We start from the raw sequence: 115,343 nt of genomic DNA, 5'->3' as shown, positions 1-115,343 counted from the left end.
AATATTTCAAGGACGATACCAACTAAAACAATAAGAGCTAATTTCATGGAAAGTAATCTAATCTCAACAGAATGAATAAATTGCGGTAATCATATGCTTAATCTGTATCAAGCTTTTTTCATACACTTATGTAACAATATGGGCATTATATTATTTTTAAAGTCTTTTAATGTCACTAATTATTGGAATTGATCCAGGTTCACGCTTAACTGGCTACGGAATCATTCAAAAAGAAGGTCAAAAGCTAATATTTGTCGATGCTGGAACAATTCGAACTGAAACACCTGAAATGCCAGAACGATTGAAAAGAATTTTTGCGGGTATAGAACGTATTGTGAAATTTCATGGTCCGACTGAGGCTGCTGTCGAACAAGTGTTCATGTCTGTCAATCCTGATTCTGCCCTAAAACTCGGACAAGCTCGCGGTGCTGCCATTGCTGCTTTGGTCAATTTAGACTTACAAGTTGCAGAATATACTGCACGTCAAATCAAACAATCTGTAGTCGGTTACGGCGCAGCAGATAAAGAACAAGTCCAAATGATGGTAATGCGTATTCTAAATCTCAGCATCAAACCACAACAGGATGCAGCAGATGCGCTCGCAACAGCAATTTGTCATGCGCATGCATCAGGTAGTATGACAAAATTAGCGGTATTGAATGCCTTAGGTGGTATGGCTCGTGGTCGTACCCGAGGTAGCTCACGTAGACGTTAAACTTTAGCTTTTAATAAGCTAAAACTTAATGTTAAAAAAGATGTTAATCCAAATAAGGAATAACATCTTTTTTTATTTCTTTCATTGAAGGCTTTTGAGAATAGGTAATCGTCGCTCTACGACCAAAATTACGAATATTCTTCTTCTGATTAGGATCAATCCGAATGATAACCAATTCATCAGGTTCATTTCGATGATTGATTTCGCAAATCATAATTGTGCCTTGCTTTTCAATCACTTTATATTTTGGAAAAGCTTTCTGAACAGCTTGTTTCAGTGATTGACTCTCAAGCTTTGTGCCACTCGTCATTTGCGTATACGCCACTATTCCAATACAGATCACTAGAACAATGGTAACGATCAAATACTTTTCCATTTCCCCCCCTATTTTTTAATGATTATTAAAAGTAATATTGTTGAAGTAATCAGGTTTTATTCGTAAATGCTTTATTTCATTTCTAATGAATGATTCACAACATGATAAATGGCTTGATTCATATGATGTGCCTGCAATCCACGCATACCCTGTTGAGCCAAATAATCTCCTGCCAAAGCATGTAAAGTCACAATTTGATGTAATTCAATTTCATCAAATTGAGCTTTCAAACTTGCGATCATTCCTGCAAGTACGTCACCCATACCTCCTGTTCCCATTCCTGCATTGCCTGCAGTACAAATCCAAGGGACTGATTCTGGGTTATTCGACTTAAATTCATTTTTTAAAGTCTGTAGAGTTAAACTTCCTGCACCCTTCAGTACCCATTGTCCCTCATATTTTTCTTGTAATACTTGAATTGCCAAAAGTCGATCAGATTCAACCTCTTTCACAGTCGTATTTAACAACTTTGCAGCTTCCCCTGGATGCGGTGTGAGAAAGCACTGTCCATGCACTTTTTGAGGATGCAATGCCAAAAACCATAAAGCATCAGCATCAAGCACCAGTTTAATTTTAGAATCAACCAAAGCGCCTATCCAATCCTGATAAATACCTTCTGCCCATTCATCTCTACCTAAGCCCATGCCAAAACTGACCGTATCGACTTGCGCGATTAAAGCTTTAATATCATCTCGAGCAAAGCCATTAATATCTCTGACCATAATGTTTGGTGAACGCGCCAAAATCGAAGCATGATGTTTTGCATCACAAACAATACTGACTTTACCCGCACCTGCATAAAAAGCGGCCTCAGCAGCCATGATCACAGCTCCCCCCATATCGGCATGACCACCAACTATCAAGACGTGCCCATAACTCCCTTTATGCCCAAAAGCTTGACGTTGAGGGAGTTTGATTTGACTTGATGAAAGTTGAGCAATAGGTTTTAGTTCGTGATCTATTGGAATGAGTGAAACCGTTTCAATCTTTCCTGCGTATTCTTTGCCTTGCCCTGTAAATAACCCTGCTTTCAAAGCCAATATACTGTAAGTGGCATCTGCTTTAATGGCACAAGGCAGTGGTTGACCTGTATTTGCATGTAGCCCACTCGGAATATCAATAGAGATCTTGAAACCTGATTGTGCATTGATAGATTGAATAATTTCTTGCCAATATTTATTTAAATCACGATTAAGTCCAATGCCAAATAAAGCGTCAATATACACATCATAGTTTTGTTGAAAATCAAAACCTGAATAGATTTTCAGTTGAGAATCTAATTTTTGTTCGATCTCACGTGCTTCTTGATAAGCCAAAGTTAAAGATTCAGATGTTCCTCGATCAGCAGCATAAATATCTATCTTAAAGCCTTCTTCAGCCAAATACTTCGCTACCAAATAACCATCCCCTGCGTTGTTACCCGTTCCACAACAGACCGCAATACTTTTGACTGGATTCTTTATCACAGTAAAAGAATTTATTAATCGTCGAGTGATTGTCCAAGCAGCTTGCTGCATCAGCCCATACGCGCTGTTTTGTTGACTAAACCAACGCTGTTCCCATGCTTGTATATCTTGGCTGTGATAAACTGACTGACGCATTATTGTTCCCTATTATTTGGTTATGGCTCAATCCACTTCTTTAGAAAAAATCCCTGTAGATCAGCAAGATCCTATTGCATTGAAAGCATGGATTAAAGCACAAGCATTGGACTTGGGTTTTTCTGATTGTGTCATCGCCAAACCAGATGCTCAAGCAGAATTAGCACGTTTTCAAGAATATTTAGATCGTGGTTATCATGGCGATATGAAGTTCTTAGAGGAAAATTTAGAAAAACGTGCCGATCCAACTTTATTGGTTCCAGGAACAAAAAGCGTGATCTGTGTGCGCATGGATTATTTGGTTGAAACACCAAAGCCACGATATGTTCCAAATGAGCCCAACTCTGCCATTATTGCAAGATATGCACGTGGTCGTGATTACCATAAAACCATGCGTGGTCGTCTCAAAATATTAGCGACGAAAATCCGCGAAAAAGTGGGGGATTTTGAATCTCGACCTTTTGCGGATTCAGCTCCAATCTTTGAAAAATCTCTCGCTGAAAATGCAGGCATGGGCTGGACAGGCAAACATACCCTACTCATCCATAAAAAAGCAGGCTCTTTTTTTGTATTGGGTGAACTGTTTAGCTCACTTGAACTCCCTTTTGACTTACCCGCAACGAAACATTGCGGATCATGCACCGCCTGCATTGATATTTGCCCCACACAAGCTATTGTCGAACCCTACATGCTTGATGCTCGAAAGTGTATTGCTTATTTAACTATTGAATATCAAGGCATTATTCCTGAAGAATTGCGACAAGGTATAGGTAATCGTGTCTTTGGTTGTGATGACTGCCAGCTGATTTGCCCGTGGAATAGCTTTGCCAAAACCACAACCATTGAGGATTTCCACCCTAGACACAATCTTGATCAAGTTGATCTGCTGGAACTCTGGGATTGGGATGAAACCACCTTCCTCGCCAAAACAGAAGGTAGTCCATTGCGTCGCACAGGCTATCAAAGCTTTATGCGTAATATCGCGATTGGACTCGGTAATGCACCATATTCTGAAAAAATTATCGAAACTTTAACCCGCACGCGAATTGATTATGATGAGATTGTGCAAGTCCATATTGACTGGGCAATCGCACAACAGCAACGTAAACGGTAAATATTTTATTGGTGTTTTAAAATATTTTCATCAGCCAAACTTGAAAACTGAACATGTTTTACAATTTTAAATGCACGTTAGCGACCAGTTCATGACAAATTAATTTCAAAAAAAACTTTGCGAACATTTAATAAGAAATATAAGTAAGTTTGTAACTAAATCAACAATTTTAATTTTCAATCAACATGGCAAAAATGATGATTTTTTCTCAACAATATTGTCATTTTTTACACTTTGTCTTCTCAAAAAAAGCAGTATGATCAAATCAGTGAATTTAATGAAATGGACAAAATATGAATGTACGCAATGATTGGACGCGTGATGAAATTCAAAAAATGTATGAACAACCTTTTTTAGATTTGGTTTTTGAGGCTCAACGTATTCATCGTCAACATTTTGATGCAAACAGCATTCAGGTGAGTACTTTGCTTTCGATTAAAACAGGAAAATGTCCTGAGGACTGTAAATACTGCTCTCAATCGGCACGTTATGACTCTAAATTGGAAGCTGAAAAACGCATCGAAGTTGAGAAAGTGATTAGTGAAGCCAAAGAAGCCTTGGCATCTGGTTCATCTCGATTTTGTATGGGCGCTGCATGGCGCAATCCACATGAACGCGATATGCCCTATGTCCTAGAAATGGTGAAAGAAGTAAAAGCCTTAGGTCTAGAAACCTGTATGACTTTAGGCATGCTCAATCAATCTCAAGCAGAGCGTTTAAAAGATGCGGGATTAGATTATTACAATCACAACTTAGACACCTCTCGTGAATATTATCCAAATGTGATTACCACTCGCTCTTATGATGATCGCTTAAACACTTTAGATCACGTACGCCAAGCAGGAATGAAAGTATGTAGTGGTGGAATCGTCGGCTTAGGTGAAAACAGTAAAGATCGTATCGGTTTACTGCATGAACTCGCAACCTTAGCAATTCACCCTGAATCTGTACCAATTAACATGCTTGTTCCGATTGAAGGAACACCTTTAGCTGAAGTTGAAAAGTTAGATGTTACCGAATGGATTCGTACCATTGCTGTTGCTCGAATCATTATGCCTAAAAGTTATATTCGTTTATCTGCAGGGCGTGAGTCACTTTCTGATTCAGATCAAGCATTGGCATTTATGGCAGGTGCAAACTCACTCTTTTCTGGTGAAAAATTATTAACTACGCCGAATGCGGGTGAAGGTCGTGATAGACAGCTGTTTAACAAATTGGGCTTAAAAGCTGAAAAAGCAAAACCGAGTGTTGCTGAACTGACCATTGATGCAATGGCAAGTTAGTTTGGTTTGAGTTCATTTTTATCTCTGAAATAAAACTGAACTATGTCTTACCTATAATAATAAAACCCAATCTAATATTGGATTTTATTATTGATGGAAATGACATTTAGATTTCAGTTAATATAAATAGCACGTACTTACTTTAGCTCATCTTAAAGCGAAGTAATCAAAATTCCATAAGATGCGTTCAGGTAATCCCCTTTTTTAATACGATCTATTCCATTGGCATTATGTACAAACAGCTCTTTGGTTAACGCATCATATTCAAATCGATCATAACAATCTTGATGCAGTAACAACCACTGTAAAGTATCCGCCATTATTTCATCGACAACATAGGTATCTGAATTAAAGTTCTTCATCGTTTACATCATCGCTATCAGTGATTTATTACATGACCCATTTTATTTTAAATAGGATGAACTGTGTTTATATTTTCAAGCCCCTTCATAAAATTTTAAAAATCTAAGTTTTACAGAAATACCTCAACGTAACTTAATTTAAGCGTTTGTATCAGAAATGCTCGATTTGCAACATTTGCCAAGGATGTGCGTTAGGGTAGCTATTCAATATTAACGCAGTAAGTGAGAGATTAAATGTCTACGATTAATGTGAATGATATTAAACAGCATGCAACTGTTATTGCAGCTTGCGGTACAAAAGTCGGTGAAGTAGATCATCTAGAAGGTAGTAATCAAATTAAACTGACCAAACACGGCGATGGTCATCATCATTTAATTCCAACGTCTTGGGTAAGTCAAATCAATGATAATCAGGTTGTTCTGAATAAAGACTCCGAAGAAGTTAAAAGTGAATGGACTGCTGTGTAATTTAACGGTTTACAACTTCAAGTATCATTCCAAATTATTCAATATAAATTCAACTATACGATTTGAATTAAGTATCGAATGAATTAAATAGCTTTTATTCAAATCATTTTATTATTGGTATTTATTGTAAAACTAAATAAATGTAAATAATAAAAGCCCTAACATCTAGGGCTTTTATTTTATATAACTCAGATTAAAAGCATAAACCAATGTATATATCAAACGTGGATTGAATCCTTCTTTTGATAATATGGACGTGAACCATTGATTGTTGCACGGTGCATTACTCGATGTGCATCTCCATAATCAAAAAGTGCTTTATGCTGAGTACAACGATTATCCCAAATCGCAACATCCCCTTCTTGCCACTGCCATCTGATGTGAAACTCAGGTTTGACTGCATACTCAAATAAATATTCTAAAATCTCACTACTCTCATTTTCATTTAACTCATTAATATGTGTTGTAAAACCTTCATTCACAAATAGAATCTCTTCTCCTGTTTCAGGATGAGTTCTTACAACAGGATGAATGACTGGTGGATTTTTGATAAAAGATTGTTCCAATCGCTGACGATCTTCTAGCGTCGTCGCATATCGTTCAAGCGGGAACGATTTACGAATATCATGCGTAGCAGTTAATCCGCGTAGTTGCTCTTGGATATCAGCAGATAACGCTTTAAAAGCCGCAATGCCACTTGCCCAAAAAGTATCTCCTCCAAACTCAGGAATTTTAATCGCTTGTAAAACACAACCTAAAGGTGGTGTTTGACTAAAAGTCACATCGGTATGCCAAAGATCATTATCACGCAAATCTTGTCGTAGGCTATCCAAGACAATCACTTCAGGGGCATCTGGCAAAGCGGGATAAATAGGATGAATGTGCAGATCACCAAAGGATTTCGCCAAACTTACTTGTGATTGAGCATTCAATTGTTGTTGTCTAAAGAAAATTACCTGATAATCAATTAAAGCTTGATGAATTAAAGATATTTTATTTTCATCCAAATGATTCAAATCTAAAGCGTGAATAATGGCACCAATATTTGGATTAATTTTTTCAATGTGTAATGACATGTCTCATCTTCTATCTATTAAGCTCAAAGCGGCGACTTAAATCTGTTGCCCATACCAAGGCGCAAGTTGCTTTTGCAACCATCTTAAAAAGAGTTCAAAACTCACCGCAACAATTGCGATCACGATAATTCCCAATACAACTGTATCCGTAATTAAGAATTGAGCCGCCGATTGCACCATAAACCCAATCCCACGATCTGCTGCGACCAACTCTGCTGCAACAAGTGTCGACCAACCCACACCAAGTCCAATTCTTATGCCCGTTAAAATATGAGGTAATGCGGTGGGTAAAATTACATGCTGAATGACTTGTAAGCGTGATGCTCCTAAAGAAAGTGCGGCACGCTCACGGTTCAGTTGATGGCTCAATACGCCATGCGTGGTACTGATGATGATAGGTGTAATAATCGAGAGAAATATCAATAAAATTTTTGTCGTTTCACCAATACCAAACCAAATAACCAACAAAGGCAAATAAGCCAAAGGTGGAATCGGACGCAGTAACTCCACCAACGGATCAAGTACAGCTCTCGTCCATCGATTTAAACCCATCCATAAACCCAATGGCACACCAATGATAATGGCAAAAATCAGTGCACTAAATACACGTCCAATACTTTGGGCAAGATGTTGCCACAAGGTCGCCTTCATGAAACCTTGTTGGCTGACTTGAAGAAATTTATGCCATACTGCAGCTGGACTGGGTAAAAATAATTCTGGAATCAGATGCAATGCTGAAACTAAAAACCAAATCAACAACAGTGTGACTACACTAAAAATACTAATCAGAAGACTTAAATTTGATTTTAAAAAATTGGAAAATGAAGACGACTTTTTATTCTCAATTATTTTTTTTGTTGAAATCTCTTTTGAAGCCACATCCTTTTTATCAGTTACATGAATATTGTTTAATGGTTTATAAATCGCTTTGTCTGCTTGAAAACTCATTTTAAACCTCCAAGGCTTGTGCTTTTTGATCACGTAATCGTTCGAATAATTGCTCACGCAATTGAATGAAATTCGGATCTGACTTAATAGATCGGATTGACTCACCATCACGATATCGTTGCGCAAAATCTAACTGTAGAATTTCTTCGATTTTCCCAGGACGAGCTGTCATCAAAACCAATTGATGGCTCAATAAAAGTGCCTCTTCAATATCATGGGTAATTAAGAAAAAACCTTTGTTTTCATTGATCCAAAGATTAAGTACGAACTCTTGCATGGTTTCACGAGTAAAAGCATCTAATGCAGCAAAAGGTTCATCTAGTAAAATAAAGGGTGCATGACTAATCAAAGCACGTGCTATGCCTACTCTTTGTTTCATGCCACCTGATAATTCCCAGATATTTGACTGCGCAACGTGTAATAGTCCAACCGTTTCCAAAATACGATGGACTTCTGACTCAATCTGTTTTTTTTCTAACCCTTTCAGCTTTAAAGAAAATCCAATATTTTCTGATACCGTTAACCACGGTAATAAAGCGTGATCTTGAAAGACGACAGCACGTCGTGCATCAGGTTTGTTCAAAACCTCATGATCAATTTTAATCAGCCCTGAACTGGCATGTTGAAATCCAGCTAGAATATTTAAAAGCGTGGTCTTGCCACAACCAGACTCGCCCAAAACTACAGTCAACTTGGACTGTTCAATATTGAGATTAATATTCTCAAGTATCGCTGTGCTTTGATTTGGATAACTTAGGCTAATATTTTCAGCTTTTAGAATACTCATTTTGCTACGCCTCGCATTTCAAGTTCTCGGGTTTTATTTTAAGAATGCTGAAGTCGCATTTTCTTTATAATCTGCTTTGACTTGATCGACTTTGCCTTGAGATTTTAAAAATGTTGCCGTATTCAAAATAACGTTCGGAAATTCTTGATTAAGACTTTCAATTTGCTGCTGTTGATTCAGATAAACATTCCCTGAAAGCAATAATGGAATATCTTGAGATGACGAACCCGTTAAGGTTGCAATCTTATTCAAATACTCTGCGTTGGTTTCAAATGCTTTAGAATCTTGATTATATTGATCAATTTTAGCCAATGAGGTTTGAGTAAATGATTTAAGAAATTCTGGATTTTTCGCTGCAAAGTCTTTGCGAACCACCCACACATCAAAGGTTGGAGCCCCCCATTCACTGACCTGTTTTGAATCAGTGAGAATTTTCCCTGTTGTTGAAGCTTTACTCAATGCAGGTTCCCATACATAAGTGGCATCGATGTCACCACGCTCCCAAGCTGCAGAAATTTCTGGTGGTCTCAAGTTAATCACTTTGACTTCATTTTCACTAATGTTCCAATGTTTCAATGCTGACAACAAACTGTAATGTGCTGTAGATACAAATGGTACGGCTATCGTTTTACCTTTTAGATCTTGAGGTACAGCAATCCCTGATTTTTGACTGACCACCAATGCTTCCGAACTGCCTAATTTTGCAGTTATAAAAAACACTTCAATGGGCAAATTACGACTTGCTGCGGCAGCCAATGGACTTGTACCGATATTTCCAATATCGACATCGCCTGAAGCCAACGCATTTACTACATCCGCACCTGTATCAAACTTTTTCCATTCGATCCTTTGCCCACTATTTTTCTCATATTCACCATCTGCTTGAGCGACTTTGGTTGGATCAACCCCAGTCTGATAAGCGATAACGACGGCTTCAGAAGACTGTGCATTTGAAGTAATATTTTCATTTGATTTTGATGCTGTTTTATTTTGATAAAATATAAACACCACAATTGCAATGATCACAATTGCTGTAATAGCTAAAGTTCTGGAAGTATTACTCATTTTAGGATTTGTCTAATTTTGTATTTATACAAATCTTAGAGACATCTTTTTATGATTAAAAATAACTTAATGATGATTGTTTAGCATAATTTTAGAATTCTTAAGATCGAATAAACTTATCTATAAATTTGATTATTGTTTTTTAATTCAGAATATTTGCGAACACTCCACAGAACCATTTAAGTGATTCTGAGCTAAAACATAGTCTCAACGGATTTGAATCAAATAGAGTTAGATCGTGCTGTATAGAAGATTGAAGAATATCTATTCAATCTCAAACAAATCATAAACCCTCAAATTATGCTTTTATTAAAAATATAAGGAAAATAATAAAAAGATCGATCATTTAAATACTTTTTACAAAATGAATCACTCCAGTAAATAAAACTATGCCAACAAGCTCACAAATAGTTAAAATAGATGCATTCATTTTTGTAGTCAGCCCGAATGATCAATCAATTTTTCTCTCGATATAAAATCAATACCAGATCCGTGAGCTTGGCAGTCATGTTGCTCAGTTTAAGCGGCTGTCAATTGGTTCAAATTCAAGAACATAAAATTGATGACACGATAAAAGTACGCTCTCAACATATAGTCAACAGTCACAAATTTAGTATTGATACCACAAGTTTACTTAAAATTTTATCTTATACGACCAATACCTGTTTAGCGCAATTTGATACTTGTACTAAACACATCTCAGCACAAAACGTCATTAGTCCTAGCGAACGCTATAGTGCATTGAGTGAACTATATCTAGCACAAGCATTAAATTTAGATAACAAAGCTTCACAGCAACAAATTGAAAAAGCCGCAAGCGCTTATGATCTCAGCCTAAAATATAGCTATGCTTATTTGTTTAAGTCTGGCTCAAACCCAAATCAGCAAACTTTTGATTTACGTCAAATGCAGGTCAGAACTTTTTATAATTATGCATTATCACGTTTAATGCGCTTACAGTTCCAAAATAATCCGACACAACATGCACTTCATGATTTTTCTGTAGGCAAACAAAAATATCGTATTGATTCAACTCATTATCCGGAATTACAAAAACTCAATATTCAAAGTCTTCAGTCAAGCTATGTTCTGAACTTTTCTGGTTTTGATAAGGTGAATCGCCAAGATGGTTTAGGCGCTGAATTTATTGTTGCTAGACAAAATGAAGCTAAAATTCCAAATGAGTTTATTTTAGATCCTATTACGCACTATGCTGATCAGCCTAATCCGCGAATTCATCACCCTCATTATTTATCTGTGACAGCTACAGTTCAGCCAGAACAACAAGCGGCTACAGCCGATGAGATCATTTCAGGTCAAATCCCATTTAATATTCATTTATATAACCCTTATCAACACTCAACTGCGACTCTAGATGGTCAAGAATATAACCTGACTGCTAACTACACTGCCCCTTTTGCCTATTGGTTAGCGCAAAATCAATTGGGGAAATCGGCATTTTTAAGTTTACTTGATCGTGTCGAATCTTTACGAATGCCTCATTTATATATGCTTGAGCCATATCAACCGAATAAAAAAATCGTTGTATTGGTGCATGGTTTAGCGAGTAGCCCTGAAACATGGATGAATCTGACCAATAATATTTTGGGTGATGTGACTTTGAGGGACAACTATCAAGTATGGATGGTATCGTATTCAACCAATATGCCCATTGTTGAAAGTCGCTTTCAGATACATGCCTTACTAAAACAAGCTTTTGCACAAACTCAGCCTTTATCTGCTTCAAGTCAAGATGCAGTACTGATTGGACATAGCATGGGTGGTATTATTAGCCGTTTATTGGTGAGTGATCAGGATATTTCGAAACAAGCAATTCCTTTGATGAATTACGAGCAATTTAGTCGTTTACAACAGAATCCTATTATTGGTGGGCGTTTTCAATTTAAATCTGATTTACCTTTTAGCCGCGCTGTTTTTGTCGCAGCACCACACCGTGGTAGTGATTTAACTGATCGTTGGTATGTCGAATGGGCAAAAAAACTCGTCAAACTACCAACTTCTTTTTTTGATCAGGTCAATATTCAACTTACTGGAAGCAAAAGTACGGAAGGTTTAGTCCAAAATGGCCCTGATGATTTAAGTCCAAGCTCACGTTTCATGCAATTGACCAACCAAGTCTTGCCTAAAGCTGATTTTCCTTATCATTCGATTGTGGGAAATGCCAAGAATACTCAAGTTCGTTCAGAAATGTCTGATGGTATTGTGCCATATACTAGCTCGCATTTAGATCAAGCACAGTCAGAAAAAGTTTTTAAAGGTGGCCATTCTATTCATGCTAAACCTGAAACTATTTTAGAGTTAAGACGAATTTTGCATGAGCATTTAAATGCTAAACCTTAGTCTTTGCTTTTTGGCTTAACTCATCTTCTCAAAGTTTTTTTTCATGGTTTATATGAATAATTTTTTATTCTCATAATTTACATAGTGCTTACATTATTTTAGGCATTAAAAAACCGCTTAGGATTAATGCACCTAAGCGGTTGTTTTATTTGGTGGGCCCAGACGGACGAAAACCATCACCTACCCTATTGTTTTTATTGCACTAATTACCTTTAAAAAAATACAGGATACAAACTAGGATACATGATTTAAGTGTTGTTTTTTTGATCAACTGAACTTTTTTCACCACCAAACTCCCCTCCCACATCACCAAGTTCATTGGATTTTTAAAATACAAAGCTTCTTGGTGAAAGAAGAGCCGACATCAATATAATGACAATTATCGATTTTAGTATGCTCTTTTACAATGGTGTGTCCTAGATAAATTTCATCAATACCATCAACAATATCGTAATGAGCTGATTGCTGGCGAATGCGCCCTCTTCCCCACAGCGCATTCACATAAGCCGATATTAGACCTGAAATTTTATAGTCACCTTTACCAATATCTTGCTTGAAGAGATTCCAATCATGGATGTCTATATCTGCATGCATAATACCGATTTTTTTACTTTCAAGTTGGACTTCAATAACCAAAGGGAGCTGTTTAAAGAGTTCGATAATTTCAAACTGTTTTCTCGCACTCAATTTATAAAACCACTCCCCTCCATTACGTGCATGCATATCTTTTATTTTAGGATCGTCAGGCGACCTTATGCACATTTCTTCATGATTTCCTCTTACACTGCGAAACCATGACTGATCTAATAAGGAAATACATTCTAAATTTTCCTCACCTCGATCTACAAGATCACCTGTACAGATCAGCAAATCATTGTGAAAGTCAAAATTGATAGTTTTCAGTTCTTGCATGAGCAAGCTATAAGAGCCGTGTAAGTCACCTATAACATATATAGATGAAAAGCTTTTACCTGTGATGCATTGAATCATGGTCAGCATTACGGAGCCCACTAATTAAAATTAAACCGGCTTTTGCTTTGCTTATTTTACTCTCTATTTCTTCCATAATCGCTCTATGTTAAATCAGGAGCAAAATTATGCCGTACTTATATCAGTGTGCAAATTGTTACACCACACTTTATGGAGACCCTCTACGAGAGGGTGAAAGCTATAGCTATGTAGTCAATGGAGAGCTGTGTTCTTCATGCCAAGATAACGAAGATGAAGACTACTATGACGATGATTAAAATGAAATTATCTAACAACAAAGACATACAAAATTATTTACGGCGACTATTACGTGATAAATCATTTAAAATCAGGAGAGGTAAAAAACATAATTTTTTAGAAAAAAATAATAAAAAATTATGTATTCCAAGTACTCCAAGTGATTTCCGAAGTTTCCAACAATTCACACACGATGTTAATAAATATTTAGGTCATTAAATGCAAAATACTATGAACACTTATCCCACTGCTCTCGTTTTCCTTAGAGAAATCAGTAATCATTTGGGGCTTAAAGCATATACAAAACTATCCGATGAAATTGATGAGCATATCTCAAACCCACACTACCCTCATTACTTTGAAGATAAGTTTTTAAAAGCACTTTTTACAAAACCATTTTTTTCAGCACAACTGGCTCAATTTTTAGTTCATGATACTAAAACGAGTATTAAAGAATACTATGGTTTTCAGCGCACATTTTCTTTTTGTGGTCAAAACAATTCAATCGATGAAACAGATTTCATTGATGCAATGATCTCTGTAAAAATATTGCCGTTTATCAAGAACAGGCTTACAAATTTAGGTTTAATTCCAAAGAACACTAAATCAAGATATCTTGAAGCTGTGTTTACTGCATACAAGCCTACCCAAAAAATTAATAAGGAAATGCAAGATCGTATACGTGTATGGAGTAATAACCAAGAATTGCCTGATATACATAAACTTATTGAATATGTAAAAATCTGTGACTTTAAAAAATACGATACTATTCTTTCGAGTCTCATACTTGCCAGAATGATAGATAGTTGCAATAAAGCAGGAATTATTGAGCAAAAATTCACACCTGCCGTATTTGATAAGTATATTCGACATGAACTAAATGAAAACAATGCACAATCGTATATGTGTATGTCAGTTCATGATCTATGTTATTCCTCTATTTTATGTATACCAAAAGAAGATATTGTCTTACCAGAATATAAATCAGCTAATAATGAAGCTTTGAGACGTATGTATTCAAAGCTAACGACTCTAGAATCGGCTCTTCAATACGCTTCTACGATGATTAATCTATTCCTAGAAACAATTGAACTTCATAAAGAATTCTCTCACTTACTATGGGCTGGCTTATGGGCACAGTCTCGCTATCATCTTTATACAGGTAACATTGAACAATCATTAGATAGCTATTTTGCATGCGTTGAAGACTGCATCAAATATGATGCTAGTTATTTGAAAGACATTGTTTATGAAATATTAGTCGTATGCTCTCTGCAAAAGAAAGTGAATAATGACTTCTTAAGAAAAATAGTAAATATAGCTATTCGTTATGGTTTACTCATGCCTAAAATTGATATCAATTTTGATGACCTACCAAAAAGATTCAAATTAGAGAATGTTTTCGAAGACTGGGAGCTAGTTGCCCTCAAATCTAAAGTGTACGATGTATTTAAAGAAGATTTGTTTGTAAAAGAAACTTGCAGCTACCTTAATAATATTCCCCAAAGTAGCCTTATTATCTTGGAAAATAATGTTCAGATTGACCTTAAATATCCGAACAAAAAAATAAATGTCAGTGTTGAGAAAATTTTTAAAATGCCTTCATTGCATTATTGTATTTTAAAACGTGATGTTGATGCTGTTAAAGCACTTCTAGAAGCATCTGCAAATGTGAATATATTAACCGACAAAGGTGATTCTGTTCTTACGTTATGTCTAAATGACAATATCATGGAATTAGATGAAACACAAAATCAAATTCTAGATTTATTACTTCAGCATAATTTCACCAAAGAAGTATTAAATACAGTAACCAAGAAAAAATGTTTAAGCACTTTGCACCTTGCTATAGCACTTGGTAACAGTAAACTTGTTGAAGAGCTAATTAGTCGTGGTTGTAATGTAAATATTATTGCTGATATTGATCAACATGCACCTTTACACCTAGCATTAAAACTATTACATCAAGTACAAAGACCAATTAGCTTTGAACAATATGTATTCCAATTTATGAATGCAACACCTATGCAAAGACAACAGACTGAATACAGTTTATATCGTCATTCAGGTGGCCAATTTAACTTGGATGAAGCATGGCAAAATATTCATACACCGCATGGACGCCAACTTTTTAAAGAAGTTTATGAGCTTATGCAACCAAAAATATCTGAGCTAGAATTAAGAAAGATTATTGATATTCTTTTGAAAGCTGGAGCTGATGTAAACCAAACTGCTAAGCGTCCTATATTAGGTTATACACCTTTGATGCTAGCAGTTGAAAGTAATGAATATGAAATTGCCCGCTATATGTTGGATCATTGTCATGGTGACTTAAATAAAACCTATGTAGACCCACGTGATGGACGACTAATCTCCTGCCAAAACATTATTAGTGAATACGAAGCTGAAAAATGTAAGGCTCTTTTAAGCTAATTTATTAAGGAGCTTCTCTGAAGAAAGGCTCCTGTCAGTAATACATCTCAAAATATAAATCAATATATCTCTTAACCACTTTATTAACAGGTACACCGCGCTATGTGATCCTAGCAAAAATAATGGACATGCCTGTCCCATTAACGCCAGAACGGTTGTCCACTTACAGCGTGATTACTGACTTAATCAGCGTGGTGGGTTTTATGATATTTTCAGTAATATTGAAACTGAATATCCTGAAGAAATGGTCGAAGCTTTGGCTCACATTATAGATATAGCAATGAATCAAAAATAACTGTCTGGTACTAGGAGATTCAAGCAAGGTTCTGTCCTCGCTAGAATATATAATTAAAGTAAGCTTTTAATCTTCAATACTTTATCGTTAGTTGATATTGGACCTATGTAATTTAAGAAATACATGCACTCTTGATTACTGTAATTTTCAATATCAAAGTAATACCCTAAACATTCCTTTTGATGAGCTGTCATGTCATTGATGATGTTTTCGATCTGATTGAACGGTGTTTCGAGTAGGAACTCATGGAATACTCGAACAAAGCCGATCAATACGTCTGAAAGCTGGACCATTATGTCACTATCTGAATCCAAAAACTCATAGTTTTTGTTTGGCCGCATTTTCCAATGCTTATTGATTACTGCTGCAACTTCTTCCTCATTATCGTAGTACTGTTGCGCTTTTGGAAAAGTATCAATTCTGATTTTGTAGTACTGATTCATTTGATCAATTAGCTGACTTTTAGACTCTCCTTCCAAAAATACGAAGCCATCACTGGATTCAGACCTGAAGGCCTTAAAAACATCTATCAGCATGTTTGTCAGATCTACTTGAATTTGTAGCCTATCAATGCATGCATCTCCTATATATCTTTCGCACAGTTGAATGAGCTCATTGATAAATTCTTGTTTATTGCCACTGTTAATATCTGGGTATCCAATTCGGAATGCCATTTCGAAAAATTCTTTTCGATACAAACGAATCATTTCGGACAATGCCACTTTAATTAGGGGCATTGAGTGACATTGATCTTCACTCCTTGGCTCGAATCTTGAGTAATAGATTTTAAATGCCGTTTCGCTTTCAAGAATGTCCACGATAGAAAAGTAGATCACATCAAGTACTTTGGTGTGCATAAATACTTTATTTTCAATCATCCACTTGAAGAAACTCTTTAATTTTGCGGATTTTAAAACATCTGGAAGTTTGCCTGTAGCTACATGCTTAAACTTAAATTCAGTCTGGGTCGGCTGCTTATTCATCCGTCTTAGCAGTACATCAATCTCTGCTTTAATATTTTCAATATTATGTATTTTCGGGTCGAAAGCCATGCCACCTAAAACAAATGGATTTGACTCACTATTGAGATACGCCGTATGACTGTACTCACTTGCCAGATACAGCTTTCTGAAATTATTGGTTTCATCAAAATACATCACATAGTCTTTTTGTGATAACGCGTCGGTTACTGGACCTAATGGATCTATTTTCAAAACTTTAATCTGCAGAGCCTGTTCAACACGCTCTGCACGTGTACCGCGTCTTTTTGCTTCACCCACAATGATCCCTTTTTTTAAGTTAATTCTATTAAGTTGGTTTCTGCTTGGTGGTTTCAAGTAAACCGTCTTATCAAAAGTAATTCTGTGTAAGTATAGTTAACTCTAAGTTTTAAGCCACATTATTACATGTTTAAGATATTGATTTATAAACATATAATTACCATATATTATAACCATAAGACGTAATCTAGCTATAGATTACGAGACATGGACTAGGAGCGACTCAGTAATTTATTGGAGCCAATAGCAATTTTCCGTACGGTTCAGATATAAAAATCCTGTTTTACAATCAAATAGAACTTGTGGTTTATTCTTAAAAGTAAACCAATTCTATTCATCTATAGCATCATAAGCAGATAGTTTATTTTTTATATCAACCAATTGAGCATTCAACACACCGATATCTTTTTGATCAGCATAATTAATTTTAGAAACCTTATTCACATCACCCTCTTTATATTTCATTCAATATTTTAAAAAATACGTTGTCAGTAACCCTGACTATCTCTCCTCACCAACACATCATAAATAATATGCGCAAACTGCTTCATCTTCGCAGGATCGCTCATCAACTGCGTCATTTGCTCTATATGAGCTTCATTACTCTCTAACACGGCATCATCAAGCGCCGTATCAAACTCACCTAACATCGCTTGTTCACGTGTATTATTATGAATCTGCTTCATCATGCGTGAGTTTTCAGACATTTTATCTGCCACGGTATGCACATAATTAATCATATCTTGATCAGTTAGCTTATCTGTCACAAACAGCTCATTCACACGGCTTAAAATCACGGACAAAAAGTCTTCTTTCTTATCCTTAGCTTTCGCTGTCCCGACATCATTGGCAGGATCCAACTTATGCTCAGTGCTATTGGCTTTAAGCTGAATATCTTGTTGACGTAGCTTCGACAAGCGGTAATGACTCATTGCAACATTACTGAGATCAATCTCGTCCTCATCCGCCACTTGCTCACGAAGCATTGGACGTAAGTTTCGAGCAAACAGACTAAGTTTCTCTAGGTCTTTATCGTCATACTCAACAATTTGAGACATGAACTCATAGAAACGCGTAAAGCTCCCTAAGTCTTTCTTGAAAATTTCCAAAGCATCACGCGCTTTCTTCGCTTCTGTAAATTCATTTTCAGCATTGGCAATGAGTACAGGCTCACCCGTTCGCTTGGTAATGTCTAAACGGTTTTTTGTGACATCGTAATCATTCACTGCTTCTTTATATCGCTGTTGCCAGCGTTGCAATGCAGGCTTACAAATGTTTGAGAGAGCTGCACTGGATTTATTTTTGCTATAGAAGGCATCAACAAACTGTTCTACTTCCGTCCAGAGGAAAATACCTGAGGCTTTGAGCTTGGTACACAAATCATATATTTGATCTGGATTAGACACATCTGCCAGCTCCGCCGTCTGATAATACGGTTGAAATGCATCAAGAATGTCTTGTGGCTCATTAAAGAAATCCAGTACAAAAGTACCTGATTCAGCTTTAGCAGGATAAGTACGGTTCAAGCGAGATAGAGTCTGTACGCATTCGACACCACCCAATTTTTTATCCACGTACATGGCACAGAGTTTGGGTTGGTCAAAACCAGTTTGGAATTTGTTCGCCACAATCATCACCTGAAAGTCATCGCTATCGAATGCCTTACGCATTTCACGACCTTTCAAGTTTGGATTCATATTTGCTTCAGTAAACTTTTGACCTAATAAATGGCTACTGTCTGCATCATTCTGATTAAATTCAACATCACCTGAGAACGCCACCATCGCTTGGATGTTGGCATAGTTCTGTTCAGCAATGTATTTATCAAAGGCTTGCTTATAACGTACCGCTTCTTTACGTGAACTGGTCACCACCATGGCTTTGGCTTGATTGTTGAGTAAGCCCATCACATTCTTTTTAAAATGCTCAATAATGATATGCACTTTTTGCGAGATATTATGATCGTGTAAGCGTACCCACTGGTTCAGCTTGGTCTTGGCTTTCTTGGCATCAACCGTTGCATCTTTTTCTTCGATTTTCTGTTTGAGCTTATAGATGACTTTATAGTTAGTGTAGTTTTTCAATACATCTAAAATAAAGCCTTCTTCAATCGCCTGACGCATTGAGTAAACATGGTATGCCACAGGAATATTGGTTTTTGACGGCGGCATACTTGGATCAGGCAAGCGACCAAAAAGCTGTAGAGTTTTATCTTTAGGTGTTGCAGTAAAAGCATAGAAGCTTAAGTTGGTACTGCCCTTACGTGAAGCCATGACTGCATCAAGTACATCTTCAGAAGACAGCTGCTCATCTTCTTCACGTTCTTCAATCATCAAGGTTTCTTTAAGCTGACGCGCCGTAGAACCACTTTGTGATGAATGGGCTTCATCGGCAATCACGGCGTATTTACGCTCTTTGAGACTGGTGCTGTTTTCAATCGCACGCAGTACAAATGGGAAAGTCTGAATAGTCACAATGATAATCGGCTGTGCCATTTCCAAAGCTTTAGCCAATTTCTCCGATTTTGAGCCGTCACCTTCTTTATTGTTAATGCGTCCCACCACGCCATCGGCATGTTCAAATTGATAGATGGTATCTTGTAGCTGTGCATCTAAGATGGTGCGGTCAGTGACCACAATCACTGAATCGAACATCTTTTTATTATTAGCATCGTAGAGGCTAGAAAGCTGATGCGCCGTCCATGCAATCGAGTTGGATTTACCTGAACCTGCACTGTGCTGAATCAGGTATTTTTGCCCTGTGCCTTCAGCCAATGAATCCTGTACTAAGTTATTGACCACTTTCCACTGATGATAACGTGGGAAAATCAGACTTTCTTTTTTGTATTTACGCCCTTCCCAATCTTCTTTTTCTTCAATTTGCAGGTGGATAAAGTTACCGACAATATTCAGTAAGCTATCAGGTGTTAAAACTTCATTCCATAAATAGCCAGTTGCATATTCATTTGGATTTTCAGGAACGTCATTGCCTGCACCTTGATCCTTCGTGCCTTTGTTAAATGGTAAGAAGTAAGTGCTATCACCATTGAGATGTGTCGCCATATAAACGTCATACTGACTTACGGCAAAATGCACCAATGCGCCACGTTTAAACATTAAGAGTGGTTCAGGCTTATTGGTTTCAGGGTCTTTGGGCAAGCGCGTTTTGCGATACTGTGTCATCGCATTTTGCACAGCTTGTTTAAACTCTGACTTGAGCTCCATGGTTGCCACAGGAAAGCCACTGATAAACAGTACAAGGTCAATGCGCCATTTTTTGGCTTGTTTACCTGTTGCCTCGAACTCTGCTTTGTTGGCGTATGGGCTATAGACCAATTCAGGTACAACACGGCAGATGTTTTGTTTATAGCGTTCATTCAGTTCAGGGTTTAAGCCATGTTCGGGTTTAAACTGACAAAATGAAAAACGTACCCCACGTGTACGGATACCATGACGCAACACGCCCAATGTGCCATAGCTACGAGATTCAACATCGGTGGCGTTGATATTGGCTTTTTTCAGTTGTGCCTCGACCGTTTCTAAAAAATGGCGTTCGGTGTCATTGGGGAAAATGCTTTTAAACTTTTGCCATTCCTTGTCTTGGGTCTTTTGCACAAAGTCTAGAATGTCTTGCGTATAGAGGGCTTTTTCACGGTTGTAGCCTGTGCCTGAACCTACAATCCAACCGTTTGCTTGCATTTGGGCAATGATGTCTTGTTGAAAAATGGTCTCTAAAGTTGCATCCGTTCTCATGCGCCAAACTCCGTTTTAGCCTCATTATTTTTATTTGGATTCTGCCAATTGCGTACGTCAATTTTCCCTGTGACCGCAGAGGAAATAAGCGCTGTACGGCGTTCTTGCATCAGTTGAATAGCGGATTCAGCTTTACCAATCAAAGTGTTTAGTTCATTAATTTTATTATCTAAATATTTAACAATCTGTAATTGCTCTTCCACGAGCGGAAAAGCAAAAATTAATCCTCTTAAATCTTTATAGTAAATAGCTGCAACGCTAGTAGTACCTTTAGCTATAAGCCTTAACTGGCTTAACCCTAAATCCGAATTAAAAAGATAATTTACATACTCAGATAAATAGCGGTTTTCATAAAAACTGACTCGTAAAATATTAGAGTTATACAATGCTTTATTTAACTCTTCTCGCCAAATGGAAACTTTGCCGACTAAATCTAGACTATTTCTTGTATTAAATAAAAAATCTCCCTTCTTTAGGAAATGCTCCTCTTCGTAATTTTCATTAATATTTAGCCTTTCCACTTTTGATAGATTAATTTTTCCACGCCCCAGATTCCCCATTTTTATTACAGGGATACCATCCTCTTCTTCTCCTGCAAGATAATTGCCACCTAATACAGCTTGTCGATTAGTAATACCAAATTTAATAACTCCCCAATGCTCAGGCACTTGCCCTAACCATTCCACCCCTGAATCCTTCATTGTTACATCAGGATTTAAACCTTTGGTCACGGCATGGCTAATCACCGCTTGACGTTTTTCTTTAAGCAGTTCAATCAGCTTTTCTTGTTTGGCAATTAAAGTATTGATTTTTGCCACTTCACAATCAAGAAAATTAGATATTTGATTTTGCTCTAAGAGGTCAGGAACAGTAATAATTGTATCTTTAATATCTTCAGCATGAATATTTTGGTTTACTCCACCATGTATATTCTGCTTTACCGAAAGTTGAAATGAGTCTGACAAACATAAATATCTTAAATAATCAGGTTCGAGTTTTTTACTCATGAATCTAAATCTAATTAAGTATGAAGCATAAATTAGGTCATCATAGTTTTCAGTTATGACCCCAAAAGATCCTGCCCCGCCTGTTCTTGCAAATACAACATCACCTTTTTTTAGTTTAAACAAATCCGTAGATTCAGTTTCATTTACCATAGGGCAATTTTGAGTCTCAATTTCGCCCAAATCACGTAAATCAGTAATACGTAACAGTTTAAGCCCCTTATCTACATAAGCCTCCGTAGTGTAATACCCTTGACGGTGGTCTATTAGATATCTTCGAACTGATGCTATCTCCCAATGTGCAGGTACTTGACCTAAAAATTCAACACCTGAATTTTGATATTCAGCATATTTCTCATATTTAGCCATTAAGAATGCACCTCTTGCAGAAGTGCCATAATTTCACGGCTTACCGCATCTAAATCCGCATCAATCTCGCTTAAATCACGTGGCGGTTCATACACATAAAAATGACGGTTAAACGGAATCTCATAACCCACAATGCCAATTTCGCTATCTTGCGCATCACGCTTATCGGCATTGATCCATGCATCAGGCACATGCGGTTGTACCTCACGCTTAAAGTAAGACTCAATTAAATCAGTGGTGCTGATATTAGGATTTAAGGCAATGTTTTCCGCATCACGTAAATCACCATCTTGCACAAATTCAACCACTTTGCCGTTATAGTTAAACTGACCATAAAGCGGATTTTCAGCACCTTTCACCACTTTATTGATGACAGGTTCAGCATCGGCATTTTTCCATGTAATGGCATCAATAAATTGCTTTTTCTCTTTGGTTTCAAGTTTGACATTGGCATCTTTTAAAGCTTGCTTGAGTACCTCATCAAAGGCATTAAAGTCATCACATTGCGCCGTGCCAATTTTCGCTTGTAGGGCTTGGGCTTTATTCAATAAAGTGCGTTGCTCTAACCATAGTTTTGGCTCAAGTACGGTCTTAATGTCTTTCTCTTTGAGTTCGCTAAATTCAGCTTTAATCAGCGCACGAATCTCGGCTTCATATTCAGCTAAATTGTCATAGCTGTCTGCTGTCCATGTACTGCCATAATCGTCATAGAGCTTTTGCATGACGGCATTAAATGGCTTCGGTGCAAAACGTAAAGTTGCAAGACGCTCATCACTCACCTGTGCCGATAAACGTAGCGGACGCTCAATGGTCACACGGCGGTAGCCAAACTCGTAACTATTAAAAATTTTGCTTGAGAAAGTCTTCGCCGTCTCAGTTTTAGGACTTGCCGATTGGCGACCACGATTGGATTTTACATCGGCAGGTTTATCCAGCTCACGGGCATCCATGACCTCAAAATTGCCATAACAGCGCGTAATCATCGCAATATCGTCTTCGCTCATTTCATTACGTTTAGAGCCAAGAGACTTACGCATTTTGCTATACAGGTGAGTACCATCAATCAGTTGGACTTTGCCCTTACGCTCAGCATCTTTTTTATTACTGAGTACCCAAACATAAGTCGCAATACCCGTGTTATAGAACATATCGGTGGGTAGCGCGATAATGGCTTCTAACAAGTCAGCTTCTAAGATATAACGGCGGATTTCACTTTCGCCACTACCAGCACTACCAGTAAACAACGGTGAACCATTGAGGATGATACCAATACGACTACCTTGATCATGATTATCTGTATCACGCATCTTGCTAATGAGGTGCATTAGGAACAATAACGAACCATCAGAGACACGTGGTAAACCTGCACCAAAACGACCTTCAAAGCCTTTTTGTTCATGCTCATCTTTAATATCAGACTCAATCTTCTTCCAATCCACACCAAAGGGTGGATTCGATAGCATGTAGTCAAATTTCTCATAGGCAAGTTGGTCATTGGAGAGCGTATTGCCTAATTTGATGTTGCGTACATCCTGACCTTTAATCAGCATATCTGCTTTACAAATGGCGTATGACTCAGGGTTTAACTCTTGACCAAAGACACGCATCACAGCATCAGGATTATGCTCACGTACATATTCTGAACCCGATGATAGGAAGCCGCCTGTACCTGCCGTTGGGTCATATACAGTACGAATAATGCCATCTTTGGTTAAGGCATCATCATCTTTACCAAACACCAAGCCTGTGGTTAAACGCACAATGTCACGTGGGGTAAAGTGTTCCCCTGCTGTTTCATTTGAACCTTCAGCAAAACGGCGGATCAGTTCTTCAAAGACCAAGCCCATTTCATGATTCGATACCGCACTTGGACTTAAATCTGTGTTGGCAAATTTCTGTACCACTTTATAGAGCAAGTTGGCATCATCTAAGAGCCCTAAAAATTCTTCAAATTTAAAGTGTTCAAAGATTTCACGTGCATCGGCTGAAAAGCTTTGAATATATGTGTTTAGGTTAGAACGGATATCTTTTTGACCCAAACTTCCTAAATTTAATTCTGAAGTATTACAAAAACTTAAACCTTTAGTCACTTTAAGAAGCATTTTCTCTTTGGCTTCTTCAGGCAGTGGCATTTGTTTGACATTTTCATAGGCTTTAAGCACATCTGCTTTACTCGGTGCAAGTACGCACTCTAAACGGCGTAATAGCGTAAACGGTAAAATGACACGCCCATATTGGGATTGTTTGAAGTCACCACGAAGTAAATCAGCTACTGACCAGATGAATGCAGCAACCTGTGAAAAGTTATTATTTGTCATTAAAAAACCGCTTGCCTAATGGCTGTGAAACTTGAAAATTCTAGGAGTGATTGTGCCTTAAATAACTTAATTAAATCCATCAATTAAGATGGATTTTCACTACATTTAGCTTTAATAATATCTAACTCTAAAAATTTATCTGTTACTACATTTGGATAAGGACATACGTATCTTAATTTTTTTTCATCATTATCAATAATAGAGTCACTATAAAAATAGAAAGCTTTTATTTCACTCTGTACCATTGATTCCTCCAATATAAGAAGTGGAAAAAGCTCTACAACTGAAATAGGTTCACTACTCTCCAAATCACCTGTTATTAAATATAATTTATTGGAAATTAGAGGATTTAAAGTCTTTATTTCTTTTGATTTACAAGGATTAATACCTAATCCCTTTAACACTTCAACTTCATATGTAAATACTTTTCCATCAAATTTACATTGAATAGGGCTTATTAAGGTTGTGTAAGAAAAAAAGCTTCGCAGGATATTTTGTGCTTTTTCATTAAATACATTGATAGAATTTAAAGTACTACTTACAGCAAAAGCAGAAGGAAGTCCCCTATGGGCTATGTCATTTCTCAAAAAAGTAGTATCCTTAAGCAATTGAATTACTTCTTTATTTAAAAAATACGATAAGATTTCCTGTTGTGAGAATTCTGGGTTTGCCTGAATCAATTTATTCATTTGATAATGACTAAAACCCATAGATAAAGACTTCATTGAGTCATTTGTTTTATCATAAAAAACATCTACTTTTGGTGCATGTTTACCAAATACAATAGCTATCAAGTAAACTCCCAAAAATTCATAGAATTTTGTGTATGCTTCACACTTATCTCGACCATTAAATCTTGACTCAGCCAATTCCCACAGAATAGCCAAAGGCGTGGGAAGCATCGATGAAAACTCATTTTCATATCTTTCAGCAGCCTCTAAGTATGGTCTGATTTGATATTTATTTTCCTCAAAACTATTTAAAGTGGAATTTTTTAATAAGTTTATTTTTTCAAGTACAACTTCACACTCTTTTAAAAAATCAACAATCTCTAATTGCTTCTTTATTTCTGGAATATTAATTTTAAGATTTATCCAATTATTAAAATTTATACTCCTTATTGCAGAAACTGTATTCACTGAGCTTTCCAACCAATCCTTTCCTTCTGGTAAGGACAAAAAAATATTATAATACTGATAGTTTAATACACTACTATCTACATTAAATTTAGTTAAATTTAAACTGTAGCTTTTATCTTGAATATCAGAAAAAAGTATTATTTCCCCAGAATACCTATTTAATACAAATTCCCCATTTTTATCTGTATTAATTAAATTTTTAATCCGAAATATATTTCTATCTCCAATTATAAACTCCTCATCTTTGATAAATTTAAGATGAAAATCTATTGAATATCCTACAGTTCCAATTTCAGCATCTTTATTATCACGCTTATCGGCATTAATCCACGCATCAGGCACATGCGGTTGAACTTCACGCTTAAAGTAAGACTCAATTAAATCGGTAGTGCTGACATTTGGGTTTAAAGCAATGTTCTCGGCATCACGTAAATCGCCATCTTGTACAAATTCAACCACTTTACCCTTATAGCTAAACTGACCATACAGCGGATTTTCAGCACCTTTAATGACTTTGTTTACAACAGGTTCAGCATCGGCATTTTTCCATGTAATGGCATCAATAAATTGCTTTTTCTCTTTAGTTTCAAGCTTGATATTGGCAGCTTTTAACGCTTGCTTGAACACATCATCAAAGGCATTAAAGTCATCAAACTGCGCTGTACCTATTTTAGCTTGTAAGGCTTGGGCTTTGCTTAATAAAGTGCGTTGTTCTAACCATAGCTTTGGCTCAAGTACAGTCTTAATGTCTTTTTCTTTCAGTTCGCTAAATTCGGCTTTAATCAGCGCACGGATTTCAGCTTCATATTCATTTAAATCGCCATAATTATCTGCTGTCCAACTATTGCCATAATCATCATACAGCTTTTGCATCACGGCATTAAACGGCTTAGGTGCAAATCGTAAAGTGGTAATACGCTCATCACTCACCTGAGCCGATAAGCGTAAAGGACGCTCAATAGTCACACGGCGGTAGCCAAACTCGTAACTATTAAAAATCTTGCTTGCGAAGGTTTTTGCAGATTCATTTTTAGGCGTAGCAGATTGACGACCACGATTCGATTTTACATCGGCAGGTTTATCTAGCTCACGGGCATCCATCACTTCAAAATTGCCATAGGTACGTGTAATCAGCGTAATATCATCTTCGCTCATCTCGTTACGTTTAGAGCCAAGCGATTTGCGCATTTTGCTATATAGATTAGTACCATCAATCAGTTGTACTTTGCCTTTGCGCTCGGCATCTTTTTTATTACTGAGCACCCAAACATAAGTCGCAATGCCTGTGTTATAGAACATATCCGTTGGTAAGGCGATAATTGCCTCTAACAAGTCAGCTTCTAAGATATAACGGCGTATTTCACTCTCGCCACTGCCTGCACTGCCTGTAAAGAGTGGCGAACCATTGAGGATAATCCCAATACGGCTACCTTGCTCTTGCTCGGCATCTGGCTGACGCATCTTGCTAATCAAGTGCATTAAGAATAATAACGAACCATCCGACACACGTGGCAAGCCTGCACCAAAGCGACCATCAAAGCCTTTTTGCTCATGCTCAGATTTAATGTCATCTTCAATCTTTTTCCAATCTACCCCAAATGGCGGATTCGATAGCATGTAATCAAACTTTTCATTTGCCAATTGGTCATTTGAAAGCGTATTACCTAATTTGATGTTACGTACATCCTGACCTTTGATCAGCATATCTGCTTTACAGATCGCATAAGACTCAGGGTTTAACTCCTGACCATAGACACGGATCACTGCATCAAGGTTATGCTCACGCACATATTCTGCACCTGATGATAAAAACCCGCCCGTACCTGCCGTTGGGTCATATACCGTGCGGATAATGCCTTTTTTTGATAAAGCTCCATCATTTTTACCGAACACTAAGCCTGTAGTTAAACGTACAATATCACGTGGGGTAAAATGCTCACCCGCAGTTTCATTTGAGCCTTCAGCAAAACGTCGTATAAGCTCTTCAAATACTTCCCCCATTTCAGCATTCGATATAACTTGATCACTAAGATCAATAGAATTCATTTTATCTACTACACTAAACAATAGATTGGTACTATCTAATAAACGGATGAATTCATAAAAATTAAAGTGTTCAAAAATTTCACGAACATTCTCTGAAAAACTAGCAAGATACATATATAGATTATCACGAGTGTGATATCGACTTAAGTTTGAGAGGCTAAATTCAGAAGTGTTATAGAAGAATAGTCCTCTAGTAGCTTTTAAAATAAATTCTTCCTGAGCTTCTTTAGGCAGTATGGGGTTTATTGTTTTACTGGCTTTCAATACTTCATCTTTACTGGGTGCAAGAACACACTCTAAGCGGCGTAATAAGGTAAATGGTAAAATGACACGTCCGTATTGGGATTGTTTAAAGTCACCACGAAGTAAATCAGCTATTGACCAGATGTAAGTTGCTACTTGTGAAAAGTTATTATTTGTCATTATAAACACCGCCAGCGAAGTCGCTGTAAAACTTGAAAATTCTAGGAGTGATTGTGCCTGATTTACAATGGGTTTTACTAGCTTTAGAATGAGACAAAAGACGTTTAATTAGTAGAATAATGGGCTTTCTCAGTATTATTGAAAACAAAGAAATTTACAGCTTCATGCTGAATAATGAACAATGGGATCGCCTAAAAGAACAATATAAAAAGCTCAATATGCATATGCCCTGTTGTCAAACTCGTGCTATTCCTAAAAAGAGTAAACTTGGTACACAATATTTTGCCCACCTTCCCTCCAGCCATTGCAGTGTACATTCAGGAGAAAGTCGTGAGCATCAGTTCTGTAAATATCTCATCTTAAAATACTTGTATGAGAATGGATGGACTGTCACACCTGAGTTCCGTGGTCAAACGCCATCAGGTGAAATTTGGATCGCAGATATTTATGCAGAGAAAAATAAAACTAAACTAATTATTGAAATTCAATGGTCGCCTCAAAGTATTGAAGAGACCAAACGTCGTCAAGATAAATATATTGCGTCAGGTATTCGAGCAGTTTGGTTTATGCGAACGACCCAGAAAAATAAATGGGATGTTTTAGACTATCAAAGCTATGAACTTCCTATATTTTCCATTTGGCTAGATAAAAAAAATCACCAATTGATGGCAAGTGGTGCATTTAACAATTGGGATGAATTTGATTTAGTTGAAATTGAGTTTATTCAATTTTTTGAATCACTCATGCAAGGTGCAATTCAGTACTCATTAAAACCTGAATCCACAAGATTCATGCAACTTACGATGAATACAGTGACTTGCTGGAAATGTGGTATTAATACCAACACGATTATGGATGTTAACTATTTTATTCACTACCAAGATAAAGTAATAAAAATAGGTCGATTAGGCATTGAGAACATTTCTAGTACTCATTGTGAAATTTTAAACAATCCAAAATTATTACAAAAATATCAATATGGTTATATTGTTAAAAGATTTAGTTACACTAGAAAAGAATCATATTTGTCAGGTGGATGCTTTCACTGTGATGCCCTTCAAGGAGCACATTTTAAATATACAGAGCGTGATGAAAAAAACATGATCCATAGTAAATATTTCGAAATTAAAATTGATCATAAAATCGAAATAGACGGACTTTGGTATTATCTTTTATAATTTATTTGTAGGACAGTGATGACTTATACATAGTAAAAAAATATATAAAAATCAGCAAATATATTACAAAGAATATGCTCAATCTTAGTGATTTATGACGTAACAAAGATCAAGATTTATACACTTTATGACGTAACAAAGATTAAAAAACATGCTGGTTATGACGTAACAAAGCTCAAAAAGAGCCCCGTTTATGACGTAACAAAATTTTTCATTGAAATTTTTTAGGTGAGTAACAGTAGTCTTGCATAATTTTTAAGCAACCGGTGAAATTAACTCCTGCTCTCAAAAACTGTGAAAATAATTTGTCTTTCGTATTTTTTCTAGACTCTTGTACTGTTCATGTGCTGCAAAATAATAAATATAAAGTTATTTTTATATTTCAATGTTTTGGAAATATTAAAATGAATTATGAACTTTATATCAGCAAACATATTAAAGAAATTGGATACCAACTTATTAGAGATTTAAACCTTCACAACGGCTCTGATTTAAGTGGTTATTTATCTGTTAATCACTGCTATAAAAATCATGATGCATTATTAATTTGGCTTCAGAAGGAATATGGGGAAAATGAAATCCCCTTGGATTTAAATAAAACTAAAGAAAAATTATTTCAACATTTACCCGACTCTATGATTAACTATTGAGATGGTTCCTCACATATCCTTTGTGTTGTTTAAAATCAAATCTAAAAATCGCTAAATAAATTGACTAAAATCTATGGATAATTTCAAATTTACTTTTTTATTAAAAAGACTAATGATGTAATCAAAGATATAGATAGTCTTATATTTAATGCTAGATGCAATAGTAAATTACTTTACTCCACAAATGATAAATTATCTTTAGATTATCTCAGACCTGCATAAAGCATTAGAGGATGCTTTATCATCTGCTAAAGATGATTTAACAAATGTAGGTATAAAAATCCTTTTTATTGACGCTAATCCTAAGATCTAAACAGCCAAAATCAATTGATTTTATTGAAAAATATTTTTGGTATTTTTAAATAATGTAATGAATATCCACCGATTTAATACATACCTTCTAATTAGATAAAAAGTGAATTAGCGAGGAACTTATGAGAACTAAAAGAGACACTAAAGAATTCAAAATTAAAGCTATTAATAAGCTATCGACTAAGAATATTATTCATATAAAATATTGGCCCGAAGGGCATATTAAAATTAGTCCTCACCATCAAAATACCAATATACTTCCCCCCAATCGGTCTCTGATAGGGTTGGTAAAATATCATCTTTATTAAAGTACTGACGCTGATTTGGCTTAGCAGGTGTCGTCCAATAACCCATTTTGGGACATTTTTCACCACCTTTGATTTTAATTTTTTCTATAGTGGTTTCTGCTGAAACTGATTCAGCTTGCGATCTAGCAAAATCTACTAAATCTTTTGGATAAAATTGATGGTCTCGATAAGTTAAATCGTCAATATCTAGTAGCCATGTCACTGCTGCTGCTTCCCATGACCAATAACCAAAATAACTGATACCTGATCTAATATCAGGTTGAGGATGCTGATCATGATAAGGTTCACGACGACTAGCTTCATACCAATCTTCTAAATATTGCAACATCATTGCTGGACGCTTTTCAGCATCAGCATCAAAAACTTTAATAAGCTTACGATAAGGCAGATGACGACGTGCATCTTTAGGTGGCGTCCCTCGATCTGTTACAAATGGAGCAATCAATCGCTCGATTAAGCCATCTTTTTCCTGCCCCTCAGGAGTTGCTTCCACATAATCGATAATTGGCATAATTCGCTTCATTTGATCTGCATATCCTGCAAGTAAGCCGAAGCAAATTAAACGTAAAGCAATATACCAATAATCTTCTGTTCCCAAGGAAATATGCCAGACATAACGTCCACCTGCATCAGGGCTTAAATTATAAAGATGACTCGTTTCAGCATATTCTTCTGTCCAATGAAGAAGATACGGGTAAAGTTCTTTTATGAAATTTAAATCACCACCTGCTGAATATTGTAATGACATCAAATCTAATGCATCTCTCATTCTTTGGTGACCAGATGCTATATATCCACCAAACTTAGAATCATTTTTATAATGACTGAAACCATCTACAACGGTATATAGTCCATTTATAAGTTCTTCAAAATTTTCATGATAATCTTGGGCATTTAAAAAATTATCTCTAAATTTTGTTTCATCATTAATCTCTAGAAATTGCCATTTTTCCCAATCTATTTCTTGATCATTGACTTGTAACGACATTGTACTATCTCTCCAACATGTTATTGGGTAAAACAAATTCTAATTTTATTCCATGTGCAGTCACTGTTCGTGTGCATTTGGGTTTATTTAAACCTTTTACATTTTTCATGATGATCAAATTTATCGCCTGTAATTATGACTAGGCTTTATCATAAAAAAATAAGCCACCCTATAAGGATGGCTAAATCTTGCGATATTCTAAGTTTATTTTTCACCATCAAAATACCAATATACTTCACCCCAGTCTTGTTCTGAAAGCATTGGTAAAATGTCACCTCTATCAAAATATTGACGTTCATTTGGTTGGGCTGGAGTCGTCCAATAACCTGTTTTTGGACATTTATCCCCACCTTTGATTTTAATTTTTTCTACTGAATCTTGTGTTTGTACTTTTTCTGATTGTGCTTTAGCAAAATCGACTAAATCTTTTGGATAAAATTGATGCTCTCGATAAATGGTGTCATCAATATCTAATAGCCATGTCACTGCTGCTGCTTCCCATGACCAATAACCATAATAACTCCTACCAGATCTTAAGTCGGTTTCTGGGTGCTGTTCAAAGTATGGTTCACGCCGACTGGCTTCATACCAATCTTCTAAGTATTGCAACATCATAGCTGGACGTTTTTCAGGTGCAGTATCAAAAACTTTAATGAGCTTACGATAAGGTAAATGACGACGTGCTTCATTTGGTGGTATGCCTCGATCTGTTACAAATGGAGCAACCAATCGCTCGATTAAGCCATCTTTTTCTTGTCCTTCAGGCGTTGCTTCTTTGTAGTCGATAATCGGCATAATCCGATTCATTTGATCTGCATAGCCTGTCAGTAAACCAAAGCATATCAATCGTAAAGCAATATACCAATAATCTTCAGTTCCTAAAGAAATATGCCAGACATAACGGCCACCTGCATCAGGGCTTAAATTATAAAGATGACTCGTTTCAGCATATTCTTCTGTCCAATGAAGAAGATATGGATAAAGTTCTTTTATAGAATTTAAATCCCCGCCTGCTGAATATTGTAAAGATATCAAGTTCAGAACATCTTTTAATCTTTGATGACCAGATGCTATATATCCACCAAATTTAGAATCATTTTTATAATGGCTAAATCCATCAACAACTGTATATATACCATTAACAAACGTATCAAATCTCTTGTGATACATTTCTTGCTCAAGCAACTTATCTCTAAATAAACTTGTATCTTTTACTTCTAAACTCAACCATTTTTGCCAATCTATTTCTTGATCATTTACTTGTATTGACATACTTTCATCTCTCCAACATCTCGTTTGGTAAAACAAATTCTAATTTAATACCGTGTGCAGTTACTGTCCGTGTACACTTAGGTTTATTTAAGCCTTTACATTTTTCATGATGATCGAATTTATCACCAGTAATAGTGACCAAACTTCGATCATATGGGCATCGAATTGCGATGGTTTTACCTAGTTTTCTTTCTGTGGATGGTTTGAATTTAACTCGTCGCCAATCTTCTATTTTATCCAATAAATTGTCATGTTTTGATACTATTTTGGCTGAATCTATTTTACTAGCAATCCATAAATGCGACATCTGCACACCATCACTCACAGTCGTCCCCACTGAACGCTTAACCTTATCATCTTGGTCTGATGCCATATAAACATCGAGACCCATTTTCAATGCCATCATGGCTGCTTTGGGCGTCATGAGTGTTCGATGACTCAGAGCATTGGTCGCTTTACTGTCTGTAATACGATACTTATGCGCTAGTCGAGCACTATGCCATACATGATCAAGTCCGTTATGACCCGTATCGTGATATTCGTACAGCACGCCATTATTATTAATTTTAGAGCGACTTTTCATGCGTTTTACATAGTAATAATCCGTAATGTGCTCACCACCTGAACCAAGTTCTTGATTCGATCTTCGCTTACGTTTTAATTGTTGTCGTTTAGTTGACGTATTTTGACGCCCTGGACTTGCATTATTACCACCAGTATTTCTTGGAACATTGCCATTTTGCTGAGTTCGTGGGGCTGGATTATTATTTGGTCTACTGGTTGTTGTCGGTGTTCGAGTCGTAATAGGCGCTTTAGCAGTTGTATTTGGATACGGTGTTGCAAGTGCTTTTTTATGTGCAGCTTGCATTTCTTTCATAACCATATCAATTTTTTGATTGACAACTTTTTTCATTTGCTTAAGTTGGGTCACTAATGTTTTTAACTTAGCATTACCAAGAACTGCTCTTGTCATCCAACTATCAAAAACATCAATTAATCCATCAATTATTTTATTACTGGTCGTTTGTAACTCTTTAGTGTAAGTATTCCAATTTAAATTTCTAAACCATTTATCCACATCGCCACGTAATGTCTTGCTTGGTATTGCGTCCAAAATCGCCCCCATAGCTTTACCTGAACGCAATTGTTTAAAGACAATTTTTAATCCATCACCAGCAATTGGAACAAATGCAACAAGATTAAATACCAAATCAAACCAATTCTCTTTATTATCTGGCTTTTCAGATATTTTAACGACTGAGACAATCACATTCCCGACATCAACGCCTTGACCAACAAAGGGTATACAACCTATCACAACTGCAACAATAATTTGAGCAGGACTGGAGCCACTACCATCAAGTACACCTTTAATCCATTGAGCCGCCGATTCTTCCCCTTTAGCTGTTACTCTCACAGCTTGCGTTGAACCCTTCGCTACGGCAGTATTCATTGTTTATCTCCTAGGTCTAATCTAGAAGTAGAATCATCTGTAAGTAAAATTTCTTCTAAATCATCTGCTATTGCATCATCTACATCATTTTGTTGTGGTATTAATTGTTCTTCATAATCGCTTACATGATCATCGTATTCGATATTATTTGACGTGAGCATGTCTTCAATTTCATCAGGGAAATATTCATCTAATAATGCATCTAATTCTTGTTGGTTGTATTGCTCAATAAGTTGTTCAGCTTCAGTAACACTCATTACTTTTTGATCTTTGAAAGGATTATCAATTTTTTCTTTATCTGGTTTCGCCTCAACACCACTAAAGCCATAGTAGACTTGAGGTCTTTTTTTATCACTAGGAATAGTGACTTTGGCATAACCGCCAGCATCTAATACACCTTCTTGAGAAGAACCATCAGCAAAAATCAGTTTAAATGGGGCTTGTGCAACAGGCTTTAAGTCATCATAAACATATTTTAATTTCAACTCTTTTGGCAATAAATTTATAGCTGACAGTGCAGGTAAAGTTGAAGATACTTTACTTCCCCCCACAAACAAATGCTGTCCAGCTTTCACCTCAAACTTCCCACCCGTGGTTGGGAAAACACCAGATCCATTGATCTTGATTTGTGATCCACCACCAGTGAGTACAATTTCTTTCGGACTGGTGATATAAACAGTATCTTCCGTCGAAATGATCTGAATCGCTTTACGAGCGATTAAATCAGCACCATCACCTTGAGCCTGTATTTCGATCTTACCTTTACCAGCAAACAGCCTTGCACCTTCTTGTGCTGCAAATAAACTGATTTTACTTTGAGCATGCGCAAGAAGACTCTTTTGCGTACTCAAGTTAATGCTATCACCAGCACTATGGCTGATTTGACCATCTGCGGATAGATGTACATCTTCATTAGTCGTAAGTGCAATCGAATTTGGTGATGCCAAAACCATAATCGCTTGTTTAAAAGCTTTTGCTTTGGTTTCACTGGTTTGCTCAATCTGATCAATGAATTGCTTCAGGTTATCTAGTACTTCTAGAGGATCAGTCTGTTGGTTCTTCGCTACTTCACTAAGCGCTTTTGAATTATTGAGGCTAGATTCAAGCTGTGATTTGGTTTCAGCTGCATCTGAATGGTTGCCCAATGCATCGTCTTGTTTATAGGTTGAAAGCAATAACCCTTCTTTAGCTCTTAATGCTCCCCATTGATCTGTTCGTAGTTCAAAACCTTCTCCACGACCATCACTTGTGTCTGTTTCTTTAGGATGACTAAGATTACCTAGATTGAGTTGTGATGAACCATGACTGCTTTGAAGTTGGGTTGAGATTTGTCCAGTAGTATCATCAAAGCGGAGTTGCCCAAAACCTTCGCCTTGGATTTCTTTGGAACGAATTCCTGAAAGTTTCTTGGTATAAGGCAGTTGTCCTTTTTGATCAAACTTAGTAGGGCTACGATGTGCTTCATGAATGCGACCTACAATATATGGTCGGTCAATATTGCCATCAAAAAAGTTAATTACGACGATCTCACCTATACGTGGTAAGAAGCGTGCGCCATAACCTTCACCAGCCCAAGGGGTGAGTACATCGACCCACGCTGAGTCGGTATCATTGTTATTAGAACCTGAACCACCATCATGGCTATGGTCTTCATTGCGTGTGAAGAGGAACCGAACTTTGATGCGTCCCCATTCATCGACATGGATTTCTTCGCCATCAATACCAACCACTTTGGCACGTTGAGGATGAGTCGTCGGTCTGTCTTCTAAGGGATGATAAGACGGCACGATCTCAATGTTGCGACGCTGTAAAATGAGTTGATTGGCTTGTCGTTCGTCTGTGTTATTCGTGGTGATGAGATTCAACTGCCAATTGCTTTGTTTAAGCAAAGCCGTGACCTGATCCGTCAAATCTTTCGGTAAGTTATTTAGGTTATAAAAAGTTTTTGAGGTGATTAAAAATTCTTTATCTGAACCAGAATGTTGATCAATTTCTGGATGTTCATTGAGTTCAAACCAATAACCAACATAGGCATCTCGTACCGTTGAGGTCACTTGAAATTGCTTGGCTTGAGAATCGTAATATTTCTTCAGATTTTCATTGAGCTTTTCAATCTGGCTATTGCTTGATTTTGTTGCGCCATCTTCACCTTTGAGGTCTTGTACCCATGCAGGACTGACATGAAAAGCTTGTTCTAAACCCAGACTCGCAACATCCTGATTATTTGAATGCTGATGTTTAGTGAGTACTGAACCTGCGCCTTCATGTTGCTCTAAAGCATCTGCTTGCCATCTTTGAACATGCACAGCTGTCGGCTGTAAGGAACGTAAGGCTGTAAAAGCTGTGATGCTGTCTTGTCGTTCTGTAGCACTGCTACGATGAAAACGAATACTTCGTCGGTCTAATTTTTGAAATGGCGCATTATTGTCAATGAGTCGAAGTTTCTGGGGTTGAATTTTTTCAGAGACACTGAACACCTTGTGCTGTGATTCATCAATCAGTGTGTTAACGCCTTCAGAGGCTAAAAGGCGTTGCATGAAATCAAAGTCAGTTTCATTACTTTGCATAATGAAAGGACGTACATCATAGGTTTTAGTTAGCCCACTTTTATCTAGAGTTAGGCTAGAAGCAAGTAATGGACTTTTAGATTGCCATTCTTTAAACAGGATATCTACGACATCAATCACCGTTTTGTTCATAAATACACGGCTGTTGCGGCGGTGCTTAAACAGTGTAGTTGGGTCTTCTACCGTTAAACGATAGATGGTGAGTGAACCATCGCTTGCTCCAACGTCAGCTTTGGTGACAATGCCTGTGGTACGTGTTAGTTGTGATTGATCTGTGACGATATCAACGGCAACTTGCGACCCAATGAAATTTTTTAAAGGAATAGTGGCGTCTGTTGCAAGGCAAATCAGTTGTAAATGAACACCATCATTCAGCAGATGAGTTCCATCAATGCGCTGTAAATAGACTTTATTATTTAGCGCACCATTTGAAAATTGAACATGAATTGCACGTTTTTGTGCAGTTAGTCCAAGTTGCTCAAGGGCATCATAAATATTTATAGCCATATTATTCTTTGTAGTGATTATTTGATCTGTATTTAATTATATCAAAGACAGTTTTAAGTCACTATGTATAAATGTATATAGGCGACACTCTGTGACTTTCTTTGAATATTTCAACTAAATTGCTTGATGTTATTAAGCCACCGCTTCATTAAATGCCTCAACTACCCCAAAGATGCTGTCAGCATCCCGATCATTAAACACACCATCAATTCCTTCTTAGTTTAGTGGATCTGGTTAAAAGGTGATTCATATAACTGTGCTACCTCTAGTACACCATTTTGTGTCAAATGCTTAATCATCATTTCCACAAAGCGAATCTGTTTTTCGTTATACGTTGATCCTTGAAAATACATAGAGAATACTTTTTGTACAGCCTGATGATCTTATCCCACCTAAGATCTAATGAAAAAAGGAGGCGATTTTTCTGTCCCAAAAGATTCTTCAAAATGATCTAGAATATTGATGGCTATTCAAACTTGTTCGTCATTCAGATTCAACCTTGGCTGTTCAGCATAATGGGTACTATGCTTGGTTGAAGCACTTCATGAGTAGAATAGCTAAACAAAGACAACAGCTTACTGGGCTGATAAAGAAATTTTGGATCTAAATACGCAGAATTTACATTTATCGAAAATTTCACTTTGATTTAAAATATATGGTTCAAAATTTCGGAGTTAATCGTGTCTATCTCCAAAGGGTCAATAAAAAGGCCCCGTAGGGCCTAAAATCAATCAACTTCGATTATTTAACTGATTCAAATGCCAACCATGAATCTCCCTATAATCGTAATAGACACCCGATTGCCTACTTGAACCTGATTTGATTGCCTGCGGAAAATTTGGATCAGCCAATGTGATTTTTCGAAGTTGATTAATTGAAACACTTAACAACTTACAGACTTGCTTTTTTGTTAGTCGAAGTGGTACAAATCCTACATTCATATTTTGATTAAGGTTTGGATGTAATTCAAACGGTGGCATTAAACCATCCTTAATTGTTAATTTAAATACAAACTTAACACCACTTTCAAAAAACATCTGTCGTAGGTTAAAAAAATGCAAAAATAATCATATTTGATTATTTTTGCATAAATTAACGTCTTTATAATTCTCTTTTTCCACAAATATTTTCTAAATAATTAGACCAATATTGCATTACTTCATATCGCTCTCTCAAATGTGCACCTTTATCATAAGCACCCTTAACGCCTAATTTTAGGTGAGCCAATGCTGATTCTATTACCTGTGCCCGGTCACTAAATTTATCATTTAATTTTGTTGATGCAATATGGCGAAAGCCATGTGGATTCTGCTTACCAAAATATCCCAATCTATTTAGTGCAGCATTGAAAGTTAAATTTGAAATTGACTTATTAACACTGTCCCGAGCAGGAAATAAATACTCACTCTCACGTTTCGAAATTGATTTCAATCTTATTAATAGAGCAACTGTTTGATCAGATAAGGGGATTCCATGCTCAATCCCTCTTTTCATTATTGAACCAGGTCTGATCCAAACACGTTCTTCAAAGTCGAATTGGTTCCACTGCGCTTGCCTAAGCTCCCCAGGTCTTGGAAACAAATGAATCAATAACTCTAAACCAATGCTAATTTCTTCCGAACGGTATCCCCTTATTTTTTCAACCATTTCAGGAAGATCTTTTAAGTGTATATGTTTCATACATCCTGGATTTGATTTATCTAAAAATTTCTGAATACCAAGTAGAGGGTTATACTTAATTTCATCTTTAAAAACAGCTAGATCATAAGCATTACGACAATATGAAATTAATTTTTCGATTCGATTAAAAATCTTTAATTTACGTTGTTTGGTTTGAAAAAATTCAAGCCATTCTTTAGAAGTTATATCCTTATATCTACGTTGACCAAAAATAGGAAGTAAGTGTTTCTCAATAGATTGAACTTCCTTCTTGAATGTTAGGGAATCCCATGTACTTTTCTTAATATCAATCCAATCACGCATTAAATGCTCGAATAATTCATTTTCTTCTCGTATAGATTGTTTTAACCGTTCTGTACGAGTAACAATTTGAAGTTCACCCGACTGATATTTTAATGCTTGTGAACGAGCAACTTTAACAGGGACCTCTGGATAAGATCCTAAACCTACCCATGTCCATTTACCTTCATTATTCTTCAGACGAAGCTGCCATGACTTTTTACCTGAAATTTGAACTTTCATATAAAGTCCAGAAATATCTGCAATTCGACACTCTCTACCTTGGGCTTTAAAAGCAGCATATGCAACATCTGTTAACGGTTTACTTCTAGTCATAACCATTTGTTTACCTGGCATTTATATTAAATCTGTATCCTGAGTTATAGTTTTATTAAAGGATACATGCAAGGATACAAATGAGCGGTTTCTATATGTGTGTATATGAGTTTATTTTATACATTAAAAAACCCTTAACTCTATTAGAATTAAGGGTTTAGATATCATATGAGTGTATATAATTATAAAATTTGGTGGGCCCAGACAGACTTGAACTGTCGACCAACGGATTATGAGTCCGCTGCTCTAACCAACTGAGCTATAGGCCCTATAAATACTGATATATCAAGTATTTCGTCCGAGAATACTATCGAAAAAAAAAATGAAATACAAGGGATTTTACGATTGTGAAATAAGGACGTATAAATAATAGCCAGTTTTGATTTTTATATACTTAAAGCCGAATAAATACTTAGATTTCGAGATTTAAACGAGTATGAGTTTTTCAATTTAGACGTACATAATTGTCGCTTTTAACGCTTTGCATATTGTCTTTTAAACAACTTCATTTCAAAATTACGCAACATAAATGCCTTAACGAATAAGACCTTGGTTATGAAAAAACAAATTGCTGAACTTGCTTTTAAACTTGCTGGCGTTAAATACCACGTTGAACCGGGGCTATTAGAAGACAAGCAAGTGATTATTGGATTTGAACATACCACCATGATGGATGCTGTTCTTTCAATTGCGCTATTTCAAATCCATGATATTAAAATTCACACACTAATCAAAAAAGAACTGTTTAAAGGTCCATTTAAACCTCTATTAGAAGGTGTCGGTGGTATTCCTGTTGACCGTAAATCTAATCTTGATATTGTTGCTCAAATGGTTCAACAATTTGAACAAAACGAACAATTCAATTTAGTGATTGCTCCTGAAGCGACTCGTGCAAAGAATGGTGAAGCACGCAAACCGATTCGTACAGGTTTTTGGCATATCGCAAAAGCAGCTAATGTTCCGATCGTTTTTTTATTCGTGAATCAAAAAACAAAGAAAGGTGGAATTTTCGGTAAGATTTACCCAACTGATTTAGATCAAGATCTTTTGAAAATTAAAGCAATGTATAAAGAGCATACAGGCTTAGACATTGTGATTCCTGAACCTAAAAATTAAGTGACAATAATTTAAAAAACCTATTTTCAAAGGCTTTATTAGAAAAAAGGCCTTATGGTAGAATTCTTTCCAATTCGATTAGGCATAAGGCCAATCTACAAGGAGCATATTTCGCATGGCGGGTCATTCCAAGTGGGCTAACACAAAGCATCGCAAAGCAAAACAAGATGCGAGTCGCGCTAAAGTATTCACAAAGTTTATTCGTGAAATCGTAACAGCAGCTCGTTTAGGTGGTGGTGATGTTGCATCTAACCCCCGTTTACGTGCTGTCGTTGAAAAAGCACTCGTCGCAAATATGACACGCGATACCATTAACCGTGCAATTCAACGTGGTGTTGGTGGTGAAGATAATGCTGATTTAAAAGAAGTTACATACGAAGGTTATGGTGTAGGTGGTGTTGCCGTTATTGTTGAAACAATGACAGATAACTTAAACCGTACAGTACCAGACGTTCGTCACTGCTTCTCTAAGACTGATGGAAACTTGGGTACAGCAGGTTCTGTTGCCTACATGTTTACCAAACGTGGTGAGATTACTTTTGAAGATGTATCTTTAGAAGATCAAATCATGGATGTTGCTTTAGAAGCAGGTGCGGAAGACATCGAAGTTTCTGAAGATGAGATTCTGGTCATTACAACACCTGAGTCTTTTGGTGATGTTCAAGATGCACTTACAGCAGCAGGTTTAAAATCTGACAACGCTGAAGTAGTCATGAACCCATCAACGAAAGCTTCAATTTCAGATATCGAACAAGCGAAAAAAATCATCAAAATGATTGATATGTTTGAAGATCTTGATGACGTTCAAAACGTTTATACAAACGTAGAATTCACTGATGAAGTGATGGCTGAATTAGAAGCGCTATAAGTATTAGTTGAAATAAAAAACGCACTATTGGGTGCGTTTTTTATTAAGCGATGGATTCAATATCTATACACGACTTAAAAGACCACTACAGTTAAATACTTTATATTCTTTGATCACGAAACTTGAATGTAGTGCAACAACAAACTCTATTTTACCAATACGTTTCAGCAGAATTTCACTATAATTTTCCATATCACGTGCAACGACTTCAACAATGAAATCAGCAGATTGACCTGTTACCAAGAATGCATTAATCACTTCTGGAATACTTTCTAATTCTTCAAGAAACTTCGCAAAGGTATCCGTATCATGCTTACTGAGCGACACTTGTAAAAGCACATGCAAGCTAAAACCGAGTTTTTGATAATTAATATCTCGCTTTAAATTGGTCATGATATTATTTTCAATCAAGTTCTTAATCCGTCTATGCACTGAACTGACTGACAAACTAATACGCTCTGAAAGCTCATTGAGATTCAGATCTTCATGGGTAAGTATTTCTAAAATTTGCTTGTCATAGCGATCTAATTCCATTGCTACTCCCCTTTTATTATTAAAACAACTTAATACCGAATCTAAGCTTATTTTCGGAAAATTAATAGTAAATATGATTATTTTTTTAAAATTAATAAGAATAATTGGTCTAATATTAAAAAAAATTCCCACTTCGATTAAAGTGAGAATTTATTGGATACTAATAAAGCTTAGAATTACATGCCACGCCAATCCACTCGTGCACAGCGTTCATTTTCATAAATGCGTTTTACATACTGACCTATCGGTTGATCTAACAAGTAAAGCTTAAAGTTATGATAATCTTCAGAAATATCAGAACTCATTTCCTTTTCCCAAGGTGTTCCTTCGATTTCAAGCAAAGGTGCTAACATGGAGCACACGGCAATATCCGCTAAACCGAGTCGATCACCAACCAAATAGCGTCCTTGATTTGCATTCAATCGGGCATTTAAATCAATAATAATTTCATCCATACTGACTTTGGCATGGATTACTTTTTCAGAATCAAGCTGATAGCCTTTAGATACCAAACTTTTAATAATGGGTTTTGAAAATTTTTCGAATTTTCTTAAATAACCTTTTTCACCGATCATAATTTCAAGCGGTTCATCACTTTCAGATAATGCATGTGCCAAACCCCAACGGCGAACATACAAACCCAATTCATTTGAAATCTGATTAATTTCTAATGCTTGTGCTCTGAGTTTTGGATCAGAACGTAGTAATGCATGCTCTGGATAATGATCATCTAAGTAAAGTGCTATTTCTGTCGAACCAGCCACCCATTTTTCATCATCTTTTAAAATAGGGAGCTTATTTTGCCCTGTTTTAAGCTGAGTGAAAGCTCGATGCACACCTGGAATCAAATTATGCGCCACAAAATTAAGCTCTTTGTGATCAAGTAACCAGCGAGCTTTCTCACAAAAATGAGATAGTGGAAACTGGTAAAGTGTGCGCATAAGTTCTCCAAAAGGAAGTAGCAAAATTTATAAAAATGAAATCTATGACTCAGAATGTAACATATTTTTTCGAAATATTTATGCACAGTACTCTATCACTCAACATTCAAATTACAAGTTTCAATCTGTGAATGATTGATTACTTATAAATCTAAACCAGTTTTAGACATTTAAATTTGATCAATAGCGATAGAAAACAATACATTTCCAATAAAATAATTGTCTAAATTTATAAATAATATGCACTTACTTATCTTATATCTCAATATAAGCAACAATTTATTGAAAAGCACAACAGATACTAATTTAACTTTATTTATATATATCAAATATTTAAATTCTATGAAAAAAAGCTATTTTTAGCATTTTTTCTATTTAAGATTTATCTTCATAACCTCATCAAAATCCAACATTTACCAATTTAAAATTAGAAGCGTAGCGTAAAGACAGATATTTAGGATCTCATCATGTCACGCTTAATTTCAAATACCGTTCATATTCTTGAAAATGATCAGGATGCTATAAATGCCGCTTATCAGGTTGCAGATTTTGCACTTGAAGGTCGTAATATTCGCGATCAAACAAGACAATTACCTTTTGAAGAAGTGAGTTTATTCAGTCAAAAAGGCTTAGGTGGATTACGTATTCCTAAAAAATACGGCGGAGCTGAAGTTTCAAATAAAACATTGGCTCATGTATTTCGCATTATAAATAAAGCTGACTCAAGTTTAGGACAAATTCCACAAAACCAAATTGCACTACTCAATATGATTAATCTCATGGGGACTGAGCAACAAAAACAATTTATATTCACTGAAATCTTAAATGGTAAACGCTTGGCCAATGGCGGACCTGAACGGAATACCAAAGACTCCAAAACTTTAAATACCCAGCTTCGCATTGAAAATGGCAAATATTTAATTACAGGTCAAAAATTCTATTCAACAGGAAGTAGTTTTGCAGATTGGTTAGCGATTAAAGCCGTTCATCCTGAAGGTCATGTCGTACTGACGATTATTAATAGCCATAGTCAAGGGATCGAAGTCATTAATGATTGGAATGGCTTTGGTCAACGTACAACGTCAAGTGGCACAATTATTCTAGATCAAGTCGAAGTTGATCCTTTCCTAATTTTTGATGAACGAATTTTAGCGCAAGCAACCAATTATCGCGGTGCATTTTCACAATTATTACAAGTTGCGATTGATGTGGGCATTGCTGAAGCAGCCTTTGCAGACACACTCTCTACAGTATCAAAAGCCCGCCCGATCATTGATGCCAATGTAGAAAAAGCAAGTTTTGAGCACTACACCCTGCAAGAAGTAGGTCGATCTCAGATTTTACTTGATGCCGCGATTTTATTACTTGATGAAGCTGCCGACTATCTCGATGAACTTGATGCTTTGGGCGAAGTTTCAGCTGAGCAAGCAGGTTTAGCCTCTATCAAAGTGGCTGAAGCTAAAATTTACGCCAATGACGCAGCCCTACTCATCTCAGAAAAACTTTTGGAATTAGGCGGGAGCCGATCAAGTTTAAGTGAACACAATCTCGATCAACACTGGCGCAATGCACGTGTGCATACTTTACACGACCCTGTCCGCTGGAAATTTCATGCACTGGGTGATTATTACTTAAATAACAAGCTTCCAGCTCGTCATGCTTGGATTTAAGGAGAAATTCATGACTTCATATCAATCTATTCTTCCTTTTACAGCACAGCCTCTTACTCAAGCTCATATGATTAAATCTGATCAAGAAGCTTTAGATATTGCGAAACTACTCGCTGAAAAATTTAAACAGAATGCAATTCAACGTGATGCTGAAAGACAATTACCATTTGAGGAAATCGAAGCATATAGCCAATCAGGCTTATGGGCGATTACAGTCCCCAAAGAATATGGTGGTGCAGACGTTTCAAGCTACACCGTGGCTCAAATCATTGCCCTCATCAGTGGTGCTGATGGCTCAATTGGTCAAATTCCTCAAAATCATTTTTATGCCTTAGAAGTTTTGAGAAATACAGGCACTGAACAACAAAAACAAAAACTCTATGCGGAAGTGCTCAAAGGCGCACGTTTTGGAAATGCTTTAGCAGAATTCAAAACTAAAAATGCAGCTCAAAAACAAACCATTATTCGTAAAACCACAGATGGTTTCGAGGTATCAGGAGAAAAGTTTTATTGCACAGGAAGCTTATTTTCGCATCGCATTCCCACATTGGTTAAAGATGAAGATCACCGTGAATACTTAGCCTTTATTCCACGTCAAAGCGAAGGTCTAAGCTTAATTGATGACTGGTCTGGTTTTGGGCAGCGTACCACTGGCAGTGGTACTGTAAAGTTCAATCATGTCAAAATTCTCGCTGAAGATGTAATTCCATTTGATCAGGCATTTCAGCAACCCACTCTTGTTGGACCTTTCGCACAGCTTATGCATGCAGCTATTGAGACAGGTATTGCTCGTGCAGCATTTGAAGAAACACTCATTCGTGTTCGGCAAGCTCGTCCGTGGATTGATTCAGGTGTAGATTTTGCTACTCAAGATCCTTTGACATTATCTGAACTCGGTCGTGTTAGTGTCGATGTCAAAGCCACTGAACTTTTACTTAAACAAGCTGCTCACTCTATCGATCTAGCTAAACCACATCCGAATGAAAAAAATATTGCTCAAGCCTCTATCGATGTTGCGAAAGTCCGTGCGCATAGTACTGAAACAGCATTGAAAGCAGCCTCAAAGTTGGTTGAGCTAGCAGGCAGCCGTGGTAGCCAAAGTCAGAATGCTTTAGATCTACATTGGAGAAATGCACGTGTTCATACACTGCACGATGCTTCAAGGTGGAAATATTATTTCATTGGAAACTATGTACTTAACCATGTCCTTCCCCCACGTCGAGGGACACTCTAATGAGCCAAATCAATTTACAAAATCGTTCAGAAAATTTTATACAAAACCATCAACAAAATAAGCCAACGAACAATCTACACAGCGGTCAGAAAAAAATTCTACTCAATGCTTTTGATATGAATTGCGTTGGGCATATTAATCATGGGCTGTGGACTCATCCTCGGGATGAATCTTATCGATTTAATGAACTCAGTTACTGGACGGACTTAGCGAAAACATTAGAAAAAGGCTTATTTGATGGGCTATTCATCGCAGATATTACAGGTGTCTATGATGTCTACCAAAACGGTATCGACCTGACACTGAAAGAATCGATTCAATTACCCAGTCACGACCCTAGTACATTAGTGTCTGCTATGGCAGCCTTCACCAAGCATTTAGGTTTTGGGATTACCGTTAACTTAAGTTATGAATCTCCTTATCAATTTGCACGGCGCTTTGCGAGCTTAGATCACCTAACTCAAGGGCGCATCGGTTGGAATATCGTGACTGGATACTTAGATAGCGCAGAACGCTTAATTGGTCAAAAAGGATTAAAAGAACATGATCAGCGTTATGAACAAGCCGAAGAGTTCTTAGAGCTTTGTTATAAGTTTTGGGAAGGCTCTTGGGGAAATGATGCAGTGATCATCGACAAAAAACAACGCATTTTTACTCAACCCAATAAAGTCCATGCTATTCAGCATGATGGAAAATATTATAAAAGCGAAGGTGTATTCCAAGTCTCGCCTTCGATTCAACGTACACCTATGCTGTTTCAAGCAGGTGCATCACCACGCGGTTTAAAGTTCGCTACTCGGCATGCTGAAGCCATGTTTATTGGTGGTGATAGTACCGAAAAACTTACAAAACAAGTCGATAGCATTCGTGAATTAGCACGATTAGACGGTCGTGATGATCAAGCATTGAAGCTTTTTGCAGGAATTACCGTAGTCACCGCTGAAACAGATGAATTGGCGCAAGAAAAGCTTAAAGAATACGTCAAATATGCAAGTTCTGAAGCAGGACTTGCACATCTCTCAAGTTCTGTCGGTATCGATTTTTCTCAATATGCTGATGACGATGTCATTCCATATCAACAGACCAATAGCATTGTTTCAGTCAATGACCGCTTTAAAGAACAAAAAGTGACGTTGGGGGATTTAAAAGCTCAACATCTTTTGGGTGGACGTTATCCATTATTTGTTGGTTCAGGTACTACTGTTGCAGAACAGCTCATTGAACTTATTGATGCAACAGGTCTCGATGGCTTTAATCTCACACGTACGGTTGCACCAGAATCACACCATGATTTTATCCGCTTGGTAATTCCTGAATTACAACAACGCGGTCGTTATAAAACTGAATATGAATCTGGCAGTTTAAGACATAAAATTTTTCAAAAAGGTCATCATTTACCTGCTACGCACCCCGCCGATCAGTTTCGATGTCAAAGCTCTCTCTCATCTATTGAACCTGAAGATCAAACCAAGCAAACAGCTTAAAATATTAATACTAGGGGTGCACTATGCCACAAACTACAAATCAATCCGCTAAAAAGAAGCTCACTATTCTCGCAGTTGTTATTGCTGCCATCATTATTGGACTCGTCATTTGGTCTCAAAAAGGCAAACAAGATCAACAAGAAATCGTCATTGGAATAAGCCCTCCCTTTGCGAAGCCTTTACAAGTTGCAGTAGATGAGGCTAAAAAAGAAGGGATTAATGTCAAATTAGTTGAATTTTCAGATTGGAATACACCCAATATCACCCTTAATCATGGCGATATTGATGCGAACTATTTTCAACATCAGCCGTTTTTAGACAATGCTTTAAAAGAAACTGATTTCAAACTAAAAGCACTTGGCATCGGCTCAGGTACACATGTTGGGCTGTATTCTAAAAAATATAAATCTATAAATGACGTTACAGATGGCGCTCGCGTTGTAATCCCGAATGATCCAGTGAATCAAGGCCGTGCATTATTACTTCTACAACAGTCAAAATTGATTACATTAAAAGATTCCAACAATCATTTATCAAACCTTCAAGATATTGCCAGTAACCCTAAGAATTTAAAATTTATTGAGGTAGAAGGTCCTCAGACAGCTCGTGCTGTAGATGAGGCTGATTTGGTCTTTAGTTACCCGATGTATCTACGTTTAGCAAAAACCATAGACCCGAATGCTGCTTTAGTCCTTGATCAAATCAATAACACTCGTTATGCCATCTTATTTGTGGTCCGTGATGACTATGAAAAAACCCACCCTGAAAAAGCTGAAAACTTGAAGAAATTTATTAAAATTTATCAAAATTCTGAAAAGGTAAAACAAGAGTTGAATGCAGATATTGGTGAAAAACTATGGTTTAAGGGTTGGAAATAAGGAGAACAGCTCATGGTTAGTTTCGGCTCAACAGTCCAATTTGCAGTACCGCACATCACCATTCGAAATTTAAATAAATATTATGATGTACAGGGAAAACAAGTTCATGCTTTAAAGAATATAAATTTAGATATTCCAGAAGGAAAAATTTTCGGCATTATTGGTAAAAGTGGCGCAGGAAAATCCTCCCTGATTCGTACGCTAAATGGTTTAGAAAAAGCATCAGATGGCAACATTCAAATTCATAAACAGGAACTATCGCAGTTAAATCACAGCGAATTTATTGTTCTACGCCAACGAATCGGCATGATTTTTCAACATTTCAATCTCATGTCAGCAAAGACAGTTTATGAAAATGTCGCTCTTCCTCTCAAAGTTGCTCAATATAAAAAGTCAGACATTGAAGATCGTGTTAAAGAAGTTCTAGCTTTAGTTGGTCTTGAAGACAAAACTGAATACTACCCTTCACAGCTTTCAGGAGGACAAAAGCAACGTGTCGGTATTGCTCGTGCATTGGTGCATCATCCTGAGATTCTCTTATGTGATGAAGCAACATCTGCATTAGACCCAGAAAGTACCTCTGTTGTGTTAAATCTACTCAAACAAATTAATCAGAAACTGGGCATTACAATTGTTCTGATTACTCATGAAATGCAAGTCATTCGGGAGATTTGTGATCAAGTCGTAGTGATTGATCAGGGAGAAATTGTAGAGTCGGGTCAAGTATGGTCTGTCTTTTCATCCCCACAACAACGAATCACTCAAGAGCTCCTCAATTTAGAACAGCTTGAACTTCCTTTTGCTTTAAACAATCACCCCCTACATGAAAATGATCAGACGATTTTAAAATTACGTTATGAATCTAAGATTGATCAGTCACCTGACTTAAAAGAGATCTTTGATGCTTTTGATGATCCTGTTCATTTATATCAAAGTCACGTCGATACCATTCAAGGTCATTTAATTGGTTCAATCATTATTGCTGTTCGAAATAGTCAGCTTGATTTAGAACAACTACATCAAAAGCTTAAAAATAAAATTGCCAATATAGAGGTACTCGGTTATGCACGATCAACTCATTGATTTATTGATCAGCGGTACAATTGATACCTTACTCATGGTCGGTGTATCTGCATTAGTGGCATTTTTAATTGGATTACCTTTGGCAGTGGTTCTTGTAAGTACCTCAGAGCATGGTATTTATCCTTCTAAATCCATTAATCAATCAATTGGATGGGTGGTGAATATTACTCGATCAATTCCATTTCTGATTTTAATGGTTGCTTTAATCCCGATTACACGATTTCTCGTTGGCACCAGTTACGGCGTTTGGGCTGCTGTAGTGCCACTCACATTAGCGGCAACCCCCTTCTTTGCTCGAATAGCAGAAGTCAGCTTGAGAGAAGTTGATCATGGATTGATAGAAGCTGCACAGGCCATTGGCTGTAACCGTAAACAAATCATTTTGCATGTGTTACTTCCAGAAGCATTACCTGGAATCGTTGCAGGCTTTACAGTCACCATTGTGACCATGATTAATTCATCTGCGATTGCAGGTGCAATCGGGGCTGGTGGGTTAGGTGATATTGCTTATCGCTATGGCTATCAACGTTTTGATATGCAAATCATGCTAGCAGTTATTTTTGTTTTGGTTGTATTGGTTATGCTGATTCAAGCTACTGGCGATACCTTGTCTGCACAACTCGATAAGCGTAAAATCTAAAAAGTGTTATGTCTTAAAAAAGAATGCCAAAGTGCATTCTTTTTTATAATTATCCTAAAAATGCAAAAATGATTGCTACACAAAGCTTTTTGATTATTTCAATGCTTGGTTGAAAATGAATAGTTGTTCGGACATCCTGACTTTATGTTGGCTTTCATGTAAAATCAGCAACAATTTTTAGAAAACACTTTGTGAGTCATTTTCATGGGTTTTAATTGCGGTATTGTCGGCTTGCCGAACGTTGGTAAATCTACACTTTTCAATGCATTGACAAAAGCTGCTATTGCTGCGGAAAACTTCCCATTTTGTACAATTGAACCAAACACAGGTATCGTCCCTGTTCCAGATCCACGTTTAGACAAATTAACTGCGATTGTTAAACCTCAACGTGTGATTCCTACTTCTATGGAATTCGTTGATATTGCAGGTTTAGTTGCTGGTGCATCTAAAGGTGAAGGACTAGGTAACCAATTCTTAGCTAACATTCGTGAAACAGATGCGATTGCACATGTTGTTCGTTGTTTTGAAGATGAAAATGTCATTCACGTAAATGGTAAAATTGATCCACTCGATGATATCGCAACGATCAATACTGAGCTTGCCCTTGCTGACCTTGAAGCTGTCGCAAAAGCGATTACGCGTTTAAGTAAATCTGCTAAAAGCGGTGACAAAGAAGCGATTGCGATTAAAGCAATTCTAGAAAAAATTCAGCCATTATTGGATGAAGGCAAACCCGCTCGTGCTGCTGATCTAGATGATGATGAGCGTAGACTAATCCGTGGTTTTGGTTTAATGACTTTAAAACCAACCATGTACATTGCAAACGTGGCAGAAGATGGTTTTGAAAACAACCCTCATTTAGATGCTGTTAAGAAATTAGCTGCTGAAGAAAATGCGATCGTTGTACCATTATGTAACCAAATTGAAGCTGAAATTTCATTACTTGAAGACGAAGACCGTGCGGAATTCCTTGAAGCAATGGGAATGGAAGAACCAGGTCTAAACGTTGTAATTCGTGCAGGCTACTCACTTCTTGGCTTACAGACTTACTTCACTGCAGGTGTACAAGAAGTTCGTGCTTGGACAGTTAAAGTGGGTGCAACTGCGCCTCAAGCTGCGGGTGTGATCCACACTGACTTCGAAAAAGGCTTTATCCGTGCTGAATGTGTTGCTTATGATGATTTCATTCAATACAACGGTGAAGCTGGTGCGAAAGAAGCAGGTAAATGGCGTTTAGAAGGTAAAACGTATATCGTTCAAGACGGCGACGTACTACATTTCCGCTTTAACGTATAATCTTCTGTATATTTAATCGGTATATCTAAGAAGATGCAGTAAGCAGGATCTAATCGCCATATAATTAAAAAAGCCTCATATTGAGGCTTTTTTATGATCTATCATTTGTATTGAAACTTTGAGTTGATCTTTTGCCACACATTTCTACTCAATGTGAAAATGAAGAACTTTGATGTTGAGTACTGTCCATTTCAGAACGAATTTTACGCGCCTCAATCAACATTTTTTCTTCCAAAGGTTTACGCATTCCCATGAGAAAAACCACTTCTGCCAATACAAACAATGGGCCTATAGCTAAACCCACCAAATCATCCACAAAAGCAGGTTTTTTCTTTTCATAAAAATGCCCTACAAATTGAAAAATCCAACCGACTACAAAGAAACCAATGCTCAAAATCAACCAAGTCAGCACTGGATAACCCGCTATATGCAAAGCGACTGGATAAGCAACTGCAAAAAGTACAGCCATCGCCAAACCAAAGATCAAATCTAAACTCAGATAGTAAACCGTACTGAACAACAAAATAATTAAAGCTAAAGTGACAGAGTAATTCGCAACTGTGAATTCAGCTCTCGCTGTTAAACAAATAATCGAAAATACAATCATTGGAATGCCAATAAAATGTGTAATGACATTTTTTCGATCCAAATGATAGGCAGCATACTGACTTAATAATTTTTCTAATTTTGACATCAACCTAGTCCTTTATATTATGATCAGCTTTAATATAAAGACATTAAGCGAATAGAGTTGTCTGCAATACGACATTTAATTTTTCAAAAGAATATTTGCACTCAAAAGGATAATTTGTGCTCAACTCAGATCAAATAAAACGATTAGAAAATAATGTGTGGTACTCAAACCTACCGTCAAAATTTCAAAATTTTATTTTAGAAAATACACATCTGCTTGAATATTCAAAAGATCAAATGATCTTTCATTACGGTGATCAATTTGATGGGATTTATGCGGTTTTAGAAGGTGCCATCCAATTGGGCTATAGTGATGCCGAAGGTCGTGAAGCGGTCGTGGCGATTGCCGATCCGATCATGTGGTTTGGTGAAATCTCATTGGTCGATCAACAAGTGCGCTCTCACAATGCTATTGCCTTACAAAAGTCAATGTTGATGAAAATTGATGCTCAATCTATCCAGCAACTTTTAAAAACTCATCCTGAGTTTTGGTTTCACATTGCCCAATTGACCAGTCAAAAATTACGTTATGCATTTTTAGAATTGATTGCTTATCAAACTCAACCTTTAAGCCAGCGTTTGGCACAAAGATTATTATTTATATTACAAGGTTATGGTAATCATCTATCCATTGAAAAGCGTACCATTCATCTATCCCAAGAACAGTTAGCCCAAATGATGGTCTGTTCAAGACAAACCATCAATCAAGAATTACAAATGCTCGAAAAACTCAATATCTTGAAAGTTTCATTTAAAAAAATAGAGATTATTGATCCAAGTCAATTACAACGAATCGCCTCGAATCAATTGTAAAAGGGATAATTAAAAAAGATTGGTATAGGCTTTGGTATTTCCCAACTCAGGATTATCTACAGCTGTTTTACACTGTTGTTTATCACGTTCATAATTGGCTTGACGTTGTTTTTCCTGCCCTTCTTTCTCGACCAACGTTCGTGCCCAAGAATCAATACTGGTAAGCGCTTTACGACATAAAGCATACTTCCCTTCAGTTACTGAATCTGTCATTTTCACATTAATGCGCCAATCCAAAATCAACTGACGGACAGGATCACGAACTTCTGCTTGAATACGATTTGTTGCATTCTCATAAAGTAGCGGATCAACTTGATTAATCAATATCCATGCTTGCTGTGCGTACACAGTGGCATCATTGGTGATTTGTGTTGCAGGCTTAATTTCAACTTTTGTTTTTTCATTTTCAGCAGACTGACCACAACCCTGCAATAACACCACTGAAGAAACAATCGCAGCTACAAAATTAACGCGAAATTTTGAAGACTTCATACTTTAGCCCAATCAAACAATTCGGCACTATGCTATTAAATTCGGCTACAATACTCAATCTTGTTTTACCTTTTGTTCTATTTTAAATAAGGTGTGTCGTGTCAGAACACAAGCTTACTACAATAAAACCTGCTGGTTTTTGGCAAGGTGCCAGAGATAGTCAAGCGATTATATTCACTTATCTTCCTGTTTCTTTTGCTTTTGGTGTTTCGGCTACTCAGTTTGGTTTTACCGCTTGGGAAGCGTTGTTCTTGTCTTGCTCCATGTATGCAGGTGCAAGTCAATTTTTAGTCGTCGCACTTCTTGGTAGCGGAACGTCAATTTGGATGACAGCACTAACGGTGATTGCACTAGATATTCGTCATTTACTCTATGGCCCTGCTTTACAAAACCTGATTCAAGATCGATTAAATCTTAAAAAAACAGCCATTTGGTCTTGGGGATTAACCGACGAAGTATTTGCTTCAGGCATGATTAAATTGACTCAGCGACGTCAAGAATGGTCTGAATCTTGGATGTTAGGTCTGAGTTTGTTTAGCTGGATGTCATGGGCACTGGGTTCTTTTCTCGGCGGTATGTTCGCCGATCAAGTCAGCAATATGCCTCAGTTTTTACAAGCATCCTTAGACTTTTTGCTCCCTGCACTATTCTTAAGTTTCTTATTAGCTGCCTTTGAAAAGAAACACACTTTTATCGTTGCTGTGACAACTGTAGTATCTGCTGTAGCCTGTTATTTTATTGATATTTCTGCTGCCATTTTCATTGGCATCACTTCAGGTATTCTTGCAGGTTTATTTAAGCATTATATTTTAAAACGTCACGATGAAGCTTTAGTTGGAGATCACCATGAATCTTGAGATTATTTTGGTGGGTATTTTGGTGGGGATCGCTAACTTTGCATCACGTTTTGGTCCTTTTTTTGTGATTCAAAAGTTTCAACAAGGTTCTCAAAAACGCGGTGCTCTTTGGATTAAAATCGCTTTGGGCTCTATCGGCATTGCCGCGATCAGCTCAATGTTAGTGGTTGCTACGCTACCTCCATTGCTTGAAACACCCAATAAAAGTTTTGCCATGTTGGTTGGTTTTATAGTTTTAACTGGACTTTATTTTAAGTTTAAACAAATTGTCCCTGCGACTTTGACGGCTGCACTGACTTATGGTGTGATCTATACCTATGTTCCAATTTAATCCATCATATTTTTAACTGCTTTACTTCAAACGAATGATATTATTAAAAAATGAAGTATCAAGTATCTACTGAAATAATCACCATACAGAAACTGAACTCTATTAAAATTTCAACATTAATAGGTTCAGTGGTATGTATCGGAGTAACGATAGGTATCAAAATTCAAGACCTACAAATGACAGGTATATTCAATACATTTGAAATCAATGACTCCCCCAAACTCACCACTGTTATTCATCGAAAAAATAAGATTTGTGCGCTATTAGATCATGAAAAAAATATTCTAATACTTCATCCCTTATCTAAAGTTTCAGCAAAATGGGATTTATTTCTGATTTTATTCATCCTTTTATTAGTTTCATTCATTGGTTTCATTTTTATCAGTATTTTTAGTTTTGAATTTTCAAAAGCCTTCAATTTTTCCTCAACATTTATTGTTCTGACGCTACCGCTCATAATGATTTATGGAATTCACGGATATTACTTATCCTACAAAACTAAAAATATCTTAAGCACTTTAAATTTCAGCCCCACTCAAATCAAAAAAATTGATGATTTCACTCCTGAATTTGATGGAATCTATCCTTTAAATGACATTAATGATTTATTCGACTCAAAATAGCTTTCTTGTTGTCTAACAAAAATTTTGTTTTTATTTAATTCAGCACTTAACACATTCTCTAGTTCTGCTATGCTAAAAGCCCATAATATCAAGCATGGAAGAAAGCATGAATATAACGATAGGCACTCCTCTTCAGACTACTGCATTTAAAGTACTCCTTTTGGGTTCAGGTGAGTTGGGTAAAGAAGTCGTCATTTCTTTACAAAGACTTGGTGTAGAAGTTCATGCCGCAGACCGTTATGACCATGCTCCTGCAATGCAAGTTGCACATTTTTCTTATACATTGAATATGGCAGATCCATCTGCACTAAAAGCCTTGATTGAACAAATCAAACCCAATTTGATCGTTCCAGAAATTGAAGCTATTGCAACTGAAGTTTTAGTCGAAATAGAAGAAAAAAATATTGCAACAGTCATCCCTTCAGCAAAAGCCGTCAACTTAACCATGAACCGCGAAGGCATTCGTCGTTTAGCAGCTGAAGAACTAGGCTTACCAACGTCTGCTTATCGTTTTGCCAACACTTTAGAATCATTCCGTTCTGCATGTGATGATATTGGTTATCCAAACTTTGTAAAACCTGTGATGTCATCTTCAGGTAAAGGTCAGTCTCGAGTTAAAGAATTTGCCGAAGTCGATGCTGCTTGGGAATATGCTCAAACTGGTGGTCGAGTAAATCAAGGCACAGTCATTGTAGAATCACAGATTGATTTTGATTTTGAAATTACACTGCTCACGGTTCGTGCTAAAAATGCTGAAACAGGAGAAATCGAAACTCATTTCTGCGACGCTATTGGTCATCGTCAAGATTCAGGTGATTACGTAGAAAGCTGGCAACCTCAAGCCATGTCCACTCTTGCACTAGAAGAATCCCAACGCATTGCACATAAGGTCACGGTTGCATTAGGTGGCTGTGGTATTTTTGGTGTTGAACTCTTTATTAAAGGCGACAAGGTGTGGTTTAGTGAAGTTTCACCGCGCCCACATGACACTGGTTTAGTGACTTTGGCTTCACAATATCAAAGTGAGTTTGAACTGCATGCCCGCGCTATTTTAGGACTTCCAGTCAATACTCAACGTCACAGTATTGCAGCCAGTGCGGTGATCTATGCAGGTGTAGATGATCAAAATCTTTCATTCTCTGGCTTGAATCTTGCTTTGCAGAATCCGAATACTGATTTACGACTTTTTGGAAAACCAGAAGGTTTTAAACGACGTCGTATGGGTGTCGCAACTGCACGTGCGGAAACAACAGATCAAGCACGTGAATTAGCAACTGATGCGGCATCAAAAGTTACTGTAAATCAAAATAAATAGTATGAACAAATTTGGGCGGACAATTATTTCATGATCAATACCTCTCCTTTAGATCAATATGTTTCTAATATTCATGACATCAAAGCCATCAATCAATGGCGTGCCGATGTAGAAAATCAATTACAAACAGAGTTTGAACAAGGTAAGCCTATTCGTGAAATCATTTTGGCCCGCTCCAATTTAATTGATGAAGCATTAATTTTTCTTTGGAAGCATGTCGAGCTCGATCAAACACCCCTTGGTTTATTTGCAGTGGGTGGATATGGACGCCGAGAAATGATGCCCTATTCAGATGTGGATATCATGATCCTTTCTGAGGAAGATCTAAGCACAGAACAAGAAGCTGCAGTTTCAAGTTTTATCTCATCATTATGGGATGTTGGTAACTTCAAACCAGGCGTGAGTGTTCGTACTATTCAACAATGTTTTGAACAAGCAATGAGTGATCTAACGGTCGCAACAACCTTAATTGAAGCACGTTTAATTGTAGGTAATACACAACTTACCAAATGGCCTAGACGTGTTGTGTCTCAAACATGGACTGATAAGACCTTTTTTGATGCAAAGATGGCAGAACAAGCCAAACGTTATGCACAACACAACAATACTGAAAGTAACTTAGAACCTGACATTAAAAATGCACCCGGTGGTATCAGAGACATTAACCAAATCGGTTGGATTGCAAAACGGCACTTTAGAGTCAACCGTATCTACGATTTAGTTCATTTGGGTTTTATTTCTGAGTTTGAACTTTCAGTTTTAGAAGAGGCTGAAAATTTCCTTTGGGAGATTCGCCACCATTTACATCGTTTAACCAAACGTGATGAAAATCGACTTTTATTCGATTATCAGCGTGATATTGCATCAAAATTCGGCTATGAAAAAGTTGAAGGTGAACATATCAATTACCCGATTGAACAGTTCATGAAGCGTTATTATCGCGCTGCTCAACAAGTATCAACGCTGAATGAAATGCTATTGGCTTATTTTGATGAGTCTGTGATTACACCTCGACTCCCCAACTATGAGCGTAAGATCGAAGAGATTAATGAAAATTTCAAATTGGTCGATGGCAAACTTGCGGTACAACATCATAAAATTTTTGCAGAAAAACCAAGCGCTATTTTAGAAATCTTCTTTATCTTAGCCAATCGCCATGAAATTGAAGGGATTCGTGCACGTACATTGAGATTGCTAACCTTAGCTGCAAAACGTATTGATCGTGATTATCGCAATAATCCCGCTCATCAAGCACTGTTTATGGCGATTATCCGCTCGCCATACCGTTTATATGAGACGCTTCTAGCTATGAAGCGTTACGGTGTCCTCGGCAATTACATTCCTGCATTTGGACAGATCATGGGGTTGATGCAATATGACTTATTCCATATTTATACCGTCGATGCACATACCCTTCTCTTATTGCGTAATTTAAATCGTTTTAAAGAGCCTGAATTTGCCAAAGATTATCCTGTCGTTAGTTCTGTATTCCAACGCCTTGTTCGTCGCGATATCGTATTTTTAGCCGCCCTGTTTCATGACATTGCTAAAGGTCGTGGTGGGGATCATAGTGAACTTGGAGCAATTGATGCAATTGAGTTCTGTCGTGCACATGGCTTCACAGAACGTGAATGCAACCTAGTAGCTTGGTTGATTCAAAATCACCTACTCATGTCGATGACTGCACAGAAAAAAGATATTTCTGATCCAGATGTCGTGAAAGAATTTGCAGAAAAACTCGGTGATATGGAGCACTTGGATTATCTCTATACGCTTACCGTTGCGGATATTAATGCGACCAATCCAAACCTCTGGAACACATGGCGCGCTTCACTCATGCGTCAACTGTATACACATGCTCGTGACGTCATCCGTACAGGCTTAGGTCGTCCAGTAGAATATCAAATGCTCATCGAAGATACCAAGTTTGCTGCTAGCGAACTATTGGTCAACGACTATGCCTTAGATGCCGTAGAAAAAGTATGGCAAGAACTCGGCGATGAATATTTCCTTAAAGAAACAGCGGATGAAGTTGCATGGCATACCCGCGCTATTTTAGATCATGGTGAAAATCCTGCACCATTGGTGCTCATGCGTGCGCACCGCAAAGCAGCACAAGATGCTGTGCAAATCTTTATTTATACCCAAGATCAACCCAACCTCTTTGCAACAACTGTAGCAGTTTTAGATCGCATGAATTTAGATGTACAAGATGCGCGAATTATCACAGCAACCAAAGCATTTAGTTTAGATACTTATGTAGTGCTGGACCGTTTCGGTACATTGGTCACTGATCCAGAACGTGAAGCAACTGTAAAAGAAGCATTGGTAAAAGCACTGAGCGATTCAGATAAATATCCTGGTTTAATGCAGCGCCGAATTCCACGTCAATTACGCCATTTTGACATTGAAAACACAGTCGATATTACGCTAAATGAAGCCTTGCAGCAGAACATGGTTGAGATCGCCACACTGGATCACCCAGGCTTACTCGCTAAAATTGGTGGCTTATTCATGATGCAAGGACTCGATATTCATTCAGCTAAAATCGCCACACTCGGTGAACGTGCAGAAGATATTTTCTTTGTAGCAAAAAAAAATGGCACACCAATGAATAGAGAAGAAGCAAAAGCATTTTCAGCACTGTTATTAGCTGCTTTAAATGAAGCATCAAATCAAGTCTCGAACCACGCCTAAATCGAATTTTTATTATTTCATCATTCGATTTAAGCATTACTTAATCATCATTTTAAATTACATGGTAATTGTTTCATGAACTCTAGTTTGTCTTTATTACATCCTTATCCTTTTGAAAAATTGAATAAACTTTTTCAGGATGTAAAACCCGCTGACCTTCCGTTGATTCCATTATCAATTGGTGAGCCAAAGCATCCAGCTCCAGAGTTTGTCAAACAAGCGATCATTAACAATTTTAATCACTTATCGACTTACCCAAATAGTAAAGGCTTACCTGAATTACGTTTAAGCATTGCAAACTGGCTCACACGTCGTTTTAAACTGAATAGCATCAGCCATGAAGATCACATCCTCCCTGTAACAGGAACACGCGAAGGCATTTTTTCATTTGTACAGGCGCTGATTAATCGTGAAGAATCGCCTTATGTGGTGATGCCAAACCCTTTTTACCAAATTTATGAAGGTGCAACTTTACTCGCAGGTGCCAAACCCTACTTCATCAATTGCACAGAAGAAAATGATTACTTAGGTGACTTCGATGCTGTACCAGCCGAAGTATGGGAAAAGACAGCACTTCTCTTTGTTTGTACACCGGGTAATCCAACAGGTGCTGTACTTTCAAAAGAACAATTTAAAAAGCTCATTACACTCTCTGATCAATATAATTTCGTCATTGCTTCTGATGAGTGTTATTCGGAACTTTGGTTTGATGAAGCACCTATCGGCTTACTTGAAGTTTGTGCTGAAATGGGACGTGATGATTATAAAAACTGTATCGTTTTTCACTCGCTATCGAAACGTTCCAACCTACCGGGTATGCGCTCAGGTTTTGTTGCTGGCGATGCAGAACTGTTAAAACCTTATTTAAAATTCCGTACTTATCATGGCGCTGCAATGCCTGTTCAACATCAACTGGCTTCAATTGAAGCATGGAATGATGAAGCACATGTCGAAGAAAATCGTAAACAATACCGTGCAAAGTTTGATTTATTTCAAAAAGAATTAGGGCATTTACTCCCATTAAAAAAACCTGATGCAGGCTTCTATTATTGGTTAAAAGTCGATAATGATGAGACATTTGCTAAAATGCTGATGGAACAGGCGCATATTAAAGTTTTACCAGGTCGCTACCTATCTCGTGAAACTCAGTTAGGTAACCCTGGTGAAAATCATGTTCGTTTAGCATTAGTTGCAGATTTAACACAATGTGAAGAAGCCGTAAAACGCTTAAAAACAGTATTAGAAAAATAAGTATTTAGATTAATCATCCAATAAAAAAATCCACTGTATACAGTGGATTTTTTCTTTATAAAAACTTGCTTATAAAGTTAATAAAATATCTTTTAATGTTTGATTCATATTCGCTGATTGAGTAATAGGACGACCAATCACTAAATGAGTCGAACCATCAAGCATGGCTTGTTTTGGCGTAACAATACGCTTTTGATCATCTGCATTTGAACCCAATGGACGAATTCCAGGAGTAACCAATGCAAAATCTTGACCTAGTGTTTCACGCAACATTTTAGCTTCTTGAGCAGAACACACGACTCCATCCAGACCACTATCTTTAGTCAATGTCGCAAGGCGCTTAACATGTTCGAATGGCTCAACATCCAATCCCAAGTCTTTAAGATCTTCTCGGCCCATAGAGGTCAAAACTGTTACAGCAATCAGCTGAGTATTGTAATTACCCGCTTGCAGTCGCTCTACACAAGTTTCCATCATCTTACGACCGCCAGATGCATGAACATTCACCATCCATACACCCATATCTGCCGCAGCACACACTGCTTGTGCAGTTGTATTTGGAATATCATGAAATTTTAAATCTAAAAAAACTTCAAATCCACGATCATGTAATGCTTTGACTACAGATGGACCTTCATGAGTAAAAATTTCTTTTCCGACTTTTACTCTGCATAGTGAAGGATCAAGTTGATCAGCTATTGATAATGCTTCTTTTTGGCTTTTTGCATCTAAAGCAACAATGATACTCAAGAGTCTACCTTCCTTCCTACACAAGTTGCGCCATTATAATGATGTTTATAAAACCCTGCAAAACTTAGTTTTAAAAAAATCTATTGAATATTAAGCCCATAATTTAAATCAAATTATGCAAGGCAAAAAAAAGCACCATATTGAAAACAATACAGTGCTTTAACAATCTTTATTCTCACAGCGGACGAGTGTGGGTCTCATCTGATTGAATGTCTAAGACAGTCTTTTCATGTCTAACATTTGCAGCCGCTTCTGCTGCAGCAAGCTGTGCAGATTGAATCTGCTCTTTACGAAGATGTTCAATATCCTTACGTAAACGTTTGATTTCCCAACTTGTTTGGAATACTCGGAATATTTGAACTCCCAGTAACAGCCCTAACACCAATCCTAGTACCAATGTCAGTAACAATAACAATCCTAAACGCATTGCTGGTACTTGTGTAAATAATAAATCTACAGAAAGTTCAGTACCATTTTGCAAAACAAGTGCTAAGGAATAACCAAAAAGTACAATCAATATAGCAACGAGAACGTAACGCATAAACACCCCATATTTTTATTATTTAGCTGTTTCGTTAACTGCATCACGTAATGCTTTACCAGGTTTAAAATGAGGTACAGCCTTCGCTGCAACTTCTACAGATTTACCTGTTTTTGGATTACGACCAACACGTGGTTCACGATGATGTAGTGCAAAACTGCCAAATCCACGAATTTCAATACGATCATCAGAAGATAATGATGCAATCATCTGATCGATCATAATTTTAACAGCTTCTTCAACCAATGGTTCAGCCAAATGTGGATTTTTAATAGAAATTCGCTCTATTAAGTCAGACTTATTAAGTGCTTCAGTAGTCATCTACGACCTCTTTAATTATCAAGCTACTTTAGTAGATAGCAAGATAATAACCTGTTTAAATACAAAACGGTAGCGTAATAAGTTAATACTACGCTACCGTTTACAGTATTTGTGTAAAAAGTATTAGTTAAATTACATTAACAATACAATCACACAGAGATCTTAGCTACCCATTTGAGCTTTGATCAAGTCACCAATAGTTTTTGGACCATTGTCTTGACCAGTAGTTGCAGTTTTATTCAAAGTAGCAACAGCTTCTTTCTCTTCAGCTTCGTCTTTCGCTTTGATAGACAAGTTGATAGCGCGTGATTTGCGATCAACGTTGATGATCTTAGCTTCAACTTCTTGACCAACTTCTAAGAACTTAGTTGCATCTTCAACGCGATCGCGGTTGATTTCAGATGCTTTAAGAGAAGCTTCAACTTCGTCAGCTAACTTAACAGTTGCGCCACGAGCGTCAACAGCAGTTACAGTACCTTTAACCAAAGCACCACGTTCGTTCGCAGCTAAGAAATCATTGAACGGATCGTTGTTCATTTGTTTGATACCAAGGCTGATACGGTTGCCTTCAGCGTCAACAGAAAGGATAACAGCTTCTACAGTGTCGCCTTTCTTGTAACGACGAATTGCTTCTTCGCCTTGTTCGTTCCAAGAAATATCAGACAAGTGAACTAAACCGTCGATACCGCCTGGTAAACCGATGAAGATACCGAAGTCAGTGATAGATTTGATCGTACCAGAAACTTTTTCGCCTTTGTCGTGAGCCTTAGCAAACTCTTCCCATGGGTTAGCACGAGTTTGTTTGATACCAAGAGAAATACGACGACGCTCTTCATCAACTTCAAGAACCATAACATCAACTTCGTCACCAATCTGAACTACTTTAGATGGGTGGATGTTTTTGTTTGTGTGATCCATTTCAGAAACGTGTACTAAACCTTCAACGCCTTCAGCGATTTCTGCGAAACAGCCGTAGTCAGTTAAGTTAGTTACGCGAGCTTTAACGATAGAACCTTTAGGGTAACGGTTCATGATCGCTAACCATGGATCTTCGCCTAATTGCTTAAGACCTAAAGATACGCGGTTACGTTCTTTGTCAAATTTAAGCACTTTAACAGTAACTTCTTGACCAACTTCAACAACTTCTGATGGGTGCTTGATACGTTTCCAAGCCATGTCAGTAATGTGAAGAAGACCATCAATACCACCAAGATCAACGAATGCGCCGTAGTCAGTAAGGTTCTTAATAGTACCAGTAACTGTTTGACCTTCTTCCAATTGAGAAAGAAGAGCTTCACGGTCAGCTGAAGATTCAGCTTCCATAACAGCACGACGAGATACAACAACGTTGTTACGTTTAGCATCAAGTTTGATAACTTTGAATTCTAACTCTTTACCTTCAAGGTGAGTTGTGTCACGGATAGGACGAGTGTCTACCAATGAACCTGGAAGGAACGCACGTACTGGACCGATGTCAACAGTGAAACCGCCTTTAACCTTACCAGAGATAACACCAGTAACGATTTCGCCGTCTTCAAAGATTTTTTCAAGTTTAGTCCAAGTTTCAGCACGTTTCGCTTTTTCACGAGAAAGAACTGTTTGGCCCATACCGTTGTCAAGCGCTTCAACAACAACGTCAACTGTGTCGCCAACGTTTACTTCAAGCTCACGTTGTTCGTTTAAGAATTCAGAGCGAGATACAACACCTTCAGATTTAAGGCCAGTATCAACAGTTACCCAGTCAGAATCGATGCTAACAACGATACCTTGGATGACTGCACCCTTTTCAACGTTTAAGTTTAATTCGCTTGCTTCAAAGAGGGCTGCAAAAGATTCGGTCATGATATACCTAGAAAAGTCAGCGGTCTTGGATCAGACAAGGCCGGTTTAATTAAGTTTCCACATAGTCCATATAAACTGATCAGGCTATGCTTCCACTGATATAAGGTTATTTAGTCAATTGTGCATCAATGTAATCAGTCATCAATTTGAATACGCTATCAATGTCCAAACTTGAACTATCAATCACGTAAGCATTTGCTGCTGGCTTCAATGGCGCTACAGTTCTTTCCATATCACGTTTATCACGTGCTTGGATATTGGCTAAAATGTCGTTCATTTTAACATTTAGCCCCATACCCTGCAACTGCTTTACTCGACGTTCAGCACGAGATTCAGCAGATGCGGTCAAATATATCTTCGCTTGGGCTTCTGGAAACACAGTTGTTGCCATATCCCGCCCATCTGCGACCAAGCCTGGTGCCTGAGCAAAAGCACGTTGTCGTTCAAAAAGTGCTGTTCTAAGTACAGGAATTGCAGCAACTTTTGATGCATATTCTCCAACTTGCTCGGTACGAATCATCTCTGATACATCTTCATTATCGAGAAAAATCTGTATCCCACTTGTACCTGTTTCAAATCGAATATCCAAATTTGTAGCAATGTCTTGACATTGTAAGAGGATATTTTTTTGATCAATTTGATCTAGTAAATTTTGTTTTAATAATGACAACCCTAACAGTCGATAGATTGCACCCGAATCCAATAAATGAAACTGATAATGTGCAGCCAATTTTGCTGCTAATGTTCCTTTACCCGAACCGCTTGGCCCATCAATAGTAATAATTTGAACTGTCATCATATTTCCAAAGTTAAACGAAGGTCTTTGCCAATTTCTTAAAGCCCAGTGTAATCGCAAGTTTAAGCTGTGCAAGTATAAGTTTACTTACAAATGGTGCTCTTGCCTGTAATTCGATCGTATAAATCACCTGTGTTTTATCCGCACTCAGCGCTTTAAATTGAATAATACCCAAATGATGCTTAATTAAAGGATTTTTAATAATTTTATATTCAATTCGTTGATTCACTTCAACCACAGTAATCTCTTCTTGAATCGGCTTAACTGGACCTAAACCCATTTTACGTACAGAACCAACACCATCTGGACGTTGAGGATCAGCTGAATCCTTAATACGCACCACTTGAATGGGTGCAAACACTTGATTATAGGTTGCATGTTTAGACAGCAATTCAAAAATAGATTCTAATGAGGTGTTAAATTCTTGCGTGATCGTGATTGAATTCATTTTTAATTCCTTTTGTTTTTTAATATTGAGCTTTAAACTTTTTACTCAGTTTCAGAGATGGTCTTTAAACTGACAATAGCTCATGTCAAATTATTTTACACATTTTCATTCAGGATTTAATCCATTTTCTAATTTTTGTTGTAATCGTAATTGTCTTTTTTGCTCTCGTCGCATTTTAAAGAAATCTGACAATTGTCGAGAGCACTGCTCTTGCAAGCAACCACCTAAAAACTCAAAACGATGGTTATAGTACCCATTATTATCTAACAGCTGTCGCGCACTGACCAATGAACCCGCTTTAGGCTCAGTTGCTGAAAACACAACACGTTTGATACGAGAATGAATTAAAGCACCCACACACATGGTGCATGGCTCAAGTGTAACGTAGAGCGTAGCATCTTCTGGAAGTCGATAATTATTGATATTTTGACAGGCATGGCGAATCGCAACAATTTCTGCGTGCGCGGTAGGATCTTGGAGTGTAATGGGGTGATTATAGCCCTGTCCGATCACTTGACCTTGACTCACTATAATAGCACCTACTGGAATTTCACCAATATCAGCTGCTAATGCAGCCTGCTCATAAGCAAACTGCATCCATTTTTCATCTTCTGCTTGATTTAAATTCATTAAATCAGAAGTATTTTCAACAACCGTCATTAAAAATTAAATAATTCCATATTGTTTCAATAAATCATTCCAACTTTCAATGTCAGTCACTGGCGGGTTTGATCCCAAAATATTTTTCAGCGACATTGATTCAACTGTTTGCCATTCAGGCGATAAATCCTTATCTACCAAACGTGCACGCACACCCTCTACAAAATCTGGATGGCGAATTTTCCAATCCGAAATCTGCGTTTCAAGTGCAAACACTTCTTGCCAAGGATGTACTTGACGCCCCCACTGCCATAACAACCATGTAATTGCAGCAGTACTTGGCGAACCTTTCGCTAAGTTTTCACTTGCTTGACGCAACCAATCACTTCGCGCATCACTTAAACCAATAATGGCTTCATAATCATGTTCAAAATTAGAACCACGGCAAACGCTATGGATAACATCTAAAGAGATTTGAAGTGGGCCTGGTGATACAGGACGGTGCAAGCTATTCAGTGTGTCATCCAATGCACGGAAGTCACCTGCTGGATAATGATCCCAATCAATATCAAGCATTTTATGTAAAACTACGTCACGCTGTGCATCACAAATATGTGTCGCCCAACCAATACCATACGCACCCGCAGCCGTCATAATTGAACCTGTTAAACCTGTAAATAACCCGACAGGTCCGCGATCTGCAAGGAAACGGCTTGCACCAACATCAGGATAAAGACCAATATTGACTTCAGGCATTGCTAAACGTGAGTATGGTGTCACCAATCTGAACGGTGCAGCCATAAATAAGCCAAGACCACCACCCATCACATAACCTTCGCCCCAAACAACAATCGGTTTAGCATAATCATGAAGTAGCAAATCTAGCGCATATTCTTGTTCAAAGAATTTATTAGCTTGATCCACTTCATTATTGATGACCAATTGACGTAGTTTGCGTACATCCCCACCCGCACAGAATGCTTTTGGTGTTGTTGAATCTAACCAAATTGCTCGAACGGCATCATCTTGATGAAAATCTTGAAAAACTTGCAATAGAGCAGTCACAATAGACTCATCTAATGCATGTAAAGATTTTGGTCGATTTAGACGAATAATTCGCCAGCCATTTGGGGCTTCTTCAACAATCAAATCGGGATGATATTTGTTGCTCTCAGGTGATGTCATGCGTCCAGCTGCCAATTAATAGGCTCAATGCCATTTTGTTTAAGATAATTATTTGTTTTTGAAAAAACTTTACAACCAAAAAAACCACCACGGTTCGCTGCTAAAGGAGATGGATGTGCAGCCTTGAGAACCAAATGTTTATTTTGATCGATACGTTGTCCTTTACGTTGCGCATAAGCGCCCCACAAGATAAATACGACATGCTCACGTTGTTCATTAAGAACATCAATCACAGTGTCAGTAAAATCTTCCCACCCACGTTTCTGGTGTGAGGTCGGTTGTCCTGCTTCAACAGTGAGCACACTATTGAGTAGCAAAACACCTTCTTGTGCCCACTGACTTAAATCGCCATGTTTCGATGGAGAAATACTTAAATCAGTATTTAGTTCATGAAAGATATTACGCAAAGATGGAGGTAATGCAAGTCCCTTTTGCACTGAAAAGCTTAAACCATTGGCTTGCTGAGGTCCATGGTATGGATCTTGCCCTAGAATCACCGCTTTTACTTGTGACAAAGGGGTTGTATTAAATGCATTAAAAATTTGAGCAGCTGGCGGATAGATGACTTTATCTTGTTGCATTTCAGATTTCAGAAAATCACGCAATTCATCCATACGCTGCCCCAACAAAAAGTCAGATAAGCTATATTTCCATCCATCTTCTAACCGAACTTGATTTAACTTCGTCATGTCCTGTTCAGTCAATTGCATTACTTTGCTTCCTAAAATCTAATGTCATATAAAGCGTGATCAATATGATATTGATCATAAACCTGGATTAAACCTGAACTTGTAAAGCTACTTCAGGGTTTTGGAACTTAATTCCTTGTTTCAAATTTTGATACATCTCTGGATCAGTCCATTCAGAAATCACTTGTTCTGAAAATACAATTTGATCCAAAGATAAAAGCCCCATCTGCTCATTACTTATATCTTCGGCAAAGCTTTGTGCATACCCAGTATCCGTCTCATGAACAATCACTGAATAAACTTCTACATCGCCTTCACCATTTTGAGTGACGGTTGACTGCAAAACTTGTTGAGCCAAATAGAAGAAAATACGTGAAAACTGTTCTGCAGATGGTGATACGGGCAATGAAACCCAACGTGCACTAAATGTTTTACACGCTTGAATATACTCAGCACTATCATCTTGCCAAAAACAAATCGCATGATCAAAGCTGTCATAAAGGTCTTTAATGACACCTTTCAACAAACCAAAATCATAAACCATTTGACCATGATCAAGTTTTGATGCTTTTAGCAATAATTCCACTTTATAGCTGTGACCATGAATAGAGCGTTTGCAACGATCTGAGGTACAGTTACGCACGATATGTGCGTTTTCAAATTTAAATAATTTACGAATTAACATATGCTAAAGCTGTAAACAAAACCTTGAGAATTTCGATTATAGTTCAAATATGATCAACACTTCATTAATTTTAACGTTATTGACAATAGGCAAAAGGTATTAAGCTATAAATAAAAATCAAAGACTGTAAATAGCCCAATTAAAATGGTGCTAGGCTTCTAGAAAAAATAGAAACATGCTGATCTTTACGCCATAAATAACTGCTAAATTGTCTTTTACGCTCAGACAATACCACTTCAATTTGAGCCTTAAAAAAGTTTGACTTCACATCAAAGACTTGAACTGCAATAGGACGTTTTTGAGGATCAACCTGTGTGAATGGTTCTAATTGCCACAACTCATCAACGTTTGAAAAGTATTCCATATTGGCGCTTTTTTGTTTTAAAACCTGATCAATAGTATTGATATCTAATTTTTCATCTAAAGATGCAAGCACCAATGCCGATGCTGTATTGATATTAATCTTAGACAGATTATTCGGTGCTGCTGTCACGTAAGGTGCAATTAAATCAAAGTTTAGACCTTCAAAACCTCTCACTTGCTTTAACTCTTCAGCACTTTGAAATGGTGCATTCGCCACCAAATAACCATTCGGTAGACCACTATAATAATTGCTTTCAGCACCCATTGCGCCAATAGTTAAATCATCAGGATCTTGCCAATCGATCACCGCCTGACTCACTTCGGCTGGCAAACCAACACGTTTAAGTAAGCCTTCAAAAAATTGACGAGATTCTTCATTCGGCGTTCCATCGTCTTTAAGTAAGGCATTAAGATTGAATTTTCCTGATTCATCAATCAGCTGTCCTGAGACATATCCACCATCGATAGGAAAAGCAGGCATCGGTTTTGCCCATGTTTCATGTAAATAATCTGCTTTAGAGTCTGACTCTGCATCTTGAACGAGTAATTCTGAAAAAAAAGCTTCCGCACTTTTAGCATAATACAAAGACTGACTCTGTCTCATCATATAAGCTGTTGAATCATTGGTATAAGACTGCCGTTTTGCAATGGTCGCAGCAATAATGGTCGCTAAAGCCACCAACATCAAAATTGTAATCAGTGCGATACCCTGCTGACGGCTTCTCAAGACTGAAATACCTTCTTCATCTTGCCCTGCTTATAAGGAACAAATTTATGATTATTATCCATATCGTTTAAGCTCCATCCTTCTTTTCAATCAAAGAAGCCGTATTTAAGAGACTAAAAATCCACTCATATTCAACCTCTTTAATCGTAAAAGTGATCCGCAACCCCTTAGGTAGAATACGAATTGCTTTCGCATCAGCCAGATCCACATTATTTTCAGGCCAGTGTTCTAATTCGTTTGGATTCAGCACAGACACTCGAAATTGATCAACATCGCTTAAGAACACACTCGAAAGTGGTTGAGCTGACTGATTGACATTCAAGTTGGCGTATTTGAGTCGGTAAATCTTTTTATCTTGTGGATTGTACTGTAACTCAATGCGTTCATAAGGTGATAAACCTTGCTTCAACGGATCAGTGACACCTGCTTTATTGAAGCTTATGCTTTGACTATTCAACGTTAATGCTGGTTGTAACTTACCCGATATATTCGCTGTCAATGGAACAATTTGCAGTGCATCTCGTTGCATTTGCAAATAAGCTTCCTGTAACTGACCTAAGTTTTGCTCATGCATCATATTACGGTCTTTTACTTTGATCAGATAATCAAACACCTTCCAACCTAATGCCGATAAAACTGCAAAAATGGCAATCGCGACCAACAGTTCAACTAAAGTGAATGCTTTTTGTTTGAATGAAACATCCATATGCGGCTTCATCATGGCTGATTCTGCTGTATTTGATTGGGATAATTGTAGAAAAAAGTATGATTCACTCCTGATTCTACTTTCCCTAAAGTCGTATTATATAAGCTGACCTGCACTTCAATTTTCTGAACTTTGGGACTAATCGTTGATTCAGAACGCTTATCAATCTGCCAAGTTTCACCTTGAGATGTCACTTGTTTCGATTGAGTGCCTTCCAACCATTCACCATTAATTTCCATTTGTGCAATTTCATTTTGAGAAACAAATTGGGCTTTGGTGCGAAGTATAGAATTGGCGGTAGATTGAGTATATTGCATGGCAATTTTGGTCAGTGCCATGGCTGCAACGGCAAAAATTGCTAATGCGACAACCACTTCAATCAAGGTAAAGCCTTTAGGATGCGTCATCAATCTTCCCCAAATAATCAATTTGAATCAGATCTCCTACTGGCTTTTGATCATAATAAATTTGAATACTGACAGGCTTAACTTCGCCATTGCCTAACCAAATAAGTTTTGGTGCATTATTACCGAGCAAATCAGTATTTTGAGCTTGTTTAAATTCGTGATCTTGACTCTCTACAGTAAAAGAGACTCGATTTGGGAGTTCACGCACGGTCACGGCATCTGCTTCTAACCATTTTTTTTGATTGTTATTTGAAGAATTCAAAGCATTGGAATGATTGAGTCGATGAGTTGCATCATTGGTCTGCGAACGCTGAGGGATATATTCATCAAATCGATAGCCAAAACTCGCGACATCTGTTTGAGACTGAATCACAAGTGCATAAATACGCGATTGATCAACAGCTTCTCGATTCATTTTTTTTAAATCTAAAATTAGTAATTCACGCGCTTGCATGGCTTTACGCTGATCAACACCATCAATATTTAAAACAATGAGTGATGCAATAATACTGATAATTACAATCACCACCATCAATTCAATGAGGGTAAAGCCCTTTTGTCTCAATGGTGGAAATTTCATATCAAATTGCTACGCGACTTGCACTGAAGGAACAGACTGTTTTGGCAACATCAAAGCTTGATCAATCAATGCCACCCGCAATGTATCTCGACTGCCTAAGTAACGCTGATAAAAACTTGAGTTCAATATGGCAGCACCACCGTGTGTAATCGACCAGATCGATGCCAAATAATCACGTGAAGACATACCACTGCCGATTTCTAATAAATAGGTTTCAGTCATACGAATAATTACACGTAAACGACTCTTACGAACCTGATAGAGCTCATTAAAAAGGTGATTAATCCCCTGACCTGTGGTCGATAATCGCTCTTCAATTTGGTGGAATAACACTGTTCTTTCAGGATGATGTAAATGATGCAACATAAAGAAAGCTAAATGCTCTGCAAAAACTTTGTCAGAATCTTGAATCATTTCAAGCAACATGCGCTCATTACGAATAATGAGCAACATATACAATTCATCTTTACTTTGAAAATGCTTATATAGCGTTCCTTTGGCTAAGTCTAATTCTGCAGCAAGTGCATCCAAGGTCATTCCCGCTTCTCCATTTTCTAAAAGGAGTTGCTCTGCCACTTGAAATATTAATGCTTCTCTCGCTCTAAACTGAGCCTGACGATCCATCTTCACGCTATAAACTCTCTTCTTACTATTCTATTCGTTTTAAAAAACTATTTCATTTTAAGGAGATTTTCAAAATTCTGCGTTGTAATCATCGCAATCTCCTCAAGTGACTTATGATATACATCACTCAAGGCTTTGGCTACATAAGGCACATACTTTGGCTCATTAGACTTTCCTCTATAGGGCATCGGTGCCAAATAAGGACTATCGGTCTCAATCAACAAACGATCAAGAGGAACTTGCTTCGCGACATCTCTCAGATCTTGCGCATTTTTAAAAGATACAATCCCTGAAAATGAGATGTAATAACCACAATCTAAAACAGCCTTTGCAGTTTCCCAGTCTTCAGTAAAACAATGCAAAATACCATGTGTAGAATTTTCAGCGCGAATAATATCAATCGTATCCGTTTTAGATGAACGAGTATGCACAACTACTGGTTTTTTGACGATTTTAGAGGCTTGGATATGGCGTGCAAAACATGCTTTTTGTTCAGCTACAAATTCAGTGCTATGAAAATAATCTAAACCCGTTTCACCAATCGCCCAGACTTTGTCAGACTGTGCCAAATCAACTAATGTTTCTACGGTTGCTCTTTGCATCACAGCTTGATCTTCACAAGGATGCACACCAACGCTATAACCCACATCTGCATGTCGCGCCGCAATTTCAGACAGTGCGATATGGTCATCCAGATCTACGGAAATACCCATCATTTTCGATACGCCAGCATCGCGTGCTTGTTGAATCGCTGCATCTAAATCCCCTCCATAGGGTTCCAGATTAAGCATAGTCAAATGACAATGTGTATCTACAAACACAACAACACCTTTATATTTTAAATCAGAATTTACATTGTAAAGCTAGGAAGGTCAGAAGACATACTTCCTGCTAAAAACTTTTCAGCTTCCATACGATAATAGTTGCCTTTTTCACCAGCCAACTGGATTGCAAAGCCTTGTGGTTTTAAACCTGTATGCTTATATGAAATCCAAATAACTTTACCCGTTAAAGGGATTTTTTGTGATTGATTTGGTAGAGATGCCAATACAAACACTTCTTCACCCATTTTCACCGCTTGTTTTGAAGCAATGAATAAGCCACCACCTTGAATATAAGGCATATAGCTGGCTTGAAGTGTTGCTCTATCGCTAATATTGGCTTGTATTAATCCGCCCATACGAGGTGGTTGCATGATGAATTCCCCTGATTCTTATTACTAATACGATGCTTTGTTACTTACGCAATATTCATTAATTTTATAAAAAGCTGATCTACAACCAGATTACTTTGTACATTTTGCTCAACCAACTGTTTAAAATTTTGAATATCACTATTCAAATCAAAAAGTTGCTCTAAGCTATATTGTTGTGAAATCTGTTCAAAATCGAGATCACTATTCTTTACATTTTGATTGAGTTTGACACAAATAATATCAGACAACAAATATTCAAATAAGGTAATGAGATCTGCAAATGCCAACTCCTTATTCCATTTTGTTGCATGTTGCATAGGCATACTTTTTTGCATCACCACCTTTTGCCAATCCGCTAAAAAATCATGACGTTTTTTAAACCACTCGGATTGAGAAACAACAATAGCCTGTAATGGCATATCATTAGATAATGACATTAATAATGGAATTTTCGAGTGAAACTCTTTATCTAAATGACTTTCTAAATAAATTTGAGACTGCCCTAAACTCACTCGATCTAAAGCATAGTGTTGCAAACGACTTCGAATCGTTGCAGGCAACTTCAGATAATGATCTGCCAACAGGATAATAATAACGCGATCACCGGGCTCTTCTAACGTTTTGAGCAAAGCATTAGATGAAGCAATATTCAAAGCTTCAGCAGGCTCAATCACAATCACTCGCCAACCATCTACAGTTTGCTGAACAAAAGGCTGCAAATCACGAATTTTTTCAATTTTGATTTTGGCATTTTGCTTTTTATTGTCTTCATCTGTCGTGATTCGAACATAGTTCGGATGAGTATCCGATTTAAGCCATAGACAGCTACTACATTCACCACATGCTGCATGGGATTGCTTGTTTAGACACAATAACCAAGCGACAAAGTGTTGAGTAAATTGTTGTTTTCCACTGCCATTTTTACCATAGAACAATAATCCATGACCAATTTGAGGAAATCGCTGTGTTAAGGTTTCCCAAACTTGATTTTGCCAAGCAAAAATCTGTGATTCGTGTTGTTCAGACATCAATCCAATCAATCCACTGATGCAAAGTAACGAATATCGAGTGCATTCAAACGATCTAAATCATCTTGCGTGTCCACACCGGGTGGCAAATTGACTTGAGCAACATCAATCGCAATTCGATGTCCATTTTCAAGTACACGAAGTTGTTCCAAGCTTTCAAGTTGTTCAAGCTGCCCCATATCCCATGTGACATATTCTTGAAGCAATTGAACTCGATAGGCGTATAAACCCAAATGTCTGAAAGCAGCGTTATGTAATTGAGGCTCATCTAGCTTCGCCCCATCACGATCATAAGGAATAGTGGCACGACTAAAATAAAGAGCTTCTTTAAATTGAGTCATCACCACTTTTACAATACTGTCTCGTTGAAACTCATCTAAGCGATGAATGGGCTCACATAAAGTCGACATAGAACAATGTGGTTTTTGAATTAATAGATCAGCAACTTGTTGCACCAATTGAGCTGGTAAAAGAGGTTCATCCCCTTGTACGTTGACAATAATATCTTCAGCAGCCCAACCTTTAATTCGCGCAACTTCACTCAAACGATCTGTTCCAGATGGATGATTTGGATTGGTGATTACAACATCTACATTAGCATCACGACAGATTTGTGCAATCCGCTCATCATCGGTAGCCACACATAAACTATCAAAGCCTTCCACTTTACGCGCTTGATCAACGACACGTAAAATCATTTCGCGATCATGAATTTTTAACAGTGGCTTACCTGGTAAACGCGAACTTGAAAAACGTGCAGGGATAACTATGTGCTTCATGAAAAATCCTAAGAAATATCAATACCGAGCGCTGTCAATTGCTCATCTAATAAATCATAACATGCCTGTGACAGTACTGCTTCCACAGGTACGACCCATATTTCACGATTAAAATCAGGGTGCTGTTTAAGTAAAGGTAATAATTTTACTGCATCTTTTTCAGTGGTAATAATCGGATTTGCATCTTCAAATTGTAAATCTTCAATTTCATAATCGTGATGGTCTGGAAACTCATGACATTGAAAACGGGTTAAACCAATAGATTCAAGCGTATAATAAAAACGTTGAGGAAAACCTATACCTACCACAGCATAGAAATCTTGATGAATATCAAACAATTCAGCTTGATCAAAAGTGGGATTGAGTAAATAAGGCTTTGCCACTTCCAAATACATATTCAATGCACTTGTCGACGTTTGAGAATGTTCAATCACATTCCCCTCACTCAATCGCTCCATTGGCTCACGTAAAAAACCTTCAGGTAATAGTTTCTGATTTCCTAAACCACGATTTTGATCCAGAACAATCCACTCAATTTGACGATCTAATGCCCAGTGCTGTAATCCATCATCACTAATAATCAAATCCAATGGATGATGTGCTAGTAATAACTCAATACTTTCTCTACGATTTGAACCGACCACCATAGGTACTTCTGTAGACTGAACAATGAGACATGGTTCATCACCTACTTGTGATGGCACCGACTCGAGACTCACTTGAGCAGGAAAAGGTCCTTTTCCACCATAACCGCGACTAATAACACCTACGCGTATATTTTTAAGCTGAAGATATTTCACCAATTGGATCAATAGAGGTGTTTTACCACTCCCACCTACAGTAATATTTCCAATCACCATGACAGGAATTGGTGCGGTATAGACATCTTTTAAGCCCGCTTGAAACATCTTCTTATTCAATGCAAAACCTGAGCGATATAGCCATGACAATGGGCGCAATACAACCAACCATTTCGCTTGTTTATTCCAAGCATTTTGAATGTTTTGCGCAAGTGACATCGGGCTTATTCCTCAAAATTTCTTTGATGTAATTGATAATAAGCACCATGCATCGCCAATAGTTCTGCATGAGTTCCTTGCTCTACAATTTTCCCTTGATCCATTACCACGATTCGATCTGCATTTTCAATCGTTGATAAACGATGTGCGATCACAATCGTTGTTCGATCTTGCATTGCAGCATCAAAAGCACGCTGAATGAAATATTCAGACTCATTGTCCAATGCACTGGTTGCTTCATCTAAAATCAAAATTGGTGCATTTTTTAAAATAGCACGCGCAATTGCAATTCGTTGACGTTGACCACCAGATAGATTTAAACCTTGTGCACCCAATGGGGTATCGTAACCTTGTGGCAATGACATAATAAAGTCATGTGCATAGGCAGCTTTAGCAGCTGCAATCACCTGTTCATCAGTTGAATCTTCAAGCTGACCATAAGCAATATTTTCACGGACAGTTCGATTAAACAATACGACTTGTTGATTCACCATCGAAATTTGAGATCTCAATGCTGTCGCTTCAATTTCACGAATATCAATATCATCAAATAAAATCGAACCTGAACTAGATTCTTGAAAACGCACCAACAAATTGACCAATGAAGACTTACCTGCCCCAGAACGCCCAACCAAGGCTACCGTTTCACCTGCCTTCACTTTTAAGTTGAAATCCTGAATCGCATGCAAACCATCTGGATAAACAAGATCAACATTTTCCAGCTCAATATTACCGTTGAGTACAGGCTTTAAAGTTCCTGAGTTTTGCTCTTCTGGTAAATCTAGTAATTCAAATACCGAATGTGCCGCCGCCATACCGCGTTGTAGTTTTTCATTAATATCGGTCAGCGCTTTAATCGGCTTACTTAACATCCCCGCAGCCGTAATATACGCCACGAATTGCCCTGCTGAAGTGTCTTGCATAATTTCAGGACGCAGCGCAATCCAAATCACAATACTCAATGCCAATGACATGATGAACTGTACAACTGGGCTGTTCAGTTGTTGCACCGCCACCATTTTCAAACCACGTTTCAAGTTCTCTAAAGAACTTTCACGAAAACGCGCTTGCTCATATTCCTGACCGCCAAAACCTTTAACAACCAAGTGTCCATTTACGGTTTCTTGAACCACATGGTTCACGTCACCCATAGTGTCTTGTACTTGATTAGAAAGCTTACGCATACGTGTCGCAGCTTTACGAATCAACAAACCAATTAAAGGCGTGAATATCAAAATACAGAAAGTTAATCGCCAATTTGAATAAAACAGATAACCCAACAAACCAATGGTAATTAAACCTTGTTGCAACAAGGTACGCAGTGATTCTGTCGTCGCAGCAGTCAACTGCTCAACGTTATACATAATTTTTGCAGTGATATGACCACTAGTATTATCGAGATAGTACTGCGAAGGTAAACGCATGAGTTTTGCGAAAACTTCTTGGCGAATATTAAAAATCAAATTTCTTGAAATGACTGACGTGTAATACCCACCCAGAAATAAACCCAGTCCTCGAAAGAACATGAGTAGCACTACCAGAAATGGAAACAAATTTGTAAAGCTTTGATCTTTATTTTCAATAGCATTAATAATGTGCTCAAGTAGCTTCGCTACTGAAACCTCAGTCGCAGCATTCAGTAAGAAACCAAATACCACGATTAATGCAATTCCCCAGTACTGTTTCAAGTAGCTAAGTAGACGCAAATATACTTTAAAATCTTGATTCACTAATAACCTCTAGTAGGTACCTTAGTACTAATATTAATGTTTACAAAGCCCAATTGCCCTGCAACATCCATCACACGGATGACATCTTGATGTGTTGCAGCAGAATCAGCCGCAATCACAAACATCATATCTTTACGATCATTTGAAGCCTGACGAATCGCAGCACTTAAATCAGGCACTTCTTTCGAAGAAATGGCCTGACCATTCACAGAATAATGACCCGATGAATCCACCATCACTTCAACCTTATGATTAAAGTCTTTGGGTGGCACACCCTGAGCATCTGGTAAGCTTAAATTTAACCGACTTTGCTGTTGAAAAGTCGTCGTTAATAATAAAATAACCAAGATAAACAAAATACAGTCAATCATCGGTGTTAAGTTAATCGCAATATCTTCAACTTCACGGCGTTTAAATTTCATCGCAACTTCCTTTTACATTATCCTACTTTTGCTGATTGGCTTCAGTATGATTTTGATAAAATAAAGCGGCATGAAATAACATCGATTGCTGTTCAAGTTCTGCAATATATTCTTGCACCAATCGCTGAAAGTAGCGAAATGCAAATAATGCAGGAATCGCAACCACCATACCCGCAGCTGTGGTAATCAATGCTTTAGACAAGCCAGGGATCATCATGGTTGGATTGCTTCCCACACTGACATCGAGCATTAAAAATGATTCAATGATCCCGACCACAGTCCCAAGCAAACCAAGCAATGGAGCAACGGCACTAATCGTACCGAGAAAGTTAACGTTTTTCTCTAAGTACATTACTTCTTTAGACGCTGTTGCTTCCATTTGAGCGCGAGCATATGCCTCACCCTGAGGAACTGAATCCAAACCTGCCTTTAAAATAGTCGACAAACTCGTGCGAACCATGTGCGGATTATTTAAATCTTTGGTCATGACCTCTAAATCAGTCGTTTTAGACATCATTAAATGTTCTGGTAAAACCAAACTACGCTTTAATCGAATAAAACGCTCAATCGCAATTGCGACCATAAAAATAGAACTCAGAATGAGTGGCAACATCAGCCACCCACCTGCTTTTACCAATTCCCACATTTTTAATTCCCCAAAATTAAAAAAAAGTGAATATTTTAAGCTTTATCAGATAAGCAAATATTTAAGATTCCATCTAACTCATCTAAAGAATGGTAATGAATGACCAACTTACCTTTACCTTGCTGATTATGATCAATTTTCACATCTGCACTGAAACGCTCTGAAAGCTTTTGCGTTAATTGCTCAAGATCAGAAGATACTCTTTGCTTAGGTTTATCTTGCTTAGGTGCATTCAGATCACGAACCAATTGTTCAGTTTGACGTACCGATAAACTTTTTTCGATCACGATTTTCGCAATTTGAATTTGATCTTTTTCTTTCAACGTCAAAATGGCACGCGCATGCCCCATATCCAATTGACCGCGTTGAATATGGTCTTTAATGGGATCAGCCAAACTCAGTAAACGAAGTAAGTTACTTACTGTCGTACGTGCTTTACCCACTGTTTCTGCGATTTCTTGATGACTTAAACCAAATTCTTCATGGAAACGCTGAAGCGCCATCGCTTGATCAATTGGATTTAAATCTTGACGCTGAATGTTTTCAATCAGCGCGAGCGCAATCGCAACTTGATCCGACAAATCGCGGACAATTGCAGGAACTTCTGTTAATCCCGCAATTTGTGCAGCACGCCAGCGACGTTCACCTGCAATAATTTCGTATTGATGAACATCATCTTCGATTGGACGGATCACAATCGGCTGCATCACCCCATGTTTTTTTATCGAAGCCGCTAACTCTTGTAAATCTTCTTCATGAATAAAACGACGTGGCTGATAATTACCACGTTTTAGATCTTTGACATTGATTTGTTTGAGTTGACCGTGGTCGAGCGCTTGGACTTCTAATTGTAATTTTTCTTTTTGAATAGAACCGAGTAACGCATCTAAGCCACGACCTTTAGCCAAGCCTCTTTTTTTTACGGTCATGCTTTACTTCCTTTTTTCACTTTGCTTTTTTTTAACATTTCAGCCGCTAAATTTAAGTAAGCAACTGCACCCTTTGAACTTTTTTCAAAATAAATAATCGGCAAACCATGTGCAGGTGCTTCAGCTAAACGAACATTACGTGGAATAACAGTACTGTATAGTTTTTTACCAAAATATTGTTCTAATTCATCTGATACATCACGGGTCAATGCATTTCGCGCATCATACATGGTGCGTAAAACACCCACGATTTCTAAGTTTGGATTCAATGCTTGTTGGATACGATCAATCGTTTGCGTTAAATCAGCCAAACCTTCTAAGGCATAATATTCACACTGCATTGGAATCATCACACCATTGACCGCCGCCAAGGCATTGATCGTAATCAAACTCAAACTAGGCGCGCAATCCACCACTATATAATCATAGTTTTCTTCAATGGATTTTAATGCTTCGCGTAAAATAAATTCACGCCCCTCTTGATCCGCAATCGCCAGTTCAACACCAGCTAAGTCACGATTCGCACCTAAAACACGATATCCAACTTCTGCTTTAATAATTGCTGTTTCAATCGGAACTTCACCCAACAACACATCCGTTACCGAGTAAAGTAATTCGTTTTTTTGAATTCCCGAACCCATGGTGGCATTCCCTTGAGAATCCATATCCACCAGCAACACACGCTTTTTTAATACGGCCAATGAAGCAGCTAAATTCACCGCAGTCGTCGTTTTACCTACGCCACCTTTTTGGTTCGCAATAGCAATAATTTGAGCCATGTTAACCCCAATCCCTAGAAATTTTTTAAATCTGTTTTAATAAAAGTAAATGGCGCTGTTCGTCTAAACGTGGAACTTTTAATTCAATAATGTCACAGCTAAATTCATTTTTATGCTGCTCAATCTCTTCACTCGGAATTAAACCTTTCATAGATGCAATGATACTTTTTTCATGCATAAATGGACGTGAAGCCGTAATGAAGTCAGTTAAAGACGCGAATGCACGACTAGTAATCACATCAAATTTACCCAAATCATTGATGCTATCTTCATTTTCTACACGCGTTTGTACTGCAACTACATTTTTTAATTTTAAGTCAGCAATAAACTGTTTTAAAAAGCGAATTTTCTTACCGTTAGAATCAAGAAGAACACATTGACGCTCTGGTTGACACAGTGCAATGATCATCCCAGGCATACCACCACCTGTTCCAACATCTAACAAGCGCCCTTCTGGCAAATCATTCAAAATACTTAAACTATCCAACAAATGCTTCACTAGCATTTCTTTCGGATCACGAATCGCAGTTAAATTGTAAGCTTTATTCCAAAGTACCAATGCGTCTTGATACTTCAATAATAATGCTAAAGCTTCATCGCTTAACGATAAGCCTAGTTTTTGACTACCCTGCTGTAACTCTTGAAAAAAAGGATGCATAAACAGATAACATCTAAGTAAAATTTAAAACAAAGTATACCCATTTATGCTCCGTGGAACACTATTTAACGATTAGGGATTACACAGTTAAGCATAGAAGCCATCACGAATTTGCAAATCAAGCTCCATTAAACGCTCTGGCGTTCCCACATCCACCCAAGCGCCTTGCAGTTTTTCAGCTGAAATTTTCTCATCTAACATTGCTTGCTTAAGCAATGGTGCCAATGGACGCTTACCAGCTTCCAAACCCTTAAATAGCTGAGGATCAATCACTGAGACACCACTAAATGTCAGGTTTTCACCTTCTATTTTTTGATCAAAATTAAAAGCTCGACCATTTAATAAGGTGAAATCACCCTCTGGATGCTGCTTTGGATTTTCCACAAAAACCAAATGCGCGAGATCTTCACCCAACTTTATATGACGCAATGGTTCAAAATCCATTGTCGTCCACACATCACCATTGACCAAGATAAAAGGCTTATCACCTAATAATGGCAATGCATTGATGATTCCACCTGCTGTTTCTAAACCTTCATCTTCACGAGTCCAGAGAATGCGAACACCGAATTTAGAACCATCACCCAATGCACCAATCAACTTATCTGCTAACCAAGCGGAATTGATGATAATTTCAGTCACACCGATGTTTTTCAGCTTTTCGATATGCCAAACGATTAACGGTTTACCACCCACTTCAAGCAAGGGTTTTGGCGTATATAGCGTCAAAGGACGCATACGATTACCCAAACCTGCGGCTAAAATCATCGCTTTCATTATGCAACCACCTCATATTGACCAAATTTTTGCTCAAATTTAGCCAATACTCGCGTTTCAATGAACTGCATAAATGGTTGTAATTCTGTATACGGCTTACTTTCTTCAAGCAAATACCACATCACACGGGGTAAATCTTTTAAATAGCCTGACTTACCGTCACGCTCAAATAAACGAACGAAAATGCCTAAAATTTTAATATGACGTTGAATCGCCATTAAATCCGCATCACGCTTGAACTGTTCAAAATCACGTTCAGCTTTGGGTGTTTCAGGCAATAGATCATAAAACGTTTTAAACCAACCATACACCCGATCAGCATTCCACTGAACATATGCATCACGCGTAATCGAGATTAAATCATAGGTATCTGCACCAATCACCGCATCTTGAAAATCAATCACACCTTGTTCAGTCTCCCCCTCAATTTTCATTAAGTTACGACTATGAAAATCACGATGTACAATGACTTGAGGCTGTGCGACTGCTGCATTGGCTAAAATTGCAAAAGTGCGTTTGATTAATGCCAACTCTTCTTTGCTCGGTTGAATATCCAATGAAGGCAATAACCAATCTGTGAGCAACTCCATTTCACTGATCAGTTTTTCATAAGAATATGCAGGAAGTTGTCCTTCGCCATTAATCGACTGCAACTGAACAAGTTGCTTAAAGCTTTGTGCATAATGAGTATCTACAGTCTCATCATTTAGCAATGTTGACAGTACAACATCACCAAAGTCTTCTAATAACAAGAATCCATTGTCTAAATCTTTGGCAATAATATGAGGAACACGAACACCATTTTGATCAAAGAATTCGTCAATGGTCACAAAAGGCACACAATCTTCTTTTTCAGGAGGTGCATCCATCAACATAAATGTTTTATTATTCAAAGTAATTCGTGCATAACGACGGAAACTTGCATCGCCTGCTAAAAAATTGATTTCTGCTTGATCTGATTGTAGAACGGTTGAAATCCATGTTTGTATCAATTGTTCACGTTGTGTATTCATTTGCTATAAATTCTAGTACAGGCTGAATATTTGAAGTGCTAAGTGTAGCCACTTATCAGATTTTTCTCTATGATGCGACAATAATTAATTGCGATTAGCATACTTGGTTAATGAGACAAATGAAGCATCAGTTTAAATTCAATCCTTTAGCGACTGCTATATTGACCTTACTTTGCGGAAGCACTGTATCAAGTTATGCTGAATCCAATGGTTTTGATTCAGAAATAGACAATCAAAAACTTAATTCAGCGATTAAGGAAAATTATCCTGGGCAGAATTTCTTTGAACAATATTATGTCAGCAAAGACTCCCCTGAAGCACAGCAACGTAGCACGTTGTCCAATTCTTCCCAGTTTTGTCAAAATACATGGCTAACACCAATTAGCCCCGAAACTAAAGCCGTTGATGCCGCTGAAGCGACTTCAGTCATTACGGCTGACTATGGATATTACAATCCAAATGGTGATTCAACCTTAGACGGCAATGTTGTCATTGATCAACAAGGTCGCATGATTCGTGCCGACTCAATTACCATTGATAAAACACAAACTTTTGCTAAAGCAAAAGGCAATGTGCAAATGGCACAGTCAGGTCTACTCGCTCAAAGTGATCAAATTGATTACAACTTAAAAAATCAAACTGGTGAACTGAATAATAGCTTCTATATTTCAGAAGAAACGCATGGGCATGGTCGTGCAGAACATATAGAACGCACATCACCTAATGTCATGCTGATGCAAAATGCAACCTATAGCACTTGCCCACCTGAACAAAATCCAACGTGGAAATTACAAGCTAAACAGATTGAAATTAATCAAGATACAGGCCGTGGTGTAACTAAAGGCACAAAGCTCTATATCAAAAATACACCTGTACTTGCTGTTCCCTATTTTAATTTTCCGATTGATGACCGCAGAACGACAGGCCTTTTAACACCAAGTTTTGGATTCACCAATGATGGTGGTCTTGAGCTCACAGCTCCTGTCTATCTAAACCTTGCACCAAATTATGATGCTACAGTAACACCACGCTATATCGGAAATCGTGGATTAATGGCTGAGGGTGAATTCCGCTATCTCACTGAAAACTTTGGTGGTGGTCGAATTTGGGGTGGTTACTTACCTTCCGACAAAGACTATAACGATGAAGATCGTAAAGATTTACATTACTTACATAATTGGAAAATCGATGATCAATGGTCAACCAATCTTGAATACAATTATGTCTCCGATAAAGATTTCTTCACTGACTTAGACAATGACCCCAATACACGTACCGAGCTCAACCAAAGACGTGCATGGCAATTGAATTATGGCAATGGTATTCCAGGTCTTAGAGCACAACTTCGTGTCGAAGACTTCCAAACCATTGATCCTGACCTAGCTGACATTGATCGTCCTTATGCAAGATTACCTCAGCTTTTGGTTAATTACACCAAAGGGGATGTTCAAGGTTTAGAATTCGAATTTAATAACGATACAGCTTATTTTAAGAAGAATATTCGTGATTTCGAAAATCAAGCAGAACCGAATGGTACACGTATTTTTAATGAAATGGCGCTCAGATATAATCTAAAACAACCTTGGGGATTCGTTGTTCCAGAAGTTTCGGTTCGTAGTTTGAATAACTTCTATGATCAAGATACTGTAGAAAATGCGAACTTCAGATCCAATTCAGAAGACAAGTTCGTAGTCGTACCACAATTCACCTTGGATACTGGCTTAACGTTTGAGCGTGAAGGAAAATATTTACAAACGCTTTCCCCACGTGCTTTCTATGCTTATGCCCCACATCAAAATCAAGATGACTATCCAAATTTTGATTCAACTGCTGCCTCATTAAACTATGATCAACTGTTCAATCCCAAACGTTTCTATGGACACGACCGCTTAGAAGACAATAACTTCTTATCACTCGGTTTAAGCTATAGCCTATTTGGTACTACTGGACTAGAAAAACTCAGAACCAGCATTGGTCAAAGCTTCTATTTTGATGATCGCAAAGTTACGCTAAATAACAGCCAAAATGATCCATTCAACACAGAGCGTCAAACTGGTCCTGTAATCAGTATTGCAAGTCAACTTTCACAAAACTTTAGCGTAAATGCGAATTCAATGTGGATGTCGAATGGTGACAATGCTCAACGTGATTTCCAAGTGTATTACACTGGAAATAAAGGAGATTTATACAACTTTGGATATTTTAATCGTAGTAACTTATTAGATCGTCAAGAAAAATACGATCAAGTGACTGCATCATTTATCCAACCTGTGAAAGATAACTGGCGAATCATAGGTCATGTACAATATGATCTAGACAATAACGTCGCTCGTGAATATTTACTTGGTGTAAATTATGAATCATGTTGCTGGGGTGTATCTGTCTATGGTCGCTCATATTTCAATGACTTAGATGATGTCTCTCTTTCAACAACCAAAGAAAAACGCGCTATTATGGCGGAGTTCACACTCAAAGGACTTGGTGGCTTAAATAGTAAATTAAGCTCTTTACTTGAAAACCGTATTTTAGGTTTTGATAAAGTTAAACAAAATTGGACCCATTAATGAAGATGCAAAATTTAAAACAAATTTTTAAGACAACAGCATTAGCACTTATTATTTCTTCATCAATGCAAACATTTGCTGCACCAAGCGATCAAGTTATTGCGATTGTTGGTAAAAGTGCGATTTTAAAAAGTGATTTAGACCAAGGCATTGCTGAGGCACAACATCAACTCCAAGCGCAAAAAAAAGAAGCCCCTCCGACTAATGTTTTACAAGGGCAAATTCTTGATCAATTAATTATGCACAATGCGCAACTTGAGCAAGTGAAGCGCTATGCAATTCAAGCAGATGAAAAAAGCTTAAATGAAGCAGTAATGAAAGTTGCAGCTCAGTCTGGTTCGAAGAGCTTAGAAGACTTTCAACAAAAACTCGATAAAATTGCACCAGGCACCTACGAAGCATTACGTGAACGTGTTGCTGATGATTTACTCATTCAACGTTTACGCCAACAACAGGTCATGTCGCGAATTAAAATCAGCGATCAAGATGTTGAAAATTTCTTAAAATCTCCAGAAGGTCAAGCTGCGGTTGGTGGTCAAGCACATGTACTTCACTTCCGTGTTGCAGGTACAAGCTCTGCAGAGGAAATCACACAGGTGGCTAACCAGATTAAAGCCGATTTAGCCAATACAAACGATGTAAAAGCAATTGAAAATAAATACAGTACCGCGACGATCAAAGTCAATGGTGCTGATATGGGGTATCGTTCATTTGCAGACATTCCATCAGAACTTGCTGCACGTGTAACACCTTTAAATGATGGTCAAACCACTGAAATCATTCAAGCTAAGGATGGGTTACATATACTTAAGCTTATTGATCGTAAATCAAATGATCAAAAAGTCATTGTTCCACAATTTCAAACGCGTCATATTCTGATTAAAACATCAGAAGTGGTTAGCCCTGAAAATGCTAAGCAAATGATCGACAGTATTTATAATCGTGTTCAAGCTGGAAATGATTTTGCTACGCTTGCATCAACCTTTTCAAATGATCCTGGTTCTGCACGAGATGGTGGAAGCTTAGGTTGGGTTAGTCCTGGAATGATGGTTCCTGAATTTGACAAAACAATGCAGGCTGCAGAAGTCGGCAAGGTCAGCCAACCTTTCCAAACTCAGTTTGGATGGCATATTCTTCAAGTAACTCATAAACGTCAACAAGATATGACCAAAGAAACCCAAACGCGTATGGCACGCCAAATTTTGGGCGAACGTCAATTTGATGCAGAGCTTGATAGTTGGTTACGAGAGTTGCGTAATAATACTTATGTTGAAATTAAAGGAACTCAACAAAACTAATTAGAAGTATTTAAATTATATCAACTTTCATTGCATATAAATAAATACCGATATTTTAATAAAGCCCCTATTTTTAGGGGCTTTTTATTTGTCTTCATAATAATTATGAAGATAAATAAAAAAGACGCCATCAAGGCGTCTTTTTTATGAAAATCAATTAACGATTGTTTTCATCTTCTTGAGCATCATCAAATTTAGTTTCCGCATCAAAACCAGGGTTAGCCGGCGCACCGAAACCACCTTGTTGACCGCCAAAACCGCCTTGTTGACCGCCAAAACCGCCACCTTGACCACCAAAGCCACCTTGACCACCGAAGCCACCGCCTTGACCACCAAAGCCGCCTTGACCACCGAAGCCGCCGCCTTGACCACCGAAGCCACCACCTTGACCACCGAAGCCACCACCTTGACCACCGAAGCCACCTTGACCACCGAAGCCACCTTGACCAGCAGCAGGAGCACCAGCAGGAGCACCAGCAGGACGTGGGTTACGTGCAGGAACAACTGTAGAAATCGCATGTTTGTAAACCATTTGGCTTACAGTATTTTTTAAAAGAACAACGTATTGGTCAAAAGATTCGATATGACCTTGTAGTTTAATACCGTTAACTAAGAAAATAGAAACAGGAATACGTTCTTTACGGAGAGAATTTAAGAACGGATCTTGTAAAGTTTGACCTTTAGACATTTTATACTCCAAAAAATTTAAAATCAGCGCAAAAACTATCTTTATTTTTCAATTAAAATTTATAAAAAAGATAGTGCGTAAATTTTGCTTTATCCATATAAGTTTCGCAAGTCTTCTTGAGCTTGCTTTATTGATAAATAAGTTTTAAAACTGTGCGCTTCTTGCAAAGAACGTAACCATGTGTATTGACGTTTTGCAAGTTGTCGTGTTGCAAATAAGCATTTGTCCTCCATTTCAAGTTTGTTATTGTGACTTTTATCACTATTTTTAAGAAATTCTAAAGCTTGACGATAACCCACTGATCTTCCTGAAGGTAAATTATCACTTAAATTGTATTTTCCTATCAGGTACTCGACTTCATTTAAAAAACCGATTTCCCACATTTTTTGCAAACGAAGCTCAATTCGTTTATGTAATTCTAACCGATCTGGCATCAATGCATAGTTATGAAAATTGTAACGATATGCTGTTTGTTTAGGCTGTTCTGCCTGTAAATCTGTAATTGGACGACCAGTTAAGCGATATACCTCAAGTGCACGAATAATACGCTGTCGGTCAGAAATCTTAAACCGTTCGCCTGCTAGAGGATCTACACTTTTCAGTTCCTCATAAACCGATTCCCATCCATTTATCGCAGCCTGTTGTTCTATTTCTTGACGGATTGACTCGTTCGCATTCGGTAAATTATTCGCAAGACCTTCAAGCAGTGCTTTAAAATACAGCATTGTTCCACCCACCAGAATGGGCGTTTTTCCATTTTCATGGATTTGATCAATCAATCGAGTCGAATCTTCAACAAACTGTGCAGCAGAATAAACCTCTAAAGGCGTAATAATATCAATTAAATAATGTGGATACTGTTCCTGCTCTTGCTTGGTTGGCTTTGCAGATCCAATATCCATATCTTGATAAATTAAAGCCGAATCGACTGAAATAATTTCAAATCCACCACGCTCATAAAGCTCACATGCCAAAGCTGTTTTCCCACTTGCCGTAGGCCCCATTAAATTGATAACAGGCTGATTATTTGACATGTACAACTACTCTCCTCGAGCAAATAATTTATCTAACTGTGATAATGGAAATGCGCGCCAAGTCGGTCGACCGTGATTACATTGGCTGGCGAATTCAGTTTGTTCCATTTGACGAAGCAAAGCATTCATTTCAGATAAGCCAAGCAAACGATGTGCTCTAACCGCCCCATGGCATGCCATACCTGCCAAAATTTGATCACGCTTCTGTTGCAAAGCTTGAGCTTGATCATTTGGATCTAAATCGTTGAGTAACTCTGCAATTAACGCATTTAAGTTGGCTTTCACTAAAATTGCAGGCACACCACGTACAATCACTTGCTCATCACCATATTGATCGATATCCAGACCCAAGCGCTCCAGCTGTGGTTTTAAATCTTCAATACGTGTGGCTTGCATACGAGTGATTGAAATAACTTTTGGAATCAATAGTTGCTGTGAAATCCAAAAATCAGGTGTATCCCAAGCTTGTTTCATTTGTTGTAATAAAATACGCTCATGTGCCGCATGCATATCAACAATAATTAAGCCTTCAGTATTTTGAGCAAGAATATAAATGCCATGCAATTGGGCAATTGCTATTCCTAAAGGAAATTCATCAACCTTATTCACATAAGTAGAATTTTGTTCTATATGATCAGCTTCAGTTTGTTCAACATTCTGATGAGATTTAAGAGGTGATAAATAGGTTTTTAATGCGTTATTTAGTTGCGCTGAGCCTTGATAACTTGAAGCAGAAGATGAGGTCGTACGATATTGAATTGATTGTGGCTGCGAAGAACTAAAATCTGTTAAAAGCACATCAGCATTTTGGGACCCCGACTGAAATGCCTCTTGCCCTTCTAATTGCTGGTGAATTAAATTTTGATTCGCAGGCAATGGCTCAGTCTGATTATTTTTGTGCAATTGAAATTGTTCTTGATAGCGCGGTTGAGCAATCAATGAACCCGTTTCAGCATTTTGAACACTCAGCTTCATTGCATCTGCTAAATCAGCAGAAGCCGTCTGAAATTGCGACAAAGTATCTTTTGCAAAGTGACGTACAAATTCATGCACTTCACGTTGATTCAAAAAGCGAATTTCATGTTTTGTAGGATGTACATTGACATCAATATTTTCTGGATCCACTTCTAAAAATAACAAATAAGCTGCGTGCTGATGTCCGTGCAAAATTCCGTCGTAAGCCATACGTAACGCATGAGAAATCGTTTTATCTTTAACGATTCGCCCATTCACATAGACGTACTGTAAATCGCTCTGACCACGTGCATCAGATGGATGACCTAACCATCCAGACAACCGCATATTGATACTATCAGCATCAATCCAATATGCATTTTCAGTAAAAGACCGACTTAACAGTTGTTGTACGCGCTGAAATCGAAGCTCACCACTATCTGCAACAGGCAAATTCAATCGAATATTGCCATTGTGTTCAAGTACAAAACGAATATCAAAATGAGTTAAAGCCAATCGACGGACAATCTCTTCGATATGACCAAATTCTGTGGTTGGCTTTTTTAAAAATTTTCGTCGCGCAGGAACATTAAAGAACAGATCTTGTACGCGTATATGTGTCCCTTGTTGAGCCGCAACAGGTTGAATCTCTTGATGATCAAAAGCAGTGCCATTGACTTCAACCTGATAACCTACACCTGAGCCATCACGACTACTTGTGAGAGTTAGTCGGGACACAGCCGCAATGGATGCTAAAGCCTCTCCACGAAAGCCTAGACTGACAATCGCATGTAAATCTTCTGAAGTTTTAATCTTACTGGTGGCATGACGCATGACTGCGAGAGGTAAATCATCCACGTGAATTCCCCGACCATTGTCAATAATTTCAATTAATGTACTACCACCTTGTTCAACACGAATAATCAGCTCAGTCGAACCTGCATCTATAGAATTTTCGAGCAATTCCTTCACTACAGATGACGGACGTTCAATCACTTCACCAGCTGCAATTTGGTTGGCGAGTGCTGGATCTAAAGCATGAATACGTCTTACACTGAGCTCTTCGTGTTGCATAAAATTAACCTGTGTAATCAATCAATATTGAACTGTGTAAATCGTAGAGTCTGTGGACATCATACTAATCTGCGTAATACGTTGTTAACGCTTCAAATAATTCAAGTGAATCAATATCAATGGTGACATGACGCAGATCATCGTCTTCAGACCGTTGAATGTTAATAACAAGATTAGCTTTAGGAATTTCGTCGCCACCTTTTGATGGCCATTCAAATAAAAATAATGCTTCATCAACATCTAAATAATCACGAATCCCCATCAGTTCAAGTTCATAAGGATCATTCAGGCGATATAAGTCAAAATGAAATACATCTTTTTGATTGATTTTATACGGCTCAACCAAGGTATAGGTTGGGCTTTTCACTGCACCTTGATGTCCTAAATTTTGCAACCAATAGCGTGTTAGCGTGGTTTTTCCTGCACCTAAATCACCAATCAAATAAACCACACCTTGTGCAATATTTTTCCCTAAGAAAACTGCCAGTTTTTGGGTATCAAGTTCACTATTTAGGTCTAATTTAAATGAATACGGCATAACACTCACAACATGATTCAATTGATCGAGTATAATAACATTGCATGCGTTTAAAGCCTATGTGCTCTATGCATCATATTGTCTATTACTTGAAATATCGTCCAAGCTTAAAATCTACTTTAAGTGTTATTTTTATTTTTTTGAATCATTTGCTCATGCCTACCAAGATCAACTCAAACCTTACTCCTCAAAAAAGTTTAAGTACGTATAAACCACCGATGATCAATGGCGTTACTGCGAGCAAAGTTTTCATCCCCAAATGCACTCAAACATCTCAATCTCTATTTGATTATTTATGTGAGCATTTTCAACATATTAATGCAGAAGAATGGACACAAAGATTTCAAGATCAACTCATTATAGATGCCGAGGGTCATGCCCTAAACCTAGATACGCCCTATTTATCAGAGCAACATATTTATTATTATCGTTTCTTGGCACATGAGATACATGTTCCATTTACAGAAAAAATTCTATTTGAAAATGAAGATCTATTGGTCGTTGATAAGCCACACTTTCTGACCATCAGCCCAACAGGACAGTATGTTCAAGAAACACTTTTGGTTCGTTTAAAAAAAACCACAGGAAACCCAGATCTTACACCCATCCATCGCTTGGACCGTGAAACAGCGGGTGTAGTACTTTTTTCAAAAAGAGTTGAAACACGTGGGCTTTATCAACAATTATTCGCCGATAAGAAAGTAGAAAAGATTTACCATGCTGTTGCCCCTTTTCAAGAAGATTTAACATTTCCCAGAACAATTCAATTACGTATGGATAAAGGTAAACCTTTTTATACCATGCAAGTTTTACAAGGCTTGTCTAACAGTGAAACTACGATTGAACTGTTAGAGCATGATCAACATTGGGCACTTTACAAATTAAATCCTTTGACAGGTAAACAACATCAACTTCGTGTGCATTTAAATCACTTAAATATTCCCATTAAAAATGATCCTTTCTATCCCAAAGTTGTACATAAGCCAGCAGACGATTTCTCTCATCCCTTACAACTTTTAGCAAAAGAAATTTACTTTATAGATCCTGTGAAAATGACTGCAATGCATTTCCGTTCTGATTTAGTATTGACGCTATAATTCCATTGTAATGACAAATCATCACTTTTTTGTTATAAAACATTGAAATTCAGAAAACTTTGATTAAAATAGCATCTTAAGCATTTAAGTCGTTTGGTTATATTCATGAGAAAAACAGAAGTTTATCAAGTTCGACTTGACTCATTAGAAAAGAAACATGCATTTGCTGTATTTAAGCAATTGGGGATTACACCTGCTCAAGCAGTACGTTTATTTTTCAAGCAAGTTGTTTTGACTAAATCAATCCCCTTCGCGATTGAAAATCAAAGCATTAATATGGAACAATTGCTTAAGCTTAAAAAATTAAAGCAGGATCAGGACGGTACAGCGCCTAGTACTACTGCTGATATGGATGAAGATGATTTCTTTGCTGAATTAAACGCTATCTTGGGTGAAAGTGATCAGAAATAAATTCTAGATTTAAAACAGAATTTATTTTGGCGCTCTGAATTTAGGCGACAAAAACACAAAACTTAACAGTGTCGCATTTCTAAACAATTTATTTCCCCACTATTCCCTAATTTATGATTAGCTCACTTGCATAAGTTAATGTGCAAGGAGCTAGACAGTGATCGTTCGACGTGCCACTTCTGAAGACTTAGAAAAACTTGCTGTACTTTTCGATGAATATCGCCAATTTTATGGAACTTCTTCCAACCTTAAGCAATCCTTAGATTTTTTAACACAACGCTTTAGCAATCAACAAAGTGTAATCTTTATTCACATTAAAGATGATGTAATTACTGGCTTTGTGATTTTATATTTAGGCTTCAATTCAGTCGCATGTTCAAGCTATTACATATTAGATGATGTCTACGTAAGCCCCCGCTTTAGACGCCAAGGCTCCGCAAAGCAACTGATTGATACCGCAATTCTATTTGCCCGTCATGAAAAAGCCATTCGTATCAGCCTAGAAACACAAAAGAATAATTACCAATCCCACCAATTGTATGAAGGGATGGGTTTTGTCAAAGATGATGAGTTCCAGACTTACCATTGCTTCTTATAAGCTTAAAATATTTATATATCGAAGCAGCTATTTGCTTAAATACTAATAACCGTTTCATCGGTTTGAGACATTTGCTTCTTTGCAGCTTGAATTTGACTTTCAGTTAAATACATCCACTCACCTTCACCCAAATCTTGTAATTTAAGCAAACCGATTTGTTGGCGGTGTAATTTTTCAACTTTATTGCCTACTGCTGCCAACATGCGTTTCACTTGGTGATAAACCCCTTGGTGAATTGCCATTTGCATTTCATGTTCCGCTATCTGTTCTACATCTGTCGCTGCGAATATGCCATTTTCATTACGCAGCTCAACGCCTTGCTCTAAATTTAATAACTGTTCTTCCGTCACTGCATCAGCCGTTTGCATACGATAGACTTTAGCAACATGCTTTTTAGGGTGTGTTAATGCCTGTAAAAACTGACCGTCATCGGTGAGTAATAATAAGCCTGTCGTATCTTGATCTAAACGACCTACACACTGTAAGCCGCGCTCCAATAAAACATGATCAAATAATTCGAACACACTAAAGTGATGAGTGGCTTGATGTGAACATTCATAGCCAGCGGGCTTATTCAGTGCGATATAAACTTTTTCACGATATTGATAAGTTTGACCTGATACAGTGAACTCCAACTGATCGAGCTTTAATTTTAATTTCGGATCTGAAACCATCTCACCTTGAATTTGAACTGCACCATTTTTAATTAGATTTTGGCAGTTTTTACGTGAGCCAAAGCCTTGTGATTGCAACATTTTTTCTAAAATCATGATATTTACCTAGAACCTGTGTGAACTTAGAAAACTTCCAAAATATTGCACATCTTTTTCTGTACAGCACTTCATCAGCGAATCAGTTAAACTATTATAACTTTCCCGCATTTAACTGATAAGCCTCGGACACGATATATGTCGCAATTAGATCTTAATTTAATCGTTCTGATCATTCTTTTAGCTTGTGGTATCTTCAGCCAAAATACCGCTGTGACTATCGCTGTTGCAGTTTTAATTGTTTTTAGAATCACCCCTCTCAATGAATACTTTCCATTGTTGCAACAGCATGGGCTTAATATCGGAATTATTATCCTTACGATTGGCGTACTCACCCCGATTGCCAGTGGTGCTATCCCCGGTAAAGAGATTTTAAAATCATTTATGAGCTTAAATTCAATTTTAGCCATTGGAATTGGATTATTAGTTGCTTGGCTCGGTGGACGCGGTGTTGCTTTGATGGCAAATCAACCTAATATTGTTGCAGGTTTACTGATTGGAACAGTTGCAGGTGTTGCAGTGCTACGAGGTGTTCCTGTTGGTCCATTGATTGCCGCAGGACTATTGTCCATCATCATCGGAACATCATAACCATGATCTGATTTGAATAAAAATCAATGAATGAGTGCTCAAACATCATTTTATGACAAACATTCATTGATAGAATTTCAACGAAAAACAGAGTTCATGATATTTACAAGTCCTGTCCATTTGAACTATTCATTATCGTATTCAATGTTGGACATGACATTGCCTCAGAATCCATTTCAAACGGCTAAACAATTTAAATAGCAAATCATTTTTTATTATTCATTTATTTTTCAAATATTTAACACTAATGCCTATATAAATCTATCTTCATCAATTACATAGTTTACTTACATACTTACACAAGCTCACATGACCTACATTGTTTAGTCATAAGCATCGCTTTTAAAATTTATGCCTTACTTTCAGGGCGAGAACAATGAAAAAATTCCTAAAATACTTACTCATCATTTTTATTATTATATTGATTATTGGTTTAATTTTCCTATTTAGGCCTATCGCTTCCAAACAAGTGACTACACAAGCAGATGATCAAGTCGTCGATGTGGTGCTGATTGGTGGTGGAATCATGAGTGCAACGCTCGGGACTTACCTCAATGAACTTGAACCGAATTGGAAAATTCAAATGTACGAACGTCTGGATCAAGTCGGTCAGGAAAGCTCCAATGGTTTAAATAATGCAGGTACGGGTCATTCAGGCTTTATGGAAATGAACTATACCTCATTAAAAGATGGAAAAATGGACATTACAAAAGCTGTTGATACTGCATCTCAATTTGAAGTTACTAAACAGTTTTGGGCACATCAAGTTCAACGTGGTGTCTTAGGTACGCCAAATACCTTTATTAATCCTGTACCGCATATCGCTTTTGTTTGGGGTGATAACGTTGATTTTCTTAAAAAACGCTATGATGCCATGATTCAAAATCCGATGTTTCAAGGGATGACATATACCGAAGATGCAAATGTTATTCATGAATGGGCACCGCTCGTGATGAATGGTCGTACTCCATCTGAAAAAGTTGCTGCCACCAAAATGGATATCGGTTCAGATGTAAACTATGGTGCGATTACTACACAAATGGTTGGATACTTAAATAAGCAACCCAATTTTAAATTATCAACCTCTTCAGAAGTCACAGGTATCAGCCGTAATGATGACAAAACATGGACGGTCACTTATAAAGATTTAAAATCAAATCAAGAAAGTCACGTCAAAACCAAGTTCTTATTTATTGGCGCTGGTGGTGCAGCAGTACGCTTACTTCAAATGACAGGCTTAGAAGAAACGAAACAATACGCAGGCTTCCCAATTGGAGGTATCTTCTTAATGACAGATAACCCTCAAGTCACTGCTCAACATACAGCTAAAGTCTACGGTAAACCTGAGCTTGGTGCGCCACCAATGTCGGTTCCACACATTGATACGCGTTATATTGATGGTAAAAAGTATGTTTTATTTGGTCCATTTGCCACATATTCAAATAAGTTCCTAAAAAATGGCTCTCAATTTGATTTGATCGATGCAACCAATAAAAATAACGTGATTCCAATGGCAACAATTGGTTTGGAAAATTTAGACTTGGTCAATTATTTAGTCAGCCAAGTGGCAATGTCTAAAGAAGATCAATTTAATGAACTAAAAAAATACTATCCTGATGCAAAAATTGAAGACTGGAAACTCAACCAAGGTGGTCAACGCGTTCAAATCATTAAAAAAGTACCAGGCAAAGATGCAACATTACAGTTTGGCACTGAACTTTTTGCTTCAAAAGATGGTTCTGTGACAGCTCTATTAGGGGCTTCACCTGGAGCATCGACTTCTCCATATATCATGCTTAATTTATTGGAAAAAGCATTCCCTAACCAAGTTGCTGGCGAATGGAATCCGAAACTACATCAAATGGTTCGTTCTTATGAACAGGATTTAAGTACTAACCCTGCTTTGTTGGATCAAGTTCGTGTTTATACCAGTAACACACTTGGACTTAAATATTCGCCAACTCGTGCAGCGGCTAACGATGCTCAAAACGTAAACCAACCTGTTTTAGCGAATACTCATTAAGCTAATTCTGTCCGGTCAGTTTCGACTGACCTTTATATGAACTTATATCATCGTTAAATTAGGTCTTTAAATCTTTTTATGCTTTAATACACTCAGTTTGAGATGAGCCTCTTACAGTATGTGAGCTTGACTCATATACGACTAGCCCCTAACCATGGGGCTTTTTATTGCCTAATCGTTAAAACTGCACTCATTTTTAGTTTTATTTATTTCTGAAACCCCTTCAGTAATGATTCGACACGACTCTTTCGGGTCTTGAATAAAAGCAGAATTCAACCACTCCATGGCTTTATCTTGATCTTGTTTAACACCAAGTCCATATTTATACAACGTCACTAATAATAGCTTCGCATGCAAATCCCCAGCTTCGGCAGATTTTAGAAACCATGGAAATGCCTTTTCATAACCTTGCTTTCCATTCATCGTTTTAGAATATATAGCCCCCAATCTATACTGATACTCTGCAATACCTTGTTCTGCTAACAGTAATACATATTTTTCAGCTAGGGCTAAATCTTTCTTTTCGGAATAATAAAAATCAGTCAATCTTTCAATCTCTCTCTGCTCTCCTTTCTCTGCAAGTTGGATGTGCAACTGCTCCATTTTATTTATATTTTTAGGGATAAGCTCCTTATAATACATACTGAGCAATATCCGTTGAGAGTCATCCAATTTTCGTTCAGACGCGATCGTAAGCCATTTCGCAGCCTCATTATAATTTTTGGCTACATCTTCACCTTCGTAATAGATTAAACCTAAATTGTGATTTGCAGAACGATGTCCCAATGCTGAGGCACGCTTATAAAGCTCAATTGCTTCTGGGATATTTTTTTCAATACCCTCTTCTCCAAATTGTTTTAAGTATGCGAGCTGATACAAACCCTGCTTATCATTATTTTGAGCTTTTAAAATTGTTCCTTGCACATCAAACTCTTCAGCACTGATAATCCCTAATGGCAAAGACAAAACAAGACTGAATGCCAATACTTTTAAATTTTTTCCAATATTCATCACGATTGTTCTTTATCTTTCATTTTTTATATCTAGCTCAAGCCACCAAAGCCTTTTAGAACCTTTAGTGGCTGCATCTAGATGTTGATTATCCAAAAAATCCAATGATGCCTTGGATCACGACCGCATTGACAATATCCACGAAGAAAGCCCCTGTCAGTGGAATGATCAAAAAGGCTTTATGTGAAGGACCATAGGTATTGGTCACGGCTTGAATATTTGCAATCGCTGTTGGTGTAGCACCCAAATTCACACCACATTGCCCCGCACAAAGCACGGCTGCATCGTAACTTTTGCCCATAACTCGGAAAGTCACAAAATACAGATATAAAGCTAAGACCACGGTTTGTGCCAATAATATAATTACCAATGGCCCAGCTAAATCTGCGAGCAGCCATAACTGTAATGACATCAATGCCATAGATAAGAACAATGCCAATGATGCATTACCAAATACATCAATACAGCGATCAAATAATTCAACTTTAAAGATTAGCTCTAAGCTATTTCGTAAAATTACACCGCATGCCAACGCCCAAACAAATGTAGGTAATTCAAACCATTGTCCACGTGCAAAGTCAGACATGAAGTAAGCAAAGCTAATACAGACTGCAAACATCCCCATGGTTTTTACCGCATCATCTGCGGTAATCAAACGCGTCTTTTCTGGATATTCGAAAGGTGCTGTTTCAGCAGATGGTGGCGCTTCATTTCGTCCTGTTGTTGGAGCAAGTTCTTCAGCCAATTGGAAGCGACGAATTAAGAATTTTGCAACTGGACCACCCATCATACCGCCAATGACTAAACCAAATGTGGCACTTGCCATGCCGAGCACGACCGCACCTTGTATGCCATGATCTTGTTCAAACACTGTACCCCATGCACCTGCTGTGCCGTGTCCACCTGTAAGAGTCACTGAACCTGTGATTAAACCAATGAGTGGATCGAGTCCCAATGCTTTGGCTAAGCTGATACCGACGGCATTTTGCAAGAGTACAAATACAATGACACAGCCTAAAAATAGGATCAGTGCTTTACCACCCTCTTTGAGTTTACCTAAGCTTGCACTAAGTCCGACTGAGGTGAAGAACATCAGCATGAAAATTTGCTGAATATTGGCATCAAAATTTATGGTGATATTGAAGCTTTTAAATAAAATAAAGGTAATGACCGCAGCAACTAGACCGCCTGCAACGGGTTCTGGAATATTGTATTTTTTTAAAATTGAAATTTTGTTTACCACAAAGTAGCCAATAAATAGTACAAGGACTGCAATGACAATCGTCAAAAAAGCATCTAGCTCATAATTCATTAAATCTATATCCCCTTTATTTTGTTCATTTTTTATCAAATCAGAGGAATTTTTTCAGCTATATAAATGTAACGCTTTTATATTATTTTAAAATTTGCTGTGAATTTATTGCATTAAAAAGCCATTACGTTTTAGGTAATGGCTTTTTTCTAAACTTCATAAACAACTTATTTTTTGATGTCATAGACCCAATTATAAGCTTGTTTATCCGTTGTGGTTTCACAAACATAGTAGTCATGATCCCATGCATCTGGATGGAAAATTTCCGTCTTGATGTAATTTACATTTTTCCCTTTTTCGACGCAGACAAAGCTGTCGCCTTGGTCTTTAACTTGAGTTCCGTTAAGGAAACCACCGATACAGAGGAAGCGGGATTGTTTTGCCATTGTTACATCTACTTTTACTAAGTTTATCTATGCGAGGATTAAACGATTTATTAAGTTAAGTGTAAAGCAGAGTGAATTAGAATATTAAGTATTTAAAATATTGTTACCAAAAGTCATATTCAACCAACACTATTTGAAATCAAGGTTGTTACAGAAGAACTTAAAACTGCAGATAAAATTGCCAATAAAAATGCAAATCTCCTATCGCTATTTCGTGTTAACTCTCTATCCAAATATAAATACCCTTCTCCTGTAATAGCAAATTTCCCATCTTTTAATTTCAAGTTACATGTTCTCCACGAAATGCCTTTATATTCAGCAAAATTTCCATCTGCTATACTCCAAGCATATAATTTATATGCTATCAAATGAATATTTTCTTTCTTTTTTTCTTCAATTGAAACACTCATATCATCTTCAATATAACCTAATGAAATCAAGGAAGCTAAAGGATATAAATCACTATGATCATTAGATTTTTTTGGAATGAGATTAAATAACTCTTCTAGTGTTAACTCACCTTTTTCTTTTAACACTTTTAATATTTTTATAGTTAAATTCATACAATACTCTTTATTCACCAGCTAGCTATTGATACATTGGATTTTTTATGACTTCCTTTAATCACGATAACTTCAAATTCTTTATTTTTATCGTAATGTAATACTTCGATTTTAGAGATGGTGCTTTTTACGACTATTCCTTTTGGTTTCTCGCTATATGTATTCTCAGCAAATCTAAGTGCTGTTTCATAATCTGTCGTCCAAGATTGTCCAAAATCATCACTTTCATATTCACCTCTAGACATACCCCTATAAATTTCAATAATTCCAGATAAATCCTCTAAATCACCTTTATCATTAATATCACTTGCTGTGAGCAAATTCGTTGGTACTCCCCATTCAGCTTCATGATATTTAAAAAGTTCAAACTTCCCTCCATTTTTGTAATTTCTTATATCATTAAACAGCGAAAATAAGACATTATAAATTTCAGAATCACTATCTAGTTTATACGGATTTAAAAAATCATTAAAATCATCTACTTTTGGATTGTCTTTAACGGAAAAGTGAGAAATTAAATTTTCAAAAAAACCTTCATTACCTACAAATCGTTTAGAAATATTCATATAAATACTTCCAGGAACGAAACCTAAATCTAATAGATAATTTTCAACAATAGAATTGAACATAAAAAAATAAGGGCTGATAAATCAGCCCTTATTTTTAACTCATATTACTTTAATTTTCAATAAATTAAGTTAACTGAGCAGCAGCAATTTTCTTCGTATCAACATCTTTAGCAGCGTCAGTATAGTCGCTCATTTTGTCGAAGCTTAAGTATTGGTAGATGTCTGAAGACATGCTATCAATTTGAGCTGCATATTGTTGGTATTCTTCTGGAGTTGGTAATTTACCAAGTACAGCAGCAACAGATGCAAGTTCAGCAGAAGCTAAGTAAACGTTAGCGCCTTGACCTAAACGGTTCGGGAAGTTACGAGTAGAAGTCGATACACAAGTCGTGTTCGGAGCTACACGTGCTTGGTTACCCATACATAATGAACAACCTGGCATTTCAGTACGCGCGCCAGCTTTACCATAGATGTTATAGAAACCTTCTTCCATCAATTGACGTTCGTCCATACGCGTCGGTGGAGCAATCCACAAACGAGTATTCAATACGCCACCAGGAACTTTCTCTAACAACTTACCAGTTGCACGGAAATGACCAATGTTCGTCATACATGAACCAACAAATACTTCGTCAATTTTCACGCCTTGAACATCAGATAACAATTTCGCATCATCTGGATCGTTTGGACAGCAAAGAACTGGTTCAGTGATTGTAGCAAGGTCGATTTCATACACTTTAGTGTATTCAGCATCAGCATCAGCTTTAAGAAGTGATGGATTAGCCAACCATTTTTCCATGTTCTCTACACGACGAGCCATCGTACGCGCATCGCCATAACCTTCAGAAATCATCCACTTAAGCATAGTGATGTTTGAACGAAGGTATTCAGCAACTTTCTCTTCAGACAGCGTGATAGAACAACCAGCAGCTGAACGTTCAGCAGAAGCATCAGAAAGTTCGAATGCTTGCTCAACAGTTAAGTCAGTTTCCATTTCTGTTAAGTCGATCTCAAGGATACGACCAGAGAAGATGTTTTTCTTACCTTTCTTCTCTACAGTTAAGTCACCTTGCTGAATCGCAACGTAAGGAATTGCATGTACTAGGTCACGTAGAGTGATACCAGGCTGCATTTTACCTTTGAACTTAACAAGTACAGATTCAGGCATATCAAGTGGCATAACACCAGTTGCTGCAGCAAATGCTACAAGACCAGAACCCGCTGGGAATGAAATACCAATTGGGAAACGAGTATGTGAGTCACCGCCTGTACCAACAGTATCCGGCATTAACATACGGTTTAACCAAGAGTGGATAATACCGTCACCTGGACGTAAAGACACACCACCACGGTTCATGATGAAATCAGGAAGCGTGTGTTGCATTTGAACGTCAACTGGCTTTGGATAAGCAGCTGTATGACAGAAAGATTGCATAACTAGATCAGCAGAGAAACCTAAGCAAGCTAAGTCTTTCAATTCGTCACGAGTCATTGGACCAGTTGTATCTTGCGAACCAACAGTCGTCATCTTAGGTTCACAGTAAGTACCTGGAAGTACGCCTTGACCTTCAGGAAGACCACATGCGCGACCAACCATTTTCTGTGCTTGAGTGAAACCTTTGCCAGTAGCAGCAGGTTGAACTGGAGTACGGAACAATGTAGATGGAGCAAGACCTAAAGCTTCACGCGCTTTAGTTGTCAAACCACGACCAACGATTAAGTTGATACGACCACCCGCACGAACTTCATCAAGAAGAACTGGAGTTTTAAGTTCAGCTTCAGCGATTTGAGCGCCATCTTTAGAAGCAGTTACTTTCGCAGCAGCATGATCAATGTTCAGAACGATTTCGTCGCCCATGTTCATGTTTGCAACATCAATTTCGATTGGCAATGCGCCAGCATCTTCCATTGTGTTAAAGAAAATCGGAGCGATTTTAGAACCTAAGCAGTAACCACCGTCTTTTTTGTTCGGGATGTGAGCAATGTCATCACCAAAGAACCAAAGTACAGAGTTAGTTGCAGATTTACGAGATGAACCTGTACCAACAACGTCACCAACGTAAGCAACTTGGTTGCCTTTCGCAACTAGAGCTTCGATTTGCTTTAATGGACCAACTTCACCAGGAACTTCTGGGTTGATACCGTCACGTACGTTTTTCAACATTGCATTTGCGTGCAATGGAATATCTGGACGGCTCCAAGCGTCTTGTGCAGGTGACAAGTCGTCTGTGTTTGTTTCGCCAGTTACTTTGAAAACAGTAAGTTTGATTTCAGCTGGAACGTCTGGACGCGATGTGAACCATTCAGCATCAGCCCAAGATTGCATTACTGCTTGTGCATTTGCATTGCCCGCTTTTGCTTTATCAGCAACGTCATGGAACGCATCAAATACAAGAAGAGTTTTCTTAAGTGCATCAGCAGCTAATTCAGATAGCTCAGCATCATCAAGAAGTGTAACTAAAGGAGCTACGTTATAACCACCAAGCATAGTACCTAGTAAGTAAACCGCACGTTCTTTAGTTACTAAAGGAGAAGTCGCTTCGCCTTTTGCCAAAGCAGCCAAGAAAGCAGCTTTAACATAAGCAGCTTGGTCTACACCCGCTGGAACACGGTTTTCTAGTAAATCAACTAGAAACGCTTCTTCGCCAGCTGGTGGATTTTTTAATAATTCAACTAATGCAGCTGTTTGAGCATCATCAAGTGGCTTCGGTGGGACTCCGAGTGCGGCACGTTCTGCAACGTGTTGGCGGTAAGCTTCTAGCACGGTGTAATTCCTCTTTTTAAAAAATTATCTTTGAATTCCTGCTTATTTAAAGCATCAAAGACAATATGGACTATCAAATTTTACTAAAATTCGGGCCAAAAGTTAATGCAAGTCCCGTATTTATTCGTGATGACCATTATTTCATAAATAAATATCAGAATTCTTCGTGATTCGATTTAAAAATGAATTCTTAGGTCTATTTGCACAACAAATCATTCGAAACTGAACTTAAGGCTCTAAAGCCGAAAAAAAAGCAACTGTATGTTGCTCTTTTTCTCAGAATTTGAACATTACACCTTAGTGTACAGTGGTTTTGTTCAAATATTCTTTCAAAGTTTCATGTGTACCTTCAAATCGGATCAAAATCTCGTCATCGTGCATCATACTGTGCTCTGCGCATGCAAAACTAATCTGAACTTGGTAAATTTTAGCTTGCTCGTTGATCACTTCTTTAATAATTACGCGATCTCCCAAGCTAAGAACATAGTGACTCCCATTAATCACAGCAATGCCTCGTTCATCTTCAAGCAATAAATCAGCATTGTTCATGTACGCGACTACTTCCATCTTTTCGCTCCTGTGTTTTTATTCTTTATCACTTATGTATATATGCTTTTCTGTTTTTATGCTAATTATTTTTTCTGAAATGATTCCTCAAATAATAGACTCAAAATAATAAAGCCAATGTGTAAATACACATTGGCTTTCTAAATATATTAATTCTATCGATTTAAATAATCGGACACTCAATCGCTGTATATGTTTTTCCTTTCACCACACTCTGAACCTCTCTGCATCCTTGCTGATTAGATGCTTGATTTTGCAAAGCTTCAATCGCTTGTGGCACACCAGCTTGCGCGGCTTCTTGCATCAATTCATAAGCTTTTTGCTGATCAACTTTCGTGCCTGTACCTTGATAGTATGCCAATGCCAAATTAAATTTAGCACTCGCTTGACCAAGCTCGGCAGATTTTTTAAGTAATTCAAAAGCCTTCTGATCACTTTGTTTTACACCATGCCCACGACCATATAAAGTCGCTAGATTACCGTAGGCCAAAGCATTATTTTGTTGAGTACCTTGTTCAAGATAAGCAACCGCCTTCTTATAATCCTGCTTTACACCTGTACCCTTATAATATAACCAGCCTAAGTTATTGAGTGCCAAACCATTATTCTGCTTGGCCGCAGCTTCCGTCCACTTAAGCCCCAACACTTGATTTTTAGGTAAAAGATCACCAGTCAAATAATGACTCCCCAGAGCAATCTGTGCCTGCACATTACCCATTTCAGCGAGCTCAGTTAACAATTTTTCTGCTTTAATCGAATCTTTTTGTACATTACCAACACCATGTAAATACATCATACCAGCAGTATATTTAGATTTTAAATCCCCCAATGCAATGCCTTTCTGCGCATATTCCATTGCCTTTTTACTATCTTGCGTAACTTGCTTACCTTCTCCATACATCATGATTAAGGCTTGAATTGCTTGTAAATCCCCTTGATCTGCCTTTTGATTCAGTACTTTGATGTCTTTAGTCGTTAATTTTTCTTCCGCAAAACTTGAATGACTTAAGGTACAAATAAAAGCAAATCCAAGCGCATAACAACATCGTTTTATATTTTTAAATTTCATATTAACCTTAATATCTATATTTAATTTTTTATTAAAAATACAACTATATATTTATAATTAAATTTGAACAACCTTTGGTTGTTCAGTCTTTAAATACATAAAAAACCGTTCATTAGAACGGTTTATAATCTGGCAATGATTTCGCATCAAAAGGTGTTTCTAAACACTGCTTTTCCGCTTCATCTCTAAACTGCACTTGCAATCCATTACTATCCACTTCTAACTGATCCACAGGATATGCATAAGCTTTAGCAACTTGCTCTAGGACAAACTTTTTAGTGGTTGGGTCTGTCACTTTATTGGCATATTCCAAAGCTTCTTTATGCAAAATACCATTTTGACGATCAAGAATAATCGAACGTGCAGCATTACCAATACTTTTACAGTAACCTTGCCACTGCTCTTCTGGCGTAAGCGGTTTCTTTTCAGCACAAGCACTCATTAAAATTGCTGTCCCAAGTACACCGCTTAACACTAAAAATTTGTTCATAAAAATCTCCTCATCTGCATATCATAATCAAACTGAGTGCAAATAAGAAATATCAACATCACATTTACGAACTTTACTCATCTTACAAAAAATTAACCACAGCTCGCAGAACGAATCACCTTGCTATTTGGATCAATGACAATTGTAATTCGATCAGCACGATAGTCTTGAGTGACCGCTTGATTCGGCAATACTGTTCGAACATGAAAAGATTGAGTCAATTGCTTAATCTTTTCATCACTCAAATGAGATTTCCCAATCAGTTTTTTCGCTTCTTCAGGAACACATTCAGATTGTTCAGAACGCATTAACGCCCACTCTTCAATCACTTGACTATCAGGTAAATGGCAATAACCGACTTGACCATTACTCTCATTACGTAGCTCAAGACGTCCGCCTTTATTAACACAATTTTCACTGGCAGGGTTTGCAAGTCCAATTGTAGGTGTCTCGGATGTAGCTTGAGGATTTGTCGTACAAGCACTCACTAAAATGCTCATACACGCCATCGCGATCATTTTTTTCATAGCATCACCCTTTTTTAGACTTATTCAGATTTAATCTTTTTACCCAGAAATATATTGTTCTCACAACAACTCTAGCTCAATTTAGAAAATATGGATCAATCCACGTTTGATCCATTTTTCCTTTTAAATATTAGAATCGCCAGTTGTAGAACATATCAATTGCACGTTCTAATGACTGACTCGCCTCTAAATAAAGACGTTGATTGACTTGATAACGTAAAGTGAGCTTATTCACTGGTGTAAACACACCAACACCGTATCGAATGTAAAGATCAGGAGTTAAATAGCCCGTAACGCTGACTTGTGTATCATCACCAGTCCCTTGAGCATCTAATGCCAACCCACTTAAACCGAAAGTTTGTCCAATTTGATTGGTAAAGGCACGTGTTCCTCCCAAACCTAAACTAATCCCTGCCGCGGCAATGGTATTGCTTACATCAGACCTAAAGCCTTCTGCATTGCTTAAGCTACCTGAACCATCATTAATACGCCCTGTAATCAATGCATTCATCGCCTCTTGTTCGGACAAGCCTGCATCGTTATACACTTGGATATTCGGGCTTGAAGCTGTACCTGTAACACGTAAGCCAACGATACTGCCTGAAATCGTTTTATTGGCATCCACATCCAAAGTCGGATTGGACAATGCCCCACTAAAACGAGCAATCGCACGATTCAGATCTAAACTCTGACCATAAGCTTCAATGATCACTTTCTTAGAAACACCGATCGCACCTGATGCTCGCATGGCTGTTTCTAAGCCTTGTTGTGACAAGTAAATGCGACCAAGCAAGGGAATACGACTATTAAAGCCTTGGAAAATGACTTGTTGCCCAAGATTCAACTCCAGATCGGCACGAATATCCCAAGGTTTTGCTGCTTTCAAGATCGCAAGTTGATTATCACCTTCACGCACCACACGAACATCGGAAGATAACGGTACGACCGATGCACTTGACTCTGGCATTGAAATTAATGCACGAGGTACATCGACCTTACCTTTGACCGTAATTGACTTCGATAATGGTCGTGCATCTAAACTGATATCTGTATCCACAATGGCTGTAATCAACGGCGCTTGTCGGATCAGTAAATCATTGCCTTTAAGATTTAACTTAATGTGTAAGTCATCTTTCCAGTCAATACCACCAACCAACTTACCAACACCGCGTCCGCTATTAAACGCACCATTGATGGTCGCTTCATTCTGACGAATAGAAGAATGTAACTGTAAATTGGTTAAATTGACAGGTAAGGAGATCATACTGATCTGACCATCTTTAACGCGTAGCTCACCATTGAACAGAGGCTTGGTTAATGTCCCACCAATTTTACCAGCTAAAGACAAATTACCTTCAAGCTTACGAACATCTGCGATGAAAGGCTTCAATACACGTAATTGCACCTGATTGAATGCAACTTCACCACGCATCGGTTTTGAATCAACATAAGGATTGATAATAACGTTCGCATAACCTGTACCAATCGTTGGCGCTTTTAAGTCTGTGCGTAGCATCAAACCTTCTTTAATACTTTTCACAATGACACTGGCTTCATCGTAATTCATTGTGGTAGACGTATCGTCACTATCTACAGCACTTAAACCAATCACACCATTACGTGTCACCAAACGTGCATCAATTTTAGGTTCTGTACCCTGTGCCCAAGCCGCTTTGGCATAACCATTTAACTTACCTGTAATCGCTAAGCCTTCTGGCATAAAGGCTGCAAAATCTTTCAGATCCAAATTATTTGAAACGAAAGACACATTACCTTTGGTTTTACTGGCACGGATCGGTTGATCAAAACAAAGTTTCGTTTGTTGACTCGACCAGCAATGTTGCCCTACATAAACTTCAGTTTTTGCTGTTGAATAGATGATTGGTGCATTTTGTTCTTGCTTGAGATGAATTCGAACAGAGTCAAACTCACCCCGCTGAATTTGACCTAACCAATCATTTTGTGGGTTAAAGCCACCTGCTAGCTGTACATAGAATTTTGAATAATAGTTCCATGCCTGCAGTTTCAAAATATGTGCTTTACGTGTACCTGAGATTGCAATTTCACCATGCTGGATTTCACGATTACCACTACGTAAATTTTCCATTTTTGCAGACATCGAACTTGGAACAGTTTCAGATGTCGGTAATTCACCTTTAATGGTTAATTTTTTAACACTAAGTAAATTATTAAATCCAAAATTATCCACGGCGATATTGGCTGTTGCAGAAAGTCGTGGTTGTGATTGGAAGTTTACAAAGCCTTGTGCTTTGCCGCGTAAACCTGGATAGACTTCATACAGAGCAGGTGCATTAATTTTTACACGCAAGTTTTGTGCATTACCCGATGCTTGAATTTGGTTTTGCGCATAGGACACAAATAAATTATTTGCTTCAAACTGTTGAGGTATAAAACCTTTCTGATTTGAATTAATGATTAAAGCCAAATTACCCTTAGCACGCAAAGCTTTGTTATTGATCATACCCGCAAGATTCAGTCGTTCTACATTCACTCGTTTTAACTGATCAGACCAAACCCCTTGAGATTTCACATTTCCTGAAATTTCACCACGAACACTGGAAACAAAATAATGCGGTTTAAAACGAATTAACGATGCGTTCACATCCCATCCGATACCGTTGTTTAAATTCAGCAAACCATTTGCTGTGATTTGTCCAGCAGCACCATTGTGTTTAAATTCGGTAATATTAATTCGACTTGGCGTTCCTGCGACCCGAATTTTGAGTGAACCATCGCCTTGTGGTAGTTGGCTTGCATGCAAAAATCCATCGTAATTCACAGCAAAGCCTTTAAACCCGCCACCTGCTTTTTCATCATTAAATAATATTGCAGCAGTACTTTTACCTGTCAATTTCACGGTTTCAGGCTTGCTTTGATTTGCTATCTGACCGGTTAGGTTAATTGCATCCAGCTGAATGATTTGCTGATTGGGTCTGGCAAAGCCATTTGCTTTAATTTGTCCATTTAATAGATGAATTGGTGCGGCAGCAGCAACCGATTGCGGATTGAAATCTTTGGCATTCACCAATGCATTCCATTTCAATTGGCGCTTATCATCAGGTAGTTCAACTAGAGCTTGACCAGTCAAACTCCCTTTGGATGCTAAATAGCTAAACGAAGGGACATTCAGATTATTATTTTTAAGATTTAACTGTGCTTGGTACTGACCTGCTGGTAACGTCGCTTTCTCATGTGGACGTACCACAGTTGCCACATGTATGTCTTGTTGCCCTTCTACCAATGCCAATTTAACCTGACCTGACTCACTACTTAGCCAACCCACATAGGGCACAGCGCGGTCGATATTATTCCAAGCCACATCCATCAACATTGGGCTTGGTTGTTTGTTCTTTTGCTCAGCCTGAGTAAGGTCTACATTCCAAGTTTCATATTGATCAAAATCTACATTTGCTTTGACATTCATACCGTCTTTTAAAGCACCCGTAGAGGCAATATTGGCATCCAAACTCGGCGGAAGAAAATCTTTGATGACTTGAGGAATAATGTCATCTTTTGGATTAATCTTATCTAAACGGCCTTTGACATCCCAATGTACATGATCTTCCCAACTCACCATACCGGCAACATTCACAGCACCTTTCATCAACTGACCATTTAAATTACTGATGTTCAATTGATTGACCAAGTCGGTATTGGCTAATGCAGTATATTGACCTTGGGGAATATTTTTACCACTGATGTCGGTATTGATATCCAGATCTAAGCGTTTGATATCACCATTAAATTTAGCAATACCTTGTTTCGACAGTAGTTCTTGCTCTAGCAATAAAGGCCAATGATAATCTTTAAAATTCAATGCACCTTGCATTGGTACATTTGGACGCATCGGATGAACCACTGCCCATCCTGTCAGTAAATCTGGTGTCAACGTTGCAACACCTGCCTGAATCGTATCCAGTGAACCACGTGCATTGATGTGAATGTCTTCAACATTTAGTGCCTTAAGCGATGGAAGTTTGACTATACCTGTCGCATTTAAAGGATATTTACCTTCAAATTTCATACTGCCTGAAGCATCTCTCACAGAGAGATAGCCCATATCCATTCGTGTATCTTTAAATTGCAGTTCTGTACCCGACCACAAGCCATCTTTCAAATAAATATCATTGAAATCAACTTTAGTCGTTGATGTTTTAATTTGTAGTTTATCGAGGTTTGCTTCATCAATACGCAAAACAAAAGGCAGTTTAATTTCACTAAATTTAAAAGCTTCATTGCTTGGAGGAGATTTATTAATCACCACCACATTGCTGACATTGGCATGACTTAAATGCACTTCTTTGTCTAATATTGCACGCCAACCTAATGAAACATCTGCACGGTCAATTTTAACATCTACCGCTTTAAGGCTAACCAATACATTTTTTAGAATAATACCGCGAAGTAAGCTTCCGCCTTCATATTCATACTTAATCATTTTCTGTGCCGATAAAGCACGATCAAGTAGGAATTTACTTCCTTTATCAGTCGAGAACATTACAGCTAAAGCAGCAACCAAAAAAACCAACAACGTTACAAGCGTCAAAAGAACGCTGCGAAGCACACGGCGCTTTTTGGGTAGAGGTGCTTGTGGTGCAGGTTGTTGTTGCTGTTTTATTTCTTCAGCCATAAATATCCCATCAATTTATATTATTTATCGATCCAAATGATTTCTTTAAAACTGCTTATTCAAAACAAATCGATTCAAGCAACTTGGTCAAAACCATTAGATCCAAACTTATTTTAAAAGTCATCTATTAAAGTTGTGAGCCAATAAAGAAATGCAATCGAATCGGATGCCCTGGATCAGATACTCCTGATGCCACATCTAAACGAATCGGTCCAATCGGTGATGCCCAACGAATACCTAAACCTAAGCTATATTCAGAATCATTGCTAAACTTTTCATCATAAGCATTTCCGTAGTCTCCAAATACCGCTGCTCGCCAACCTTCTTTAAACTGATAATTATATTCTAATGAACCTACACCTACCGCTTGACCACCTACTTTAAAATCAGCCACCATCGGTGAGAGACTCTTATAGTCAAACCCACGAATACTTTGGTCACCACCAGCAAAGAATCTTAAATTATAAGGAACACGTTCAAAGTTATCCGTAAAGATATAACCCAAACTTAAACCACCAATCAACTGATGATCATTATTCGTACCCAGCGAATACAAGCCCTTCCAATTGGCATTCACAATTGCCATATCTGCATCAGACAATGCATTTTTAGAACCCAATTGAATTTTATAATTTTGTCTAAAACCTTTGGTCGGGTTTACTCGCGTATCACTAATGGTTTTCGTTGCTTCATAACCTAACAATAGTGACTGCTGTTCATCACTCGCACCTGGTGCCAAAAAGGCATCTGGAATATCATCAAAGTTGAAGTCTTCATCGAAATTGGTATTTAAATCACCTTCAATGGTCATTCTATCTAGACGGTAACGCAGTCCAAATACATGCTGCCAGTCACGGCGGGAACCACGAATAATTCGATCTACACCTGCCACTGCTGACTCTGTAACAGCCTCTAAACCATTACCAATCTTGTCATCCAACTCACGCTCATAACCACCAACTAAACTAATATAATCATTCAGTGGATGTTTATAAGGGATGTTATAGCGACCATCTATTGATTGGCGAATTTGAGATAGCTCTAAGTTGGCATCAAAAGAGTGTCCAAGATCATTCACAATAGCGCGGCGGTACTGACTACGTAGACGAACCCCCGTATCTGTACCATAACCTATACCCGCTTCTAAACTATTCAGCTTGTCTGCATTTAAAGTCACAATCACAGGAATATGCTGTGTTTCGCGTGCTTGTTTTTGTAAAGCTAAAGTTTCTTCCTCTTTAGCTTTGGCACGTGATTCTGCATCGGATAAATCACGATTTAATTTTTGTTCTTGCACCCCTGCAAATTGATTTTCATCTGCGACATTTTGCTTTTTAGCTGTTGCAGATTCAGCAGATACGGGTTTTTGTTGAACCTCTGGGGTTAAAGCTGAAGCTTCAATTTTCTGTTGATCCACCAAAGCTTGTAAATCAGGTCCGAGTTCCAATGGCTTAACGATGGGTTCAGGCTTAACAGCATCGACCAAAGTGTAGTTAAAATAACGCGTATTGGTTAAATTATTCGCTAAAGCATTCACACGCCAAGCGGTATAGTCCGCACCTTCTTTCCAAGGTGCAAGTGTCCGCAGAATCTCTTCACGAATCGGTAAAGGCTTACTTGGATCACTCATTCTAAAGACAACATCATCCAGCTTATAGCGAGAGCCTGTTTCATAGATCAAATTAATATCTGCAAGATTTTGTGGTCGAGCCAACATCACATCATGCATACGCCAATAAGCATCAAAGAAACCATTATTCGCAGCGGCATCCGTAATGCGAAGTTTAGTCGCTTCATATTTACCATGATTAAAAATATCCCCTGGTTCTAATTCAGGTAACACTTTAATCACTTGTAACTGAGCCAGTCTTGAACCATCACCTGAAAATTCAATATTTTGTTCGCGAACTTTCACTGGCTCATTTGGCGTTACCACCACACGGACTCGCCCTGCACTGACTTTTTCAAATTTAAACTCAGCATCATAATAACCAACCGCTTGTGATGCTTGCACAGTTAAATTTCTTAGTTGAGGAACTGCCGAGTTAAAGTCTGCAAAAGATTCAACTGTAAAAGCAGATAATTTCGCTTTGATGTTATCCGCTAAGATTTTAGGTGCACCATCCACTTCTGCGGTGATTCGCGGCACTGTTTCTGCTTGATTTAAACGCGGTGGTCGAATTTTATAAATAATACGTTTGAAGAAGTTTGGTTTTTCGAGTGCTGCTTTTGCCTCCACACTTTGTTCTTCGAGTGACACACCTGACTCATTTGCGCCAACAGTAATCTTGCTGTCCGACTCAATGCTATTCATAAGTTGATCAATATCGACCGGTGCTTGGGCAATTTCAGCAAGTTCTGTTTGCGTAGTCACAGGCATTTCAACTTCTGGGGCTTTTGTTACACCTGTTCTAAAATTCTGCGCTTCAATTTTAGCTTCTTCTGCGACACGAAAAATTTCATTTGCCATCGACTGATCGACCGTTTCAGTCGGTAAATCTTCTAAATTTTCAAATTCGATTGGATTAAATACTGTTGAATCAATTTGATTTTGTTCTTGTTGTTGCAACATGATCAAACTATCAACCTGACGGTTTTGATCTAGATTTTCTATTTTTTCATCAAGTTGCTTAATTTTATCAAAATCAACACCTTGCTGAAGGGCTGCTTCTTCAAGGCTTTCTTTATTTTGCTTTTCAATCTCTGAATTAACTGGAAGTTGTATAAATTCGGGCGGTTGACTGGTTGTTTCAGCAGCAAATAAGACAGGTGAAGAAAAGACACTTAAAAAAACACTAGTACATAATATTTTATTGATATCATGCGTCTGAGATATATGATGCATACAACGTGCAAGCATAGATTTTTTAAACTGAGTTTTTTCTGGCATACCACGCTCTGAACACATTATATTTTATAGTGAAAATACTGAGATAAAATGGTCTTATATTTGATCCAAAATATCAGCATTTTCAGAACTTTTTAGAATAAAAGTATGATACATGATTTTCAGATACTGTTACCAAATCATCACATTTCTTAATAATTTTTTAATAAGCTGACCCATCATGGAAAAGAAAGAGCACCTATTAGGATCAAGACGTTTTTTACCGATGTTTTTGACTCAGTTTTTTGGGGCACTCAATGACAATGTTTATAAACAATCATTGTTATTGGTCATTACCTATGGATTTATTCAACAACAAACAGCAAGCGTCAGCACACTCAATAACCTTGCTGCACTTTTGTTTATCTTGCCCTATTTTATCTTCTCAGCAACTGCGGGACAGATTGCAGATAAGTATGAACGCTCCTTTCTGATTCGTAATATTAAACTACTTGAAATCGTCATCATGTTGATTGGTAGCGCAGGTTTCATGTTAGGTAACCTATGGTTACTGCTCACTGCACTTTTCCTGATGGGCACACATAGTGCTTTCTTTGGTCCGATTAAATACGCGATTCTGCCTGAAATACTGAAACCAAATGAATTGATGTCTGGAAATGCCTTATTTCAGTCGGGAACATCCATTGCCATTTTAATTGGTATGATTCTAGGCGGTGTGGTGATTTCAAACTCTGCTGGTAATTTGCTCTGGATCAGTCTTGCTGTAGTCAGTATCGCTGTGATCGGCTATCTATGCAGTCGCTTTATTCTCAAACAAGAAACAAATAAAAATGAGATCAATGTTGATTGGAACTTTTTTCGTACCAGTTTTCAAACCATTCGATATGCCAAATCATTGCCTTTAGTTTTTACGATCTTATTAGGAAACTCTTGGTATTGGTTCTATGGTGCAACTTACTTAACTCAGATTCCACAACTCACACAGCAAAACCTACATGCCAATGAAAATGTCGTGAGTTTATTACTGACTTTCTTCTCTGTCGGAATCGGCGTTGGTTCACTCTTATGCCGTAAGATTGGTGGTTCTGAGGTGAATATCAAAATGGTGCCGATTGGCGCTGTTGGATTAACTGTCTTTGCTCTGTATCTTGCTGCGAGCTTGAGCTTTATTCCCGAACGTACAGGTGACTTTATTGGAATTGCGGATATGTTTAGCTCAGGTATGAGCTATTATCATGTCATGGTCGCAGTCACACTATTGGGAATCAGTGGTGGATTTTATATCGTGCCTTTGTATGCCATGATGCAAGCATATTCACCCCGATCACATCGTGCGCGAGTGGTTGCTGCGAACAACATTTTGAATGCCGTATTCATGGTATCCTCTGCAATATTCTCAATTTTAATTTTAAGCGTTCTTAAAATTGATATAAAAATATTGTTTAGTATCACAGCTATTCTAAGTGCATTATTCACAACTTGGCTGTTATTCCGCTTAAAACCTATGCTTAAAACTGAAAAAATCGCGTTGGAGGATTAATTCATGCGTCAATACACTGGACTCGACAAATTTATTCATTCATTTGATCAAGCCCTACGTAGTCTTGTACCTGGTACAACTTCTGCACAGCGTGAAAATCCAGGTGATGAAGCCGAAGCTAAACTCGGTGTCAGTGAAGCACGCCATGTGGCGGGTTTAATGCGTGTCAATCACAGTGGTGAAGTCTGTGCTCAAGCCCTTTATCATGGGCAAGCTCTTACCGCCAAACTGCCCAATGTACGTCGTGAGATGGAATTTGCTGCGATTGAGGAACAAGATCATTTGGCATGGTGTGAACAACGCTTAAAAGAATTAGACAGTCACACGAGCCTATTTAACCCTGTTTGGTATGGTTTATCTTTTGGTATGGGTGCAATCG

102 protein-coding genes, 1 tRNA gene and 3 pseudogenes (2 of these 106 running past the window's edge) are annotated in these 115,343 nt (G+C 37.6%); 34 read left to right on the top strand and 72 right to left on the bottom strand.

Features of this window, described 5'->3' with window-relative positions:
- Positions 1–47: the 5' portion of an FxsA family protein gene (locus AC5YDM_RS01635; protein ID WP_496150388.1), read on the bottom strand. Its footprint begins 535 nt before the window's first position; 47 of the gene's 582 nt are visible here — the first part of the coding sequence; the start codon lies at positions 45–47; the stop codon falls past the left edge of the window.
- 122 nt (positions 48–169) lie between these two features.
- On the opposite strand from AC5YDM_RS01635, the gene ruvC reads away from it, so the two are divergent.
- Complete coding sequence (gene ruvC / locus AC5YDM_RS01630; RefSeq protein ID WP_496150387.1) at positions 170–715, top strand: crossover junction endodeoxyribonuclease RuvC; 546 nt, start codon at positions 170–172, stop codon at positions 713–715.
- A 43-nt stretch (positions 716–758) separates the two neighbouring features.
- On the opposite strand, the gene AC5YDM_RS01625 is transcribed toward ruvC, so the two are convergent.
- Positions 759–1,091, bottom strand: a complete 333-nt coding sequence (locus tag AC5YDM_RS01625) for a hypothetical protein (RefSeq protein WP_496150385.1) — start codon at positions 1,089–1,091, stop codon at positions 759–761.
- A 71-nt stretch (positions 1,092–1,162) separates the two neighbouring features.
- On the bottom strand, positions 1,163–2,692 hold the full coding sequence (locus AC5YDM_RS01620; protein ID WP_496150384.1) for an NAD(P)H-hydrate dehydratase: 1,530 nt from the start codon (positions 2,690–2,692) through the stop codon (positions 1,163–1,165).
- A gap of 22 nt (positions 2,693–2,714) precedes the next feature.
- On the opposite strand from AC5YDM_RS01620, the gene queG reads away from it, so the two are divergent.
- Together queG and bioB are read left to right on the top strand one after the other, a co-directional pair.
- Positions 2,715–3,806 carry a tRNA epoxyqueuosine(34) reductase QueG gene (gene queG / locus AC5YDM_RS01615; protein WP_496150383.1) on the top strand — a complete coding sequence of 364 codons (1,092 nt, stop codon included), beginning with the start codon at positions 2,715–2,717 and terminating at the stop codon, positions 3,804–3,806.
- Between the two features lie 293 nt (positions 3,807–4,099).
- Positions 4,100–5,089: a biotin synthase BioB gene (gene bioB / locus AC5YDM_RS01610; protein WP_496150382.1), complete on the top strand. Its 990-nt coding sequence runs from the start codon at positions 4,100–4,102 to the stop codon at positions 5,087–5,089.
- Positions 5,090–5,241: 152 nt separating this feature from the next.
- Here the strand turns inward: bioB and AC5YDM_RS01605 are convergent, their stop codons facing one another.
- Positions 5,242–5,451, bottom strand: a complete 210-nt coding sequence (locus tag AC5YDM_RS01605) for a hypothetical protein (RefSeq protein ID WP_496150381.1) — start codon at positions 5,449–5,451, stop codon at positions 5,242–5,244.
- 234 nt (positions 5,452–5,685) lie between these two features.
- Between AC5YDM_RS01605 and AC5YDM_RS01600 the strand changes: the two genes are divergently transcribed.
- Positions 5,686–5,919: a DUF2171 domain-containing protein gene (locus AC5YDM_RS01600; protein ID WP_496150380.1), complete on the top strand. Its 234-nt coding sequence runs from the start codon at positions 5,686–5,688 to the stop codon at positions 5,917–5,919.
- A 218-nt stretch (positions 5,920–6,137) separates the two neighbouring features.
- Here the strand turns inward: AC5YDM_RS01600 and tauD are convergent, their stop codons facing one another.
- From tauD to tauA, 4 genes are read right to left on the bottom strand one after another with little or no spacing between them, the layout of a single operon-like run.
- A complete protein-coding gene (gene tauD / locus AC5YDM_RS01595) occupies positions 6,138–6,995 on the bottom strand; it encodes a taurine dioxygenase (protein WP_496150378.1) in 858 nt (285 codons plus the stop codon).
- A 36-nt stretch (positions 6,996–7,031) separates the two neighbouring features.
- The gene (tauC, locus tag AC5YDM_RS01590; protein WP_496150377.1) at positions 7,032–7,943 is read right to left on the bottom strand and encodes a taurine ABC transporter permease TauC; all 912 of its coding nucleotides are present in this window, start codon (positions 7,941–7,943) and stop codon (positions 7,032–7,034) included.
- Between the two features lies 1 nt (position 7,944).
- Positions 7,945–8,730: a taurine ABC transporter ATP-binding protein gene (locus tag AC5YDM_RS01585; RefSeq protein WP_496150376.1), complete on the bottom strand. Its 786-nt coding sequence runs from the start codon at positions 8,728–8,730 to the stop codon at positions 7,945–7,947.
- Between the two features lie 33 nt (positions 8,731–8,763).
- Entirely contained in the window at positions 8,764–9,795 is a 1,032-nt protein-coding gene (gene tauA, locus AC5YDM_RS01580) for a taurine ABC transporter substrate-binding protein (RefSeq protein ID WP_496150375.1), read from the bottom strand.
- Positions 9,796–10,242: 447 nt separating this feature from the next.
- Here tauA and AC5YDM_RS01575 point away from each other — a divergent pair, with 447 nt between their 5' ends.
- Positions 10,243–12,156, top strand: a complete 1,914-nt coding sequence (locus AC5YDM_RS01575; protein ID WP_496150374.1) for a lipase family alpha/beta hydrolase — start codon at positions 10,243–10,245, stop codon at positions 12,154–12,156.
- 315 nt (positions 12,157–12,471) lie between these two features.
- On the opposite strand, the gene AC5YDM_RS01570 is transcribed toward AC5YDM_RS01575, so the two are convergent.
- On the bottom strand, positions 12,472–13,155 hold the full coding sequence (locus AC5YDM_RS01570; protein ID WP_496150373.1) for a metallophosphoesterase: 684 nt from the start codon (positions 13,153–13,155) through the stop codon (positions 12,472–12,474).
- Between the two features lie 98 nt (positions 13,156–13,253).
- Between AC5YDM_RS01570 and AC5YDM_RS01565 the strand changes: the two genes are divergently transcribed.
- Complete coding sequence (locus AC5YDM_RS01565; RefSeq protein WP_496150371.1) at positions 13,254–13,403, top strand: hypothetical protein; 150 nt, start codon at positions 13,254–13,256, stop codon at positions 13,401–13,403.
- Positions 13,404–13,602: 199 nt separating this feature from the next.
- On the top strand, positions 13,603–15,816 hold the full coding sequence (locus AC5YDM_RS01560) for an ankyrin repeat domain-containing protein (RefSeq protein WP_496150370.1): 2,214 nt from the start codon (positions 13,603–13,605) through the stop codon (positions 15,814–15,816).
- A gap of 348 nt (positions 15,817–16,164) precedes the next feature.
- Here AC5YDM_RS01560 and AC5YDM_RS01555 read toward each other — a convergent pair whose 3' ends face one another.
- From AC5YDM_RS01555 to AC5YDM_RS01535, 5 genes and pseudogenes are all read right to left on the bottom strand, one after another.
- The gene (locus AC5YDM_RS01555; RefSeq protein WP_496150369.1) at positions 16,165–17,448 is read right to left on the bottom strand and encodes a DUF3800 domain-containing protein; all 1,284 of its coding nucleotides are present in this window, start codon (positions 17,446–17,448) and stop codon (positions 16,165–16,167) included.
- A 431-nt stretch (positions 17,449–17,879) separates the two neighbouring features.
- On the bottom strand, positions 17,880–21,143 hold the full coding sequence (locus tag AC5YDM_RS01550) for a type I restriction endonuclease subunit R (RefSeq protein ID WP_496150368.1): 3,264 nt from the start codon (positions 21,141–21,143) through the stop codon (positions 17,880–17,882).
- The gene (locus AC5YDM_RS01545; protein ID WP_496150367.1) at positions 21,140–22,516 is read right to left on the bottom strand and encodes a restriction endonuclease subunit S; all 1,377 of its coding nucleotides are present in this window, start codon (positions 22,514–22,516) and stop codon (positions 21,140–21,142) included. Before AC5YDM_RS01545 ends, AC5YDM_RS01550 begins: the two co-directional genes overlap by 4 nt.
- Positions 22,516–24,834 (bottom strand): type I restriction-modification system subunit M, encoded by a 2,319-nt coding sequence (locus AC5YDM_RS01540; protein ID WP_496150365.1) that lies wholly within the window; start codon positions 24,832–24,834, stop codon positions 22,516–22,518. Before AC5YDM_RS01540 ends, AC5YDM_RS01545 begins: the two co-directional genes overlap by 1 nt.
- A 1,388-nt stretch (positions 24,835–26,222) precedes the next feature.
- Positions 26,223–28,442: pseudogene (locus AC5YDM_RS01535) on the bottom strand (type I restriction-modification system subunit M); the annotation flags it as partial.
- A 164-nt stretch (positions 28,443–28,606) separates the two neighbouring features.
- On the opposite strand from AC5YDM_RS01535, the gene AC5YDM_RS01530 reads away from it, so the two are divergent.
- Complete coding sequence (locus AC5YDM_RS01530) at positions 28,607–29,620, top strand: competence protein CoiA (RefSeq protein WP_496150364.1); 1,014 nt, start codon at positions 28,607–28,609, stop codon at positions 29,618–29,620.
- 404 nt (positions 29,621–30,024) lie between these two features.
- Positions 30,025–30,270: a hypothetical protein gene (locus AC5YDM_RS01525; protein ID WP_496150362.1), complete on the top strand. Its 246-nt coding sequence runs from the start codon at positions 30,025–30,027 to the stop codon at positions 30,268–30,270.
- 540 nt (positions 30,271–30,810) lie between these two features.
- Here the strand turns inward: AC5YDM_RS01525 and AC5YDM_RS01520 are convergent.
- From AC5YDM_RS01520 to AC5YDM_RS01480, 9 genes and pseudogenes are all read right to left on the bottom strand, one after another.
- The gene (locus AC5YDM_RS01520) at positions 30,811–31,878 is read right to left on the bottom strand and encodes a PoNe immunity protein domain-containing protein (protein ID WP_496150361.1); all 1,068 of its coding nucleotides are present in this window, start codon (positions 31,876–31,878) and stop codon (positions 30,811–30,813) included.
- Between the two features lie 4 nt (positions 31,879–31,882).
- Positions 31,883–32,024: pseudogene (locus tag AC5YDM_RS01515) on the bottom strand (hypothetical protein); the annotation flags it as partial.
- Positions 32,025–32,082: 58 nt separating this feature from the next.
- Complete coding sequence (locus tag AC5YDM_RS01510) at positions 32,083–33,150, bottom strand: PoNe immunity protein domain-containing protein (RefSeq protein ID WP_496150359.1); 1,068 nt, start codon at positions 33,148–33,150, stop codon at positions 32,083–32,085.
- Between the two features lie 4 nt (positions 33,151–33,154).
- Positions 33,155–34,603 (bottom strand): hypothetical protein, encoded by a 1,449-nt coding sequence (locus AC5YDM_RS01505; protein ID WP_496150358.1) that lies wholly within the window; start codon positions 34,601–34,603, stop codon positions 33,155–33,157.
- Positions 34,600–37,677 (bottom strand): type VI secretion system Vgr family protein, encoded by a 3,078-nt coding sequence (locus AC5YDM_RS01500; RefSeq protein ID WP_496150357.1) that lies wholly within the window; start codon positions 37,675–37,677, stop codon positions 34,600–34,602. Before AC5YDM_RS01500 ends, AC5YDM_RS01505 begins: the two co-directional genes overlap by 4 nt.
- A gap of 132 nt (positions 37,678–37,809) precedes the next feature.
- Positions 37,810–38,129: pseudogene (locus AC5YDM_RS01495) on the bottom strand (type I restriction-modification enzyme R subunit C-terminal domain-containing protein); the annotation flags it as partial.
- Positions 38,130–38,408: 279 nt separating this feature from the next.
- Positions 38,409–38,657: a transcriptional regulator gene (locus AC5YDM_RS01490; protein WP_496150356.1), complete on the bottom strand. Its 249-nt coding sequence runs from the start codon at positions 38,655–38,657 to the stop codon at positions 38,409–38,411.
- A 121-nt stretch (positions 38,658–38,778) separates the two neighbouring features.
- Positions 38,779–39,993 (bottom strand): tyrosine-type recombinase/integrase, encoded by a 1,215-nt coding sequence (locus AC5YDM_RS01485; RefSeq protein WP_496150355.1) that lies wholly within the window; start codon positions 39,991–39,993, stop codon positions 38,779–38,781.
- Positions 39,994–40,164: 171 nt separating this feature from the next.
- A tRNA-Ile gene (locus AC5YDM_RS01480) sits at positions 40,165–40,241 on the bottom strand.
- A gap of 286 nt (positions 40,242–40,527) precedes the next feature.
- On the opposite strand from AC5YDM_RS01480, the gene AC5YDM_RS01475 reads away from it, so the two are divergent.
- On the top strand, positions 40,528–41,088 hold the full coding sequence (locus tag AC5YDM_RS01475; RefSeq protein ID WP_496150354.1) for a 1-acyl-sn-glycerol-3-phosphate acyltransferase: 561 nt from the start codon (positions 40,528–40,530) through the stop codon (positions 41,086–41,088).
- Positions 41,089–41,203: 115 nt separating this feature from the next.
- Positions 41,204–41,956: a YebC/PmpR family DNA-binding transcriptional regulator gene (locus AC5YDM_RS01470; protein WP_496150353.1), complete on the top strand. Its 753-nt coding sequence runs from the start codon at positions 41,204–41,206 to the stop codon at positions 41,954–41,956.
- Between the two features lie 63 nt (positions 41,957–42,019).
- Here the strand turns inward: AC5YDM_RS01470 and AC5YDM_RS01465 are convergent, their stop codons facing one another.
- Both AC5YDM_RS01465 and AC5YDM_RS01460 read right to left on the bottom strand, forming a co-directional pair.
- Positions 42,020–42,490: an Lrp/AsnC family transcriptional regulator gene (locus AC5YDM_RS01465; protein WP_496150352.1), complete on the bottom strand. Its 471-nt coding sequence runs from the start codon at positions 42,488–42,490 to the stop codon at positions 42,020–42,022.
- A 176-nt stretch (positions 42,491–42,666) separates the two neighbouring features.
- Positions 42,667–43,431: a glutathione S-transferase family protein gene (locus tag AC5YDM_RS01460; RefSeq protein ID WP_496150351.1), complete on the bottom strand. Its 765-nt coding sequence runs from the start codon at positions 43,429–43,431 to the stop codon at positions 42,667–42,669.
- 467 nt (positions 43,432–43,898) lie between these two features.
- On the opposite strand from AC5YDM_RS01460, the gene AC5YDM_RS01455 reads away from it, so the two are divergent.
- From AC5YDM_RS01455 to ychF, 7 genes are all read left to right on the top strand, one after another.
- On the top strand, positions 43,899–45,101 hold the full coding sequence (locus AC5YDM_RS01455) for an SfnB family sulfur acquisition oxidoreductase (RefSeq protein WP_496150350.1): 1,203 nt from the start codon (positions 43,899–43,901) through the stop codon (positions 45,099–45,101).
- Between the two features lie 10 nt (positions 45,102–45,111).
- On the top strand, positions 45,112–46,335 hold the full coding sequence (locus AC5YDM_RS01450) for an SfnB family sulfur acquisition oxidoreductase (protein ID WP_496150349.1): 1,224 nt from the start codon (positions 45,112–45,114) through the stop codon (positions 46,333–46,335).
- Positions 46,335–47,819, top strand: coding sequence for an LLM class flavin-dependent oxidoreductase (locus AC5YDM_RS01445; RefSeq protein ID WP_496150348.1), 1,485 nt, complete (start codon positions 46,335–46,337; stop codon positions 47,817–47,819). The genes AC5YDM_RS01450 and AC5YDM_RS01445 overlap by 1 nt, the downstream gene beginning before the upstream one ends.
- 23 nt (positions 47,820–47,842) lie before the next feature.
- Positions 47,843–48,697: a MetQ/NlpA family ABC transporter substrate-binding protein gene (locus AC5YDM_RS01440; protein WP_496150347.1), complete on the top strand. Its 855-nt coding sequence runs from the start codon at positions 47,843–47,845 to the stop codon at positions 48,695–48,697.
- A 12-nt stretch (positions 48,698–48,709) separates the two neighbouring features.
- Positions 48,710–49,780 (top strand): methionine ABC transporter ATP-binding protein, encoded by a 1,071-nt coding sequence (locus AC5YDM_RS01435; protein WP_496150346.1) that lies wholly within the window; start codon positions 48,710–48,712, stop codon positions 49,778–49,780.
- Entirely contained in the window at positions 49,761–50,420 is a 660-nt protein-coding gene (locus tag AC5YDM_RS01430) for a methionine ABC transporter permease (RefSeq protein ID WP_496150345.1), read from the top strand. Before AC5YDM_RS01435 ends, AC5YDM_RS01430 begins: the two co-directional genes overlap by 20 nt.
- Before the next feature lie 204 nt (positions 50,421–50,624).
- On the top strand, positions 50,625–51,716 hold the full coding sequence (gene ychF, locus AC5YDM_RS01425) for a redox-regulated ATPase YchF (RefSeq protein ID WP_496150344.1): 1,092 nt from the start codon (positions 50,625–50,627) through the stop codon (positions 51,714–51,716).
- A gap of 148 nt (positions 51,717–51,864) precedes the next feature.
- On the opposite strand, the gene AC5YDM_RS01420 is transcribed toward ychF, so the two are convergent.
- A complete protein-coding gene (locus AC5YDM_RS01420; protein ID WP_496150343.1) occupies positions 51,865–52,410 on the bottom strand; it encodes an Mpo1 family 2-hydroxy fatty acid dioxygenase in 546 nt (181 codons plus the stop codon).
- A gap of 116 nt (positions 52,411–52,526) precedes the next feature.
- Here AC5YDM_RS01420 and AC5YDM_RS01415 point away from each other — a divergent pair, with 116 nt between their 5' ends.
- Positions 52,527–53,222, top strand: a complete 696-nt coding sequence (locus AC5YDM_RS01415) for a Crp/Fnr family transcriptional regulator (protein ID WP_496150342.1) — start codon at positions 52,527–52,529, stop codon at positions 53,220–53,222.
- Positions 53,223–53,231: 9 nt separating this feature from the next.
- Here the strand turns inward: AC5YDM_RS01415 and AC5YDM_RS01410 are convergent, their stop codons facing one another.
- Positions 53,232–53,714 carry a hypothetical protein gene (locus AC5YDM_RS01410; protein ID WP_496150341.1) on the bottom strand — a complete coding sequence of 161 codons (483 nt, stop codon included), beginning with the start codon at positions 53,712–53,714 and terminating at the stop codon, positions 53,232–53,234.
- A 122-nt stretch (positions 53,715–53,836) separates the two neighbouring features.
- On the opposite strand from AC5YDM_RS01410, the gene AC5YDM_RS01405 reads away from it, so the two are divergent.
- The 6 genes from AC5YDM_RS01405 to dapC all read left to right on the top strand — a co-directional run bounded on the left by AC5YDM_RS01405 (position 53,837) and on the right by dapC (position 60,788).
- Complete coding sequence (locus tag AC5YDM_RS01405; protein ID WP_496150549.1) at positions 53,837–54,571, top strand: AzlC family ABC transporter permease; 735 nt, start codon at positions 53,837–53,839, stop codon at positions 54,569–54,571.
- Positions 54,561–54,902, top strand: coding sequence for an L-valine transporter subunit YgaH (gene ygaH, locus AC5YDM_RS01400; protein WP_496150340.1), 342 nt, complete (start codon positions 54,561–54,563; stop codon positions 54,900–54,902). The genes AC5YDM_RS01405 and ygaH overlap by 11 nt, the downstream gene beginning before the upstream one ends.
- Positions 54,903–54,952: 50 nt before the next feature.
- Complete coding sequence (locus AC5YDM_RS01395; protein ID WP_496150339.1) at positions 54,953–55,525, top strand: hypothetical protein; 573 nt, start codon at positions 54,953–54,955, stop codon at positions 55,523–55,525.
- A 106-nt stretch (positions 55,526–55,631) separates the two neighbouring features.
- A complete protein-coding gene (gene purT, locus AC5YDM_RS01390) occupies positions 55,632–56,840 on the top strand; it encodes a formate-dependent phosphoribosylglycinamide formyltransferase (protein WP_496150338.1) in 1,209 nt (402 codons plus the stop codon).
- A 30-nt stretch (positions 56,841–56,870) separates the two neighbouring features.
- Positions 56,871–59,537: a [protein-PII] uridylyltransferase gene (gene glnD / locus AC5YDM_RS01385; RefSeq protein WP_496150336.1), complete on the top strand. Its 2,667-nt coding sequence runs from the start codon at positions 56,871–56,873 to the stop codon at positions 59,535–59,537.
- 75 nt (positions 59,538–59,612) lie between these two features.
- The gene (gene dapC / locus AC5YDM_RS01380) at positions 59,613–60,788 is read left to right on the top strand and encodes a succinyldiaminopimelate transaminase (RefSeq protein WP_496150335.1); all 1,176 of its coding nucleotides are present in this window, start codon (positions 59,613–59,615) and stop codon (positions 60,786–60,788) included.
- 69 nt (positions 60,789–60,857) lie between these two features.
- On the opposite strand, the gene pyrF is transcribed toward dapC, so the two are convergent.
- The 28 genes from pyrF to AC5YDM_RS01240 form a co-directional block, all read right to left on the bottom strand.
- Positions 60,858–61,538, bottom strand: a complete 681-nt coding sequence (gene pyrF / locus AC5YDM_RS01375) for an orotidine-5'-phosphate decarboxylase (protein ID WP_496150334.1) — start codon at positions 61,536–61,538, stop codon at positions 60,858–60,860.
- A 175-nt stretch (positions 61,539–61,713) separates the two neighbouring features.
- Positions 61,714–62,079 (bottom strand): lipopolysaccharide assembly protein LapA domain-containing protein, encoded by a 366-nt coding sequence (locus AC5YDM_RS01370; protein WP_496150333.1) that lies wholly within the window; start codon positions 62,077–62,079, stop codon positions 61,714–61,716.
- Between the two features lie 18 nt (positions 62,080–62,097).
- Positions 62,098–62,400: an integration host factor subunit beta gene (locus tag AC5YDM_RS01365; protein WP_496150332.1), complete on the bottom strand. Its 303-nt coding sequence runs from the start codon at positions 62,398–62,400 to the stop codon at positions 62,098–62,100.
- A 162-nt stretch (positions 62,401–62,562) separates the two neighbouring features.
- Positions 62,563–64,242: a 30S ribosomal protein S1 gene (rpsA, locus tag AC5YDM_RS01360; RefSeq protein ID WP_496150331.1), complete on the bottom strand. Its 1,680-nt coding sequence runs from the start codon at positions 64,240–64,242 to the stop codon at positions 62,563–62,565.
- Between the two features lie 106 nt (positions 64,243–64,348).
- Positions 64,349–65,038 (bottom strand): (d)CMP kinase, encoded by a 690-nt coding sequence (gene cmk / locus AC5YDM_RS01355; RefSeq protein WP_496150330.1) that lies wholly within the window; start codon positions 65,036–65,038, stop codon positions 64,349–64,351.
- A 13-nt stretch (positions 65,039–65,051) separates the two neighbouring features.
- Complete coding sequence (locus tag AC5YDM_RS01350; RefSeq protein WP_496150329.1) at positions 65,052–65,486, bottom strand: SRPBCC family protein; 435 nt, start codon at positions 65,484–65,486, stop codon at positions 65,052–65,054.
- A gap of 105 nt (positions 65,487–65,591) precedes the next feature.
- Entirely contained in the window at positions 65,592–66,116 is a 525-nt protein-coding gene (gene tadA / locus AC5YDM_RS01345; RefSeq protein ID WP_496150548.1) for a tRNA adenosine(34) deaminase TadA, read from the bottom strand.
- A 36-nt stretch (positions 66,117–66,152) separates the two neighbouring features.
- On the bottom strand, positions 66,153–67,271 hold the full coding sequence (locus AC5YDM_RS01340) for an enoyl-CoA hydratase/isomerase family protein (protein WP_496150328.1): 1,119 nt from the start codon (positions 67,269–67,271) through the stop codon (positions 66,153–66,155).
- On the bottom strand, positions 67,268–67,981 hold the full coding sequence (gene ung / locus AC5YDM_RS01335; RefSeq protein ID WP_496150327.1) for a uracil-DNA glycosylase: 714 nt from the start codon (positions 67,979–67,981) through the stop codon (positions 67,268–67,270). Before ung ends, AC5YDM_RS01340 begins: the two co-directional genes overlap by 4 nt.
- Before the next feature lie 67 nt (positions 67,982–68,048).
- Positions 68,049–68,645 carry a 6-pyruvoyl trahydropterin synthase family protein gene (locus tag AC5YDM_RS01330; RefSeq protein ID WP_496150326.1) on the bottom strand — a complete coding sequence of 199 codons (597 nt, stop codon included), beginning with the start codon at positions 68,643–68,645 and terminating at the stop codon, positions 68,049–68,051.
- A 139-nt stretch (positions 68,646–68,784) separates the two neighbouring features.
- Complete coding sequence (gspK, locus tag AC5YDM_RS01325; RefSeq protein ID WP_496150547.1) at positions 68,785–69,744, bottom strand: type II secretion system minor pseudopilin GspK; 960 nt, start codon at positions 69,742–69,744, stop codon at positions 68,785–68,787.
- Positions 69,745–69,802: 58 nt separating this feature from the next.
- A complete protein-coding gene (gene gspJ, locus AC5YDM_RS01320; RefSeq protein WP_496150325.1) occupies positions 69,803–70,456 on the bottom strand; it encodes a type II secretion system minor pseudopilin GspJ in 654 nt (217 codons plus the stop codon).
- Positions 70,453–70,848, bottom strand: a complete 396-nt coding sequence (gene gspI / locus AC5YDM_RS01315) for a type II secretion system minor pseudopilin GspI (protein WP_496150324.1) — start codon at positions 70,846–70,848, stop codon at positions 70,453–70,455. The genes gspJ and gspI overlap by 4 nt, the downstream gene beginning before the upstream one ends.
- A complete protein-coding gene (locus AC5YDM_RS01310) occupies positions 70,835–71,428 on the bottom strand; it encodes a pilus assembly FimT family protein (protein ID WP_496150322.1) in 594 nt (197 codons plus the stop codon). Before AC5YDM_RS01310 ends, gspI begins: the two co-directional genes overlap by 14 nt.
- Before the next feature lie 9 nt (positions 71,429–71,437).
- Positions 71,438–72,052 (bottom strand): TetR/AcrR family transcriptional regulator, encoded by a 615-nt coding sequence (locus AC5YDM_RS01305; protein ID WP_496150546.1) that lies wholly within the window; start codon positions 72,050–72,052, stop codon positions 71,438–71,440.
- Positions 72,053–72,099: 47 nt separating this feature from the next.
- The gene (locus AC5YDM_RS01300; protein ID WP_496150321.1) at positions 72,100–72,873 is read right to left on the bottom strand and encodes a TatD family hydrolase; all 774 of its coding nucleotides are present in this window, start codon (positions 72,871–72,873) and stop codon (positions 72,100–72,102) included.
- Positions 72,874–72,902: 29 nt separating this feature from the next.
- Positions 72,903–73,247 (bottom strand): PilZ domain-containing protein, encoded by a 345-nt coding sequence (locus AC5YDM_RS01295; RefSeq protein ID WP_496150320.1) that lies wholly within the window; start codon positions 73,245–73,247, stop codon positions 72,903–72,905.
- 44 nt (positions 73,248–73,291) lie between these two features.
- Complete coding sequence (locus tag AC5YDM_RS01290) at positions 73,292–74,275, bottom strand: DNA polymerase III delta subunit-related protein (protein WP_496150318.1); 984 nt, start codon at positions 74,273–74,275, stop codon at positions 73,292–73,294.
- Positions 74,276–74,283: 8 nt separating this feature from the next.
- Complete coding sequence (gene kdsB, locus AC5YDM_RS01285) at positions 74,284–75,054, bottom strand: 3-deoxy-manno-octulosonate cytidylyltransferase (RefSeq protein ID WP_496150317.1); 771 nt, start codon at positions 75,052–75,054, stop codon at positions 74,284–74,286.
- Between the two features lie 8 nt (positions 75,055–75,062).
- Positions 75,063–76,073, bottom strand: a complete 1,011-nt coding sequence (gene lpxK / locus AC5YDM_RS01280) for a tetraacyldisaccharide 4'-kinase (protein ID WP_496150316.1) — start codon at positions 76,071–76,073, stop codon at positions 75,063–75,065.
- Between the two features lie 5 nt (positions 76,074–76,078).
- A complete protein-coding gene (gene msbA, locus AC5YDM_RS01275; RefSeq protein ID WP_496150315.1) occupies positions 76,079–77,803 on the bottom strand; it encodes a lipid A export permease/ATP-binding protein MsbA in 1,725 nt (574 codons plus the stop codon).
- Positions 77,803–78,225, bottom strand: a complete 423-nt coding sequence (locus AC5YDM_RS01270; protein ID WP_496150314.1) for an ExbD/TolR family protein — start codon at positions 78,223–78,225, stop codon at positions 77,803–77,805. The genes msbA and AC5YDM_RS01270 overlap by 1 nt, the downstream gene beginning before the upstream one ends.
- A gap of 22 nt (positions 78,226–78,247) precedes the next feature.
- Positions 78,248–78,871, bottom strand: a complete 624-nt coding sequence (locus AC5YDM_RS01265) for a MotA/TolQ/ExbB proton channel family protein (protein ID WP_496150313.1) — start codon at positions 78,869–78,871, stop codon at positions 78,248–78,250.
- A 35-nt stretch (positions 78,872–78,906) separates the two neighbouring features.
- Complete coding sequence (locus AC5YDM_RS01260) at positions 78,907–79,800, bottom strand: ParB/RepB/Spo0J family partition protein (protein WP_496150312.1); 894 nt, start codon at positions 79,798–79,800, stop codon at positions 78,907–78,909.
- Positions 79,797–80,579, bottom strand: coding sequence for a ParA family protein (locus tag AC5YDM_RS01255; RefSeq protein ID WP_496150311.1), 783 nt, complete (start codon positions 80,577–80,579; stop codon positions 79,797–79,799). The genes AC5YDM_RS01260 and AC5YDM_RS01255 overlap by 4 nt, the downstream gene beginning before the upstream one ends.
- A 25-nt stretch (positions 80,580–80,604) precedes the next feature.
- A complete protein-coding gene (gene rsmG / locus AC5YDM_RS01250; RefSeq protein WP_496150310.1) occupies positions 80,605–81,237 on the bottom strand; it encodes a 16S rRNA (guanine(527)-N(7))-methyltransferase RsmG in 633 nt (210 codons plus the stop codon).
- An 87-nt stretch (positions 81,238–81,324) separates the two neighbouring features.
- The gene (murU, locus tag AC5YDM_RS01245; protein WP_496150309.1) at positions 81,325–82,014 is read right to left on the bottom strand and encodes an N-acetylmuramate alpha-1-phosphate uridylyltransferase MurU; all 690 of its coding nucleotides are present in this window, start codon (positions 82,012–82,014) and stop codon (positions 81,325–81,327) included.
- Entirely contained in the window at positions 82,014–83,027 is a 1,014-nt protein-coding gene (locus AC5YDM_RS01240; protein WP_496150307.1) for an aminoglycoside phosphotransferase family protein, read from the bottom strand. The genes murU and AC5YDM_RS01240 overlap by 1 nt, the downstream gene beginning before the upstream one ends.
- A gap of 119 nt (positions 83,028–83,146) precedes the next feature.
- Between AC5YDM_RS01240 and AC5YDM_RS01235 the strand changes: the two genes are divergently transcribed.
- Both AC5YDM_RS01235 and AC5YDM_RS01230 read left to right on the top strand, forming a co-directional pair.
- Positions 83,147–85,591 (top strand): LPS-assembly protein LptD, encoded by a 2,445-nt coding sequence (locus AC5YDM_RS01235; RefSeq protein ID WP_496150306.1) that lies wholly within the window; start codon positions 83,147–83,149, stop codon positions 85,589–85,591.
- Positions 85,591–86,889: a peptidylprolyl isomerase gene (locus AC5YDM_RS01230; RefSeq protein WP_496150305.1), complete on the top strand. Its 1,299-nt coding sequence runs from the start codon at positions 85,591–85,593 to the stop codon at positions 86,887–86,889. The genes AC5YDM_RS01235 and AC5YDM_RS01230 overlap by 1 nt, the downstream gene beginning before the upstream one ends.
- 157 nt (positions 86,890–87,046) lie before the next feature.
- Here AC5YDM_RS01230 and hfq read toward each other — a convergent pair whose 3' ends face one another.
- The 4 genes from hfq to tsaE all read right to left on the bottom strand — a co-directional run bounded on the left by hfq (position 87,047) and on the right by tsaE (position 91,177).
- On the bottom strand, positions 87,047–87,577 hold the full coding sequence (gene hfq, locus AC5YDM_RS01225) for an RNA chaperone Hfq (RefSeq protein WP_496150303.1): 531 nt from the start codon (positions 87,575–87,577) through the stop codon (positions 87,047–87,049).
- A gap of 89 nt (positions 87,578–87,666) precedes the next feature.
- Positions 87,667–88,611 carry a tRNA (adenosine(37)-N6)-dimethylallyltransferase MiaA gene (miaA, locus tag AC5YDM_RS01220; RefSeq protein WP_496150302.1) on the bottom strand — a complete coding sequence of 315 codons (945 nt, stop codon included), beginning with the start codon at positions 88,609–88,611 and terminating at the stop codon, positions 87,667–87,669.
- A 6-nt stretch (positions 88,612–88,617) separates the two neighbouring features.
- The gene (gene mutL / locus AC5YDM_RS01215) at positions 88,618–90,639 is read right to left on the bottom strand and encodes a DNA mismatch repair endonuclease MutL (RefSeq protein WP_496150301.1); all 2,022 of its coding nucleotides are present in this window, start codon (positions 90,637–90,639) and stop codon (positions 88,618–88,620) included.
- Positions 90,640–90,703: 64 nt separating this feature from the next.
- Complete coding sequence (tsaE, locus tag AC5YDM_RS01210) at positions 90,704–91,177, bottom strand: tRNA (adenosine(37)-N6)-threonylcarbamoyltransferase complex ATPase subunit type 1 TsaE (protein ID WP_496150300.1); 474 nt, start codon at positions 91,175–91,177, stop codon at positions 90,704–90,706.
- Between the two features lie 155 nt (positions 91,178–91,332).
- On the opposite strand from tsaE, the gene AC5YDM_RS01205 reads away from it, so the two are divergent.
- The 3 genes from AC5YDM_RS01205 to AC5YDM_RS01195 all read left to right on the top strand — a co-directional run bounded on the left by AC5YDM_RS01205 (position 91,333) and on the right by AC5YDM_RS01195 (position 93,283).
- Positions 91,333–92,274, top strand: a complete 942-nt coding sequence (locus AC5YDM_RS01205) for a pseudouridine synthase (RefSeq protein WP_496150299.1) — start codon at positions 91,333–91,335, stop codon at positions 92,272–92,274.
- Positions 92,275–92,379: 105 nt separating this feature from the next.
- Positions 92,380–92,685, top strand: a complete 306-nt coding sequence (locus AC5YDM_RS01200) for a type II toxin-antitoxin system RelB/DinJ family antitoxin (protein WP_496150298.1) — start codon at positions 92,380–92,382, stop codon at positions 92,683–92,685.
- 157 nt (positions 92,686–92,842) lie between these two features.
- Entirely contained in the window at positions 92,843–93,283 is a 441-nt protein-coding gene (locus AC5YDM_RS01195; protein ID WP_496150297.1) for a GNAT family N-acetyltransferase, read from the top strand.
- 35 nt (positions 93,284–93,318) lie between these two features.
- Here the strand turns inward: AC5YDM_RS01195 and AC5YDM_RS01190 are convergent, their stop codons facing one another.
- Complete coding sequence (locus tag AC5YDM_RS01190; protein ID WP_496150296.1) at positions 93,319–94,053, bottom strand: pseudouridine synthase; 735 nt, start codon at positions 94,051–94,053, stop codon at positions 93,319–93,321.
- A 138-nt stretch (positions 94,054–94,191) separates the two neighbouring features.
- Here AC5YDM_RS01190 and AC5YDM_RS01185 point away from each other — a divergent pair, with 138 nt between their 5' ends.
- Together AC5YDM_RS01185 and mqo are read left to right on the top strand one after the other, a co-directional pair.
- Positions 94,192–94,644 carry a DUF441 domain-containing protein gene (locus AC5YDM_RS01185; protein WP_496150294.1) on the top strand — a complete coding sequence of 151 codons (453 nt, stop codon included), beginning with the start codon at positions 94,192–94,194 and terminating at the stop codon, positions 94,642–94,644.
- Positions 94,645–95,020: 376 nt separating this feature from the next.
- Entirely contained in the window at positions 95,021–96,667 is a 1,647-nt protein-coding gene (gene mqo / locus AC5YDM_RS01180; protein ID WP_496150293.1) for a malate dehydrogenase (quinone), read from the top strand.
- A gap of 171 nt (positions 96,668–96,838) precedes the next feature.
- Here the strand turns inward: mqo and AC5YDM_RS01175 are convergent, their stop codons facing one another.
- The 12 genes from AC5YDM_RS01175 to AC5YDM_RS01120 form a co-directional block, all read right to left on the bottom strand.
- Positions 96,839–97,678, bottom strand: a complete 840-nt coding sequence (locus AC5YDM_RS01175; protein WP_496150292.1) for a tetratricopeptide repeat protein — start codon at positions 97,676–97,678, stop codon at positions 96,839–96,841.
- An 88-nt stretch (positions 97,679–97,766) separates the two neighbouring features.
- Entirely contained in the window at positions 97,767–98,990 is a 1,224-nt protein-coding gene (gene gltS / locus AC5YDM_RS01170) for a sodium/glutamate symporter (RefSeq protein WP_496150291.1), read from the bottom strand.
- 167 nt (positions 98,991–99,157) lie between these two features.
- On the bottom strand, positions 99,158–99,376 hold the full coding sequence (locus tag AC5YDM_RS01165) for a hypothetical protein (protein WP_496150290.1): 219 nt from the start codon (positions 99,374–99,376) through the stop codon (positions 99,158–99,160).
- A gap of 119 nt (positions 99,377–99,495) precedes the next feature.
- On the bottom strand, positions 99,496–99,939 hold the full coding sequence (locus AC5YDM_RS01160; protein ID WP_496150289.1) for a hypothetical protein: 444 nt from the start codon (positions 99,937–99,939) through the stop codon (positions 99,496–99,498).
- 14 nt (positions 99,940–99,953) lie between these two features.
- A complete protein-coding gene (locus AC5YDM_RS01155) occupies positions 99,954–100,505 on the bottom strand; it encodes a hypothetical protein (RefSeq protein ID WP_496150288.1) in 552 nt (183 codons plus the stop codon).
- A gap of 127 nt (positions 100,506–100,632) precedes the next feature.
- Positions 100,633–103,272: a bifunctional aconitate hydratase 2/2-methylisocitrate dehydratase gene (locus tag AC5YDM_RS01150; RefSeq protein WP_496150287.1), complete on the bottom strand. Its 2,640-nt coding sequence runs from the start codon at positions 103,270–103,272 to the stop codon at positions 100,633–100,635.
- A gap of 297 nt (positions 103,273–103,569) precedes the next feature.
- Positions 103,570–103,839 (bottom strand): hypothetical protein, encoded by a 270-nt coding sequence (locus AC5YDM_RS01145; RefSeq protein ID WP_496150286.1) that lies wholly within the window; start codon positions 103,837–103,839, stop codon positions 103,570–103,572.
- Between the two features lie 163 nt (positions 103,840–104,002).
- Positions 104,003–104,908: a tetratricopeptide repeat protein gene (locus AC5YDM_RS01140; protein ID WP_496150285.1), complete on the bottom strand. Its 906-nt coding sequence runs from the start codon at positions 104,906–104,908 to the stop codon at positions 104,003–104,005.
- Between the two features lie 112 nt (positions 104,909–105,020).
- Positions 105,021–105,398, bottom strand: a complete 378-nt coding sequence (locus tag AC5YDM_RS01135; protein ID WP_496150284.1) for a hypothetical protein — start codon at positions 105,396–105,398, stop codon at positions 105,021–105,023.
- A 92-nt stretch (positions 105,399–105,490) separates the two neighbouring features.
- A complete protein-coding gene (locus AC5YDM_RS01130; protein WP_496150283.1) occupies positions 105,491–105,925 on the bottom strand; it encodes a putative hemolysin in 435 nt (144 codons plus the stop codon).
- A 130-nt stretch (positions 105,926–106,055) separates the two neighbouring features.
- Entirely contained in the window at positions 106,056–110,576 is a 4,521-nt protein-coding gene (locus tag AC5YDM_RS01125; RefSeq protein WP_496150281.1) for a translocation/assembly module TamB domain-containing protein, read from the bottom strand.
- Between the two features lie 127 nt (positions 110,577–110,703).
- Positions 110,704–113,466, bottom strand: coding sequence for an autotransporter assembly complex protein TamA (locus AC5YDM_RS01120; protein WP_496150280.1), 2,763 nt, complete (start codon positions 113,464–113,466; stop codon positions 110,704–110,706).
- A gap of 175 nt (positions 113,467–113,641) precedes the next feature.
- Here AC5YDM_RS01120 and AC5YDM_RS01115 point away from each other — a divergent pair, with 175 nt between their 5' ends.
- Both AC5YDM_RS01115 and coq7 read left to right on the top strand, forming a co-directional pair.
- Entirely contained in the window at positions 113,642–114,964 is a 1,323-nt protein-coding gene (locus AC5YDM_RS01115; protein ID WP_496150545.1) for an MFS transporter, read from the top strand.
- A 3-nt stretch (positions 114,965–114,967) separates the two neighbouring features.
- Positions 114,968–115,343, top strand: the 5' portion of a protein-coding gene (coq7, locus tag AC5YDM_RS01110) for a 2-polyprenyl-3-methyl-6-methoxy-1,4-benzoquinone monooxygenase (protein ID WP_496150279.1). It continues 260 nt past the right edge of the window; only the first 376 of its 636 coding nucleotides appear in the window; it begins with the start codon at positions 114,968–114,970; its stop codon lies off the right edge, out of view.

The sequence above is a fragment of the Acinetobacter sp. CY81 genome, assembly GCF_059515925.1.
This window is presented reverse-complemented; position numbering and strand designations above follow the sequence as displayed.

Excerpts from the sequence above, each read along its gene's own strand:
- ruvC (WP_496150387.1), top strand. The coding sequence starts at position 170 with ATGTCACTAATTATTGGAATTGATCCAGGTTCACGCTTAACTGGCTAC.
- AC5YDM_RS01625 (WP_496150385.1), bottom strand. The coding sequence starts at position 1,091 with ATGGAAAAGTATTTGATCGTTACCATTGTTCTAGTGATCTGTATTGGA.
- AC5YDM_RS01620 (WP_496150384.1), bottom strand. The coding sequence starts at position 2,692 with ATGCGTCAGTCAGTTTATCACAGCCAAGATATACAAGCATGGGAACAG.
- queG (WP_496150383.1), top strand. The coding sequence starts at position 2,715 with ATGGCTCAATCCACTTCTTTAGAAAAAATCCCTGTAGATCAGCAAGAT.
- bioB (WP_496150382.1), top strand. The coding sequence starts at position 4,100 with ATGAATGTACGCAATGATTGGACGCGTGATGAAATTCAAAAAATGTAT.
- AC5YDM_RS01605 (WP_496150381.1), bottom strand. The coding sequence starts at position 5,451 with ATGAAGAACTTTAATTCAGATACCTATGTTGTCGATGAAATAATGGCG.
- AC5YDM_RS01600 (WP_496150380.1), top strand. The coding sequence starts at position 5,686 with ATGTCTACGATTAATGTGAATGATATTAAACAGCATGCAACTGTTATT.
- tauD (WP_496150378.1), bottom strand. The coding sequence starts at position 6,995 with ATGTCATTACACATTGAAAAAATTAATCCAAATATTGGTGCCATTATT.
- tauC (WP_496150377.1), bottom strand. The coding sequence starts at position 7,943 with ATGAGTTTTCAAGCAGACAAAGCGATTTATAAACCATTAAACAATATT.
- AC5YDM_RS01585 (WP_496150376.1), bottom strand. The coding sequence starts at position 8,730 with ATGAGTATTCTAAAAGCTGAAAATATTAGCCTAAGTTATCCAAATCAA.
- tauA (WP_496150375.1), bottom strand. The coding sequence starts at position 9,795 with ATGAGTAATACTTCCAGAACTTTAGCTATTACAGCAATTGTGATCATT.
- AC5YDM_RS01575 (WP_496150374.1), top strand. The coding sequence starts at position 10,243 with ATGATCAATCAATTTTTCTCTCGATATAAAATCAATACCAGATCCGTG.
- AC5YDM_RS01570 (WP_496150373.1), bottom strand. The coding sequence starts at position 13,155 with ATGCTGACCATGATTCAATGCATCACAGGTAAAAGCTTTTCATCTATA.
- AC5YDM_RS01565 (WP_496150371.1), top strand. The coding sequence starts at position 13,254 with ATGCCGTACTTATATCAGTGTGCAAATTGTTACACCACACTTTATGGA.
- AC5YDM_RS01560 (WP_496150370.1), top strand. The coding sequence starts at position 13,603 with ATGCAAAATACTATGAACACTTATCCCACTGCTCTCGTTTTCCTTAGA.
- AC5YDM_RS01550 (WP_496150368.1), bottom strand. The coding sequence starts at position 21,143 with ATGAGAACGGATGCAACTTTAGAGACCATTTTTCAACAAGACATCATT.
- AC5YDM_RS01545 (WP_496150367.1), bottom strand. The coding sequence starts at position 22,516 with ATGGCTAAATATGAGAAATATGCTGAATATCAAAATTCAGGTGTTGAA.
- AC5YDM_RS01540 (WP_496150365.1), bottom strand. The coding sequence starts at position 24,834 with ATGACAAATAATAACTTTTCACAGGTTGCTGCATTCATCTGGTCAGTA.
- AC5YDM_RS01530 (WP_496150364.1), top strand. The coding sequence starts at position 28,607 with ATGCTGAATAATGAACAATGGGATCGCCTAAAAGAACAATATAAAAAG.
- AC5YDM_RS01525 (WP_496150362.1), top strand. The coding sequence starts at position 30,025 with ATGAATTATGAACTTTATATCAGCAAACATATTAAAGAAATTGGATAC.
- AC5YDM_RS01520 (WP_496150361.1), bottom strand. The coding sequence starts at position 31,878 with ATGTCGTTACAAGTCAATGATCAAGAAATAGATTGGGAAAAATGGCAA.
- AC5YDM_RS01510 (WP_496150359.1), bottom strand. The coding sequence starts at position 33,150 with ATGTCAATACAAGTAAATGATCAAGAAATAGATTGGCAAAAATGGTTG.
- AC5YDM_RS01505 (WP_496150358.1), bottom strand. The coding sequence starts at position 34,603 with ATGAATACTGCCGTAGCGAAGGGTTCAACGCAAGCTGTGAGAGTAACA.
- AC5YDM_RS01500 (WP_496150357.1), bottom strand. The coding sequence starts at position 37,677 with ATGGCTATAAATATTTATGATGCCCTTGAGCAACTTGGACTAACTGCA.
- AC5YDM_RS01490 (WP_496150356.1), bottom strand. The coding sequence starts at position 38,657 with ATGCCACCGTTTGAATTACATCCAAACCTTAATCAAAATATGAATGTA.
- AC5YDM_RS01485 (WP_496150355.1), bottom strand. The coding sequence starts at position 39,993 with ATGCCAGGTAAACAAATGGTTATGACTAGAAGTAAACCGTTAACAGAT.
- AC5YDM_RS01475 (WP_496150354.1), top strand. The coding sequence starts at position 40,528 with ATGAAAAAACAAATTGCTGAACTTGCTTTTAAACTTGCTGGCGTTAAA.
- AC5YDM_RS01470 (WP_496150353.1), top strand. The coding sequence starts at position 41,204 with ATGGCGGGTCATTCCAAGTGGGCTAACACAAAGCATCGCAAAGCAAAA.
- AC5YDM_RS01465 (WP_496150352.1), bottom strand. The coding sequence starts at position 42,490 with ATGGAATTAGATCGCTATGACAAGCAAATTTTAGAAATACTTACCCAT.
- AC5YDM_RS01460 (WP_496150351.1), bottom strand. The coding sequence starts at position 43,431 with ATGCGCACACTTTACCAGTTTCCACTATCTCATTTTTGTGAGAAAGCT.
- AC5YDM_RS01455 (WP_496150350.1), top strand. The coding sequence starts at position 43,899 with ATGTCACGCTTAATTTCAAATACCGTTCATATTCTTGAAAATGATCAG.
- AC5YDM_RS01450 (WP_496150349.1), top strand. The coding sequence starts at position 45,112 with ATGACTTCATATCAATCTATTCTTCCTTTTACAGCACAGCCTCTTACT.
- AC5YDM_RS01445 (WP_496150348.1), top strand. The coding sequence starts at position 46,335 with ATGAGCCAAATCAATTTACAAAATCGTTCAGAAAATTTTATACAAAAC.
- AC5YDM_RS01440 (WP_496150347.1), top strand. The coding sequence starts at position 47,843 with ATGCCACAAACTACAAATCAATCCGCTAAAAAGAAGCTCACTATTCTC.
- AC5YDM_RS01435 (WP_496150346.1), top strand. The coding sequence starts at position 48,710 with ATGGTTAGTTTCGGCTCAACAGTCCAATTTGCAGTACCGCACATCACC.
- AC5YDM_RS01430 (WP_496150345.1), top strand. The coding sequence starts at position 49,761 with ATGCACGATCAACTCATTGATTTATTGATCAGCGGTACAATTGATACC.
- ychF (WP_496150344.1), top strand. The coding sequence starts at position 50,625 with ATGGGTTTTAATTGCGGTATTGTCGGCTTGCCGAACGTTGGTAAATCT.
- AC5YDM_RS01420 (WP_496150343.1), bottom strand. The coding sequence starts at position 52,410 with ATGTCAAAATTAGAAAAATTATTAAGTCAGTATGCTGCCTATCATTTG.
- AC5YDM_RS01410 (WP_496150341.1), bottom strand. The coding sequence starts at position 53,714 with ATGAAGTCTTCAAAATTTCGCGTTAATTTTGTAGCTGCGATTGTTTCT.
- ygaH (WP_496150340.1), top strand. The coding sequence starts at position 54,561 with ATGAATCTTGAGATTATTTTGGTGGGTATTTTGGTGGGGATCGCTAAC.
- AC5YDM_RS01395 (WP_496150339.1), top strand. The coding sequence starts at position 54,953 with ATGAAGTATCAAGTATCTACTGAAATAATCACCATACAGAAACTGAAC.
- purT (WP_496150338.1), top strand. The coding sequence starts at position 55,632 with ATGAATATAACGATAGGCACTCCTCTTCAGACTACTGCATTTAAAGTA.
- glnD (WP_496150336.1), top strand. The coding sequence starts at position 56,871 with ATGATCAATACCTCTCCTTTAGATCAATATGTTTCTAATATTCATGAC.
- dapC (WP_496150335.1), top strand. The coding sequence starts at position 59,613 with ATGAACTCTAGTTTGTCTTTATTACATCCTTATCCTTTTGAAAAATTG.
- AC5YDM_RS01370 (WP_496150333.1), bottom strand. The coding sequence starts at position 62,079 with ATGCGTTACGTTCTCGTTGCTATATTGATTGTACTTTTTGGTTATTCC.
- AC5YDM_RS01365 (WP_496150332.1), bottom strand. The coding sequence starts at position 62,400 with ATGACTACTGAAGCACTTAATAAGTCTGACTTAATAGAGCGAATTTCT.
- rpsA (WP_496150331.1), bottom strand. The coding sequence starts at position 64,242 with ATGACCGAATCTTTTGCAGCCCTCTTTGAAGCAAGCGAATTAAACTTA.
- cmk (WP_496150330.1), bottom strand. The coding sequence starts at position 65,038 with ATGACAGTTCAAATTATTACTATTGATGGGCCAAGCGGTTCGGGTAAA.
- AC5YDM_RS01350 (WP_496150329.1), bottom strand. The coding sequence starts at position 65,486 with ATGAATTCAATCACGATCACGCAAGAATTTAACACCTCATTAGAATCT.
- tadA (WP_496150548.1), bottom strand. The coding sequence starts at position 66,116 with ATGAATTTAAATCAAGCAGAAGATGAAAAATGGATGCAGTTTGCTTAT.
- AC5YDM_RS01340 (WP_496150328.1), bottom strand. The coding sequence starts at position 67,271 with ATGACATCACCTGAGAGCAACAAATATCATCCCGATTTGATTGTTGAA.
- ung (WP_496150327.1), bottom strand. The coding sequence starts at position 67,981 with ATGCAATTGACTGAACAGGACATGACGAAGTTAAATCAAGTTCGGTTA.
- AC5YDM_RS01330 (WP_496150326.1), bottom strand. The coding sequence starts at position 68,645 with ATGTTAATTCGTAAATTATTTAAATTTGAAAACGCACATATCGTGCGT.
- gspJ (WP_496150325.1), bottom strand. The coding sequence starts at position 70,456 with ATGATGAAGCCGCATATGGATGTTTCATTCAAACAAAAAGCATTCACT.
- gspI (WP_496150324.1), bottom strand. The coding sequence starts at position 70,848 with ATGACGCATCCTAAAGGCTTTACCTTGATTGAAGTGGTTGTCGCATTA.
- AC5YDM_RS01310 (WP_496150322.1), bottom strand. The coding sequence starts at position 71,428 with ATGAAATTTCCACCATTGAGACAAAAGGGCTTTACCCTCATTGAATTG.
- AC5YDM_RS01305 (WP_496150546.1), bottom strand. The coding sequence starts at position 72,052 with ATGGATCGTCAGGCTCAGTTTAGAGCGAGAGAAGCATTAATATTTCAA.
- AC5YDM_RS01295 (WP_496150320.1), bottom strand. The coding sequence starts at position 73,247 with ATGCAACCACCTCGTATGGGCGGATTAATACAAGCCAATATTAGCGAT.
- AC5YDM_RS01290 (WP_496150318.1), bottom strand. The coding sequence starts at position 74,275 with ATGTCTGAACAACACGAATCACAGATTTTTGCTTGGCAAAATCAAGTT.
- kdsB (WP_496150317.1), bottom strand. The coding sequence starts at position 75,054 with ATGAAGCACATAGTTATCCCTGCACGTTTTTCAAGTTCGCGTTTACCA.
- lpxK (WP_496150316.1), bottom strand. The coding sequence starts at position 76,073 with ATGTCACTTGCGCAAAACATTCAAAATGCTTGGAATAAACAAGCGAAA.
- AC5YDM_RS01270 (WP_496150314.1), bottom strand. The coding sequence starts at position 78,225 with ATGAAATTTAAACGCCGTGAAGTTGAAGATATTGCGATTAACTTAACA.
- AC5YDM_RS01265 (WP_496150313.1), bottom strand. The coding sequence starts at position 78,871 with ATGTGGGAATTGGTAAAAGCAGGTGGGTGGCTGATGTTGCCACTCATT.
- AC5YDM_RS01260 (WP_496150312.1), bottom strand. The coding sequence starts at position 79,800 with ATGACCGTAAAAAAAAGAGGCTTGGCTAAAGGTCGTGGCTTAGATGCG.
- AC5YDM_RS01255 (WP_496150311.1), bottom strand. The coding sequence starts at position 80,579 with ATGGCTCAAATTATTGCTATTGCGAACCAAAAAGGTGGCGTAGGTAAA.
- rsmG (WP_496150310.1), bottom strand. The coding sequence starts at position 81,237 with ATGCATCCTTTTTTTCAAGAGTTACAGCAGGGTAGTCAAAAACTAGGC.
- murU (WP_496150309.1), bottom strand. The coding sequence starts at position 82,014 with ATGAAAGCGATGATTTTAGCCGCAGGTTTGGGTAATCGTATGCGTCCT.
- AC5YDM_RS01240 (WP_496150307.1), bottom strand. The coding sequence starts at position 83,027 with ATGAATACACAACGTGAACAATTGATACAAACATGGATTTCAACCGTT.
- AC5YDM_RS01235 (WP_496150306.1), top strand. The coding sequence starts at position 83,147 with ATGAAGCATCAGTTTAAATTCAATCCTTTAGCGACTGCTATATTGACC.
- AC5YDM_RS01230 (WP_496150305.1), top strand. The coding sequence starts at position 85,591 with ATGAAGATGCAAAATTTAAAACAAATTTTTAAGACAACAGCATTAGCA.
- hfq (WP_496150303.1), bottom strand. The coding sequence starts at position 87,577 with ATGTCTAAAGGTCAAACTTTACAAGATCCGTTCTTAAATTCTCTCCGT.
- miaA (WP_496150302.1), bottom strand. The coding sequence starts at position 88,611 with ATGTCAAATAATCAGCCTGTTATCAATTTAATGGGGCCTACGGCAAGT.
- mutL (WP_496150301.1), bottom strand. The coding sequence starts at position 90,639 with ATGCAACACGAAGAGCTCAGTGTAAGACGTATTCATGCTTTAGATCCA.
- tsaE (WP_496150300.1), bottom strand. The coding sequence starts at position 91,177 with ATGCCGTATTCATTTAAATTAGACCTAAATAGTGAACTTGATACCCAA.
- AC5YDM_RS01205 (WP_496150299.1), top strand. The coding sequence starts at position 91,333 with ATGCCTACCAAGATCAACTCAAACCTTACTCCTCAAAAAAGTTTAAGT.
- AC5YDM_RS01200 (WP_496150298.1), top strand. The coding sequence starts at position 92,380 with ATGAGAAAAACAGAAGTTTATCAAGTTCGACTTGACTCATTAGAAAAG.
- AC5YDM_RS01190 (WP_496150296.1), bottom strand. The coding sequence starts at position 94,053 with ATGATTTTAGAAAAAATGTTGCAATCACAAGGCTTTGGCTCACGTAAA.
- AC5YDM_RS01185 (WP_496150294.1), top strand. The coding sequence starts at position 94,192 with ATGTCGCAATTAGATCTTAATTTAATCGTTCTGATCATTCTTTTAGCT.
- mqo (WP_496150293.1), top strand. The coding sequence starts at position 95,021 with ATGAAAAAATTCCTAAAATACTTACTCATCATTTTTATTATTATATTG.
- AC5YDM_RS01175 (WP_496150292.1), bottom strand. The coding sequence starts at position 97,678 with ATGAATATTGGAAAAAATTTAAAAGTATTGGCATTCAGTCTTGTTTTG.
- gltS (WP_496150291.1), bottom strand. The coding sequence starts at position 98,990 with ATGAATTATGAGCTAGATGCTTTTTTGACGATTGTCATTGCAGTCCTT.
- AC5YDM_RS01165 (WP_496150290.1), bottom strand. The coding sequence starts at position 99,376 with ATGGCAAAACAATCCCGCTTCCTCTGTATCGGTGGTTTCCTTAACGGA.
- AC5YDM_RS01160 (WP_496150289.1), bottom strand. The coding sequence starts at position 99,939 with ATGAATTTAACTATAAAAATATTAAAAGTGTTAAAAGAAAAAGGTGAG.
- AC5YDM_RS01155 (WP_496150288.1), bottom strand. The coding sequence starts at position 100,505 with ATGAATATTTCTAAACGATTTGTAGGTAATGAAGGTTTTTTTGAAAAT.
- AC5YDM_RS01145 (WP_496150286.1), bottom strand. The coding sequence starts at position 103,839 with ATGGAAGTAGTCGCGTACATGAACAATGCTGATTTATTGCTTGAAGAT.
- AC5YDM_RS01140 (WP_496150285.1), bottom strand. The coding sequence starts at position 104,908 with ATGAAATTTAAAAATATAAAACGATGTTGTTATGCGCTTGGATTTGCT.
- AC5YDM_RS01135 (WP_496150284.1), bottom strand. The coding sequence starts at position 105,398 with ATGAACAAATTTTTAGTGTTAAGCGGTGTACTTGGGACAGCAATTTTA.
- AC5YDM_RS01130 (WP_496150283.1), bottom strand. The coding sequence starts at position 105,925 with ATGAAAAAAATGATCGCGATGGCGTGTATGAGCATTTTAGTGAGTGCT.
- AC5YDM_RS01125 (WP_496150281.1), bottom strand. The coding sequence starts at position 110,576 with ATGGCTGAAGAAATAAAACAGCAACAACAACCTGCACCACAAGCACCT.
- AC5YDM_RS01120 (WP_496150280.1), bottom strand. The coding sequence starts at position 113,466 with ATGCCAGAAAAAACTCAGTTTAAAAAATCTATGCTTGCACGTTGTATG.